96 protein-coding genes and 1 pseudogene (1 of these 97 running past the window's edge) are annotated in these 114,695 nt (G+C 72.1%); 62 read left to right on the forward strand and 35 right to left on the reverse strand.

Annotated features, from left to right (window positions below):
• The 3 genes from EDD93_RS25525 to EDD93_RS25535 all read right to left on the reverse strand — a co-directional run.
• Positions 1-959, reverse strand: the 5' portion of a protein-coding gene (locus EDD93_RS25525) for a 3-hydroxyacyl-CoA dehydrogenase (protein ID WP_123527367.1). The gene continues 613 nt to the left of window position 1, outside the view; only the first 959 of its 1,572 coding nucleotides appear in the window; it begins with the start codon at positions 957-959; its stop codon lies off the left edge, out of view.
• Positions 960-1,045: 86 nt separating this feature from the next.
• Positions 1,046-1,822, reverse strand: coding sequence for a CoA-transferase subunit beta (locus tag EDD93_RS25530; protein ID WP_123527986.1), 777 nt, complete (start codon positions 1,820-1,822; stop codon positions 1,046-1,048).
• A gap of 53 nt (positions 1,823-1,875) precedes the next feature.
• Complete coding sequence (locus EDD93_RS25535) at positions 1,876-2,793, reverse strand: CoA transferase subunit A (protein ID WP_123527987.1); 918 nt, start codon at positions 2,791-2,793, stop codon at positions 1,876-1,878.
• Positions 2,794-3,010: 217 nt separating this feature from the next.
• On the opposite strand from EDD93_RS25535, the gene EDD93_RS25540 reads away from it, so the two are divergent.
• From EDD93_RS25540 to EDD93_RS25555, 4 genes are all read left to right on the forward strand, one after another.
• On the forward strand, positions 3,011-3,907 hold the full coding sequence (locus tag EDD93_RS25540; RefSeq protein ID WP_123527368.1) for a LysR family transcriptional regulator: 897 nt from the start codon (positions 3,011-3,013) through the stop codon (positions 3,905-3,907).
• A 148-nt stretch (positions 3,908-4,055) separates the two neighbouring features.
• Entirely contained in the window at positions 4,056-5,282 is a 1,227-nt protein-coding gene (locus tag EDD93_RS25545; protein ID WP_123527369.1) for an acetyl-CoA C-acetyltransferase, read from the forward strand.
• Between the two features lie 387 nt (positions 5,283-5,669).
• Complete coding sequence (locus EDD93_RS25550; RefSeq protein WP_123527370.1) at positions 5,670-7,016, forward strand: MFS transporter; 1,347 nt, start codon at positions 5,670-5,672, stop codon at positions 7,014-7,016.
• Between the two features lie 38 nt (positions 7,017-7,054).
• Entirely contained in the window at positions 7,055-7,513 is a 459-nt protein-coding gene (locus EDD93_RS25555; RefSeq protein WP_123527371.1) for a MaoC family dehydratase, read from the forward strand.
• Here EDD93_RS25555 and EDD93_RS25560 read toward each other — a convergent pair.
• The 4 genes from EDD93_RS25560 to EDD93_RS25575 all read right to left on the reverse strand — a co-directional run bounded on the left by EDD93_RS25560 (position 7,504) and on the right by EDD93_RS25575 (position 11,629).
• Positions 7,504-8,967, reverse strand: coding sequence for a sialate:H+ symport family MFS transporter (locus tag EDD93_RS25560; protein WP_123527372.1), 1,464 nt, complete (start codon positions 8,965-8,967; stop codon positions 7,504-7,506). The two genes, EDD93_RS25555 and EDD93_RS25560, sit on opposite strands and share 10 nt — an antisense overlap.
• 63 nt (positions 8,968-9,030) lie before the next feature.
• Positions 9,031-9,711 carry an N-acetylmannosamine-6-phosphate 2-epimerase gene (locus tag EDD93_RS25565; RefSeq protein ID WP_123527373.1) on the reverse strand — a complete coding sequence of 227 codons (681 nt, stop codon included), beginning with the start codon at positions 9,709-9,711 and terminating at the stop codon, positions 9,031-9,033.
• On the reverse strand, positions 9,708-10,673 hold the full coding sequence (locus EDD93_RS25570) for an ROK family protein (RefSeq protein WP_123527374.1): 966 nt from the start codon (positions 10,671-10,673) through the stop codon (positions 9,708-9,710). Before EDD93_RS25570 ends, EDD93_RS25565 begins: the two co-directional genes overlap by 4 nt.
• Positions 10,670-11,629 carry a dihydrodipicolinate synthase family protein gene (locus EDD93_RS25575; protein WP_123527375.1) on the reverse strand — a complete coding sequence of 320 codons (960 nt, stop codon included), beginning with the start codon at positions 11,627-11,629 and terminating at the stop codon, positions 10,670-10,672. The genes EDD93_RS25570 and EDD93_RS25575 overlap by 4 nt, the downstream gene beginning before the upstream one ends.
• A gap of 152 nt (positions 11,630-11,781) precedes the next feature.
• On the opposite strand from EDD93_RS25575, the gene EDD93_RS25580 reads away from it, so the two are divergent.
• The 4 genes from EDD93_RS25580 (at position 11,782) to EDD93_RS25595 (ending at position 15,843) form a co-directional block, all read left to right on the forward strand.
• Positions 11,782-12,468, forward strand: coding sequence for a FadR/GntR family transcriptional regulator (locus tag EDD93_RS25580; RefSeq protein WP_123527376.1), 687 nt, complete (start codon positions 11,782-11,784; stop codon positions 12,466-12,468).
• Positions 12,469-12,675: 207 nt separating this feature from the next.
• Positions 12,676-13,437, forward strand: coding sequence for a hypothetical protein (locus tag EDD93_RS25585; RefSeq protein WP_123527377.1), 762 nt, complete (start codon positions 12,676-12,678; stop codon positions 13,435-13,437).
• 319 nt (positions 13,438-13,756) lie between these two features.
• Positions 13,757-14,428: a response regulator transcription factor gene (locus EDD93_RS25590; RefSeq protein WP_123527378.1), complete on the forward strand. Its 672-nt coding sequence runs from the start codon at positions 13,757-13,759 to the stop codon at positions 14,426-14,428.
• A 62-nt stretch (positions 14,429-14,490) separates the two neighbouring features.
• Positions 14,491-15,843, forward strand: coding sequence for an ATP-binding protein (locus EDD93_RS25595; RefSeq protein WP_260255863.1), 1,353 nt, complete (start codon positions 14,491-14,493; stop codon positions 15,841-15,843).
• On the opposite strand, the gene EDD93_RS25600 is transcribed toward EDD93_RS25595, so the two are convergent.
• A complete protein-coding gene (locus tag EDD93_RS25600) occupies positions 15,824-16,636 on the reverse strand; it encodes a hypothetical protein (protein WP_221217335.1) in 813 nt (270 codons plus the stop codon). The two genes, EDD93_RS25595 and EDD93_RS25600, sit on opposite strands and share 20 nt — an antisense overlap.
• 303 nt (positions 16,637-16,939) lie before the next feature.
• Between EDD93_RS25600 and EDD93_RS25605 the strand changes: the two genes are divergently transcribed.
• Complete coding sequence (locus EDD93_RS25605) at positions 16,940-18,403, forward strand: DUF6056 family protein (protein WP_148083905.1); 1,464 nt, start codon at positions 16,940-16,942, stop codon at positions 18,401-18,403.
• A gap of 222 nt (positions 18,404-18,625) precedes the next feature.
• Here EDD93_RS25605 and EDD93_RS25610 read toward each other — a convergent pair whose 3' ends face one another.
• The gene (locus EDD93_RS25610) at positions 18,626-19,357 is read right to left on the reverse strand and encodes a FadR/GntR family transcriptional regulator (protein ID WP_123527381.1); all 732 of its coding nucleotides are present in this window, start codon (positions 19,355-19,357) and stop codon (positions 18,626-18,628) included.
• Positions 19,358-19,540: 183 nt separating this feature from the next.
• On the opposite strand from EDD93_RS25610, the gene EDD93_RS25615 reads away from it, so the two are divergent.
• The 6 genes from EDD93_RS25615 to EDD93_RS25640 all read left to right on the forward strand — a co-directional run bounded on the left by EDD93_RS25615 (position 19,541) and on the right by EDD93_RS25640 (position 29,932).
• Positions 19,541-21,136: an ABC transporter substrate-binding protein gene (locus EDD93_RS25615; protein WP_123527382.1), complete on the forward strand. Its 1,596-nt coding sequence runs from the start codon at positions 19,541-19,543 to the stop codon at positions 21,134-21,136.
• A gap of 108 nt (positions 21,137-21,244) precedes the next feature.
• Positions 21,245-22,195: an ABC transporter permease gene (locus EDD93_RS25620; RefSeq protein ID WP_123527383.1), complete on the forward strand. Its 951-nt coding sequence runs from the start codon at positions 21,245-21,247 to the stop codon at positions 22,193-22,195.
• 1 nt (position 22,196) lies between these two features.
• A complete protein-coding gene (locus EDD93_RS25625) occupies positions 22,197-24,167 on the forward strand; it encodes a dipeptide/oligopeptide/nickel ABC transporter permease/ATP-binding protein (RefSeq protein ID WP_123527384.1) in 1,971 nt (656 codons plus the stop codon).
• Entirely contained in the window at positions 24,164-25,171 is a 1,008-nt protein-coding gene (locus EDD93_RS25630) for an ABC transporter ATP-binding protein (protein ID WP_123527385.1), read from the forward strand. Before EDD93_RS25625 ends, EDD93_RS25630 begins: the two co-directional genes overlap by 4 nt.
• The gene (locus EDD93_RS25635; RefSeq protein ID WP_123527386.1) at positions 25,168-26,103 is read left to right on the forward strand and encodes a dihydrodipicolinate synthase family protein; all 936 of its coding nucleotides are present in this window, start codon (positions 25,168-25,170) and stop codon (positions 26,101-26,103) included. Before EDD93_RS25630 ends, EDD93_RS25635 begins: the two co-directional genes overlap by 4 nt.
• 97 nt (positions 26,104-26,200) lie before the next feature.
• Positions 26,201-29,932, forward strand: coding sequence for a S8 family serine peptidase (locus EDD93_RS25640; protein ID WP_123527387.1), 3,732 nt, complete (start codon positions 26,201-26,203; stop codon positions 29,930-29,932).
• A gap of 80 nt (positions 29,933-30,012) precedes the next feature.
• On the opposite strand, the gene EDD93_RS25645 is transcribed toward EDD93_RS25640, so the two are convergent.
• Positions 30,013-31,011 (reverse strand): TrmB family transcriptional regulator, encoded by a 999-nt coding sequence (locus tag EDD93_RS25645; RefSeq protein ID WP_123527388.1) that lies wholly within the window; start codon positions 31,009-31,011, stop codon positions 30,013-30,015.
• Between the two features lie 203 nt (positions 31,012-31,214).
• Positions 31,215-32,063, reverse strand: a complete 849-nt coding sequence (locus tag EDD93_RS40710) for a chaplin (protein WP_311318327.1) — start codon at positions 32,061-32,063, stop codon at positions 31,215-31,217.
• A 436-nt stretch (positions 32,064-32,499) separates the two neighbouring features.
• Here EDD93_RS40710 and EDD93_RS25655 point away from each other — a divergent pair, with 436 nt between their 5' ends.
• The 6 genes from EDD93_RS25655 to EDD93_RS25680 all read left to right on the forward strand — a co-directional run bounded on the left by EDD93_RS25655 (position 32,500) and on the right by EDD93_RS25680 (position 35,642).
• Complete coding sequence (locus tag EDD93_RS25655; RefSeq protein WP_123527390.1) at positions 32,500-32,901, forward strand: rodlin; 402 nt, start codon at positions 32,500-32,502, stop codon at positions 32,899-32,901.
• Between the two features lie 291 nt (positions 32,902-33,192).
• A complete protein-coding gene (locus EDD93_RS25660; protein WP_123527391.1) occupies positions 33,193-33,426 on the forward strand; it encodes a chaplin in 234 nt (77 codons plus the stop codon).
• Positions 33,427-33,873: 447 nt separating this feature from the next.
• Complete coding sequence (locus tag EDD93_RS25665; RefSeq protein ID WP_123527392.1) at positions 33,874-34,164, forward strand: hypothetical protein; 291 nt, start codon at positions 33,874-33,876, stop codon at positions 34,162-34,164.
• Between the two features lie 181 nt (positions 34,165-34,345).
• Positions 34,346-34,756, forward strand: a complete 411-nt coding sequence (locus EDD93_RS25670; protein WP_123527393.1) for a rodlin — start codon at positions 34,346-34,348, stop codon at positions 34,754-34,756.
• 167 nt (positions 34,757-34,923) lie between these two features.
• The gene (locus EDD93_RS25675) at positions 34,924-35,115 is read left to right on the forward strand and encodes a hypothetical protein (RefSeq protein WP_123527394.1); all 192 of its coding nucleotides are present in this window, start codon (positions 34,924-34,926) and stop codon (positions 35,113-35,115) included.
• Positions 35,116-35,234: 119 nt separating this feature from the next.
• Entirely contained in the window at positions 35,235-35,642 is a 408-nt protein-coding gene (locus tag EDD93_RS25680) for a rodlin (RefSeq protein WP_123527395.1), read from the forward strand.
• A gap of 129 nt (positions 35,643-35,771) precedes the next feature.
• Here EDD93_RS25680 and EDD93_RS25685 read toward each other — a convergent pair whose 3' ends face one another.
• Entirely contained in the window at positions 35,772-36,272 is a 501-nt protein-coding gene (locus tag EDD93_RS25685; protein WP_123527396.1) for a DUF5949 family protein, read from the reverse strand.
• Between the two features lie 384 nt (positions 36,273-36,656).
• Between EDD93_RS25685 and rsgA the strand changes: the two genes are divergently transcribed.
• Together rsgA and EDD93_RS25695 are read left to right on the forward strand one after the other, a co-directional pair.
• Entirely contained in the window at positions 36,657-37,844 is a 1,188-nt protein-coding gene (gene rsgA / locus EDD93_RS25690) for a ribosome small subunit-dependent GTPase A (RefSeq protein WP_123527397.1), read from the forward strand.
• Positions 37,845-37,916: 72 nt separating this feature from the next.
• Positions 37,917-39,284, forward strand: coding sequence for a DNA-3-methyladenine glycosylase 2 family protein (locus EDD93_RS25695; RefSeq protein WP_123527398.1), 1,368 nt, complete (start codon positions 37,917-37,919; stop codon positions 39,282-39,284).
• 3 nt (positions 39,285-39,287) lie between these two features.
• On the opposite strand, the gene EDD93_RS25700 is transcribed toward EDD93_RS25695, so the two are convergent.
• The 3 genes from EDD93_RS25700 to EDD93_RS25710 all read right to left on the reverse strand — a co-directional run bounded on the left by EDD93_RS25700 (position 39,288) and on the right by EDD93_RS25710 (position 43,432).
• A complete protein-coding gene (locus EDD93_RS25700) occupies positions 39,288-41,669 on the reverse strand; it encodes a glycosyl hydrolase family 95 catalytic domain-containing protein (RefSeq protein WP_123527399.1) in 2,382 nt (793 codons plus the stop codon).
• Positions 41,670-41,848: 179 nt separating this feature from the next.
• Positions 41,849-42,331, reverse strand: a complete 483-nt coding sequence (locus EDD93_RS25705) for a DUF456 domain-containing protein (protein ID WP_185092439.1) — start codon at positions 42,329-42,331, stop codon at positions 41,849-41,851.
• Positions 42,332-42,442: 111 nt separating this feature from the next.
• A complete protein-coding gene (locus tag EDD93_RS25710) occupies positions 42,443-43,432 on the reverse strand; it encodes a LuxR family transcriptional regulator (RefSeq protein ID WP_123527400.1) in 990 nt (329 codons plus the stop codon).
• A 211-nt stretch (positions 43,433-43,643) separates the two neighbouring features.
• Between EDD93_RS25710 and EDD93_RS25715 the strand changes: the two genes are divergently transcribed.
• From EDD93_RS25715 to EDD93_RS25725, 3 genes are all read left to right on the forward strand, one after another.
• Positions 43,644-47,417 carry a S8 family serine peptidase gene (locus EDD93_RS25715; protein WP_123527401.1) on the forward strand — a complete coding sequence of 1,258 codons (3,774 nt, stop codon included), beginning with the start codon at positions 43,644-43,646 and terminating at the stop codon, positions 47,415-47,417.
• A gap of 141 nt (positions 47,418-47,558) precedes the next feature.
• Positions 47,559-49,295, forward strand: a complete 1,737-nt coding sequence (locus EDD93_RS25720; RefSeq protein WP_123527402.1) for a protein phosphatase 2C domain-containing protein — start codon at positions 47,559-47,561, stop codon at positions 49,293-49,295.
• 121 nt (positions 49,296-49,416) lie between these two features.
• Positions 49,417-51,159 (forward strand): pyruvate dehydrogenase, encoded by a 1,743-nt coding sequence (locus EDD93_RS25725; RefSeq protein WP_123527403.1) that lies wholly within the window; start codon positions 49,417-49,419, stop codon positions 51,157-51,159.
• Positions 51,160-51,232: 73 nt separating this feature from the next.
• Here the strand turns inward: EDD93_RS25725 and EDD93_RS25730 are convergent, their stop codons facing one another.
• Positions 51,233-51,988, reverse strand: a complete 756-nt coding sequence (locus EDD93_RS25730; protein WP_123527404.1) for an ALF repeat-containing protein — start codon at positions 51,986-51,988, stop codon at positions 51,233-51,235.
• Positions 51,989-52,306: 318 nt separating this feature from the next.
• Between EDD93_RS25730 and EDD93_RS25735 the strand changes: the two genes are divergently transcribed.
• The 5 genes from EDD93_RS25735 to EDD93_RS25755 all read left to right on the forward strand — a co-directional run bounded on the left by EDD93_RS25735 (position 52,307) and on the right by EDD93_RS25755 (position 57,515).
• Positions 52,307-53,506 carry an FAD-binding oxidoreductase gene (locus EDD93_RS25735; protein WP_123527405.1) on the forward strand — a complete coding sequence of 400 codons (1,200 nt, stop codon included), beginning with the start codon at positions 52,307-52,309 and terminating at the stop codon, positions 53,504-53,506.
• Complete coding sequence (locus EDD93_RS25740) at positions 53,503-53,841, forward strand: (2Fe-2S)-binding protein (protein WP_123527406.1); 339 nt, start codon at positions 53,503-53,505, stop codon at positions 53,839-53,841. The genes EDD93_RS25735 and EDD93_RS25740 overlap by 4 nt, the downstream gene beginning before the upstream one ends.
• A gap of 94 nt (positions 53,842-53,935) precedes the next feature.
• Positions 53,936-55,336 (forward strand): FAD-dependent oxidoreductase, encoded by a 1,401-nt coding sequence (locus EDD93_RS25745; RefSeq protein WP_311318328.1) that lies wholly within the window; start codon positions 53,936-53,938, stop codon positions 55,334-55,336.
• Positions 55,337-55,441: 105 nt separating this feature from the next.
• Positions 55,442-56,344, forward strand: a complete 903-nt coding sequence (locus tag EDD93_RS25750; RefSeq protein WP_123527990.1) for a dihydrodipicolinate synthase family protein — start codon at positions 55,442-55,444, stop codon at positions 56,342-56,344.
• 169 nt (positions 56,345-56,513) lie between these two features.
• Positions 56,514-57,515, forward strand: coding sequence for a proline racemase family protein (locus EDD93_RS25755; RefSeq protein WP_123527408.1), 1,002 nt, complete (start codon positions 56,514-56,516; stop codon positions 57,513-57,515).
• 134 nt (positions 57,516-57,649) lie between these two features.
• Here EDD93_RS25755 and EDD93_RS25760 read toward each other — a convergent pair whose 3' ends face one another.
• From EDD93_RS25760 to EDD93_RS25770, 3 genes are all read right to left on the reverse strand, one after another.
• On the reverse strand, positions 57,650-57,937 hold the full coding sequence (locus EDD93_RS25760; protein ID WP_123527409.1) for a hypothetical protein: 288 nt from the start codon (positions 57,935-57,937) through the stop codon (positions 57,650-57,652).
• Between the two features lie 102 nt (positions 57,938-58,039).
• Positions 58,040-59,209: an amidase domain-containing protein gene (locus EDD93_RS25765; RefSeq protein ID WP_185092440.1), complete on the reverse strand. Its 1,170-nt coding sequence runs from the start codon at positions 59,207-59,209 to the stop codon at positions 58,040-58,042.
• 118 nt (positions 59,210-59,327) lie between these two features.
• Entirely contained in the window at positions 59,328-60,320 is a 993-nt protein-coding gene (locus EDD93_RS25770) for a helix-turn-helix domain-containing protein (RefSeq protein ID WP_260255866.1), read from the reverse strand.
• Positions 60,321-60,597: 277 nt separating this feature from the next.
• Between EDD93_RS25770 and EDD93_RS25775 the strand changes: the two genes are divergently transcribed.
• Both EDD93_RS25775 and EDD93_RS25780 read left to right on the forward strand, forming a co-directional pair.
• Complete coding sequence (locus EDD93_RS25775) at positions 60,598-61,269, forward strand: GntR family transcriptional regulator (protein ID WP_123527412.1); 672 nt, start codon at positions 60,598-60,600, stop codon at positions 61,267-61,269.
• Between the two features lie 322 nt (positions 61,270-61,591).
• Positions 61,592-63,979 carry a M9 family metallopeptidase gene (locus EDD93_RS25780; protein ID WP_123527413.1) on the forward strand — a complete coding sequence of 796 codons (2,388 nt, stop codon included), beginning with the start codon at positions 61,592-61,594 and terminating at the stop codon, positions 63,977-63,979.
• A 45-nt stretch (positions 63,980-64,024) separates the two neighbouring features.
• Here the strand turns inward: EDD93_RS25780 and EDD93_RS25785 are convergent, their stop codons facing one another.
• Positions 64,025-64,414: a barstar family protein gene (locus tag EDD93_RS25785; RefSeq protein ID WP_123527414.1), complete on the reverse strand. Its 390-nt coding sequence runs from the start codon at positions 64,412-64,414 to the stop codon at positions 64,025-64,027.
• 80 nt (positions 64,415-64,494) lie between these two features.
• Positions 64,495-64,887, reverse strand: a complete 393-nt coding sequence (locus tag EDD93_RS25790; protein WP_123527415.1) for a ribonuclease domain-containing protein — start codon at positions 64,885-64,887, stop codon at positions 64,495-64,497.
• Positions 64,888-65,120: 233 nt separating this feature from the next.
• Between EDD93_RS25790 and EDD93_RS25795 the strand changes: the two genes are divergently transcribed.
• Positions 65,121-65,519 carry an ATP-binding protein gene (locus EDD93_RS25795; RefSeq protein WP_185092441.1) on the forward strand — a complete coding sequence of 133 codons (399 nt, stop codon included), beginning with the start codon at positions 65,121-65,123 and terminating at the stop codon, positions 65,517-65,519.
• A gap of 121 nt (positions 65,520-65,640) precedes the next feature.
• Here EDD93_RS25795 and EDD93_RS25800 read toward each other — a convergent pair whose 3' ends face one another.
• Positions 65,641-66,726 carry a DUF2637 domain-containing protein gene (locus tag EDD93_RS25800; RefSeq protein WP_123527416.1) on the reverse strand — a complete coding sequence of 362 codons (1,086 nt, stop codon included), beginning with the start codon at positions 66,724-66,726 and terminating at the stop codon, positions 65,641-65,643.
• A 191-nt stretch (positions 66,727-66,917) separates the two neighbouring features.
• Positions 66,918-67,778, reverse strand: coding sequence for a (2Fe-2S)-binding protein (locus EDD93_RS25805; protein WP_123527417.1), 861 nt, complete (start codon positions 67,776-67,778; stop codon positions 66,918-66,920).
• Between the two features lie 145 nt (positions 67,779-67,923).
• On the opposite strand from EDD93_RS25805, the gene EDD93_RS25810 reads away from it, so the two are divergent.
• Complete coding sequence (locus EDD93_RS25810; RefSeq protein ID WP_123527418.1) at positions 67,924-68,685, forward strand: GntR family transcriptional regulator; 762 nt, start codon at positions 67,924-67,926, stop codon at positions 68,683-68,685.
• Between the two features lie 35 nt (positions 68,686-68,720).
• On the opposite strand, the gene EDD93_RS25815 is transcribed toward EDD93_RS25810, so the two are convergent.
• Both EDD93_RS25815 and EDD93_RS25820 read right to left on the reverse strand, forming a co-directional pair.
• Entirely contained in the window at positions 68,721-69,506 is a 786-nt protein-coding gene (locus EDD93_RS25815) for a hypothetical protein (RefSeq protein WP_123527419.1), read from the reverse strand.
• A gap of 221 nt (positions 69,507-69,727) precedes the next feature.
• Positions 69,728-71,461 (reverse strand): PucR family transcriptional regulator ligand-binding domain-containing protein, encoded by a 1,734-nt coding sequence (locus tag EDD93_RS25820; RefSeq protein WP_123527420.1) that lies wholly within the window; start codon positions 71,459-71,461, stop codon positions 69,728-69,730.
• A gap of 256 nt (positions 71,462-71,717) precedes the next feature.
• Here EDD93_RS25820 and EDD93_RS25825 point away from each other — a divergent pair, with 256 nt between their 5' ends.
• From EDD93_RS25825 to EDD93_RS25880, 12 genes and pseudogenes are all read left to right on the forward strand, one after another.
• Positions 71,718-72,608, forward strand: coding sequence for a xanthine dehydrogenase family protein subunit M (locus tag EDD93_RS25825; protein WP_123527421.1), 891 nt, complete (start codon positions 71,718-71,720; stop codon positions 72,606-72,608).
• Between the two features lie 2 nt (positions 72,609-72,610).
• A complete protein-coding gene (locus tag EDD93_RS25830; RefSeq protein ID WP_123527422.1) occupies positions 72,611-73,204 on the forward strand; it encodes a (2Fe-2S)-binding protein in 594 nt (197 codons plus the stop codon).
• A 3-nt stretch (positions 73,205-73,207) separates the two neighbouring features.
• Entirely contained in the window at positions 73,208-75,592 is a 2,385-nt protein-coding gene (locus EDD93_RS25835; protein WP_123527423.1) for a xanthine dehydrogenase family protein molybdopterin-binding subunit, read from the forward strand.
• Between the two features lie 269 nt (positions 75,593-75,861).
• Positions 75,862-77,319, forward strand: coding sequence for an NCS2 family permease (locus EDD93_RS25840; RefSeq protein WP_123527424.1), 1,458 nt, complete (start codon positions 75,862-75,864; stop codon positions 77,317-77,319).
• A 35-nt stretch (positions 77,320-77,354) separates the two neighbouring features.
• Positions 77,355-78,506 carry an XdhC/CoxI family protein gene (locus tag EDD93_RS25845; RefSeq protein WP_123527425.1) on the forward strand — a complete coding sequence of 384 codons (1,152 nt, stop codon included), beginning with the start codon at positions 77,355-77,357 and terminating at the stop codon, positions 78,504-78,506.
• A gap of 107 nt (positions 78,507-78,613) precedes the next feature.
• On the forward strand, positions 78,614-82,366 hold the full coding sequence (locus EDD93_RS25850) for a S8 family serine peptidase (RefSeq protein ID WP_123527426.1): 3,753 nt from the start codon (positions 78,614-78,616) through the stop codon (positions 82,364-82,366).
• A 241-nt stretch (positions 82,367-82,607) separates the two neighbouring features.
• Positions 82,608-82,910, forward strand: a complete 303-nt coding sequence (locus EDD93_RS25855; RefSeq protein WP_123527427.1) for an urease subunit gamma — start codon at positions 82,608-82,610, stop codon at positions 82,908-82,910.
• Positions 82,907-83,245, forward strand: a complete 339-nt coding sequence (ureB, locus tag EDD93_RS25860; protein ID WP_123527428.1) for an urease subunit beta — start codon at positions 82,907-82,909, stop codon at positions 83,243-83,245. The genes EDD93_RS25855 and ureB overlap by 4 nt, the downstream gene beginning before the upstream one ends.
• Position 83,246: 1 nt before the next feature.
• Entirely contained in the window at positions 83,247-84,950 is a 1,704-nt protein-coding gene (locus EDD93_RS25865) for an urease subunit alpha (RefSeq protein WP_123527429.1), read from the forward strand.
• Entirely contained in the window at positions 84,950-85,615 is a 666-nt protein-coding gene (locus EDD93_RS25870) for an urease accessory protein UreF (protein ID WP_123527430.1), read from the forward strand. The genes EDD93_RS25865 and EDD93_RS25870 overlap by 1 nt, the downstream gene beginning before the upstream one ends.
• A gap of 49 nt (positions 85,616-85,664) precedes the next feature.
• Entirely contained in the window at positions 85,665-86,333 is a 669-nt protein-coding gene (ureG, locus tag EDD93_RS25875) for an urease accessory protein UreG (RefSeq protein WP_123527992.1), read from the forward strand.
• A gap of 8 nt (positions 86,334-86,341) precedes the next feature.
• Positions 86,342-87,046: pseudogene (locus EDD93_RS25880) on the forward strand (urease accessory protein UreD); the annotation flags it as partial.
• Between the two features lie 16 nt (positions 87,047-87,062).
• On the opposite strand, the gene EDD93_RS25885 reads toward EDD93_RS25880, so the two are convergent.
• Positions 87,063-88,295 carry an MFS transporter gene (locus tag EDD93_RS25885; RefSeq protein ID WP_260255867.1) on the reverse strand — a complete coding sequence of 411 codons (1,233 nt, stop codon included), beginning with the start codon at positions 88,293-88,295 and terminating at the stop codon, positions 87,063-87,065.
• Between the two features lie 134 nt (positions 88,296-88,429).
• Positions 88,430-89,506, reverse strand: a complete 1,077-nt coding sequence (locus tag EDD93_RS25890) for a hypothetical protein (RefSeq protein ID WP_123527433.1) — start codon at positions 89,504-89,506, stop codon at positions 88,430-88,432.
• Between the two features lie 198 nt (positions 89,507-89,704).
• On the opposite strand from EDD93_RS25890, the gene EDD93_RS25895 reads away from it, so the two are divergent.
• The gene (locus tag EDD93_RS25895; RefSeq protein WP_123527434.1) at positions 89,705-90,283 is read left to right on the forward strand and encodes a dihydrofolate reductase family protein; all 579 of its coding nucleotides are present in this window, start codon (positions 89,705-89,707) and stop codon (positions 90,281-90,283) included.
• Between the two features lie 160 nt (positions 90,284-90,443).
• Here the strand turns inward: EDD93_RS25895 and EDD93_RS25900 are convergent, their stop codons facing one another.
• Positions 90,444-91,997, reverse strand: a complete 1,554-nt coding sequence (locus EDD93_RS25900) for a peptidoglycan-binding protein (protein WP_123527435.1) — start codon at positions 91,995-91,997, stop codon at positions 90,444-90,446.
• 403 nt (positions 91,998-92,400) lie between these two features.
• Between EDD93_RS25900 and EDD93_RS25905 the strand changes: the two genes are divergently transcribed.
• From EDD93_RS25905 to EDD93_RS25915, 3 genes are all read left to right on the forward strand, one after another.
• Positions 92,401-92,634 (forward strand): acyl carrier protein, encoded by a 234-nt coding sequence (locus EDD93_RS25905; protein ID WP_123527436.1) that lies wholly within the window; start codon positions 92,401-92,403, stop codon positions 92,632-92,634.
• Entirely contained in the window at positions 92,631-93,878 is a 1,248-nt protein-coding gene (locus tag EDD93_RS25910) for a beta-ketoacyl synthase (protein WP_123527437.1), read from the forward strand. Before EDD93_RS25905 ends, EDD93_RS25910 begins: the two co-directional genes overlap by 4 nt.
• 219 nt (positions 93,879-94,097) lie before the next feature.
• A complete protein-coding gene (locus tag EDD93_RS25915; RefSeq protein ID WP_123527438.1) occupies positions 94,098-95,018 on the forward strand; it encodes an alpha/beta fold hydrolase in 921 nt (306 codons plus the stop codon).
• 35 nt (positions 95,019-95,053) lie between these two features.
• Here EDD93_RS25915 and EDD93_RS25920 read toward each other — a convergent pair whose 3' ends face one another.
• Complete coding sequence (locus EDD93_RS25920; protein ID WP_123527439.1) at positions 95,054-97,510, reverse strand: endonuclease/exonuclease/phosphatase family protein; 2,457 nt, start codon at positions 97,508-97,510, stop codon at positions 95,054-95,056.
• 560 nt (positions 97,511-98,070) lie between these two features.
• Here EDD93_RS25920 and EDD93_RS25925 point away from each other — a divergent pair.
• The 6 genes from EDD93_RS25925 to EDD93_RS25950 all read left to right on the forward strand — a co-directional run bounded on the left by EDD93_RS25925 (position 98,071) and on the right by EDD93_RS25950 (position 104,435).
• A complete protein-coding gene (locus tag EDD93_RS25925) occupies positions 98,071-99,348 on the forward strand; it encodes an ROK family protein (protein WP_123527440.1) in 1,278 nt (425 codons plus the stop codon).
• 380 nt (positions 99,349-99,728) lie between these two features.
• A complete protein-coding gene (locus EDD93_RS25930; protein ID WP_260255868.1) occupies positions 99,729-100,295 on the forward strand; it encodes a flavin reductase family protein in 567 nt (188 codons plus the stop codon).
• Between the two features lie 13 nt (positions 100,296-100,308).
• Positions 100,309-101,376 carry an ABC transporter substrate-binding protein gene (locus EDD93_RS25935; RefSeq protein WP_123527442.1) on the forward strand — a complete coding sequence of 356 codons (1,068 nt, stop codon included), beginning with the start codon at positions 100,309-100,311 and terminating at the stop codon, positions 101,374-101,376.
• Positions 101,373-102,281, forward strand: coding sequence for an ABC transporter permease (locus tag EDD93_RS25940; RefSeq protein ID WP_123527443.1), 909 nt, complete (start codon positions 101,373-101,375; stop codon positions 102,279-102,281). Before EDD93_RS25935 ends, EDD93_RS25940 begins: the two co-directional genes overlap by 4 nt.
• Complete coding sequence (locus tag EDD93_RS25945; protein ID WP_123527444.1) at positions 102,257-103,066, forward strand: ABC transporter ATP-binding protein; 810 nt, start codon at positions 102,257-102,259, stop codon at positions 103,064-103,066. Before EDD93_RS25940 ends, EDD93_RS25945 begins: the two co-directional genes overlap by 25 nt.
• Positions 103,050-104,435, forward strand: a complete 1,386-nt coding sequence (locus EDD93_RS25950) for an LLM class flavin-dependent oxidoreductase (protein ID WP_123527445.1) — start codon at positions 103,050-103,052, stop codon at positions 104,433-104,435. Before EDD93_RS25945 ends, EDD93_RS25950 begins: the two co-directional genes overlap by 17 nt.
• Positions 104,436-104,509: 74 nt before the next feature.
• Here the strand turns inward: EDD93_RS25950 and EDD93_RS25955 are convergent, their stop codons facing one another.
• The 3 genes from EDD93_RS25955 to EDD93_RS25965 all read right to left on the reverse strand — a co-directional run bounded on the left by EDD93_RS25955 (position 104,510) and on the right by EDD93_RS25965 (position 106,421).
• A complete protein-coding gene (locus EDD93_RS25955; protein ID WP_123527446.1) occupies positions 104,510-104,878 on the reverse strand; it encodes a nuclear transport factor 2 family protein in 369 nt (122 codons plus the stop codon).
• Between the two features lie 153 nt (positions 104,879-105,031).
• The gene (locus EDD93_RS25960; protein ID WP_123527447.1) at positions 105,032-105,874 is read right to left on the reverse strand and encodes an alpha/beta fold hydrolase; all 843 of its coding nucleotides are present in this window, start codon (positions 105,872-105,874) and stop codon (positions 105,032-105,034) included.
• 94 nt (positions 105,875-105,968) lie between these two features.
• Positions 105,969-106,421 carry a DUF5709 domain-containing protein gene (locus EDD93_RS25965; RefSeq protein WP_123527993.1) on the reverse strand — a complete coding sequence of 151 codons (453 nt, stop codon included), beginning with the start codon at positions 106,419-106,421 and terminating at the stop codon, positions 105,969-105,971.
• 272 nt (positions 106,422-106,693) lie between these two features.
• On the opposite strand from EDD93_RS25965, the gene EDD93_RS25970 reads away from it, so the two are divergent.
• Together EDD93_RS25970 and EDD93_RS25975 are read left to right on the forward strand one after the other, a co-directional pair.
• On the forward strand, positions 106,694-106,924 hold the full coding sequence (locus EDD93_RS25970; RefSeq protein WP_123527448.1) for a DUF6296 family protein: 231 nt from the start codon (positions 106,694-106,696) through the stop codon (positions 106,922-106,924).
• 221 nt (positions 106,925-107,145) lie between these two features.
• Complete coding sequence (locus EDD93_RS25975) at positions 107,146-107,730, forward strand: TerD family protein (protein ID WP_123527449.1); 585 nt, start codon at positions 107,146-107,148, stop codon at positions 107,728-107,730.
• 63 nt (positions 107,731-107,793) lie between these two features.
• On the opposite strand, the gene EDD93_RS25980 is transcribed toward EDD93_RS25975, so the two are convergent.
• Complete coding sequence (locus tag EDD93_RS25980) at positions 107,794-108,675, reverse strand: DMT family transporter (protein ID WP_123527994.1); 882 nt, start codon at positions 108,673-108,675, stop codon at positions 107,794-107,796.
• 145 nt (positions 108,676-108,820) lie between these two features.
• Here EDD93_RS25980 and EDD93_RS25985 point away from each other — a divergent pair, with 145 nt between their 5' ends.
• Positions 108,821-109,975: a winged helix DNA-binding domain-containing protein gene (locus EDD93_RS25985; RefSeq protein ID WP_123527995.1), complete on the forward strand. Its 1,155-nt coding sequence runs from the start codon at positions 108,821-108,823 to the stop codon at positions 109,973-109,975.
• 75 nt (positions 109,976-110,050) lie between these two features.
• On the opposite strand, the gene EDD93_RS25990 is transcribed toward EDD93_RS25985, so the two are convergent.
• Positions 110,051-110,893 (reverse strand): LuxR C-terminal-related transcriptional regulator, encoded by an 843-nt coding sequence (locus tag EDD93_RS25990; RefSeq protein ID WP_123527450.1) that lies wholly within the window; start codon positions 110,891-110,893, stop codon positions 110,051-110,053.
• A gap of 137 nt (positions 110,894-111,030) precedes the next feature.
• Here EDD93_RS25990 and EDD93_RS25995 point away from each other — a divergent pair, with 137 nt between their 5' ends.
• The gene (locus EDD93_RS25995; protein ID WP_123527451.1) at positions 111,031-112,707 is read left to right on the forward strand and encodes an AMP-binding protein; all 1,677 of its coding nucleotides are present in this window, start codon (positions 111,031-111,033) and stop codon (positions 112,705-112,707) included.
• Entirely contained in the window at positions 112,704-114,311 is a 1,608-nt protein-coding gene (locus EDD93_RS26000) for an AMP-binding protein (RefSeq protein WP_123527452.1), read from the forward strand. Before EDD93_RS25995 ends, EDD93_RS26000 begins: the two co-directional genes overlap by 4 nt.
• 30 nt (positions 114,312-114,341) lie before the next feature.
• Here EDD93_RS26000 and EDD93_RS26005 read toward each other — a convergent pair whose 3' ends face one another.
• On the reverse strand, positions 114,342-114,584 hold the full coding sequence (locus tag EDD93_RS26005; RefSeq protein WP_123527996.1) for a hypothetical protein: 243 nt from the start codon (positions 114,582-114,584) through the stop codon (positions 114,342-114,344).
• Positions 114,585-114,695: the final 111 nt, after the last annotated feature.

The raw sequence follows: 114,695 nt of genomic DNA on the forward strand, positions 1-114,695 counted from the left end.
GCCTCGCGCAGCGCGGCGGCGTCCCGGTCGCCGGGCGCGGCGGCGAAGACGTGCACCGGGCGGTCCGCGTCGCCGGTGACCGGCGCCTCCTCGGCGGGTGCGGGCGCCTCGGAGCCGTACGCGAACCAGCCGCGTCCGGTCTTGCGGCCGTGGAGTCCGGCCACCACCCGGTTCGGGGTCAGGTAGGAGGGGCGCAGCCGGTCCTCGTGGCGGAAGCCCTCCCAGATCGAGTCGATGACCGCGGCGGTCACATCGAGTCCGGTGAGGTCCATCAGCTCGAACGGGCCCATCCGCAGGCCGAGTACGTCCCGGGCGATCCGGTCGATGCCCGCTGGGTCGCTCACGTTCTCCTCCAGCAGCGCGAGCGCCTCCGTCGCGAGTCCGCGCCCGGCGTGGTTGACGAGGAAGCCGGGTGTGTCCGCGACGGTGACCGCGCGGTGGCCGCAGCTCTCCACCAGCCCGGTGAGCAGCGGCGGGATGTCCGGCCGGGTGGCCGCGCCGGGCACGACCTCGACGATCCGCATCAGCGGCACCGGGTTGAAGAAGTGCAGCCCGGCCAGGCGCGTCGGGTCATCCAGCGTGGCGGCGATCCGGGTCACGGACAGCGAGGAGGTGTTGGTCGCGAAGACGGCCGCCGCGGGCAGCGCCCGCTCCAGCCGGCCGAAGACCTCCGCCTTGGTGGCGAGGTCCTCCCGTACGGCCTCGATGACCAGCTCGACCTCCGGTCCCTCGGCCCACGGGTCCGCCAGCGGGACGAGGCGCTCCACGGCTGCCGCCGCGTCCCCGGCGGCCATCCGGCCCTTCTGTACGGCCCGTTCCAGCATGGCGCGCACGAAGCCGGCCGCCTCGGTCACCGCCTCCGGCCGTACGTCGCACAGCTCGACGGTGTGTCCGGCCACGGCCGCCCACTGGGCGATGCCTCGGCCCATGGCTCCGGCTCCGACGATCCTGATACGCATGGCAGTCACGGTCCTCTCGGGGTGGGGACAGACGGGTCGATCCGGTGGTTCCCGCGGTTCCTCGTGGGGCTCGCGGGCCGTGCGGGTCAGCGCAGGTACACGCGGTCCGGGTCGACATCCTCGCGCAGCAGCCGCAGTTCCTCCCGGGTGGGGGGCGGCACCTCCTCGACCGTGTCGGCGACCCGGAGGTCCCAGCCGGTGGCCGCCCGGACCCGGTCGACGCTGACGCCCGGGTGGACGGCGACGAGCCGCAGCTCCTCGCCCACCCCGGCGCGGGCCAGGATGCCCAGTTCGGTGATGACGCGGGTGACCCCGGCGCCGAGCGGCCGGATGCCCTCGGCCAGAGCGCGGTCGGGGCCGGGCGTGGTGCAGAAGTCCAGCTCAGCGGTGAAGGAGCGCGGGTTGTGGCGGCGCATCACCACGAAGACCTCGTGGGAGTTGGCCATCACCTCGACGCCGCCCCCGGAGCCCGGCAGCCGGACCGAGGGGCTCGCCCAGTCCCCGATCACCGAGGTGTTGAGGCTGCCCCAGCGGTCGATCTGCGCGGCGCCGAGGAAGCCGACGTCGATGTGGCCGCCCTGGAGGACACAGCCGAAGAGCATGGGCATCGGGATCACCGCCTCCGCCCCCGTGATCAGGACGGCGTCGGCGATGGTCTCCGGCAGCTGCGAGGGGTGGGCGCCGCAGACCCCCGACTCGTACACCACCTCGATGTCCGGGGCGACCGTCAGATGGGCCAGCTCGGTGGCGAGCGTCGGCAGCCCGATTCCGGCGAACACCGTTCGCCGCGCGGCCAGTTCGCGGGAGGCGACGACGGAGAGCAGCTCGGAGGAGGTGATGGTGCCCGGTGCGGTGGTGGTCATGAGCCGTTCCTTCTCGTGTCCCGTGTGCGGATCCGTGGCGAGCCGGGCGGTGCTCACAGCCGCCGCCCGTAGTTCACCGGCTCGCTGAGTGCCTCCCCGACCGCGAGGCCGGCCCAGAACTCCGCGCCGAGCTTCTCGACGTACTCCGCGTGGCCGGCCGTGCCGCGCACCCACTCGTCCAGCCAGTCCTGGAGCCGGCGCGGGTCCTTGCTGATGTGCGACCAGGCCCGGTAGAAGGCGTTGTCCCGGTCGTAGTACCCCTGCGCGAAGGACGGATGCGCGCCGCGCGGGCAGCAGACGACGGCGTCGACCGCGTGGGCGGGGACCAGGGTGCGGTTGGGGTCCGAGCGGATCACCGCCTCGTCGACGATCTCCTCCACGACGACGACCGCCTTCTCCGCCGCGTACACCGCCTCGGCCTGGATGCCGGTGAGTCCCCACATCTGGGTGTTGCCGCTGCGGTCGGCGCGCTGCGCGTGGATGATCGTCACGTCCGGGTTGACGGGCGGTACGACGTAGATCTGCTCGGGTTCGCCGTCCGGGCCCGGGTAGGGCGAGGTGACCTTGCGCAGCGCGCTGTTGACGGACGGCAGATCGCTGCCCCCGTAGGAGCGCAGCGGGTAGAACGGCAGCCGCTGGGAACCGGCGAGGTAGCGGCAGATCATCCCGTAGTGGCTGTACTCCTCGAAGGCGAGCGGTGCCGGGTCGGCGCTCTCGACGCGACGGCGGAGCTCACCGAGCGAACCGGCCGAGGAGTTGCCGACGAACGAGGAGACCAGCCGCGTCACGCACCCGGCCGCGAGCATCTGGTCCACCACGATGTCCGCGGTCATCCGGACGACGGTCAGGTCGCGGCGGCCCTGCCGGATGATCTCGTGACCGGCGGCGGTCGGGATGAGGTGGGTGAAGCCTTCGAGGCAGACGGTGTCACCGTCGTGGACGAAGGCGGCGATCGCCGACCTCATCGACATCGTCTTGTCCTTCCGGCCGGCCTGCCCGCCGTCTGTCCGGTCCGTCGTGGCCACGGTGCTCCTCCGGTGCGTGTGCGTCGCCGCGCGCCCTGCGGCGCGTGCGCGTGGACCCACCGTGTCAGCGGCCATTGATTGCTGTCCAATACCAAATTAAGGTCGGATCAAGACGGCTGATTAATCAATAGCCTGATCAATGACCCCGAGGCAGGGAATGGGTATGGAACTGCGTCATCTGTCCGCGTTTGTCGCCGTGGCCGAGGAGCTGCACTTCGGCCGGGCCGCCAAGCGGCTCCAGATGGCGCAGCCTCCGCTGAGCCAGCAGATCAGGCAGTTGGAGAAGGAGCTCGGCGTCCAGCTCTTCGAGCGCAACACCCGCTCGGTGCGGCTCACCAGCGCGGGGGAGTCGTTCCTCCAGCCGGTACGGACGGTCCTCGACGACCTCGACATCGCGGTTCGGGCCGCGAAGGCCGCAGGCCGGGGCGAGTACGGCCGGGTCAGCATCGGCTTCGCGGGCGCCTCCAGCCACGAGACGCTGCCCCAGCTGACCCGGGCGGTGCGCGCCGCCCACCCCGGCATCGAGCTGGTGATGACCGGCCAGACCTACGCCAACGTCGCGCTGGCGCGGGTCGCCGACGGTTCCCTGGACCTGGGGTTCGTCCGGCTGCCGGTGACCCAGCCGGGCGTGGCCCACCGGGTGATCGACGAGGAGGAGCTGGTCTGCGCGCTCCCCTCCGACCACCCGCTCGCCGCCCGGGACACCGTCTCCATCGACGTCCTGGCCGAGGAGCCGTTCGTCTCGTTCCCCGCCAACACCGGCTCCACCGTGCGCGACGCCATGGTCGGGGCCTGCGAGGCCGCCGGGTTCAACCCCCGGGTGGTGCAGGAGGCCCCCGACTCGTACACGATTCTGGCGCTGGTCGCCGCAGGCGTCGGGGTGACCCTCACCGTCACCTCCGTCCAGCACATCCAGCAGAACGGCCTCGTCTACCGCCCGCTCGCCGGGCCGCCCATCCGGCGCCAGGCGGCGCTCGCCTGGCGGGCCGACAACCCGTCCGCCGCCCTGCGCGCGGTACTCGCCGTAGCGGAGAGCGCCCTGCCCACGCCGTCCTCCTGAGCGCCGGCCCCTCCATTGAGACGCGCCGCGTCTCGAATCAGGGGGAACTGGATATTGGACCGGCTCAGTGCCCGGGTGCGAGGGTCACCCCACACCTCCGGCGACGTCCCGCCCGCCCCGTCCCCTCCTCCGCTCGAAAGGTCCCGCCGTGCCCGACCGAAACGATGTCGTGATCTGCGAACCGCTGCGAACCCCCATCGGCCGCTTCGGCGGGGCCCTCGCGGGCCAGGCGCCGGCCTCCCTCGCCGCGCTCGTCATCGCCGAGGTCGTCGCCCGCACCGGAGTCGACCCGGACCGGGTCGACGAGGTGATCCTCGGCAGCGCCTACCCGTCGGCCGACGCCCCCGCCATCGGCCGGGTCGCGGCACTCGACGCCGGGCTCCCGCAGTCCGTCACCGGTACGCAGATCGACCGCCGTTGCGGGTCCGGACTGCAGGCGGTCCTCGACGCGGCGATGCAGATCAGGGCCGGCTTCAGCGAGGTGGTGATCGCGGGCGGCGTCGACGTGATGAGCGCGGCCCCCTACTACACGCACGACGGCCGCTGGGGCATCAAGGGCCCCGGCCTCCAGCTGCACGACTCGCTCGCCCGGGGCCGGGTCACCGCGGGCGGCGTCAACCACCCGGTGCCCGGCGGCATGATCGAGACCGCCGAGAACCTGCGCCGTGAGTACGGCATCAGCCGCGCCGACCAGGACGCCCTGGCCCTGCGCTCGCAGCGTCGGGCGGGCCGGGCCGTCGCCGAGGGCCGGTACGAGGCGGAGACCGTCCCCGTGACCGTCACCACGCGCAAGGGCGACACGGTGGTCATCGCCGACGAGCATCCCCGCCCCGACACCACCGCCGAGCAACTCGCGGGGCTGCGCCCGGTCATGGGCAAGTCGGACCCGGCGGCCACGGTCACCGCGGGGAACGCCAGCGGCCAGAACGACGCGGCCGCCGCCTGCCTGGTGACCAGTGCCGCCACCGCGCAGCGGCTCGGCCTCACCCCGCTCGTCCGGCTGGTCTCCTTCGCCCGCGCCGGGGTGCCCGCCGCCACCATGGGCATCGGCCCCGTACCCGCCACCCGCACGGCGCTCGCCCGAGCCGGGCTCACCCTCGCCGATCTGGACCTGATCGAGCTCAATGAGGCCTTCGCCGCCCAGGTGCTGGCCTGCACCCGCGAACTCGGGCTCGGGGAGAAGGACCACGAGGAGCGGATCAACGTGAACGGCTCCGGCATCTCGCTCGGCCACCCGGTCGGCGCGACCGGCGCCCGCATCCTCGCCACGCTGACGCGAGAGCTGCACCGCCGCGGGGCCCGGTACGGCCTGGAGACCATGTGCATCGGCGGCGGACAGGGCCTGGCGGCGGTCTTCGAGCGCATCGCGGCCTGAGCGGCTGACGCGGCCCCGCCCCCGCCCCGGCCGCACCGACCGCCCCGACCGCCCCGGCCGCCCCGGCCGCACTCCTCCGTGGCGCAGCAGACCGGGTCTCCGGCCGCACCGCCGCGGAGGGGCGCTTCCGGCTGCCCGGCCACACATTGAGACGCTCCGCATCTCACTGCACCAGTAATTCGGTATTGGACCGTTCAAGGTCCCGGCTGGCACCGTAACGCCATCGGCCGTCCTTCCCCGCCGCCCGTCCCCCCTCAGCGGCGCGGCACGGGACGTCACAGCCGACGCCCCTTCCAGTACCCCCTGCGCAGTACCCCGTACCTCTGACCTCTGACCTCTGTCTCGTCCCCGCCATCCGCTTGATCAACGACGTTCACGGGAGCCACCATGAGTGCGTCCACCGCCACCGCACGAGAGCGCACCAGAGCCGCCAACCGGGCCGGGTTCGGGGCCTTCATCGGCTCGACCATCGAGTGGTTCGACTTCTACATCTACGGCACCGCGGCCGCGCTCGTCTTCGACAAGGTGTTCTTCCCGGAACTCGAAGGGCCCGTCGGCACCCTGGTGGCGTTCGCGACCTTCTGGGTCGGCTTCCTCGCCCGCCCCATCGGCGGCGTCGTGTTCGGGCACTACGGCGACCGCCTCGGCCGGAAGAAGACCCTGGTGATCACCCTGCTGATCATGGGCATCTCCACCACGGCGATCGGCCTGCTGCCGAGCTACGCCTCCATCGGGATCGCCGCGCCGATCCTGCTGGTCGCGATCCGCATGGTGCAGGGCATCGGCCTCGGCGGCGAGTGGGGCGGCTCCGTCCTCATCGCCTCCGAGCACGCCCCGAAGGGCAAGTCGGTGCTGTACGGGGCGTTCGCCCAGCAGGGCTCGCCCGTCGGCAACACCCTGTCCACGCTGAGCTTCCTCGCGATCAGCCAGTTGCCCGACGCCTCGTTCGTCTCCTGGGGCTGGCGGCTGCCGTTCCTCTTCTCGGCCGCGCTCGTCATCGTCGGCCTCGTCGTCCGGCTCAAGGTCGCCGAGTCCCCGGCGATGGCCGCCCTGATCAGCAAGAAGAAGGTCGTCAAGCTCCCGTTCACCGAGGTGCTGCGGACCCACCCGATGCTGATCGTTCTCGGAATCGGCGCCTGCACCATCGGCCTCTCGGCCACGTACTTCAAGTCGACGTTCGCCCTCTCCTGGGCCACGTCCTCGCTGGGCTTCGACCGCAGCTCGTTCCTGACGATCATCCTCGTCGCCAACATCACCCAGATCGTCGTGCAGCCCTTCGGCGCACTCATCGCCACCCGGATGAGGAGCTGGTCCCGTGCGGTGACCGTGATGCTGCTGCCGGAACTGGTCCTGATGCCGATGATGTTCCTGCTGATCCGCACCGGGAACTACGGCCTGGCGATGATCGGCGTCGCCGTCGCGACCATCCCGCACTGCCTCTACTACGCGGCCCTCGCCGGCATGCTCGCCAGCCGCTTCCCGGCGCATCTGCGCTACACCGGAATCTCGCTGTGCTACCAGCTCTGCGGCACGCTCCTGGGCGGTACGACCCCGATCATCGGCCAGTTCCTGCTGAACCGGACCGGCTCGATCGCCGCCGTCATCGCCTACGCCATCTTCCAGGTGGTGCTGACCCTGGGCTGCATGCTGCTCCTGCTCCGGCGCCCCAACCACGACGAGCAGTCCGCCGAACCGGTCACCGCCCCGCGCACCGCCACGCCCGCCACCGCCTGACCCCCGACCCGCGTACGACGAGAGAGAGGCCGGCCCCCGTGGCGCTGACCGCGAACGGCATCCCGGAGATCCTCGCCCTGAGCGGGCGCGACCTGGGGCACTCCGCCTGGAAGGAGGTCACCCAGGAACTCATCGACGCGTACGCGTCCGTCTCCGGCGACCACCAGTGGATCCACACCGACACCGAGCGCGCGGCGGCCGGTCCGTACGGCCGCACCATCGCGCACGGGTACATGGTGCTGAGCTGGGGCATCCCGATGTTCGGTGAACTGCTCCGGGTCCGGGGCGTGGGCCGCGCCCTCAACTACGGCGTCGACCGGGTCCGCTACCCGGCCCCGGTCCCGGTCGGCAGCCGGGTCCGCCTGCACGCCTCGGTCACCGGGGTGAGCGAGGTCGCGAACGGCGGGGTGCGGATGTCCCGGGCCTTCACCTTCGAGCTGGAAGGGTCCGCGAAACCCGCCTGCGTGGCCGAGTCGCTGACCCACTTCTACCCCTGAACCGGCGCCCGTGCCGGATCCGCCCGCGCCGTCCCCGCCGCCAGGTGGTCCGGCGCCGAGTCCGGGTCCGTCAGGCGGTTCAGCCGGGCCGGCACGTCGAAGCCGACCAGCAGCACCACGATCACCGTGCCCGCGAACGTCAGCACCGCCAGTGCCCGGCCCAGGTCCATACCGGAGGCGAGGTGCGCGCCCAGGACCGGGGCGACCGCGCCGCCGAGGGCGCCCACGTTGTAGGTGAAGCCGAGTGCGGCGCCCCGGCTCGCCGTCGGGAAATGGCCGCCGATGTAGCGCGGCAGCAGTCCGGAGATGCCGAAGCTCGTGGCCTGGAGGAGGAAGAGCAGCATGCCGAGCAGCAGCAGGTTGTTCTGCACGGCGAACACCGGGTAGACGAAGGCGAGCGAGGCCAGCAGGGTCAGCGCGTACGCCTTCTTCGTGCCGATCCGGTCGCCCAGGAAGCCCGCCGCCCAGCAGCCGGCCATGGTGCCGAAGCCCGCGAAGTACAGGACGTCGGTGACCTGGTCCGTGGTGTAGCCCAGCTCCGTCTTCAGGTAGGTCGGCAGCAGGGCCTGGATCGGCCAGGAGTACAGGAACGCGAAGAACAGCGTGACGATCATCGACAGATACAGCACCCAGCTCCGCTTCCCGCCCAGCTGCACGGCGAACGCGGCGAGCGAGAGGCCGGCGATCACCGAGAGCACCGGCACCATCGAGGCGCCGCCGGGCGTGAAGACCAGGAACAGCGAGGCCGTGGCGATGACGACCAGCACCGTGTTGACGGTGGCCCGTGCGCGGGTGGCGAACAGCGGCGCGAACGGATGGGGCCTGGCGCCCTTCTCCGCCACGGACTCCGTCCACTCCTCGGCCTCCGGCAGCGAGCGCCGCATCCACAGCGCGATGGCGATCGGGACGAGGCCCAGGTAGAACATCCAGCGCCAGCCGAGCGAGGGGACCACCCAGTTGTAGACCTGGGCGGCGAGCACCGAGCCGACCGAGAAGCCGGAGATCAGGAAGCCGCTGGCCCGGCTGCGCATTCCGGCGGGCCAGCTCTCCATGACGTACGTGGAGCTGGCGCTGTACTCACCGGCCATGCCCATGCCGATGGCCAGCCGGGCGGCGAACAGGCTGTGGTAGTTCCAGGCGAACCCGCAGGCGAACGTTCCCACCGAGTACAGCAGGATGCTCAGCACCATGGAGAGCTTGCGTCCGTACCGGTCACCGATGGCGCCGAGGACCGCCCCGCCCAGCCAGCGGGTGATGAACGCGCCGGAGATCAGGCTGGCCGCCTGCACCGTGCTCAGGCCGAACTCGTCGCTGATCTCCGTCAGGACGAGGGTGATCAGCACGAAGTCGAAGCCGTCGAGCACGTAGCCGATCCAGGCGGCGAAGAAGGACTTCCACTGGGTGCGGCTGACCTGGCGGTACCAGGGGAGCGCGGGGGGTGATGTGGTCTGCACGGTGACTCCAGGGTGCGGGACGGCGCTCGCCCTCGAACAGCCGCCCCGCGTGGTGGGGGAGGGTCAGGGCCGGGCGATGGCTGCGACGAAGCGGGCGGTCAGGGCCGTGGGGGCGGTGATGGCGGTGCCGACGACGACGCTGTGCGCGCCGCGCCGCAGCGCCTCGGCCGCGTCCTCGGGGGTGTTGATACGGCCCTCGGCGACGACCGGGACGTCGATCGCGGCGGACAGCGCGGCGACCAGCCCGAGATCGGGGCCGTTCTGCTTCGGGGTGCCGGGCACGTAGCCGGAGAGGGTCGTGGAGACGAAGTCGGCGCCCTGCGCGGCCGCCGTGACGCCCTCCTCGAACGTGGAGACGTCGGCCATGACCAGCGCGCCGGCCGCGTGGACCGCCTCGACGAGGTCCGCGAACGCCGAGCCGTCCGGGCGCGGCCGGCCGGTGGCGTCGGCGGCGACCACGGCCGCACCGGCCTCGGCCACCGCCAGGGCGTGCCGGACGGTCGGCGTGATGTAGACGCCGGTGTCGCCGTCCTTCCACAGGCCGATGACCGGCAGGCCGACGGACGCCACGATCGCGGCGACGACCGCGGGCTCGTTGGCCCGGATCGCGCAGCCGCCGCCGGCGGCCGCCGACCGCGCGAGGCGCACCAGTGTCGCGGTCTCCCGCATCGGGTCGCCGGGCGGGGCCTGGCAGGACACGATCAGCTTGCCCTCGAGCGCGGCGGCGAGTTCCTGAGCAGTCATCGGTGGGCTCCGGGGTGGTGGAGGGGAAGGGTGGTGGTCAGGGCGGCGGCCCCGAGCACGGCTGCGTCGTGGCCGAGGAGCGGCGTGCGGGGTACGAGCCCGCGCAGCGGTGCCATCAGCTCGGCGGCGAACGCGGTGCGCAGGGCGCTCTCGTACAGGGCGCCGATCTGCGGGACGCCGCCGCCGACGACGACCCGGTCGGGGCCGAGGGCGTTGGCGAGTCCGCCGAGCACATGGCCCGCGGCGGCCGCGCCGGTGGTGATGGCGGACACCGCGTCGGTGTCGCCCCGCGCGGCGCGCACGGCGACCGTCTCCAGCCGGTCCACCGGGGCGCCGGTCAGCCGCTCGTAATGGGCGGCGATACCGGGGCCGGAGGCGATGACCTCCAGGTGGCCGGTGGCGCCGCAGGTGCAGGGCAGCCCGGCCGCCTCCGGGCTGGGCAGATGGCCGAGGTGCCCGGCGATGCCGGACGCGCCGTGCAGCATCCGCCCGTCGACGGCGATCGCACCGCCGACCCCGGTGCCGATGGCGGCGAAGAGCAGCGAGCCGTGTTCCCGGCCGGCCGCGCGCAGCTCGGCGAGTTCCGGGCCGGCCGTGGCGCGTACGTCGTTGTCGCAGGCCACCGGGTATCCGGTGCGGTCGGCGAGGCCGGTGCCCAGGGCGGTGCCGGCCCAGCCGAGGATGGAGTCGGTGGCGCTGGTGACCATGCCGGTGCGGGGATCGATCACCCCGGCCGCCGCGATGCCGAGCACCGCGGCGGCCCTGGCGGGATCGACCTCGGCCGCGGCGGCGGCGAGCGCGTCGAGCACCGCCGCCGCACCGGCACGGGCCGGGGTGGGGCGGCTGTGCCGGGCCAGGACCGTGCCGTCGGCGCCGAGGAGCGCGGCCGCGATCTTCGTACCGCCGAGGTCGAGGCCCACGACCGGCCGCCCGGCCGGTGGCGTCCGGGCTTTCGTGGTCATCGGACCGGCGGCAGACCGGCGGCGCGCAGCAGTCCGGAGACCAGCGCGACGGACTCGGCGGACAGCTGGATCTGCGGGAACGCGGTGTCGCCGCAGTCGATGACGCCCAGCAGCCGGAGCGCCGACTTGAACGAGCCGAGCGCCGATGAGCTGCGGCCCATGTCCGTCTCGGGGCCGGCGTCGACCATGGCGAACAGCTCGACGAGCCGTTCCTGCTCCTCGGCGGCCAGCGTCCAGTTCCCGGCCCGCGCGGCCTCGTAGAGCCGTACGTAGCCGGCCGGGTCCACGTTGCCGATCCCGGGGACGACGCCGTCGGCGCCGGCCAGCAGGGCCGCGTCCACGGTCAGTTCGGAGCCGGTGAGGACGCTGAACCCGGGTACCGGACCGTGCGCGCGGCCCTCGCGGCCGCCGAGCCCGACGATGAGCCGGCGCAGCCCGCCCTCGTCGCCGCTGCTGTCCTTGAGCCCGGCCAGGGTGCCGTCCTCGGCGAGTTCGCGGACCAGCGCCGCGGACAGTTTGCTGTGCACGGCGACCGGGATGTCGTACGCGAACAGCGGCAGGTCCACCTCGGCGCGCAGCCGGCGGAAGTGCCCGGCGATCTCCTTGCCGTGGGTGCGGGTGTAGAACGGCGCGGTCGCGACCAGGGCGTCGGCGCCAAGGCGCGCGGCGGACCTGGCGTGCTCGGTGACCCGGGCCGTGGTGGTGTCGATGACCCCGGCCAGCACCGGGACCCGGCCGTCTGTCGCGTTGACCACGGTTTCCAGGACCGAGGCGCGCTGGCCGTCGGTGAGGTAGGCGACCTCGCTGGTGGACCCGAGGGCGAAGAGCCCGTGCACGCCCCCGCCGATGAGGTGCTCGACGAGCCGGGCGAGGGAGTTGGTGTCGACCTCCCCGCGGGCGTCGAGCGGGGTGCAGACCGGCGGAACTACGCCGTGCAGCGGTGCGGTCAGAGACATGGTGGGGGCTCCAGCTGATCGGGATACCGACCCGGGGCCCGTCGGGGCTGCTCGGATCGAGACGTGAGACGTAAGATGTCCTATGTCCGGCTCAACCTTAAACAGATGCTCCTGCGACCGGTCAAGGGGCAACGGCACCTCGGGAGGACGTTGTGGCGCGGCCCACCATGGCTCAGGACATCGAGCGAAGGATCAAGGAACTGATCCTGGAACGCCGGCTCGCGCCGGGCGACGCGCTGCCCACCGAGACCGAGCTGATGGACCTCTTCGGTGCCGGGCGGGTGTCGGTGCGCGAGGCGCTCAAGTCGCTCCAGGCGGTCAACGTCGTCGAGATCCGGCGCGGGTTCGGCACCTTCGTCGGCTCGCTCTCGCTGGCACCGTTCGCGGAGGGGCTCGCCTTCCGGGCCGCCGTCCGCCACGGGCAGGGCGAGCCCGGTCTCGCCGAGCTGATGAAGGTGCGCGAGGCTCTGGAGACCGGACTGGTGGGCGCCGTCGCGGCCGGGGTCCCGGGCGAGGACCTCGACGTGCTGCGCGCACTGGTGACGAAGATGGAGGAGGAGGCGGGCGCCGGCCGGGTCGCCCGCGCCACCGACCGGGCCTTCCACCTCGCGCTCTACGCCTCGCTCGACAACCACCTGCTCAGTGAGGTGCTCGACGCCTTCTGGGCGGCGATGGACCGGGTCCGCGAGGACCTCGACGACGGCCACCAGGACGCGTGGGTCACCTGCGCCCAGCACCACGAGATCGTCGAGGCGGTGGCGGCCGCCGACGGACTGCGCGCGGTCAGGGCGATGCGCACCCACTTCGACGGCATCCGCACCCGGCTCATGCCCGGCTGAGGACCGGACGGCGCGCAGGAGTCCAAGGGCCGGGACCCACAAGTCCATAGAGACCTGGCCCCGGCGGGTGCACCCTCGGCGCGGGACCCCGGATGGTTCCGGCCGGTCACGACGGCTCGTCCGGCGTGACAGCACCCGGCGCGGCCGGGGCAGGCCCCGTTGCACAGGGGCTCTGGCCTCGCGCCGCGCGTACCGGAGAGGGAACACATGTCATTCATCAGCGCGTTACGCCGCATCGCCGTCCCCGTGGCGGCAGCCGGCCTGCTCGTGGCGATGCCCCAGACGGCGGTCGCCTCGGTCGGGGGCGGCAACGTCTCGGTCGGATGGTCGATCGGTGGCACGCCGTCCGCAGGCCTGACCGACATCACCTTCCCCATCACGGTCAACTCCGCCACCGCGCACCTGGCCGGGATCTACTTCGCCCAGCAGTACAGCTTCGCCGACGCCATGGGGTACACCGGCCTCCAGCCGCGCCCGGACAGCGGCGGGCACGAGCGGCTGTCGGCCCGCTTCTCCACCTTCACCGCGGGCGCCACCACCGACGACCCGCTCTGCCACGACGGAGCCGACGGCGGCGCGGGCGTCACCTGCGCCGTGGACTTCGACGCCGTGTACGGCCACCGCTACGACATCCTGGTCGAGCGCACGGGCACCAACACCTGGTCCGGAACGGCCACCGACACGCAGACGGGCGCCGCCACCCACCTCGGCACCTACACGCTGCCGGCGGGGAGCGGGAACCTCCAGGGCTCGCAGGGCGGCTTCGTCGAGTACTACGCCGGCATCCCCAGCTGCGCCGAAATGCCCAGGGCGGACGCCGTGTTCGGCGGCCCGACCAGCACCGACGCCGGAGGCCTGAGCGGTACGTCCACGGCCAACTACGAGTACAGCGACTGCGTCGGCGAGTCCGGCTACGCCGCCGAGCCGGCCGGGGCGGGCACCCACATCACCCGGGGCTTCGTCTCCTGAGCGTGACCGCCCGCACGGGCGGGTCCGTCCGCCGCCCCGCGACGGACGGACCCGCCCGGCCTTGGTCACGGGGCGGCCGTCACCGCCCCGCCGCCCGGGGCCGCCCCGGTCGGCGCCGGTGCCCCCAGGCGCGTACGTCGACGTCGGCGTGCTCGTCGCTCCCGCCCCACTCGCACCGTCGAGGAACCCGATGTGCCGGCGGCCGGGCAGAACCATCCGGTCGCGAGCCCACTTCCTTCACCTGAACACAACCTGAACACCGGGGCCGGCCGTCCGGCCCCCACCGGGGCCCACGGGCGAACCGGACCATACTGGGCTGATGACCGCTGCCCGCATTCTCGTCGTCGAGGACGACCACGGACTACGCGATGTCCTGGCCCGGGGGCTGCGCGACGAGAACTTCGACGTCGTGACCGCCACCGACGGCGCCTCGGCGCTCAGGACCGCCGACGAATCGGTCCACGCGGTCGTGCTCGACATCGGCCTGCCGGACTCCGACGGGCGTGACGTGTGCCAGGCGATGCGCGGGGCGGGCATCGCCGTGCCCGTGATCTTCCTGACCGCGCACGGAAACCTCACCGACCGGCTCTCGGGTTTCGCCGCCGGTGGCGACGACTACCTCGTCAAGCCGTTCCACCTGAGCGAGCTGGCCGCACGCGTACGCGCGGTGCTCCATCGCGCCGGCCACACCCAGGCACTCAGCGACACCACCGGTACGGTACGGCTCGACCCGGTGCGCCATGAATTCACCGTGCGGGAGCGGCCCGTGGCACTCACACCCACCGAGTTCCGGCTCCTGGCACGTCTCCTGGCAGAGCCCGGGAAGGTGGTACCGCGCCGCACCCTCGTACGCACCGCCTGGTCCGAGGGCGCCCAGGTCAGCGACAACACCCTGGACCAGTATCTGGCCCGGCTGCGGCGCAAACTGCGCGAGGCCGACAGCCCCAGCACCATCAGCACGGCCCGTGGCGTCGGCTACCGCTTCGGATGAGGGCCGCACGCACGCACCTGCCGCTCCGCGGTCCCCGCACGCTGCGGGGACGCCTCGCGCTGATGGCTCTCGCCACCAGCGCGCTGTGGATTGGGGTCCTGACCACCGTGTTCAATCTGGCCCTGGACCAGCGGCTGCACGCTCAGGCGGACGACGTCCTGCGCACCCGGGCCCAGGCCGTGGCGGCCACGGTGGACGTACGCTCCGACGGCACGTTCGCCGTTCGTGAGCCCACCGAGGACGGGGCCCTGGACGCCGGGGTCTGGATCTTCCGGGGCGACACGGTGATCGAGGAGCCCCCGGGCTCACCGGCGGCCCTCGACACCCGGGCACAACACCTGGCGGGCCGCGGCGAGGCGTTCGCCGACGCCCAGGGCCCCGGTCCCTGGCGGCTGTACGCCTTCCCCCTCCACGTCCCCGCTTCCCAGGGCCGCACCGCCGCGCAGGCCGGCACCGTGGTGAGCGCGCTGAGCCTCGATCCGTACCGCAACACCGCCGAGAGCGCTCTGGTCGGGTCCATCGCCCTGGCCGCACTCCTGCTGGCGACGTTCTACCTGCTGACGCGTCTCGCGGTGCGGCGGGCGCTGCGGCCCGTCGCCGCGATGAGCGACCAGGCGACGCGGTGGAGCGCCGCGGGCGCACCGGAGCGCTTCGGCCGGGAGGGCCGCCCCACCGAACTCGCCGCGTTCGCCACCAGCCTCGACGCGCTCCTCGACCGGCTGGCCGCGGTGCTGCGCCACGAGCAGCAGCAGGCCGCCGAACTCTCCCACGAACTGCGCACTCCGCTGTCCAGGATCACCGCGGAGACGGACTGGCTCAGGGCCCGGCCGCGCAGCGAACAGGAAGCGGCGGGCTCGCTGGAGGCCATCGCCGGGGCCGCTACGAGGATGCGGCAGATCTGCGACTCCCTGCTCTCCGAAGTCAGGACCCGCAACGCGCAGACCCCCGGCCGCTGCGGCTTCCCGGAGATCGGCCATCACCTCGCCCGGCTCCACGCCGCCCACGGCCCCGCGACGGCCCCCGAGGTGACGGTCGTGACAGACGAGGACGACTCCCGCGCCGGCGGCACGCCCTCGCAGATCGGCCTCGGCGTCTCGCAAGAGGTCGCCGAGCGGATCCTGCTTCCGCTGCTGGACAACGCCCGCCGCTACGCCGCCCGGTCGATCACCATCAGCTGCGCCGCTCGCGAAGGGGCGGTCACGGTGTACGTCGCCGATGACGGCCCGGGGGTGCCCGCGGCGTTCGCCGCCGCGCTCTTCGAACCGGGCCGCCGCGCCGACCCCGGGGACGGACACGACGGCGCGGGCCTGGGACTGGCCCTGGCCCGTCGCCTCGCCCGCGCCGCCGGCGGCGACATCGCCCTCGACCCCGAGGCGCCCGGCGCGCGCTTCGAGGTCACCCTTCCCGCGGGCTGACGGAGGCCTCCGTCGTCGCGTCACGCCGGGTACGGGTGAGGAAGACGACCAGACCGAGGATGACGGCGAGGAACAGCGCGCTGGTCCCGACCGTGCCCAGTCCCAGACCGCCGTCCGCCACCGGTTGCGACAGATAGTCGCCCAGCGAGGCACCGAGCGGCCTGGTCAGGACGTAGGCGATCCAGAACGACCACACCGCGTCGAAGTCCAGCGTCCGGTGCGCGACGGCCACCGCGGCGATCAGCGCCGCGAACACCAGGGCGGACAGCCGGTAGCCGAGGTTCAGCTTCTCCGCCGTCAGGTCCCCGGCCGCCGTGCCGAGCGCGAACGTGAACAGGATCGCCAGCCAGTAGAAGGCCTCGCGGCGCGTGCTGCGGATCGAGTGGACCGACAGGGTCCGCTCACTCGCGTACCAGACGACGAACGTGCCGGCGAGGGCGACGCCGAAGACCGCTGTGGTGGTCTCCAGCGGAACGGCGAGGTTGTCCGTCAGATTGTCGCTGATCAGCGTGCCGACCACACTGATCAGGACCACGGACAGCCAGTACAGGCCCGGGACGTAGGCCCGCGCCCTGAACTGGAAGACCAGGGTCACCACCAGCAGGGCCCCCATCAGGTACGAGGTGTTGGTCAGCCCCATGCCCAGGTTGTCGTTGAGCAGATCCGCCGCGGTCTCCCCGACGGTGGTGCACAGCACTTTGATCACCCAGAAGTAGACCGTCACTTCCGGAACCTTGTTGAGCATCCGCCGCTGTCCGGCGCGCGTGCCCGGCGCATTCATGTCGGTTGTCATGGAACGGCACGCTGTCAGCCGCCGCCTGAACATTTCCTGACCACGTCGCCGGTCCGCGGGCAGGGGACCGTGTGCCTGGTGGACCGGGACGCGGGCCGCACCCGGAGAACGCATCGCAATGGACCGTTCGTGTTGCTCCGGAACTGAATGCGCGTGTGCGGAGCCATGGCCGCCGAAAGGCCGCGGGACTGCGGATATGAAGGGGAACTGAGCAGCGATCAGGATGCTGTGGATCGATTCCCTGATGGTCCGTGACAGATCCGGATCGTCGGCGGCCGACAGAGGATCGAGGACGGGTTCCGCGTGGGAGCAGGAGAGGCGCCGGGGTACGCGAGAGCCCCCGAGGCCCGGGGGCCGCGTGCCGTGCCTTGGGCGTACGTCCTCTCGCTGTTCCCGCTGGGGCTCCTCGTGACGGCCGCGTACTTCGCCCGCTGGGTGCGTCCGAGCGGTGACGAGTGGTGCTTCCTGCCGGTCATCCGCGATCACGGACTCTCCGGGATGGTCGGGAAGTTCTACTTCGACAACAACGGCCGGGTCGTGAACGGCGTGCTGGTCTGGCTCTACGGAAGGTCCGGTGTGCCGGGGCAGCAGTGGTTCGCCCCGGTCAGTGCCGTACTCGTGCTGGGAATCCTGTGGGCCGTGACCGCGCTTGCCTTGCGCAGGGCGGCACTGACGGTGCCGCGCGGGGTCGCGCTGTGTGTGGCGTCCATGGTGACGGTGGTCTTCCTTCTGGGTTCCCCCAACACGTACAAGACGTTCTTCTGGCCCGCCGCATCCGTCTCGCACACGCTCGCACCGGTCCTCGCCTGCGCGGCGGTGATCCCCTTCCTCCTCGCGGGCTCGCGCCGGGGCAGGGGCATCGCGCTCGGCATCGCCGTGGTCATCGGCCTCTGCATCGGGACACTGTCGGAGCAGACCACCATCGTCGTGCTGGTGGTGCTGATCGCCGCGTCGGCACTGAGTTTCCGGACCGCGGACCGGCGGCGACGCCGACGGCTGCGGGCCTGGTTCGCCGTGGGCATCGCCTCGACTGCGGCCGGGGCGCTGATCCTGGTGACGTCCCCGGGATCGCGGCGCCGCAGGGGCGGGGTCGGCGCGCAGAAGGACACCGCGCTGATCGCTCCGGACTCGCTGGCCGGTGCCGCGCGAGGCTTCGGCCACATCATGATCGACACGTTCTCCTCCTGGCAGTACCTGGGGGCGATCGCGGCCGGTGTCCTGCTCGGCCTGGTGATGAGGAGCCCCGGCGGCACCCGGCCGGATGCGCCCCGCCGGCCGGTCCTGCTGGTGTGCGCCGGAGCGGTCACGTTCCTGGTCGCCGGCTACCTCTCGACGCTCCTCGCCTATCCCGTCTTCCACTCCGGAGTGGTGGAGTCCACCCGGCTCTGGAACGACTTCCTCTTCCTGTACGTCGCCCTGCTCACCGGTCTTGGCATGCTGCTGGGGCAGTCGCTCCAAGGGGTCCGGCCGCACCGCGGCGCCCTGCGATGGACCGCGGCGGTGGCATGCGCCGCCGTGTGCGTCGGGCTCGCTCCCTCGCTCGTCGACCTCGGCGGCCGGATGCGGGTGCGGGCGCACGCGTGGGAGCGTCAGGACGTCCGGCTGCGCGCCCGGGTGGCGCAGGGGGCACGGGTACTGCCCTACGCGCCCACGCCCATCGCCAAGATGACGGAGCCGTTCGGCAACGGGAAGCGGAGCTGGGCGACGGGGTGCGTGGCCCGCTACTACCACCTGACGCGTGTGGACTACACCCCGAAGGTGCCCTGACCGACGACCGACGACCGAAGGCCGAAGACCGAGACCGAGGACCCGAGGACCGGAGCCGGATGGCTCCACCTCACTCGCATCAGCGAAACACGGTCCTGCCGACGGCTGGAGAAGCACGGGCAGGACCGAATCGCGGCTCCGCCCACGGCAACGGACCGGCCGGCGTCCTCCGGCAGGAACCGCGGCGGGAGACCATGCCGAAGCGGCCATCCCGCGGGGCGGTCAGCCCTTGACGCCGTCGCGGGCCCGCGCCTCGGAGATCCGGCGCCTGACCGGGGCGTAGTGCTCGCCGAGCGCCTGCATGAAGCCTGCGGTGTCCTTGGCCCGCGCGGCGTCCACGATGTTCTGGTGGGCCGCGACCGTCGCCGTCTCGTCGGCGTGCGTGAATCCGTCGAGATGCGGTGCGACGATCGTGTACACGTCCCAGAAGGCCATCGAGAGCTGGCCGATCAGCTCGTTGCCCAGCGGGGCGACGAGCAGTGCGTGGAACGCCCGGTCCGCGTCCACGAAACCGTGCCCCTCCTGCGCCCCGGTCTCGCGCATGGTGGTCACCAGGCCCTCCAGCGCGTCGAGTTGCTCCGGAGTGAGCAGTGTGACGATCCGGTCGGCCATCCCGCGCTCGAAGAGCTCGCGCACGTCGACCAGGTCGGCCATCACCTGGAAGTCGTCGTCGGGCGAGAGCAGTCCGCGGAAGGTGAGGCTCTCCACCAGCGCCGACAGGCTCAGTCTGCCGACGTACGTGCCGTGCCCGTGGCGGACCTCGACGATGTCCAGCGCGTTCAGGATCTTGACGGCCTCGCGGACGCTGGAGCGGCTGGCGCCGAGCGCCTCGCACAGGGCGGGCTCGGTGGGCAGCGGGTCCCCGGGGCGGAGCCGTTCCTCGAGGATGTACCGCTTGATGCCGTCGACGACTTCCTGCCGGAGCAGCTGCCGGCCGGGCCTCGTTCCGGACATATGTGAACTCCCCACCTCTTGACCCCTCTCGATTGTCAAGCTACGTTCCCACGCTATCAAGGCATCAGACATCTGACGTCTGATGCTTCGGGATTCACGGAGGCCGTGAACCACCGGTCCACCACCGGTGAACCGCCCTTCCCACACCCCCGACGCCCCCACCTCAAAGTCCCTGGAGGACCCGTGCCCGAGCTGAGATCAGCCGGTGTCGAGCGCCGCACCTTCCTGCGTTACACCAGTGCCGTCGGTGCCGCGGCCGCCATCACGGCGAGTCTCGCCGCCTGTGGCGGACCGTCCTCGACCGCCGACGGATCGACCGGCAAGGGCAGCGGCAGCGATCTCATCGAGGCCGGCTTGTCCTACCCCCTGTCGACCGGCTTCGACCCGATGATCACCTCGGGCGCGACCCCGTACGCCGCCAACATGCACATCTTCGAGGGCCTGGTCGACCTCGACCCGACCACGCTCGTGGCACGCCCCGCGCTCGCCACCGGGATGCCGGAGAAGATCAACGCCACCACCTACCGGGCGACGCTGCGCAAGGGGGCGACCTTCCACGACGGATCGCCCGTCACCGCGCAGGACGTGGTGTTCAGTTTCGAGCGCATCCTGGACCCGGAGAACGCCTCGCTGATGGCGCAGTTCGTGCCCTTCATCGACACGGTCAGGGCCGTCGGCGCCGACACGGTCGAGTTCAGGCTCAAGTACCCCTTCGCGCTCTTCCCGTCCCGCATAGCCGTGGCCCGGATCGTCCCGAAGAAGATCGTGGCACCCGACCCCAAGGCCTTCGATGCCAAGCCGGTCGGCTCGGGGCCGTACAGGTTCGTCTCGGCCACCCGCGAGGACAAGATCGTCTTCGAGGCGTACGACAAGTACAACGGCGCCCACCCCGCCAAGGCCAAGAAGATGATCTGGCGCCTGATGTCCGACCAGTCGGCCCGCGTCAGCGCCATGGAGTCGGGCCGCGTCCAGGCGATCGAGGACGTCCCGTACATCGACGTCAAGCGGCTCTCGGGCACCGCGAAGACCGAGTCCGTCCAGTCCTTCGGACTGCTCTTCCTGATGTTCAACACCGCCGACAAGCGGTTCGCGGACAAGCGGGTGCGCCAGGCGCTGCACTACGCCCTGGACACCGAGAAGATCATCTCCACCGCGATGGTCGGCAACGCCGCCGCGGCGACCGGCTACGTGCCCGCGACCCACCCCGACTACCACAAGGCCGCCACCGTCTACACCCACGACGTCGCCAGGGCCAAGCACCTGCTCGCGCAGGCGGGCGCGGAGAACCTGTCCTTCACCGTCCTGACCACCGACACCGGCTGGGTCAAGGACATCGCCCCGCTGCTGAAGGAGAGCTGGGAGCAGGCGGGCGTCGAGGTCACCCTCAGCATCGCCCAGTCCCCGGCCCAGTACGCCAAGGTCGACAAGGGCGAATTCGACGTCCTCGTCGCCCCCGGCGACCCGTCGGTCTTCGGCAACGACGCCGACCTGCTCCTGCGCTGGTTCTACTACGGCTTCTGGCCCGAGAGCCGCTACGGCTGGGGCGGGTCCGCCGCGTACAAGAAGGTCAGGCAGACCCTCGACAAGGCCGCACAGGCCGGCGACGACACGAAGCGCAAGGAGCTGTGGGGCCAGGTCACCGACCTGGTCGCGGACGAGGCGGCGCTCTACCCGATCCTGCACCGCAAGCTCCCCACCGCCTGGACCGAGAAGGCACTGCCCGGCTTCAGGCCGCTGCCCACCACGGGCCTGTCCTTCCTGGACGTCAGCCGCGCCTGACCGGCCCCACGCCCCGGCCGGCGCCGCTCGACGGTGCCGGCCGCCCGGTCCGGGACGACAGGACCCCGCTGTCCCGGACCGGCCCGCCCAACCGCAAGGAACCCGACGATGGTTGCTTTTCTCCGGCTCGCGCTGCGCCGCGTCGCGATGATGCCGGTGATGATCCTCGGCATCGCGCTGCTCGTCTTCGTGGTGCTGCAGTTCTCGCCGGCCGACCCGGCCTTCAACGCGCTCGGGGAGAGCGCAACCCCCGAAGCCCGTGCGGCCTTCGCGGACGCCAACGGCCTGAACGACCCGCTGCCCGTCCGCTACTTCCACTTCCTCGGCCAACTGCTCCACTTCGACCTCGGCACGACCGTTCCGCCGAGCGGGCCCGTCGTCGACCGGATCACCGCCGCCTTCCCGCTCACCCTCCAGCTGACGGTCCTCGGCCTGATCCTCGCGATCGTCCTCGCGGTCGTCTCCGGCGTCGTCGGCGCGATGTACCGCGACCGCTGGCCCGACCAGCTGTTCCGGGTGCTCTCCATGGCCGGGGTCGCCATCCCGTCCTTCTGGCTCGGCGTCCTGCTCATCCAGCAGTTCGCGCTGAACACCCGGATCTTCCCGACCGGCGGCTACACCAACCCGGCCGACTCCTTCGGCGGCTGGCTGCGGACCATGGCCCTGCCCGCACTCTCGCTCGCCGTGCCCGTCGCGGCGTCCCTCGCCCGTCTCGTCCGCACCTCGATGGTCGCCGAGCTCGACCGCGACTACGTCCGCACCGCACGCGGCAACGGACTTCCGGTGTTCCTGGTGATCCGCTCGGTGCTGCGCAACGCGCTCGTCACCCCGCTCACCGTGCTCGGCGTCAAGGTCGGCTACCTGCTCAGCGGCGCCGTCGTCATCGAAGCGATCTTCGACCTGCCCGGCATGGGCAAGCTCATCCTCGAAGGTGTCACCGGCGGCGATGTCGCCCTGGTCCAGGGCACCGTACTGACCATCGCCATCGCGTTCCTGGTGGTCAACGTCATCGTCGACCTGCTCTATCTGCTGGTCAACCCGCGCATCAGGACGGTGTGACATGTTCACCACGGGCCGGCCGGCCAATAGGCTCTCCCGACCGGGCATCGCGTTCCGCGCCCTCCCGGTCACCTCCCGCATCGCGCTCTGCGTGCTGCTCCTCGTCATCCTCGGCGCGGTCTTCGCCCCGCTCCTCACCCAGGACCCGCTCACCACCGGCACCCCGGTCCAGGCCCCTGGCGGCGACCACTGGTTCGGCACCGACCGGGCCGGCCGCGACGTCTTCGCCCGGGTCGTGCACGGCTCGCGTTACTCGCTGGTCATCGGCCTCGGCTCGACCGCCCTGGCCCTGATCGCCGGCGCCCTGCTCGGCGCACTCGCCGCCACCTCGCGCAAGCTCGGCGACGAGTCGGTGATGCGCACCCTCGACGTGGTGATGTCGTTCCCGCCGATCGCCCTGGCCGCCGTACTCGTCGCCGTCTTCGGCACTAGCGTCCCGGTCATCATCTTCACCATCGCCTTCGTCTACACCCCGTCGCTGGCCCGGGTGGTCCGCGCCAACGTCCTCTCCCAGTACGGCGAGGACTACGTCGCGGCCGAGAAGGTCATCGGCGCCCGGCGCGGCTACATCGTGCTGCGGCACGTCGCCGTCAACTGCATGGCCCCGGTCATGGTCTTCGCCACCGTGATGGTCGCGGAGGCGATCATCTTCGAGGCGAGCCTCTCCTTCATCGGCGCCGGTGTGCAGGACCCCGACCCCAGCTGGGGCAGCGTGCTGGCCTACGGCCGGCAGATCCTCCTCGCGGGCGGCTGGTGGGCCACGTTCTTCCCGGGCCTCGCCCTGCTGGTCACCGTGCTCGCGCTGAACATCCTCTCCGAGGGCCTCACCGACGCCTCGGCGGCCCCGAAGAAGCCCCGGGCCGGCGCGGAACCCTCCCACACCGCCACGGCACCGGACCCGGTGGAGGCCCGCTCCACCGTGGACATCGACGCCGCCCTGGCCAAGCTCGCGCAGCGCGTCCACGCGGCCGGCCCGGCCGTCACCCCGGTACCGGAGGACGCCGCCGAACTCCTGGTCGTACGGGACCTCGCCATCCGCTTCCCCGACCGGTACGGCACCGTCCCGGTCGTCGACTCCCTCGACCTCACCGTCCACGAGGGCGAAACCCTCGGCCTGGTCGGCGAGTCGGGCTGCGGGAAGTCCGTCACCAGCCTCGCCGTCATGGGCCTCCTCGCCCGCAACGCCGAGGTCAGCGGCGAGATCCGCTACCGGGGCCGGGACCTGCTGAAGCTCCCGCCGAAGGAACGCCGCGCCCTGATGGGCCCCGAGATCGCGATGGTCTACCAGGACGCCCTCTCCTCCCTCAACCCGTCCGTGCTCGTCGGCACCCAGCTCAGGCAGCTCACCTCGCGCGGCGGTACGAAGACTCCGGCCGAACTCCTGGAACTGGTCGGGCTCGCACCCGAACGCACCCTGCGCAGCTACCCGCACGAGCTCTCCGGCGGCCAGCGCCAGCGCGTCCTGATCGCCATGGCTCTGTCCCGCAGCCCCCGCCTGCTCATCGCGGACGAACCGACCACCGCCCTGGACGTCACCGTCCAGGCCCAGGTCGTCGAGCTCCTGGTCCGGCTGCGCGACGAACTCGGCTTCGCCATGGTGCTCGTCAGCCACGACCTCGCGCTCGTCGGTGACCTGTCGCACCGCGTCGCCGTGATGTACGCGGGCCGGCTGGCCGAGATCGGTGCCACCCGGTCCGTACTCACCGCCCCCACCCACCACTACAGCCGCGGCCTGCTCGGCTCGGTCGTCTCGCTGGAGGCGGGCGCCGAACGGCTCCACCAGATCCGCGGCGTCGTCCCCGCGCCCCAGGGCTTCGGCCGGGGATGCCGGTTCGCCTCCCGCTGCGGCGCCGCCACCGAACTGTGCCGCACCACCACCCCCGCGCTCACCGCACGCGACGGCGCGCACGACCACGGCTTCGCCTGCCACCACCCGGCGAGGGCCGCGCAACTGGAAGGGAGCGCCCTGTGATCAGGCTCGACGGCGTCCACGTACGCCACAAGGCACGCAGCGGAGGCGTGTTCCGCCGCGACGCCGTGCACGCCCTCACCGACGCGAGCCTGGAGGTGAAGCGCGGCGAGATCGTCGGCCTGGTCGGTGAGTCCGGCTGCGGCAAGTCGACGATGGCCCGGGTGCTGACGGGTCTGCAGAAGCCCACCGATGGCACGGTCACCTTCCACGGCAAGGACCTGTGGGAGATGACCGGGACCGAACGGCGCGAGGACTTCGGCTCCGCCGTCGGCGTCGTCTTCCAGGACCCCTCGACCGCCCTCAACCCCCGGCTCACGGTCGAACAGATCCTGCGCGACCCGCTCGACGTGCACCGCCGCGGCACCCGCGAGCAGCGCCGGGCCCGGGTGGCGGAACTCCTCGTCCTGGTCGGCCTCCCCGGCCACACCCTGGCAGCCATGCCCGGACAGCTCTCCGGCGGCCAGCGCCAGCGCGTCGCCATCGCCCGCGCCCTGGCGCTCGAACCCGAACTGATCGTCGCGGACGAACCCACCTCCGCGCTCGACGTCTCGGTCCGCGCCCAGGTCCTCAACCTCCTGGTGGACCTGCGCGAACGGCTCGGCCTCGGCATGGTGTTCATCTCGCACGACATCCAGACCGTGCGGTACCTGGCCGACCGCATCGCCGTCCTCTACCTCGGCCGCATCGTCGAGGAGGGGCGCGCGGCCGACGTCGCGGGCGCCCCCTCGCACCCGTACACCGAGGCACTGCTCTCCGCGACCCCCAGCCTGCTGGAGACCACCGAGCGCATCGTGCTCACCGGCCCGGTCCCCTCCGCCACCAACCCGCCGGCCGGCTGCCCGTTCCGCACCCGCTGCTGGAAGGCCGACGACGAGTGCGCCACGGTCTTCCCGGTCCGCACCGACGGCCCGGACGGACACCGCTGGCACTGCGTCCACCCCCAGACCTCCGCGTCCCCCTCCACAGACCCGGCCCCCGTACCGTCCGCAAGGAGCACCGCATGACCGCCCGAACCCCCCGCTACTCCGGAGTGATCCCGCCCGTCGTCACCCCGCTCACCGCGGACGGCGAGCTCGACCGCCCCTCCCTGGAGCGGGTCGTGGGGCATCTCGTCGAAGGCGGTGTCAGCGGGCTGTTCGCCCTCGGCAGCTCCGGCGAGACCGCCTATCTGACGCCCGGACAGCAGGACCAGGTCATCGAGGTCGTCACGGCGGCCGCCGCGGGCCGGGTGCCGGTCCTCGTCGGAGCGATCGAGACCACCACCAACCGGGCCATCGAGCGCGCCAACCGCGCCGCCGAACTCGGGGCGGACGCCGTCGTCGTCACCGCGCCCTTCTACACCCGCACCCACGACGCCGAGATCGACCGCCACTTCAGGCAGGTCGCGGCCGCGGTCGACCTGCCGCTCCTCGCCTACGACGTGCCGGTCTGCGTGCACAGCAAACTCGACCCGGAACTGCTGCTGCCGCTGGCGGCCGAAAGAGTTCTGGCCGGGGTCAAGGACTCCAGCGGCGACGACGGCTCGTTCCGCCGCCTGGCCATCGGCGCCCGGGACCTGCCCGGGTTCTCCGTCCTCACCGGCCACGAGCTGGTCGTCGACGCGATGATGCTCGGCGGCGCCGACGGCTCGGTGCCCGGCCTCGGCAACGTCGACCCGCACGGCTACGTACGCCTGCACGAAGCCGCCGTTCGCGGCGACTGGGCGACGGCGACCGCCGAACAGGACCGGCTGGCCGGGCTGTTCGACATCGTCCGCGCCGCCCGCCCGGGAACCGCCTCCGCCACCGCCGCCGGACTCGGCGCGTTCAAGACCGCGCTCATGCTGCGCGGGATCATCGCCACCAACGTGATGAGCCCGCCGATGCGCCCGCTGGACGCGGAGGAGACGGCGACGGTCGCCCGGTACCTGGAGCGTGCGGGGCTCTCCACCGTCTGAGGGCGGTGCCGGGCCCGGCTGGCGGCGAGTGGCCAGGCGGCTAGCCGCCACGGTGTACGGGACATCGACACGCGGTGAAGGACAGAGGATGCACCGCATGACCTCATCACCGCTGATCCCAGGCCCGGAAGGGCCCGCACGCGGGTGGCGCCGTCCGCTGGCGGCGATCACCTGCGCGGCCGCCGTGGCGGGCGGACTGCTCATACCCCTGCAGTCCGCCGCCGCCCGGCCGGCCGGACCCGTACCGTCCGCCACCGCTGACCGGGCCCGCACGAGCGACGTCACACTCCTCACCGGTGATGTCGTCCACTACACCGACGGGCCCGGCACCAACGACACCATCACCGTCGACCGGGCCGAGGGCGCCACGGGAGCCCTCCAGATCCAGCAGTTCGGCGACGACTACTACGCCGTGCCCGACGAGGCCGCGCCCCTGATCACGACGGGCGCGCTGGACCGGCGCCTGTTCGACGTGACCGCGCTGATCCGCATGGGGTACGACGACGCGCACACGGACGGCCTCCCGGTGATCGCCACCTACGGCGCGGGGACCCGCTCGGCACCGGCCGCGCCCCCCGGCAGCTCCCTCACGCACCGGCTGGACAGCATCCACGGCGCAGCCCTGACCGTGCGCGAATCCGGGCGCAGGGCCTTCTGGAACACCGTGGCGGGGCCGTCGGGCAAGGCCCGTACGCTCAGCGCCGGAGTGGGCAGGCTGTGGCTCGACGGCCAGGTCAAAGCCTCCCTCAAGGACTCGGTGCCGCAGATCAACGCCCCTGAGGCGTGGGCCGAGGGCTACGACGGCAAGGGCGTCAAGGTCGCCGTCCTCGACACCGGCATCGACCCCACGCACCCGGACGTCAAGGACCGGATCGCCGGCTCGAAGAGCTTCGTGCCCGGTGAGGCCGTGCTCGACGAACACGGCCACGGCACGCACGTCGCCTCCACCGTCGCGGGAAGCGGCGCCGCCTCGGACGGCGCGTACAAGGGAGTCGCGCCCGCGGCCGACCTGCTCATCGGCAAGGTGCTGGCCAACAACGGCACGGGCCAGGACTCCGCCATCATCGAAGCGATGGAGTGGGCCAGGGACCAGGGCGCCGCGGTCGTCTCCATGAGCCTGGGCGGGTCGGACCCCGACGACGGCAGCAACCCGATGTCGCTCGCGGTGGACGCGCTGTCGGCCGACGGCGGGCCGCTCTACGTGATCGCCGCGGGCAACACCTACGACCCGGGGTCCATCTCCAGCCCCGGCTCCGCAGAGAAGGCGCTGACCGTCGCAGCGGTCGACAAGTCCGACGCACGGGCCGACTTCTCCAGCCAGGGCCCGCTGACGCGCACCTACGGCCTCAAGCCGGACATCTCCGCGCCCGGCGTCGACATCACGGCAGCCGCCTCACAGGCGGTCCCCGGCACCACCGGCATGTACCGCACCATGTCCGGCACCTCGATGGCCACCCCGCACGTCGCGGGCGCCGCCGCGATCCTCAAGCAGCGCCACCCGGACTGGACCGGACAGCAGCTCAAGGACGCGCTGATGAGCTCGTCCAGGGAACTGCACGACTACACGCCGCACGAGATGGGCACGGGCCGGGTGGACGTCGCCGCCGCCGTCGACACGACCGTCACCGCCACGGGTTCGGTCCCCGCCGCCACGTACGACTGGCCGCACAGCGCCGGTGACCCGGTCGCCGAGCGCACCATCACCTACCGCAACGACGGCAAGGCGGCGGTCACCCTCGACCTGGCCCCCGACACCTCGGACGCCGCGTACACGCTCTCCACCCGCACGCTCACCGTCCCGGCGGGCGGCACCGCACAGGCCGTCCTCTCCCTCGACCCGTCCGAGGCCGAGGCGGGCACCGAGTTCTCCGGCCAGGTGATCGCCACGGACCACGCCACCGCAACGGCCGTCGCCCACACCGGCTTCGCCCTCACCAAGGAGCGCGAGCTCTACGACCTCACCCTCGACCTGCGCGGCCAGGACGGGAAGCCCGTGACCGGCAACGTCCTCGTGGCGCCGCTCGGCTCCCATTCGCCCGACACGTACACGGTGACCGGCAGCCGGACCCTGCGCCTCCCGCCGGGCAACTACGTCATCTGGTCGCTGCTCGACATCCCCGGTGACCGGTCCGACGCCAAGGCCTGGGCCTACCTCATCGACCCGGAGACCAGGCTGAACGCCGACACCACGGTGCGGCTGGACGCCTCGAAGGCCCGCAAGGTGAGCGTCAGGACGCCGAAGGCCGCCGAACTGCGGGAGATGCGGTTCGAGATGGCACGTACCACCGCCGGCGGCGAGGTCATGCGCGACGCCATCACGATGCCCATCGCCACGGACCAGCTGTGGGTGAGCCCCACCAGCAAGGTGACCGAGGGCGGCGTCGAGATCTCCACCCGCTGGAACCTCCAGGAGCCCCGCTTCACCTACCGGGCCGGAAGCGGCTCATCACCCGCACTGCCCCAGGCCGGCAGCGCGGCGCCCACCGGCACGCTCGACCTGCACACGGCATACGCCCACACCGGCACCGCCGCCGACTACGCGAAGCTGAACGCCGCCGGCAGGACCGTCATCGTGGACCGCAGCGACGCGGTGCCCCCGGCGGACCGGCTCGCCAACGCGCTTGCCGCCGGCGCCAAGGCGCTCGTCGTCATCAACGACGGCACCGGCAGGCTCTACGAACGGTACGCGTCGAACGGCGTCACCGGCATCCCCGTCGTCTCGGTACAGCGTGACCAGGGGCCCGAACTGCTCGCCGCCGACCGCCGGGGCAAGAAGCTCCACATGGACACCCGGGCCGCGCCTCGCTACCTGTACGACCTGGTCTCCCGGCACGCAGGTACGGTCCCGGACCGCTCCCTGGCCTACGAGCCCGACCCGCGCCGCGATCTGGCCGAGCTCCGCAACCGCTTCCACTCGGACCGCGCGACCTCCGGCTACGGGTACCGCTTCGACATCCCCGCCTACGGTGCGGGCGTCGGCTTCGACATCGAGGAGACCTACCCGCTGGTCCGCACCGAATGGGTGGACCAGTTGGATGGGGGCGCGACCTGGTACGAGAGCCACACGATGAGCGATGCCCGCGGACTCCAGGTACTCAGCAGCGGCCGGCTCGACTACCTCGGCGGCAAGCACTACACCACCGACTGGTTCGCACCGGTGCAGCGGCCCGCCGTCGGTTCCTCCTACGCCGGCCCCACCCGCGACACGAACAACAACCTGACACTCCCCGTCACGCCGTACGCCGACGCCGGTGCCGTCGACCGCTCCGGAGTCATGGAGAGCGGTGACACCACCAAGTCCGCGCTCTACCGGGGCGACACCCTGGTCGCCCAGTCCGCGAGCCGGGTGGTGCGGGCCAGCCGCCTTCCCGCCGAGGCACTGCCGTACCGGCTCGTGATGGACTCCGCGCGCAGCGCGGCCGACTGGCACACCTCGGTGCGCAGCCACTCCGAGTGGGGCTTCACCTCCGGAGCGGTCACCGGCGACAACAGGGAGGACGTGAAGCTGCTCCAGCCCTATTACGGCGTCGGGACGGACCTCGCCGGAAACGCCAGGGGCGGGCACCGCGTCACCCTCACCCTGTCCGCAGCCACCCAGGAGTGGCTGGCCACCAGGACGTACGCCGACTCGGCGACGCTCTCGGTGTCCTACGACGACGGCGCCACCTGGCAGCCGACCACGCTCCGGCGAACGGAGCGCGGCACCTGGTCGACGCGGCTGAAGCTCCCGAAGAAGCCGGGCGGAGCGGTTTCCCTCAAGGCCACGGCCAAGGGCTCCGGCGGGCTCACCGTCGAGCAGGAGGTGATCCGGGCCTTCGGTATCGGCTGATCCGGATCCGTCGGCGGCCTGTGGACCACCCAACCGGGACGGTCCACAGGCCGCTTCGGCGCGCACCCCGCTTCATCGCCTCAGCGGCGCACCCAGCCCCGCTCGAAGGCGTGCCAGCCGAGCTGCATCCGCGTCGTCACCTCGGAGACCTCCATCAGCCGCTGCACCCGCCGCTGCACGGTGCGCAGTCCCAGGCCGAGCCGGACCGCCACCGCCCGGTCGGTCAGGCCGGTGAGCATCAGGGACAGCAGCAGCAGGTCCGTCTCGTCGGGGTCCTCGGTCTGCGGTTCGGCCTCCACCGTGCCGGAGGCCGAGAGCAGCAGCGGGCGGGCGGTGTCCCAGACCGAGGCGAAGAGCGAGAGAAGCGCCTCGACCATGCCCGGGGCGCGCACCACCACGGCAGCGGGCTCCGATCCGGCGGTCTCCACGTCCTTGCCCAGCAACGGCATCAGGGCCACCGAGCGGTCCGCCACCACCAGCTTGCACGGAAGCCGCTCGACGACGCGCACCAGTTGGGTGCGCCCCAGCGCGGCGGACAGCTCCGCGGTCGTCGACGGCCTTTCGAGCGCCGCCTGTTCCAGTACCACCTGGTAGCGGACGCCGCGCACGGTGGCGTGCTCCTCCGCCTGGTGCTCGTCCTCACGCACGACGCTCGGCTCGGCGGTGACCAGGGTATGGAGCTCACGCTGGGCCCCGTACTGCATCTGTTCGAACCGGTGCCGGATCGCCTCGCCGCCCGTCACCACCTCCAGCAGATCCGCCCGTCCCTGCCCCGCCGCGCCTCGGCGGTACTCCTCGGTGAGGGCGGCCACCGCAGCCTCCGCCTGCTCCAGTGCGTGGCGTCCCGCGGTGAGCGCGGGTCCGAAGGCCAGAGTGGGGGGAGTCACCGCGTAGCCGCCGTCCGCCCCGGTGCCCCGGGAGATCATCCCGCGGTTCTCCAGGGCGTCCAGCAGCTGCGCCGTCTCCCGCCGACCGAGGCCGAGTTGGCGGGCCACCTCAGGACCGGTCGTGCTGCCCAGGCGCACGAGAGCGCGGTACACGCGCTCCTCCTCCTGCGGCAGACCGATCGAATGAAGCATGGCCCCTCCCTCTCTCCCTCTCCCCGCGGATCGCTTCGGTCCGGCGAGCCAGTGTGCCGCAGAACCGATTCCGCATTACGAGCGGGCCCGTCCGCCAGGGGGTGTGGTTCCCGTGCCGGCGGCACGCGTCGGAGGCCCGGCCGGACAGCGTGTGCTGTCCGACCGGGCCTCCAGAGGCTGTCGTTACCGCTGAGGGGGCCGGCTCAGCCCTGCGACTTGCGGCTGCGGCGCATCAGCAGGCCGCCACCGAGGACCATCGCGGCGCTGGCGCCACCGGCGATGCCCAGGTTGCTGTTCGCACCGGTGTGCGCCATCTGCGGCGGCTTGTGGTGGTGCGTCGGCTTGTGGGGGTGCCAGGCGTGCGTCGGCGGGTTGTGCGTGGGCGGGTTGTGGGTCGGGGGGTTGTGGTGCGGGGGGTTGTGCGTGGGCGGGTTGTGGTGCGGGGGGTTGTGGTGCGGCGGGTTGTGCGTCGGCGGGTTGTGGTGGTGGCCGGGAGGGCAGTCGCCGTTGTGGTGGTGGTGATGGCCCGTCGTCGGGGGCTTCGGCGGCTGGTGGTGGGTCGGGGGCTTGTGGTGCGTCGGCGGCTTGTGGTGGGTCGGGGGCTTCGGGGTCTCGTGGCCGCCCTCCCCGTTCTCGCACTCGTTGCCGAACGCCGGGTTCAGCAGGCCGACCACGTCGACCGTGTTGCCGCAGGCGTTGACCGGGACGTCGACCGGGGCCTGGATCAGGTTGCCCGACAGCACGCCGGGGGAGTTGGCCGCGACGCCCTCGGCGCTCGCGCCCTGAGCGTCGTCGCCGCCCGATTCCCCGTCGCTGTTCTCGCACTCGTTGCCGAACGCCGGGTTCAGCAGGCCGATCACGTTGACCGTGTTGCCGCAGACGTTCACGGGAACGTGGACCGGCACCTGCACGGCGTTGCCCGAACCGACCCCGGGGGAACCGACGGCGGCTCCGTCCGCCGAGGCGTCCGCGAAGGCGTAGCCGCCGGAGGCGGTCAGGATGCCTGACGCCGCCGCCATGACGAGCACGCTTTTACTCAAGGCTTTTCGCATTGGTTGCCCTTCCTTAGGACATTTCGCGCGGGCGCACTGCCCGCGGTTCTTTCATCAGCCGGCGCAGCAACCGTCGGGCATGCCAGTACTGCTGGGTGAGCGTCCCGTCGGGCGGGCTTGACTCCACCCATAACGACGCGCACGTGTCAGGGAAACGTGAAATCGGTGAAAATCATGTGACCACCCGAACGGGCTACGTGTGAGTGTTCGTTTCCCGCACCCTCTCATTGAGGTGTGTCCGACGTCAGGAAGTCGAAATACGGTTGAGCCTTGAATCAAGAGGCGTGCGCACCGAATGCGTTGTGGATTTTCCGGCCTCTTTCGTACGGGTGTCCGTCCGTTCCCGGCATTCGGGTGAATGGACATAACCAAACGTCCGGAAGCGAGTTGGTCAGTGCGCTCCGGTACGGGGTATCCAGTACGAGAAGGGTTCATCGTGATCAAGAAGGTCCTGGCTACGGGTGCCGTTGCCGCCTCCATCCTCGGTCTCGGCGCCACGCAGGCGATGGCCATCGGCGACGACGGTGGCACCACGTCGGTCAACGGCAACGGCGCCTCGCAGTCGTTCGGCAACGCCGAGACCCACGGCGACGGCAGCCCCCAGTTCGGCCTGGTCCAGGGCTCGCTGAACAAGCCCTGCGTCGGCCTGCCGCTCAAGGCCAACGTCGGTTCGCTGGTCGGCCTGGTCCCGATCGCGGTCCAGGACGTCAACGTCCTGTCGTCGCCGCAGAACCAGCAGTGCACCGAGAACTCCACCCAGGCCAAGGGTGACGAGGCGCTGTCGCACATCCTGGACGGCATCCCGGTCCTCTCCGGCAACGGTGCCGGCAACAGCTGATCCGGCTGAGCACAGGCCCGGGTCGCCGGCTTTCCTCCTCCGGGCGACCCGGGCCTGCTGCTGCCCTCCAGGGGCTCGTCCGTGCGCGGCCCGCCGGCCGTGACGGTGACGTCGCGTGATCGGAAGCTGCGTCATTCGGGCGGACTTTGAGGAATCTGCGCCTCGAAGAGTTTCGCTTACCGTCTTAAATCGTTACGAATTACAGCGGCGGAGTTACGAGTGATCACAACCCGCGCTCGTGCGGCACGAAATTCGTCGCCGCTCCGGACTCCGTCGAAGAAAGGGTTGAAAGTGAAGTACACCAAGATTGCCGCCGTTGCCGCCGGAACCCTCATGGCGATCGGTGCGGCCACCCCGGCCTTCGCCGACTCGGGCGCCGAGGGTGCGGCCGTGGGCTCCCCGGGCGTTCTGTCGGGCAACCTCGTCCAGGTCCCGGTCCACGTGCCGGTCAACCTGTGCGGCAACTCCGTGAACGTCATCGGCCTGCTGAACCCGGCCTTCGGCAACACCTGCGTCAACGCCTGATCGCTGTACCGCACAGCCGGTCCCGGTACCGGTCTGCCCCGGATCGCATCTCCTGCGATCCGGGGCTTCCTCTTTCCTGCGTTCTCCGTCCCGGGAGTTCGCGGCCCTGCCCGGACGCGGTGAAAAGGCCTGAGCCGTTTCCACCGGCCCGGGGCGCGGTGCGCCGGCGGCTGGGGGCATACATCCGGGCGGGCGCGCGGGACGAAGTACCGACAGTGCACCACCGATTCGTGTCCGTTGTCCCGCGGTCACACCCGAATCAGTGATTAGTCATGCAATCGATCGAGTGGTCCGGCGGGCCGTCCCGAGAAAATCCGAAAGCTCCAGTTGCCCGGCCGCAATCGGGTCGTTAGCCATGAGGAAAGCGGCAGAAGTCACAGCTAAAGAGGGCTGGTGCGGCGCGGGGACGCGACCGAAAAAGCTGCCGCTGCAGAAGGGAACCTGAAAGTGAAGTACGCGAAGACCGCCGCGTTCGTTGCCGGCTCCGTGGTCGCTCTCGGAACGGCTGCTCCCGCCTTCGCCGTTACCACCGCGACGGCTCCGAACTTCAGCCTCGACGGCGGGATCAACCAGGTGGTCGCCGCGGCTCCGCAGGCCGTCGAGCCGATCGTCGACACCGTTGACGGTGCCACCAGCACGCTGCAGAAGGACGGCACCGTGACCAAGGTCGCCGGCCAGGCCACCGGTGCGGCCAAGGGCGCCGCCCCGCTCGTGGGCGGGCTCCCGCTCGGCGGCTGACCCGTCCCGGGGCGGCGGTTGCCGACCCGAAGCGTTCCACGCGCTCCGGTGCGGCGCCTCCCGTGAACGGACGGAGGGCGTAAGCACCGTTCGAGTGAAGTGCCACAACCATTCCCGCTGCCGCGAGTTGATCAAAGCGCTCAGGTCAGCGGGCAACAGAAGAACCCAGAAGGGCTAGTCAATGATCAAGAAGATTATGGCCTCGGCGGCCGTCGCCGCCTCCATCGTCGGCGTCTCCGCCGCGGTGGCCCCCTCGGCCATGGCGATCGGCAACGACCAGGGCACCACCTCGGTCAACGGCAACGGTGCCATGCAGTCGTACGGCAACTCCGCCACCCACGGCGACTGGAGCCCGCAGTTCGCGCTCATCCAGGGCTCGCTCAACAAGCCCTGCATCGCGCTGCCCGCCAAGGTCAACGCCGGTTCGCTGCTCGGCGTCGTGCCGATCTCGGTCCAGGACCTCAACGTCCTGTCGTCGCCGCAGAACCAGCAGTGCACCGAGAACTCCACCCAGGCCAAGGGTGACGAGGCGCTGTCGCACATCCTGGACGACATCCCGATCCTGTCCGGCAACGGTGCCGCCAACGACTAGTCCCAACCCGTCGTACCCATGGGGCCGACCCGTCCGCCCGGACGCGTCGGCCCCATGTCGTTTCCCCGGGGGCGCGGCCCCTGCGGCTGCGCCGAAGGGGCGGGCCCACTGGGCCGGTTGCCGTAGTGGCACCGGGCGCTTTCCCTCGTACCGGGTATGGCCACCTCATGGACCAGTTCGACAGCAGGAGCCCCCAGGACCGCCGCCGCCCCGCGGAAGGCGTCACACCGATCTACGACCGCCTCCTCGCCGAATGGCAGGCGACCCGGGGCGATCCGGAGCCCGTGGAGCCCGATCCGCCCCGTACCGCAGGCCTGGTGCCCGCGGCGCGAACCTCGGGCGAGGCCTTCCCGGGTTGACGAGAAGGTGTCGAACTTACGCGGGATCGAACCCATTTGAGTGGTATTGCGCAACTGTCTGGGCTGTACGCGGTTGATCAGTACGTCCCAGAACGGGGCGTTCCGAAAGGTGAAGTGTGATGAAGAAGATGATGGCCGGCGCGGCCGTAGCCGTGTCCATGGTCGGCCTGTCCGCCGCGATGGCACCTGCGGCCATGGCGATCGGTAACGACCAGGGCACGACGTCGGTCAACGGCAACGGTGCCCAGTCCTCCTACGGCAACAGCGTGACCCGGGGCGACGGCAGCCCGCAGGCCCAGCTCATCCAGGGCACCCTGAACGACCTCTGCCTCGGCGTGCCGGTCAAGGCCAACGTCGGTTCGCTGATCGGCCTCGTCCCGATCGCCGTCCAGGACGTCCAGGTCCTGTCCAACCCGCAGAACCAGCAGTGCGCCGACAACTCCGTCCAGGCCAAGGGCGACGAGCCCCTGTCGCACCTGGTGGACGACATCCCGGTCCTCTCCGGGAACGGTGTCGCCAACAACTGACGCCGGACACACGTGCCGCGGGCGGTCCGGGAAGTCCCGGGCCGCCCGTCGCGCGTCGGCGGGGCACCTGAGTACGCACGATGCCCACCGCCCCACGGGGGCGGTGGGCATCGTGCGTGGCCGGGGCGGTCAGCCCAGGCTGCGTACCGGCAGCACACAGTGGGCGGACGTCACGATGACCTCGGGGTCACCGGCGAAGGCCCGCAGCGAGTCCTCCGTCACCAGGTTGCCCGGCGCCCCCTGCGGCCACGGGCGGGTGGCGAACATCGCGTGCACCTCGCCCTGTTCACGCGCTGCGGCGAGCCACTCGGGCCGGGCCGGGTACTGGGCGGTGAAGTGGGGCAGCGTCAGGACGGCCTGACCCGCCTGGATGAGGAGCTTCACCGGGAGCCCGGGAGTCTCGTCGGCGCGCACGGGGCCGCCGCTGACCGGGAGGCCGCTGCGCTCCAGGGCGATGTGCATGGCGCTCTCGCCTGCGGCCGGGCCGTCCGATCCGTCGCCGAGGGAGTACACGAGCAGGAAGGCGACCTCCCGTCCGTTGTGGGGGTGTTCGCCGCTCCAGCCGATCAGGGTGAGGGTGCCCAACTGGGCCTGGGTGAAGGTGCCGGTTGCTGTCTGGGGGGAGGTCATGTCCGGCACCCTAACCGGCTGTGACCGGTCGATCCTCACGCGTATCACCCGATCGAGGGATAGTTGCCGGTATCCGTACCCCGTACCCCGGACCCGCGGTCTGCGGAGCGTCCGGCGCCGGGTGCCGGGACGACGCGCCGTGTTAAATCGGTTGACGCCACCCGCCCGCTCCGGGCTATCGTTTGCGGTGTTGGGACGGCGGGCGAGACCGCTGGTCCAGGACCGTGCGTGAACCAGGAGGTGAGGACATTGATGACTGTCATTGCGGTGGGCACTGCCCACGAGACGAAGTCCATCTGTCCCACCCCCGTGGCCGCCGGCTGACCTTCCTCCACTTCTGCGCCGCCGTGCGCAGTGCCGGGGCCACCCTGTGAAGGGTCTCCCTTGTCTCTCCCGTCTTCATCCTCTTTCCCCTCCCTTTCGCTCTCCGCTCCGCAGGATTCCTCGCCGTCGCACCCGCTGGCCGCGTACGGCTGGGACGACGACTGGGCGGCCGAGTTCGCCCCGTACGCCGAACAGGGGCTGCTGCCCGGCCGCGTGGTGCGGGTGGACCGGGGCCAGTGCGACATCGTCACCACCCTCGGCACCGTCCGCGCCGACACCGCGTTCGTCGTGCCCCGGGACCCGATGCGGATCGTCTGCACGGGCGACTGGGCCGCCGTCGACCCCGAGGGCGACCCGCAGTTCGTCCGTACGCTGCTGCCGCGGCGCACGGCGTTCGTCCGCTCCACCTCGTCCAAGCGCTCCGAGGGCCAGGTACTCGCCACCAACGTCGACCACATCGCCATCTGCGTCTCACTGGCGGTGGAACTCGACCTCGGCCGGGTCGAACGGTTCCTCGCCCTCGCCCTGTCCAGCGGTGGCGGTGACGCCCTGCTGCGTGACGGGACATCGGCCGGCGACGGGACAGCCGAGACGGTCGTCGTCCTGACCAAGGCCGATCTGGTCCCGGACGCCGCCACGCTGTCCTACTTCGTCCAGGACGTCGAGCGGCTCGCGCCGGGGGTTCAGGTGCTGCCCGTCAGCTCCGCCACCGGCGAGGGCATCGACGTGTTCGCCGCGATCGTCGCGGGTGGTACGAGTGTGCTGCTCGGGGCCTCCGGCGCCGGCAAGTCCACCCTCGCCAACACCCTGCTCGGGTACGACGAGATGGCGGTGCAGGCCACCCGTGACATGGACGGCAAGGGCCGGCACACCACCACGACCCGCAACCTCCTGGTGCTGCCCTCCGGCGGTGTGCTGATCGACACCCCGGGACTGCGCGGAGTCGGTCTGTGGGACGCGGAGACGGGCGTCGGCCAGGTCTTCTCCGAGATCGAGGAGCTGGCCCGGCAGTGCCGGTTCCAGGACTGCTCCCACGAGGCCGAACCGGGCTGCGCGGTACGGGCGGCGCTGGCGGACGGGTCGCTGCCCGAGCGGCGCATGGACAGCTACCGCAAGCTGCTGCGCGAGAACCAGCGCATCGTCGCCAAGACCGATGCCAGGGTCCGCTCCGAGATCCGGCGCGACTGGAAGCGCAAGGGCGCCGAGGGCCGGGCCGCCATGGACGCCAAGCGCGGCCGGATCCGGTAGCCGGGACACGCCTGGTCGACGTCCGAAAACCGCGAGTGCGGTGGTGCGCGGTGCCGCACACTGGACGGTGTGATGGACGAAGAGACCAGGTACGAGGCGGTGAGCAGCCGCGACGCGCGTTTCGACGGGGAGTTCTTCTTCGCCGTCGAGACGACCGGCATCTACTGCCGGCCGAGCTGCCCCGCCGTCACCCCCAAGCGGAAGAACGTCCGCTTCTACCCGACCGCGGCCGCCGCGCAGGGCAACGGCTTCCGGGCGTGCAGGCGCTGCCGCCCGGACGCCGTTCCCGGCTCCGCGGACTGGAACGTGCGGGCCGATGTGGTCGGCCGTGCCATGCGGATGATCGGCGACGGTGTGGTGGACCGGGAGGGCGTCCCCGGGCTCGCCGGCCGCCTCGGCTACAGCTCGCGGCAGGTGCAGCGGCAGCTCAACGCGGAGCTGGGCGCCGGTCCCGTTGCACTGGCGCGCGCCCAGCGCGCGCACACGGCCCGGGTGCTGCTGCAGACCACGTCCCTGCCCGTCACCGAGATTGTCTTCGCGGCCGGTTTCGCGAGCGTCCGCCAATTCAATGACACGATCCGGCAGATCTACGCCCGCACCCCGAGTGAACTGCGTGCCGAGGCGGGCACCGGGCTGGGCGCGGCGGTCAAGGAGGCGCGCACCACCGGAATCCCGCTCCGGCTCGCGCACCGGGGGCCGTACGCCGCCCGCGAGGTCTTCGACCAGCTCGCCGCCGAGACGGTCGACCGGATCGAGGAGGTCAGCGGCGGGCCCGGCGGCCGCACCTACCGCCGCACCCTGCGCCTCCCGTACGGCACCGGCATCGCCGCCGTGGACGAGCGGTCCGCCGGGAGCTGGCTGGAGGCCCGGATCCACCTCACCGACCTGCGCGACCTGACCACGGCGGTGCAGCGGCTGCGCAGGCTCTTCGACCTGGACGCCGATCCGTACGCGGTCGACGAGCTGCTCGCCACCGATCCGCTGCTCGCCCCGCACGTCGCCGCCCGTCCCGGGCTGCGCTCGCCGGGCGCCGCGGATCCCGAGGAGTTCGCCGTGCGGGCCCTGGCCGGTCCGTCGGCCGCGGGGGAGCTGGTCGAGACGTACGGGAAGCGGCTGGACGTGCCCTGCGGCGGGCTCACCCATGTGTTCCCCGAACCGGGCGCGCTGGCCGCCACGGCGCCCGACGAGCGGGTGCGCGCGCTGGCGGCGGCGCTCGACGACGGTGGCGTACGGCTCGACGCGGGCGCCGACCGGGACGAGGCGGAACAGGCGCTGCTGCGGCTGCCCGGCATCGAACCGGCGACGGCGGCCCTGATCCGGATGCGCGCGCTGGGCGACCCGGACGTCGACCCGTACGGGACACCCGGTGCCGACCGCTGGCGGCCGTGGCGCTCATACGGCGTACGCCACGCGCGGTCTGCGGCCCGGGTGCCCCGCTGAGGCTCAGGCCGGCAGGCCCCAGCTGGGTGCGGGTTCGTTCGCGGCGACCGGGCGGACGGTCAGGTCCGGGCGGTCGCCCGCCGCGGTGATCAGCGCCGATTCGCCCTTGCGGAGCGGGATGCGGACCGATCCGCCGGGCAGCTGCTCGTGGCCGAGGCGGCGCCCGCGTCCGTCGCGGACCTCGACCGGGCCCTCGATGCCGTGCCGCACCACGCAGGGCGCGCCCGCCTCGCTGGTGAGGCGCACCCAGCGGGTGCGGCCATTCTCCCGTACCGCGCTGAGCAGGAAGGCGCCCTGCGTGCGGAAGTCGTGCACGGTCAGCTCCTGCCAGGCCGCGGGCAGGGCGGGGAAGACCCTGATGGTGTCGCCCCAGGACTGGCAGACCATGTCGTGCAGCGACTGGGCGGCCGACAGCGGGGTCTCGATGACCGGGCCGGACTCCTTGTACATGGTGTTGGCCTGGATGAAGCGGCTCATCAGCTGGCCCAGGTACTTCAGCGCGTCCTCGCCCTTGCCGAGCAGCGCCGACATGGAGGCCGCTCCGGTGAAGGTGTAGCCCTGCAGTGCGCCCTCGAAGCCGACCCAGTGTGCGAGCGACTTCTCGATCAGGGCGCGCTCGGCGTCGGTGGAGCCGTTGATCTCGTACAGCGGGTAGACCGCGAGCATGTGCGAGTAGTGCCGGTGGGACATGGCGAACGGCACCCCGGCGCCGATCATGAAGCCGTTCTCGTCCACCGGGTACGGGGTGAGCCTGGCCAGGACCTCTTCCCAGCGGGCGGTCAGCGGGTCGCGGACGCCCAGTTCCCGGGCCGAGTCGAGCAGGGTGCGGCAGCCCCAGCGCAGCAGCATCAGGTCGTAGTTGCAGTCGGGGGCGTTGACGCCGTACTCGGGGGAGAAGGTGGCCGGCAGGTGCAGCTTGCCGTCCGCGCCCGGGGCGAGGAAGTGCAGGTAGTAGTTGACCGCCTTGCGCAGCAGCGGGAACAGGGTGTCCCGCAGGACCGACCGGTCCATGGTGTGCCGGTAGGAGAGCCAGACGTTGTGCAGGGCCCAGGTCAGGTTGCCGACCTCGGGGGTGGGCGGGTCCTGGCCGGGGATGCCGACCCCGTATCCGCCGTCGGCCACGGCCGCGCCGTTGACCAGCTGCGGGTCGGTGGTGCGGGGGATGCCCGCCGAGTCCGCCCGGTAGGGGGTGGCGACCTCGCGGGAGAGCTGGTCGCGGAACTCGCTCAGGGCCCGGGTGACGGCGTCGAGCTCCAGGTGGTTGGAGCCGTGGATCAGCCAGTACTCCAGCTGGACGTTGAGGTTCCACCAGGTGTTGGGCCAGGGCGTGGGTTCCAGCCAGGGGCCCGAGGTGGCCATCACGGGGGCGTCCTTGCGGGCGGCCGAGGCCGCTTTGTAGAGCTGGATCCAGTAGAACCGCTGGAGCCGGGCGTCGGGCAGCGACAGGAAGCTCTTGCGGTAGTAGCGGTCCCACCAGAGCCGGTGCGGGGCGGCCAGCAGGGTGTACGGGAGGGCCGAGGCGAGGGTGACGGTGCGCAGCGCGCGGTCGCGAGCGGTGTTCTTCGGGTGGGAGTGCGCGACGGTCGCGTACAGGGTGCGGGCCGTGCCCCGGGACCGCTCGCACCAGGCGGTGACGTGCTGCCCGCCGCCCAGCAGCGACTGGACGGCCGCCGAGGTGGCGCCGTGCTCCTCGACGACGGCCGGGGGGTTGCCCGTGTAGCCGTCGGGCAGCGGCTTGAACGCGGCCCGGGGGCTGATCGCCTCGGCCGGGTGGAAGACCCAGCGGAAGTCCTTCTCGCCCGCGCTCGGGGTCACCTCGACGGCCAGGACGTCACCGGTGGACTGGACGAAGGCGCGGAGCGCGAGGGTGCCCGCCGAGGTGGTGACGGTGCCCTGGAGTTCGGCCGTGCGCAGCCGCATCCGCCAGTCGACGCCCGTGATGGTGCCGGCCGGTTCCAGGGTGAAGTGGCCGATCGGGAGCCGGGCGAGGCCGAACAGCGAGCCGTACTCGGGGCGGTGGTCCTGGACCTCGGAGTGCTGGACGTTGAACCGGATCGCCGCGGTCTCGGCGCCGGGCTCCGCGTAGATGCCGGAGCCGAGTCGTCCGTTGCCCAGGTAGGGGCCCTCGTACCAGGTCTTCGGCAGCTTCTGCCAGTGCAGATCGGCGTCGTCCAGGACGGTGTTCCAGCTGTCGGCGGGGGAGTGCACCGCGACCGGGGCGGCGCCTTGCGCGGCAGGGGTGGCGGCCTGGGCGGGAACGGCCGCGCCGCCCACCACGAGGGCGCCGCCGAGCGCGGTCCCGGTGGCGAGAACGGTTCTGCGGGAGGGCGCGGGCGACGGGGAATCGGTTCGGCGGGATGCGGCGGGGTCCGGTGCTGTGGGCAAGGAATCTCCTGGCGACTCGTACGCAGGCGGGCGCGACAATTCATCCGAGCTATGTCTTCACGGAAGGTAGACTTGAGCTATCGGAGCGTCAATAGGGTGCGAGAGATCCGATGTGTTTCTATCCATGTGACTGGGCACCGAATACGTGATGCCGAAGACGTCACGCCGACCGGGCCACGTCAGTGCAGGAGCAGGACGCCGAGCCACGCCCCGGTCACCAGCAGGCAGGCGAACAGCTCGACCAGCACGGAGTAGCCGGTGGCCCGCATCACCGAGCGGACCGAGGCCCAGCCCGCCCCCCGGCTGCCCAGCCGCAGCCGCTCGGCCCCGAAGATCACGCCCACGTACCCGAGGACCGCGCCCACCACCGGCACGACGAAGAAGCCGGCGATCGCACCGATCCCGCCCAGCAGCAGCGTCCTGCGCGGCGCACCCGACTCACGCGGGCGGCGGGGTGGCAGGAGCGGCTTCAGCGCCTGGTTGAGCAGCAGGAGCGCCGTGGCGCCGATCAGTACGCCCCAGGCCGCCGGGGTGTTGTCCGCCAGCGCCCACCACAGCACGGCGGCCCAGACGATCGCCTGGCCGGGCACACCGGGCAGCAGCACGCCGATCAGGCCGAGCAGGATGACCAGGCCGACGGCGACGAGCTGCCACACACTCATCTGACCAGCCTGCCGGAGTCCGGCCGCTCCCGCCCGTCGTCGGCCCCGGAGCGGGTCCCGTCGGTGCAGCTCAGCGGGCGTACCGCCCGGCTCGCGGGGGCGGCGCGGTCGTCAGGCGCGCGGTTCCCGGGAGACCCAGCCCCGCTCGTAGGCGTGCCAGCCCAGCTGCAGCCGGGTCGACACCCCGGTCAGCTCCATCAGCCCCTTCACCCGGCGCTGCACGGTCCGCAGCCCCAGATCCAGCTGTTTCGCGACACTGGCGTCGGTCAGCCCGGCCAGCAGCAGCGACAGGACCTCCAGATCCGTCGGATCGGGCCCGGTCGTGTCCTCCCGCACCAGACCGCCCTCACCGAGCCGCAGTGGCATCGCCTCGCGCCACACCGCCTCGAACAGCCCCATCAGCGACTCCAGCAGCCCGGAGGCGTGCACGACCAGGGCCGCGGGCTCCGCGCCGCGACCGGTCAGCGGCACCATCGCCAGACCGCCGTCGGCGACCACCAGCTTGGTCGGCACCCGGTCCACCACCCGGCACTGCTCGTCCCGGCTCAGCGCCGCCGACAGCTCCAGGATGCCCGACGGCAGCGCCAGCACCTCGCGCTCGACCACCACCCGGAACGTCACGCCCCGGGTGGCGGCCTGTTCCTCGGACTCGTTGTCGAGACCGCTGACCGCGATCGGCTTCCCGGTCACCAGGGCGCACACCTCGCTCGTCGCACCCAGCTGGAGCTGGTGGAACCGGTGCGCCACCGCGCTCGCACCGGTGACCACCTCCACCAGGTCGTGGACGGCGGGTTCGGCGGCGTCCGTCCGGTACTCCTCGGCCAGCAGCACCGCCGCCAGCTCCGCCTGCTCCAGCTCATGGCGCTGCTGCGTCAGCAGCGCACCCAGCGCGACCCCCGGCGGCGCCGCCACCCAGCGCCCCGTACGGGCCGACGACTGGGCGGCCAGACCGTGCTGCTCCAGCCGGCGCAGCGCCCGTTCGGTCTCCGGCTCCGGGAGGGCCAGCCGGTGCGCGAGATCAGGCACCTCCGCGGCCCCCAGTGCCACGAGCGCCCGGTAGGCCGACTCCTGTATCTCGTCGAGCCCTATGGCTCCCAGCATCCCCGGACCCCTCCCCGGACGCAGTAATTCCGTGTCATGGCGTGTTACGCGGCCGACCGGCCGTGGCGGATAACGGCCACGGCGTAAACCCGCCTCGGCACATCATCGCCGTACCGCCCGTCCCTCTGCCAATGTGGCGCCACCGCAGCACCAACAACCTCCGGAACATGTTGCTTTGTGCTGCCTGCTCCGGATTGACCTGGGGAGAGCGATGCGTCCGATATCGCGTACGGCACTGGGAGCGGCCACCGCCGCCGTCCTGGCCGTCACGGTGATCGCGCCGTCCGTGGCAGCGCCACACGACGGCACGGCCACGAAGAGACCGCTGACCGGCAGCGCGGCGGCGGCCGCCGCCGGGGGAGGCGAGCCGGTCACCGTCACCCTGGTCACCGGCGACAAGGTGCTGGTGAGCAAGGACAGTTCGGGGAACGCCACGGCCACCGCCCTGGCCCGTGAGGACGGCACCCTGCCCCTCGTACAGACCCGGCGCTCCGGCAAGGACCTCTACGTCTACCCGGACACCGCCGCCAAGGCGCTCGCCGCCGGCACGGTGGACGAGGAGCTCTTCAACGTCACCGGACTGATCAGGCAGGGCTACGACGACGCGCACGCGGACTCCGTCCCGCTCATCGCCACCTACGGCAAGGACACCGCCCGCAGCGCGCCCGCCACTCCGCGCGGCGCGAAGCGCGGCATCGCCCTCCCGGTCATCGACGGGGTGGCGCTCAAGGCGGACAAGACGAAGGCGGCCGGGTTCTGGGCCGACGTCAACGGCCCCCGCGCCCGCTCCGCCACCGGGCTGAAGAAGCTCTGGCTGGACCGCAAGGCGGAGGCCAGCCTGGACCGTTCCACCAAGCAGATCCGCGCCGACCTCGCCTGGGCCGCCGGCTACGACGGCAAGGGCACCAAGGTCGCCGTCCTGGACACCGGCGCCGACGCCGGACACCCGGACCTCAAGGGCCGGATCACCGAGTCGAAGAACTTCACCGACTCCGACACCACCGACGACCGCCAGGGCCACGGCACCCACACGCTCTCCACGGTGGGCGGCACCGGCGCGGCCAGCGGCGGGAAGAAGAAGGGCGTCGCCCCCGGCGCCGACCTGCTCGTCGGCAAGGTGCTCAACGACAGCGGCTCCGGCGACTCCTCCTGGATCATCGCGGGCATGCAGTGGGCCGTCGACCAGAAGGCCGACGTCGTCTCCATGAGCCTGGGCAGCCCCACCCCGACCGACTGCACCGACCCGATGAGCATGGCGGCCGAGGAGTTCGGCAAGAGCGAGGGCACCCTGTTCGTCGTCGCGGCGGGCAACTCGGGACCGACGCTCAACACGGTCTCCTCACCCGGCTGCGCGCCCAGCGTGCTGACCGTCGGCGCCGTCGACCGGGACGACTCCACGGCCCCGTTCTCCAGCCGGGGACCGGCGATCGTCTCGCACACCCTCAAGCCCGAGATCACCGCCCCCGGCGTCGACATCTCCGCCGCCGCGGCGGGCGGCCGGGGCATCTACGCCTACCGGTCGATGTCCGGCACCTCGATGGCCACCCCGCATGTCGCCGGTGCCGCCGCCATCGTCGGACAACGCCACCCCGACTGGACCGCACAGCAGGTCAAGGCGGCACTCGTGTCGTCCGCGAACAGTGACATCCCCGGCGACGTACGCGAGACCGGCGGCGGCCGGCTCGACGTCAAGGCGGCCATCGACACCACCGTGACCGGCGCCCCCGCCGTCCAGGGCGGCACCTTCAACTGGCCGCAGGACAAGAGTGACCGCACCACCGTGCAGATCCCGTACACCAACACCGGCACCCGGCCGGTGAAGCTGTCGCTCGAAGTGCGGGGCGTCACCGGCAACGACGGCTCCGCCGTTCGCTCCGCCGTCGCCGCACTCGGCGCGAAGAGCGTCACGGTGCCCGCCGGCGGGACCGTCCGGGTCCCGCTGAAGCTCGACCCCGCCGCGCGCCTCCAGGACAGCCAGTACGGCGATGTCACCGGCCGCGTCCTGGCCACCGCCCCCGGCGGCGTGAAGGTCTCCACCCCGTTCTCGCTGTACGTCGGCGCCGAGACCGTCACCCTGCGCGTCAAGCTCATCGACCGCACCGGCCAACCCGCCGCCGGCTCCTCCTCGCTCGACCTCATCGGCACCGACGACGCCAGCGGTGAGCGCCGCTTCAACGACGGCTCGGCCGACCAGGTGTACCGGGTGCGCCCCGGCTCCTACTTCGTCTCCAGCTTCATCACCTCGCCCAACCCGAAGGACGCCACGGGGCAGTTGGTGGGATCGGTCGGCTATCTCGCCCGCCCCGAGCTGAAGGTCACCAAGGACACCACCCTGGTGCTCGACGCCCGCAAGGCGCACCGGCTCCGGATCAGGACCGAGGACCGGACGAGCGAGACCCGCTCCACGACCCTCGCCTTCGGCCGCACCTGGGACGGCACCTGGCTGCACTCGGGCTCGCTGACCGGCACCGGCATCATCGAGGACTACCTCGTCGACATCCAGGGCCGGGCCCACGACGGCGACTTCGAGTTCGACAGCTTCTGGCGGGCCTACGCCCCGCAGGTCAGGAAGCTCTCGGTCGTCGGCGGCGCGGAGCTGCACCCCCGCAGCGCCGGCGCCGGCTCCACCGGTCTCGACGGCACCGGACAGGCCGCGCTCACCGACGCGGGCACCGGCACCCCCGAGGAGCTTGCGGCCGCCGGGGTCAAGGGCCGGATCGCCCTGGTCGAGGTCCCCGACGGCTCCCCGTCCGTGTACAGCCTGGCCCGGGACGCCAAGGCGGCCGGAGCCACCGCGGTCATCGCGCACCGCCCCTCGGCCGGCCCCTGGCAGCCCTCGTTCGGCTACGGGTCCGGTCCCGTCCCGGTCCTCGGCGTCGAGGCGTCCGAGGCCGCCGCGCTGACCGCCGCCCTGGCGGACGGCCCGGTGACGCTGCGCTGGCAGGCCACCGCCAACAGCCCGTTCGTCTACAACCTCGGTTTCCCCGAGACCGGTCCGGTCACCTCGGACCGCACCTACACCGTCCGCGACCGCAAGCTGGCCCGGTCCACCTCCACCTATGAGTCGATGGGCGTGGCGGCGGACTACGTCGACACCCTCGCCGTCTCCCGCCCCTACGGTGCCTCGTTCACCACCGGCGGGTTCGACACGGTCGCCGTCCCCGGCACCCGCACCGAGTACTACTCCGCCGACGGCATGACCTGGCAGCGCTACCTCTCCTCCAGCTTCCCCTGGGGCGAGACCATGACCGATACGGCACGGAGCTACCGGGCCGGCTCGGAGCGCGCTGAGCACTGGTACGGAGGACTGCTCGTCCCGGTCGCCCCGCGCGACGCGGCCGGCGAACCGCAACTGGCCGGTGAGCGCCAGGACAACCTGATCGGTGTCGCCCCCGCGTTCGTCGGGGACAGTGAACACACCGGAATCCAGGGCTCGTTCGGTGACCTCGGCAATATGCGGCTCACCAGCGGCGGCGAGGAGATCGGCAGCAGCCCCAACCCGTTCGGCGTCTTCACGGTCCCGGCGCAGGACGCGCCGTACGAACTCTCCATGAGCACCACGAAGATCGGCAGCCCGGCGGCGGTCTGGAAGCGCTCCACCTTCACCGAGACCACCTGGAAGTTCCGTTCGCACCGGGACGCGAGCGTCTACTCCCAGGGAATTCCGCTGCTCTTCCCGGGCTACGATCTGCCCTCGGACGGCATGAAGACCCTTGCGGCGAAGGACGGTCAGAAGATCGGCCTGAGCGTCACGGGCCACGCCGGCTACACGCCCGGCAAGCTGACAGCCGCCAAGGTCTCGTACTCGTACGACGGCGGCGAGACCTGGACCGGGGCCACCACCGCCCAGCGGGGCGGACGTTGGACCGCGACCGTGAACCACGCGGACGCGGCCGGCAAGCCGGTCACGCTGCGGACCGAACTGACGGACGCCAAGGGCAACTCCGTCGTGCAGACCGTGACCGACGCCTACGCCGTGCGCTGACGCCGGATCACCCGACCGGTCCGCCGGGCGTCCTACCCGTGGGGGGTGGGGACGCCCGGCGGACCCTTTTTGCCGGGAGGCCCCGGGGACATTTTCGGGATGACCCGTTTTGCCGGGCCTCCCGCGGTGGACAATATGGGCATGAGTCAGCAGGGGGAGAGGCCCGCCGCCCAAGAGGACGACTGGTGGCGCAGGCTGTACGACGAATCCGCCCCGGACGCCGGGGCGAGCCAGGCGGCCGACAGTCTCGACGACCGCTTCGACTCGGCGTCGGACGCGGTGGGGGCCGACGGTCCCGACGACCGCTTCGACTCGGCGTCCGGCGCTGTGGGGGCCGATGCGACGAGGGGCGTTGACGCCCTCGATGACCGGGAGGTGTACGGGGTTGCGGCCGCCGTGCCCGAGCCGCGTGTCGCACCGCCGGAGCCGGGCCCGGTGGCGCAGGCCGCGCCCGTTCCACCGCCTCCGCCTACGCTCCCGCCCCTGCCTCCGCCTCCGCCTCCGGAGGAGCCCCCGCGTGCTCCGTGGGAGCCGCCTTCCGGCACCTCCGGGCCCCGCACCTTCGCGACGCCGGTTCCGGAGCCGGAGCCCGTACCGGAACCGGAACCCGTACCGGAGCCGGAGCCCGTACCGGAACCGGAACCGGTTCCCGCACCCCCGCCGCCCGCCGCCGATCCCCGGGTCGCCCGGGGCCCGCTGCCCGGCCAGGACGGCCAGGACGGCCAGGACGTTGAGGATGCCCAGGCGCCGCCCGCCGCCGGTGCGATGCCGCCGCTGCCCAGGCGCCCGGCCGCCCGGCGGAACGAGGACGAGCCGCCGGCCTCGGACGCGCAGGGCCCGGCGCCTGCCGCCGCCCCCGCCACCGGGGCGCAGGCGCACGAGGAGCCGGAAGCGCCCCGGCCCGTCTCGTACGTGGGGGCCAGGCCGCCCACGTACGAAGCGGAACCCACCGCGCTGCCCGCCACCGACCCGCGCGAGATCCACGCGCTCGTCGCCGACACCGTGCTCGACGGCGCCAGCTACGGGACGTACACCCTGCGGGCCGCCTCCGTGCGCGGGGACTCCGCGCGGTTCCGCGGCGAGCCCCGGCGCGACGCGCTGGTCACGGCGCGCTTCGGCGCCGCCGAGAGCGCCCTCGTCCTGGTCGCCGTCGCGGGCGGCGCCCGCACCGCCGAGGGCGCGCATCCGGCCGCCGCCGATGCCTGCCGCTGGATCGGGGAAGCCGTCGGACGCAGCCACGCCCGGCTCTCCGAGGACATAAGGGCGGGCCGCCGCGGCGAACTGAAGTCCGGCCTGCACCGGCTGGCCGACCGCACCTACGGCAGGCTGCGCGCCCGCGCCGCCGAACTCGGCCTGGAACCGCACGAGTACACGGCGGGCCTGCGCTGCCTGCTGCTGTCCGCCGACCCCGGCTGCCGTACCCGGGTCTTCTTCGGCGTCGGCGGCGGCGGGCTCTTCCGGCTGCGCGACGGGGACTGGCAGGACCTCGAACCGGTGGTCCCGCACTCCGGCGAACTCACCGGCGAGGGGGTGGTCGGCTTCGGCTCGGCGTCCCCCGAGAGCGGGCCCGACGGCGAGCGGCTCACCATGGACCTGGGGATCGCCACCGGGCCGTCCCCGTACATCGAGAGCCCGGTCCCGCCGCCCGCCGAGCCGTTCCGGTTCCGGGCCTCGGTCGCCCGGCCGGGCGACACCCTGCTGCTGTGCAGCAACGGTCTGGCGGATCCGCTGCGCGACGAGCCGGCGCTCGCCGACGCGCTGGCCCAGCGCTGGGCACCCGGCCCCGCGCCCGGTCTCGCGGCCTTCCTCGCGGACACCCAGCTCAGGGTCAAGGGGTACGCCGACGACCGCACGGCCGTCGGCGTCTGGGAGGCGTAACCGCGCGGGCCATGGGTTGATGGACTCCGGAGAACCCGTCCGGCCGGGGTTTCGCGCCCCGGGCCGTCGGATCGCCGTCACCCGAACGTGCACGGAGCACAGGCAGAGGGAGCACGCACCCATGGCCAAGCAGAACGTGGCGGAGCAGTTCGTCGATGTCCTCGCCCGCGCGGGAGTCAAGCGCCTGTACGGGGTCGTCGGCGACAGCCTCAACCCGGTCGTCGACGCCATCCGCCGGCACTCGGACATGGACTGGATCCAGGTCAGACACGAGGAGACGGCCGCGTTCGCCGCCGGTGCGGAGGCGCAGATCACCGGCACTCTGGCGGCCTGCGCCGGCTCGTGCGGACCGGGAAACCTGCACCTCATCAACGGTCTCTACGACGCACACCGCTCCATGGCGCCGGTGCTCGCGCTCGCCTCGCACATCCCGTCGAGCGAGATCGGCCTCGGCTACTTCCAGGAGACGCATCCGGAGCTGCTCTTCCAGGAGTGCAGCCACTACAACGAGATGATCTCCAACCCCCGGCAGATGCCCCGGCTGCTCCAGACGGCCATCCAGCACGCCATCGGCCGGGGAGGCGTCAGCGTCGTCTCCATGCCCGGCGACATCGCCTCGCAGACCGCCCCGGAGAAGACGATCGAACACGCGCTGGTGACCTCGCGGCCCAGCGTGCGGCCCGGCGACGCGGAGATCGAGAAGCTCTGCCGGATGGTCGACGAGGCCAAACGGGTGACGCTGTTCTGCGGCAGCGGCACGGCGGGCGCGCACGCCGAGGTGATGGAGTTCGCCGAACGGGTGAAGGCCCCCGTCGGGCACGCGCTGCGCGGCAAGGAGTGGATCCAGTACGACAACCCGTACGACGTCGGCATGAGCGGCCTGCTCGGCTACGGCGCCGCCTACGAGGCCACCAACGAGTGCGATCTGCTGATCCTGCTCGGCACGGACTTCCCGTACAACGCCTTCCTGCCCACCGATGTGAAGATCGTCCAGGTCGATGTGCGCCCCGAGCACCTGGGCCGCCGATCGAAGCTCGACCTGGCGGTCTGGGGCGACGTTCGCGAGACGCTGCGCTGTCTGACGCCCCGGGTGAAGGCGAAGTCCGACCGCAAGTTCCTCGACCGGATGCTGAAGAAGCACGCCGACGCGCTGGAGGGTGTGGTCAGCGCCTACACCCGCAAGGTCGAGAAGCACGTTCCGATCCATCCCGAGTACGTGGCCTCGGTCCTGGACGACATCGCGGACGACGATGCGGTGTTCACCGTCGACACCGGCATGTGCAACGTCTGGGCGGCCCGATATCTGACGCCGAACGGCAAGCGCCGGGTGATCGGTTCGTTCAGCCACGGTTCGATGGCCAACGCGCTGCCGCAGGCCATCGGGGCGCAGTTCACGGACCGGAACCGGCAGGTCGTCTCGATGTCCGGGGACGGCGGATTCACCATGCTGATGGGGGACTTCCTGACGCTGGTCCAGTACGACCTGCCGGTGAAGGTCGTACTGTTCAACAACTCCGCCCTGGGCATGGTCGAACTGGAGATGCTGGTGGCGGGGCTGCCGTCGTTCGGCACGACCAACAAGAACCCGGACTTCGCGGCCATCGCGCGGGCCTCGGGGGCGTACGGCGTACGCGTCGAGAAGCCCAAGCAGCTGGAAGGCGCCCTCAAGGACGCGTTCAAGCACAAGGGCCCGGCGCTCGTCGACATCGTCACCGACCCCAACGCGCTCTCCATCCCGCCGAAGATCAGCGCGGACATGGTGACCGGGTTCGCGCTCTCCGCGAGCAAGATCGTGCTGGACGGCGGGGTGGGCCGGATGCTCCAGATGGCCCGCTCCAACCTGCGCAACGTGCCCCGCCCCTGAAGCCGCCGGACCGGCTGCCGCCGCCGGACCGGAGCGGCCGGGCCCCGTGAGGCGCCGGCCGCTCCGGCGCGCCCTACGCGTCCACCTCGTACTGCCCGTGCTCCAGGAAGTACCGCAGCTCCTCCGGCGTACCGTCGATGGCGTCCTCGGCCGCGGCCCGGAGCGCGCTGCTGATGTCCGGGTCGGCGAGGATGCGGGCGACGGCGACGCGGTCGTCCTCTGCCTGGGCGAGGCGGTAGCCGGTTTCGAGCCAGGTGCGGAGCTGTTCCGGGGTGGGGTTGCTGTCGAGGAGTTCGTTGACTTCCCTGATGACGCGCTTTCCGCTGTCTGGGTTGGCGAGGAGGCTGACGACGGTGACTGTGTCGTCCTCCGCCTGGGCGAGGCGGTAGCCGGTTTCGAGCCAGGTGCGGAGCTGTTCCGGGGTGGGGTTGCTGTCGAGGAGTTCGTTGACTTCCCTGATGACGCGCTTTCCGCTGTCTGGGTTGGCGAGGAGGCTGACGACGGTGACTGTGTCGTCCTCCGCCTGGGCCAGGCGGTAACCGGTCTTCAGGAAGGTGCGCATGTCCTCCACCGTGCCGTCGAGGGCCTTGTTCGCCTCCCGGGCGACCCCCTTTCCGCTGTCCTCGTCCGCCAGGATGCGGAAGATCGCGATACGGAGTTCTTCCTCGGACATGTCGTCCACGGGCGTGCCGGGGTCGTCCGTGGCTGCCGACGCCGTCACGGTGGCGGGCGCTGAAGCGGCGCCGGCGGCGAAGGCCGGAGCGGCCAGCAGGAGGGCCGGTGTCAGGGCGCCTGCTGCGACGGCCAGGGCGGCACGGGTGAGTCTCATACGGGTGGGCCTCTTTCTCGGAACACAGGAACACGGGAACACAGTGATGATCAGGCACCGGTGAACGCGGTTGCGTTCGTCGGTGACGTGATTGTGGCCCGCGACGCCGCCCGGGATCACTGCCGTATCCCGGCAGTTGTCGCACCCCCCACGCTTCCATTGGCATGCCTCGCGCCACCCCGCCCTCGACCTGCGCAGCAGCGCCCGCGCGCAGCCTCCGCCGCTGCTCACCGGATGCCGCTGCGGCGTGCTGAGGTGTCATGTCCGTTCTGGTGCAGGGCTCTTGGCACCCCTAGAGCAATGTGACATATTACTGACGTGTTCACGAGACAGCCTTTGGATGCCGTCGTTGTCGGGGCCGGAGTGGTCGGCGCCGCCTGCGCGTACTACGCCGCCCGGTCCGGACTCGCGGTCGCGGTGGTGGACAGCGGGCCGGTCGCCGGCGGCACCACCGGGGCGGGGGAGGGGAATCTCCTGGTCTCCGACAAGCCGCCCGGCCCCGAGCTGGCCCTCGCGCTGCACTCCGCCTCCCTCTGGCGCGAGCTCGCGCAAGTCCTGCCCTCAGCAATCGAGTTCGAGCAGAAGGGGGGGCTGGTGGTCGCGGCGGACGAGACGTCGCTGGCCGGTCTGACAGCGACAGCGGCCGGACAGGCCGAGGCGGGGGTGCAGGCCCGCGCCGTCGCTCCGGACGAGCTGCCCGGACTGGAACCGCATCTCGCGCCCGGCCTCGCGGGCGGCGTCCTCTACGCGCAGGACGCCCAGGTCCAGCCCGCACTCGCGGCAGCCCACCTGCTGCGCGCGGCCCGCCGCGCCGGGGCCGGTGTCCACCTCGGCGAGACGGTCACCGCGGTGCTGACCGGGCCGGCGGGGGCGGTGCGCGGGGTACGGACCGGGCGGGGCGATCTGCTGGCGCCGGCGGTGGTCAACGCCACCGGCGTCCGGGGCGGTGAACTCGCGGCACTGGCGGGGGTGGAACTGCCCGTACTGCCCAGACGCGGCTTCGTCCTGGTCACCGAGCCGCTGCCCCGGCTGATCAGGCACAAGGTGTACGCGGCGGAGTACGTGGCCGACGTGTCCAGCGCGTCGGCCGCGCTGCAGACCTCACCGGTCGTCGAAGGGACCCCGTCGGGGCCGGTGCTGATCGGCGCCAGCCGTGAACGGGTCGGCTTCGACCGTACGTTGTCCGTGCCGGTGATCAGCCGGCTGGCGGCTGCGGCCGCCGCGCTCTTCCCCGTACTCGGACAGGCCCGTGTGCTGCGCGCCTACCACGGCTTCCGCCCCTATCTGCCGGACCACCTGCCGGCGATCGGGCCCGACCGCCGGGTGCCGGGCCTCTTCCACGCCTGCGGTCACGAGGGTGCGGGGATCGGGCTGGCTCCGGCGACGGCCGCGCTGATCGTCGCGGCGATCCGCGAGGAGGAGCCCGCCATCGACCCCGAACCGTTCCGGCCCGACCGGTTCGACACCGCCCCCGACGGCGGCCAGACAGCCCGGTCACCGAGACAGGAGCCCTGGTGATACGTATCCGCAAGCGCACCGCCGCCCGCACCCCCGCCGCCCTGGCCGGTGCCGAACCGGGGCCGGAGTTCGAGATCACCTTCGACGGCCGCCCCCTTCGCGCACTGCCGGGCCAGAGCGTCGCCGCGGTCCTCTGGGCGGCCTCCGTCCTCACCTGGCGCACCACCAGGGTGAACGGACGCCCGCGCGGGGCCTTCTGCGGAATCGGCTCCTGCTTCGACTGCCTGGTCACCGTGAACGGGCTCCCCGGCCGACGGGCCTGTCAACTGCCCGCCCGCCCCGGCGACGTGGTCACGACCCAGGAGGGGGACGGCCATGCCGGACTCCGCCGCTGAAAACGCTGAACACGCTGAACACGCTGAACACGCTGAACACGCTGAACCCGCTGAACGCCCCGCGCCCGAAAGCCGCTTCACCGAACTCGCGGTGGTGGGCGCCGGGCCTGCCGGGCTTGCGGCCGCGGTCACCGCCGCAGACGGCGGGCTCGACGTGGTCCTGCTCGACGCGGCGGACGCACCGGGCGGCCAGTACTACCGCTCCCCGGCCCCCGGCCTCGGCGCCACCCGGCCCGAGGCGCTGCACCACGGCTGGGCGCGTTTCGCGGAGCTCACGGACCGGCTCGGCCGGCACCGGGACGCGGGACGGATCCGCCACCTCGCCGGGCATCAGGTCTGGACCGCCGAGCGCACCGGGGCGGACTGGACCCTGCACGCGGTCACCGGCCCCGACGGCGAGGGCTCGGCCACACTCCGGGCCCGCCGTCTGCTCATCGCGACCGGCTCCTTCGAGCGGCAACTCCCCTTCCCCGGCTGGACACTGCCCGGAGTGGTCGGCGCGGCCGGGGCGCAGGCCATGCTGAAGTCAGGGCTGGTGCTGCCCGGACGGCGCGTCGTCGTCGCGGGCAGCGGACCCCTGCTCCAGGCGGTCGCCGTCTCCCTGGCGCGGGCCGGCGTCCGGGTGCCCGCACTGGTGGAGGCCGCCGGGTACGGGGCGTACGCACGCGCTCCCCGCGTACTGGCCGCCGACCCCGGCCGGCTCCGGGAGGGGATCAGGTACTCGGCGGCGCTGGCCGGTCACCGGGTGCGGTTGCTGACCCACCGCGCGGTCACCGCCGTGCACGGGACCGACCGGGTGGAGGGCGTCACCGTCAGCCGGCTGGACCGCGACTGGCGCCCGCTGCCCGGGACCGGCCGCCGGATCGACTGCGACGCCCTGGCCGTGGGCCACGGTCTGGTTCCCCAGCTCGACCTGGCCGTCGGCCTGGGCTGCGCGACCCGTTGCGGCGCGGACGGATCGGCCGCCCTGGTGCTCGACGAGGACCTGCGCACCACTGTGCCCGGCGTCTGGGCGGCGGGCGAGACGGGCGGCATCGGCGGCGTTCATCTCGCGCTGGCCGAGGGGGAGTTGGCCGCCCTCGCGGTGACCGGCGATGCCCGGAACGGGACGCGGGCCCGGGACGCGCACCGGATGGCGGCGCTGCGCCGGGGCGGGCGGCGGATGCGCGCGTTCGCCGAGCTGATGGGCGCCGTGCACCGGCCCGGCCCGGGGTGGACCGGGTGGCTCGCCGCCGACACGGAGGTCTGCCGCTGCGAGGAGGTCTCGGCCGGGGCGATCCGCGAGGCGGTCGACGACCTCGGCGCGGGGGACAGCCGTACGGTCAAGCTCCTCACCCGGGCCGGGATGGGCTGGTGCCAGGGCCGGACGTGCGGATTCCCGGTCCGGGAACTGGCGGGCTGCCCGGCGGAGGCCGGAGCCCCGGACCGCCGTCCGCTCGCCTGCCCGGTCCCCCTCGCCACGCTCGCCCGCGCCGCCCGCCCCGAGGACGTGTGAGCCCCCGGGGCACGGGGGTCCCCAGAGCACCGCCGTGAGCGCGGCCCTCTCCTTCCCCTTCGCCGGTCCACGTCATGCCACACCTCTGAGGGAGCCCCGATGTCGATGAACCCCACTGCCCGGAACAGTCCTTGGCGAGGCGTCATGGTCGCCACTCCGCTCACCCTGCGCGAAGACCGGTCCATCGACTTCGACGCGTACGCGGCCCACGTCCGCGACCTCGTGGACGCCGGCTGCGACGGGGTGGTGCCGAACGGCTCGCTGGGGGAGTACCAGACCCTCACCGATCAGGAGCGCGACCAGGTGGTGCGGGTCGCGGTCGAGGCGGCCGGGGACGGGGCCAGGGTCATGCCCGGTGTCTCCGCCTACGACAGCGCCCAGTCGCGCCGCCTGGCCGACCGGGCGGCGGCGGCGGGCGCCGCGTCCGTCCTGCTGCTCCCGCCCAACGGCTACCCCTGCGAGGACGCCGCCGTGCGCGCGCACTACGCCGAGGTCGCCGGGGCGGGCCTGCCGGTCGTCGCGTACAACAACCCGTACGACACCAAGGTCGACCTGACCCCGGGGCTCCTCGCGCAACTCCACGCGGACGGGTCCATCGTGGCCGTCAAGGAGTTCAGCGGGGACGTCCGCAGGGCCTACGAGATCGCCGAGGAGGCACCCGGGCTCGACCTGCTGGTGGGGGCCGACGACGTACTGCTGGAACTCGCCCTGGCCGGTGCGGTCGGCTGGATCGCGGGCTGTCCCAACATGCTGCCCGCCGGCTGTGTCGCGCTGTACCGCGCCGCGGTCTCGGGCGACCTGGAGGCGGCCCTGCCGCTCTACCGGCGGCTCCATCCGCTGCTGCGGTGGGACTCCAAGCCGGAGTTCGTCCAGGCGATCAAGGCATCGATGGACATCGTCGGTCGGCACGGCGGTCCCACCCGGCCGCCCCGGCTGCCCCTGGAGGCGGCGGCGGCCGCCGCCGTGCGCGCCGCCACGGAGAAGGCGCTGGCCGAAGGGCTGGACTGACGCCGGGCCCGCTAGGTCCGGACCCGCCGGGCCGGCCCCGGTAGCAGGCACGGCGGAACGTACGACACACCCCACGAGGACCGGCGCATACCGCACGACATACCGCACGACACACCGCGCGGCGCACGCACGTGCCGCGGCGGACCGGCAGGACGACCGAGGGGGAGACTTGCGCACGCGTCACGTATTCCACGCCGTCGACTCGCACACCGAGGGCATGCCCACCCGCGTCATCACCGGCGGGATCGGCACCGTCCCCGGCGCCACCATGGCCGAGCGGCGCGACCACTTCATGGCGCACCGCGACGCGGTACGCACCCTGCTGATGTACGAGCCGCGCGGCCACGCCGCCATGAGCGGGGCCGTCCTCCAGCCGCCGACCCGCCCCGACGCCGATTTCGGCGTGCTGTTCATGGAGGTCTCGGGCTGCCTGCCGATGTGCGGACACGGCACGATCGGAGTGGCCACCGTACTGGTGGAGACCGGCATGGTGGAGGTCATCGAACCGGTCACCACCGTACGGCTCGACACCCCGGCCGGACTGGTCTCGGTCGACGTCCACGTCCAGGACGGCGCCGCGGCCTCCGTCACCCTGACCAACGTCCCCGCGTTCTCCGCAGGGCTGGGACTCACGGCGAAGGTGCCCGGCCTCGGCACCGTCACCTACGACCTCGCCTACGGCGGAAACTTCTACGCGATGGTGCAACTGGCCGATCTGGGGATCCCGTTCGACCGGTCCCGCAAGGACGAGATGCTGGCGGCGGGGCTCGCCCTGATGGACGCGGTCAACGAGACGGACCGCCCGGTCCACCCCCTCGACCCCGGGATCGGCGGGCTCAAGCACGTCCAGTTGATCGCGCCCGGCTCCGACGCGGTGCGCTCCCGGCACGCCATGGCCATCCACCCCGGCTGGTTCGACCGGTCGCCGTGCGGTACCGGGACCTCGGCGCGGATGGCCCAGCTCCACGCGCGGGGCGAACTCCCGCTGGACACGGACTTCGTGAACGAGTCCTTCATCGGCACCACGTTCACCGGCCGGCTGGTCGCGGAGACCACCGTCGGCACGCTGCCCGCGGTCGTCCCGACCGTCACGGGCCGAGCCTGGATCACCGGGACCGCGCAGTACTTCCTCGATCCGGCCGACCCGTTCCCCGAGGGGTTCCTGCTGTGAGCGTCTGAACGGCGCCCGACCCGCTCCGCCGGCCGGTCAGGAGGCGATCGGCTGGGGGGAGGGGCGCTGCCAGGACCCGGTCCCGGCAGCGCCCCTCCCCCCGTTCCTCGCCCCCGTGCCGGCCGGCCCGGCGCTCAGTACTCGCGTACCCAGAGCTGCCAGCCGCCGAGAACCTGGGGACACATGTAGGACGCGTAGGGGCCGCGGTTCACCAGGTTGTGGCCCACCTGCGAGCACTCCATCTGTGTGTAGTAGGTGCCCCACAGGAAGAAGGGCATGTCGGCGGCGACCTGCACCGTCCCGGCGTCCGGTGAGGCGGTGGCGGTGGCCGCGCTCGCGGTGGCCGCGCCTGTTGTCGCCGCCAGCACCAGCGCCGCTCCGACTCCTGCCACCAGCGTCATGGCACGGTTCATCCTGTTCATGGTTCTCCTCCTGGGTGTTACGGACGGAACCGTTGCGGCCGGTCCGTGGAAGTGGTGGAGCGAAGGGGACGTGCCGACGGCTCCGGAGAGCGGCCGGGGTGATCAGGTGCGGTGCAGCCACCACCAGGCGTTGGGATTGGCGACCAGCAGACTCTGGAGCGACCGGTTGATCGTGTCGTTGCTGTGGTAGCTCAAGGCAGGGCCGATGCCGTCGTAGTACCAGGTCATCATCATGGTGTGGTCGATCTCCTGGCCGTTCGCCTGCCAGTCGGCCTGAAGGACATCCCCGTCGCCCATGTACCAGACGTTGTCGAGCAGGGTCGTGCGCCCGCTCCAGTAGGAGGCGTAGAAGTAGAACCAGTGCGCGTTGATCCAGGTGAGCGTCTGGTTGTGGACGTCCCAGGGGTTGTACCACCAGCTGTTCTGGTCGTTCGACGGATAGGGGCCGTTCGCCTCGTCCGCCCAGCCGCCGGCCCTGAGGGCCTGGCTGATGAAGTTGGTGCAGTCGTTCGACCCGAAGTCCTGGTACCAGGTGTTGCGGCCGATGGCGTACCACTGGGCGTAGTTGGTCATCGCCGCGTAGTCGTAGCCGCCGCTCAGCTTGGCCGGTTTCCGCTGATGGGTGAGGGCGGCCGGCCGGGCCGTCGCTGCCCGCGATCCTGCGGGTACCGGGCCGAGGGCGCCGACCTCGTCGGCCTTCGCCGGGTCGGTCTTCGCCTGTCCGGCCGGATCGCCCACATCGTTGATCGGGGCGGGTCCGCCCTCCTCGACGCGGTGCTGCCTCGTCATCTGCCACTGGCCGTGCGCGGTTCGCGAGAAGTCCACCTCGTGGTGCGAGGTGAACTTGGTCTGCGGGTCCTTCGCGTTCACGTGCGCGTAGTCGAGCGCGGTGAGTTCGGTGACGTAGAGCCGCACCGTGCCGGGGCGCCGGACGACCTTGTCGACCGAGATCCTGACGTCGGCGGCGGAGTAGCTCTCGCCCAGCGACTTCAGTTTCTCCTTGCGCGCGGTGATCGCGGCCAGGGCGACGTCATGGGTGTGCTGGAGGCTGCTGACAGCGGTGATGCCGTGGGTGTCCTGGCGGGCGGGAGCGGGGGTGTCGAGCAGGGCGTAGGTGCGCTCGGCGAGGAACGCCCTGGTCGTCTCGGTCATGGCCCGGATGTCCGGGGCCTGCGGGGCCTCGGCGAGCGCCGGCACGGCGGGGACGCCGAGGCTCAGCACCGCGAGGCCGAGAACGACCGTCCGTCGTATGGAACGTCTTCTTCTGTGCACGCGGCCCCCGTGGTCTCGTGGATGCGATGGGTGTGACGATGCGGGCGCTGTCCCGATCCCCACCAGTCTGTACATCCGCGATCAGGGCGGTCATTGATCCTGCGCGCACGCATTCTTGTCATCGCGCGCGGGGCAGGGGGCCACGCGAGGGGGCGTCGCGGAGCATCCGCCGGTACTCGGCCGGAGACAGGCCGTACGCGCGGCGGAAGCTACGGCTGAACCCGGCAGGATCGACCAGCCCGTTGCGGGCGGCGATCGCGTGCACCGGCAGATGGCTCAGCCGGGTGTCGGCCAGGTCGGACCGGCACCGCTCCAGCCGTCTGCGGCGGATGACCGCCGAGACCGTCTCCTCCCGCTGCCGGAAGACCTGGTGCACCGTCCGGACGGAAACGTGGTGACGGGAGGCGATGGCGTGCGGCGACAACTGCGGGTCCGCGAGGTTCTCCTCGATGAACGCCTCGATGCACGCCAGGAGCACCGCACCGCGAGCCTCGGGCTCCAGGTACGCCCGCGCGTCGATCTGTCGCGCCAGCAGGGCGTACGCCAGATGCAGCGTCGCGGCCCCGATCCGGGCGCCCTCCGGCTCCCCCAGCCGCGGGCCTTCCCGGAACAGGGCGTGCAGGTGGTGGGCGAGGATCGCACCGATACCGTCGGAGCCGGGCATCCGGGTCGCCAGCACCCCGTCGACCCGGGCTTCCGGGAAAGGCAGGTCCTTCCTCGGCAGGTGCAGCACGATGCCCTGTGAGAGCCCGTGGTCCGGCGCGCTCCGCCCCCGGCCCGTATAGGGGCGCGAGGAGCTCCACATGACGAAGTCACCTGCGGACAGGGTGGCCTCACGGCGGGCCTGCGCGACACTCATGGCCCCGCCTGCGATCAGCGTCAGCTCGTAGGTCTCCGGATCGGACCGCTTGATGAGGTCCGGCGTGCGCTCCGACTCCAGGGCGGGAAACGACATCGAGGTCGCCTGAAGGGGCCCCGCCGACAGCATTTCGACTCTGCCGACGAAGTCGGCGGCATGGTCACTGCTGATCCGGGTCGGCGCTGCTCCGCGGCCGACGGTCTCGCACCACCAGTCGAACCGGTGCGCCGCCGGCAGCGACAGTGTGTCCACGACGCCGAACACTCCTGGTTCCCCCGCTCCCTTGTCACCCGTGCCGGGACCGCGACGGGCCCGGCACCGAACCGGAACCGGTCGAAGCACGTCCGGGACGCACGCCGCTTCGGCCCACGGTGAGACTGTGCAGAACCACCGCAGGTATGCCGCGTCCGTGGGCCGTTGGCCGAATTCCGTGTGCGGGCGCGGAGACGATCCGGGGTGATCGCCGCAGGCAGCGGTATGGCAACGTCACATTGTATTCTGGCTCTCCGCACGGTGCTGGAGGACAGACATGGCCCGCCTCACGTCGCTCAACGCGATCTCGGCGCAGGAGCATCTGCGCGACCAGGTGGCGCACGCGCTGCGGGCGGCGCTGATCGCCGGTGAGCTGCGGCCGGGGACGATCTACTCGGCGCCCGCGCTCGCCGCCGAGTTCGGCGTCTCGGCGACACCCGTGCGGGAGGCCATGCTCGATCTGGCCCGGGAGGGACTGGTCGAGGCCGTCCGCAACAAGGGCTTCCGGATCACCGAACTGACCGACCAGGACCTCGACGACTTCACCGAACTCCGCGCCATGATCGAGGTCCCCACCGTCGGCCGGATCGCGCGGATGGGTCTGACGCTGGAGCTGGAGGCACTGCGTCCCGTAGCGAAGGAGATCGTCGAGGCCGCGCGCCGGGACGACATCCTTGGCTATCTGGAGGCCGACCGGCGTTTCCATCTCGCCCTTCTCGGGCTGGCCGGGAACCGCCGGCTGGTCGAGGAGGTCGGTGAACTGCGCAAGCGCTCGCGCCTGTACGGCCTGAACAGGCTTGCCGAATCAGGTCAGTTGACGACCTCGGCCGAGGAGCACGTACAGCTCCTCGATCTGGTCGTCGCCGGGGACGCCCCGGGGGCCGAGGCCTGCATGCTCGCCCATATGTCCCATGTCCGGTCCCTGTGGGCCGACGGCACGAAGGCCTGACACCCCCCGAACGGCGACCGCTCCCTGACGAGCCCCCGCCCCGGATGACGCGCGCCGTCCGGGTGCTTCGCCATGTCCGGACCGGGGTGCGGTAGCGCGTAGCAAGTCGCCTGCTGGGAGAGGAAGTTGGCGCCCACGCCAATTCGCGCCCAACTGCTTCCTAAGGACATGTGACATGTGCCATTGTACAGGCGGTCGCGATTGAAGTCGTGTTCATGCCAGGCGGTTACCCCTGCCCGGCCTGCCGGCCCGGCCCCGGTCGCGCACCATCCCCCACGGCCGCGCACAGTCGCGCGGCCACCACTCCGCTGGGAGGCGGCACGTGAAGAACCGAACGGTTCGTCAGAGATTCACCGGCCTGTCCACCGTTGCCCTGGCAGCCTGCCTGGGCGTCGGCATGCTCGCGGCACCGAGCCGGGCCGCCGAGGTCCGTCCCTCCACCTCGGCGGCCACGAGCGCGAACGCCGCCGCACACCGGGCCGCAGACCCGGCCGCACCGGAGCCGGGAGGCCCCGCCGCACAGGCCCTGACCGCGCCCGCCCAGGACGCCGGACACATAGCCGACCAGGCACTGAAGCCCGCCGACCGGCCGCCCACGACCGCTTCCACCGACGCGCTCCGCCGCGACTACGACGACCAGGGCGCCTCCGCGCCGAGCCACCCCGCCCCCTCGATGAAGGCGAAGGCCCGCGCCGCAGCCCGGTCGGCCGGAACCGGCGCTGCCGCCGCCTGCTCCGTCGCGGACTTCACCAGCCGCACCGGCAGCGCCCTCGTCCAGCAGGTCAAGTCCTCCACCACCGACTGCGTCAACACCCTGTTCGGCGTCAAGGGCAACGACGGCTACCTCGCCTTCCGCGAGGCCCAGATGGTCAGCGTCGCCAACGCCCTGCGCGACGGATCGGCCGCCTATCCGGGCGACAGCAGCACGGGCATGCCGCAACTGGTGCTCTTCCTGCGGGCCGGCTACTACGTGCAGTACTACGACCCCGGCACGGTCGGCAGCTACGGCGCCCCGCTGCGCACCGCCATCCAGGGCGCCCTGGACGCCTTCTTCGCCTCCGCGCACTCCCGCGACGTCACCGACGCCAACGGCGAGACCCTGGCCGAGGCCGTCACGCTCATCGACAGCGCGGAGCAGAACGCCCGCTACCTGTACGTCGTCAAGCGGCTGCTGGCCGGCTACAACTCCTCGTACGACAGCTCCTGGTACATGCTCAACGCGGTCAACAACGTCTACACCGTGACCTTCCGGGGTCATCAGGTGCCCGAGTTCGTCAGCGCCGTCGAGGCCGACCCGAGCCTGCTCGACTCCCTCGCCGGCTTCGCCCGCGACCACCTGGGCCTGCTGGGCACCGACCGGTCCTACCTGACCTCCAACGCCGGCCGCGAGCTGGCGCGCTTCCTCCAGGAGGCGTCGCTGCGGCCCAAGGCCCGCCCCCTCGTCACCGACCTGCTCGGCCGCAGCTCCATGACGGGTGCCACCGCGCCGCTGTGGGTCGGACTGGCGGAGATGACCGACTACTACGACGCGGCCAACTGCTCCGCCTACGGCACCTGCGACCTGTCGGCCCGGCTCAGGAGCGCCGTGCTCCCGGTCGACTACACCTGCAGCGACAGCATCCGCATCCTGGCCCAGCAGATGTCCTCGGCCGACCTGGGAGCCGCCTGCACCAGTCTGCGCGACCAGGACGCCTACTTCCACGGCGTGGTGCGCGACAACGGACCCGTCGCCGACGACCACAACAGCACCATCGAGGTGGTCGTCTTCGATTCGAGCACCGACTACCAGACCTACGCCGGGGCCATCTACGGCATCGACACCAACAACGGCGGCATGTACCTCGAAGGGGACCCGGCCGCAGCCGGCAACCAGCCGAGGTTCATCGCCTACGAGGCGGAGTGGGTCCGGCCCGACTTCCAGATCTGGAACCTCAACCACGAGTACACGCACTACCTCGACGGCCGGTTCGACATGGCCGGCGACTTCGAAGCCGGCATCACGACACCGACCATCTGGTGGGTGGAGGGCTTCGCGGAGTACGTCTCCTACAGCTACCGCGACGTCACCTACGACGACGCCCTCACCCAGGCCGCCGCGCACACCTACACCCTGCGCACCCTGTTCGACACGACGTACGAGAACGCCGACCAGACCCGCGTCTACAACTGGGGCTACCTGGCCGTCCGTTACATGCTCCAGTCGCACCGCGCCGACGTGGACAAGCTGCTGGGCCTCTACCGCGCCGGCGACTGGAACGGCGCCCGCACTCTCCTCACCTCCACCATCGGCAGCCGCTACGACGCCGACTGGAACAGCTGGCTGACGTCCTGCGCGGCCGGCAGCTGCGGCACCACCACCAACCCGCCCACCGATCCGGTCACCGAGTGCACCTCGGCCGACAGCCGTGAACTCGGCGAGAACTGCGCCCGCAGCGGACAGCGTGCCACCAAGGGCGACTACTCCTACCTCTACGTCTACGTGCCCGCCGGCACCGACCGGCTGAAGATCACCACGAGCGGCGGAACGGGCGACGCCGACCTCTACTACAACGCCGGTGGCTGGGCCACCACGGGCGCCTACACCTCCCGGGCGACCGGCAGCGGAAACGCCCACACCCTGACCGTCGACCACCCGGCGGCAGGCGCGCACTACATCAGCCTGTACGCCGTGGCGGACTTCGGCGGCGTGAAGGTCTCCGCACAGTACTGAGGCCCCGGAGGGTCACGGGTGCGGCCGGTCCGGCGCCCGTGGCCCTCAGCGCAGCAGCAGGGTGCCCGGCGCCGTCTCGGCCCGGATGATCTCCACGAGCCGGTCGAAGAGGGTCGGCCCCAGCCCTGCGTCCGCCCGGGTCAGCTCCTGGCGCAGCCCCGGCAGGTTGCCCGGATCGGCGCGGGCCTGCAGACCGCGCAGGTACCGTGCCGTCTCCTGGTGCCCCAGGGCGGCTGCGGAGCGGGTGTGGTCGCGCCACTCGATGACGAAGTCGTCGTCGTCCGGCGTGCCCATCCCGCCGCGCAGGCAGTCGGCGAAGGAGTCCGGATTGCGGCCGAAGTACCCGCCGGGCCCGTTCACCGCCTCGCCGATCACCTGCCAGAAGCGCTCCAGGCCGGTGACCTCGGAGCCGTTGATCACATAGGTCACGGTCATGCGGTGAGCGTACAAGTCCCTCCCGCCGGTGATCCGCGCCGCAGGTGGGGGACTGCGGCGCGGATCCGGCCGGGGGCGGTTCAGCAGGTGAAGTCGACGAGGTCGAACGTCTCGTAGTGGTCGGAGGTGTAGTAGTCCTCCTGGGTCTCCTCGCCGGTGACGATCCGGCGTGCGCCGCGGGTGGGAGCGCCAGGGGTGATCACGGTGTACTCGTGGTAGTAGCCGGTGCTCTGGCCGGGCAGGACGCCTTCGCGGTTCTCGAAGACGACTCCGTCCTGGTCGTACGGGAAGGGGCCGCCCGCGTCGATGAGGTCGAGGGTGTCGTGCGCCTGGGAGGGGAGGGCGTCGTAGCAGATGCTGCCGACCGAGGCGGGGGCCGCTGTCGCGGTTGCCGCGACGGGGCCGCCGACGAAGAGGACGGACAGGAGGGCGGCGACGCCGCCGAGCGTGGTGATCCGTGGGGGGATTCGCATACCCACCATGATGACGCGCGTAGACGCCGTCCCGTCAACGCCAACTCATGTGAATTTTTCGGAAGTTAACCTGAACGGCGGAAGATCCACGTCGAGACGCCGGGGCCGCCCGGACTCCGTGGTTCCGCACTCATTGACGCCCGGGAAAGCGTGACGGCCCGTGAGCGGGGCATGCATTGCGTGAAGCACATCCGAGGAGGAGGGGGCGATTCACTGTGCGGGCGGGGGAGACGATGGAGCGTCAGGAGCAGGGCCGGCTGCATCGCAGACTGGGCAGCGCCGATCTGGCAGCGGTGTCCGAAGTGCGAGGCGCGGTAAGGGAATTGCTGAGGTACCGCTGGAAGGAGGAGCCCGCGCAGGTGGCCGAGCTGCTGCTCAGCGAGCTGGTGACCAACGCCCTGGTCCACACGGACGAGGGCGCTGTCGTCGCCGTCAGCGTGGCGCCCCGGAAACTGCGGGTGGAGGTAAGGGACTTCGTCCCCGGGATGCCCGTGTCGCACGCACCGAACGCCGACGACGGTACGCACGGCAGAGGGCTGATCCTGGTGGAGAGCCTCGCGGACGCCTGGGGGATCAGCCCCAAGGCGCTGGGCAAGGTGGTGTGGTTCGAGCTCGAAGGCGAACGGCCCTGACGATCCGCTGGATCGTCAGGGCCGTTCATCGCCGGCCTTGCCGGCCGGTCGCCCGGAGCCGGGCCGGCCTTGTCGGCCTGCCGGCCGAAACCGTTCCGATCTGTCGGCCGGCCCGTGCGGGTCAGCCGAACTGCTGCTCCAGGGCCTTCAGTTTCTGCTCCAGCGAATCGAGCCGGGGCAGGGCCTGGGTGTCGTCCTCGGGAGGGAGGTCGACCGCTCTCGGATCAGTCGTGCTCAGGTCCGGGGCGTTCTTGGAGCTGGAGCCGGTTACGGCTTGCAGGGATGGCCGGGGTCGCAGTGGCAGCTGACCCGGCTCGGATATGGCGGGCTCCGCGACGGACTGCGCGGAGCCCGTCGAGGCGGTGATGGCCTGGACGTCCGCCTGGGCGCCGCCCCGGCCCACCCGGCCCCAGGCCCGGTTCTGCCGGTTCAGGGCCTTGATCTGGGCCCGGTCCAGCTTCTCCTGGTCCTTCCTGCGGAGACGGTTCTGCTCCTTCTCCCTGCGGTCCTCGCGTACCTCGTCGACCGCCTCGTCCAGCGTGCGTACGCCTTCGAGGAGCATCAGCGACCAGGCGCCGAAGGTCTCCCGGGGAGCGCGCAGCCACCGGACGATCCGGATCTGCGGCAGCGGGCGGGGCACCAGGCCCTGCTCGCGCAGCGCGGCGACACGGGTCTGCTTCAGCGCCCGGTCGAAGAGGACGGCCGCCGAGAGCGACATCCCCGCGAAGAAGTGCGGGGCGCCCGCGTGGCTCAGGCCGCGCGGTGCGTGCACCCAGTTGAACCAGGCGGCAGCGCCGGCGAAGGTCCACACCAGCAGCCGGGAGCCGAGCGCCGCGTCTCCGTGGCTGGCCTCCCGCACGGCGAGCACGGAGCAGAACATGGCGGCCCCGTCGAGCCCGAAGGGCACCAGGTACTCCCAGCCCCCGGAGAGGCCGAGGTTCTGCCGGCCGAAGCCGACGAGCCCGTGGAAGGAGAGCGCGGCGGCGACCGCCGCGCAGCAGAACAGCAGAACGTACGAAGCGGTGGCGTAGAGCGCTTCCTTGCGCCTGCGGCGGTCCTCGCTGCGTTCCCAGGTGTCGTCGGCCGCGGACGTGTCGGCGGCGCGCTTGCCGCGTGCGACCAGCGCCACCGCCACCGCCGCCATGACTCCCGCGAGCAGCACGGCGCCCGGAAGCAGCCAGTCGAGCGATATGTCGGTCAGTCTCATGCGCGGTCCCTTGCGTCGCGTAGGGCGTTTCGGGCGCCATCGTGGCGGAGATTCCCTCAAGTCCTGGCGGTTTCGGGGCAAGTGAACGCCAATGGGGTGGCTGAGCCGGTGGATTTCCGCGATCTGGTCGAACGCCCCTCAGCGGCAGGGCGGTTGTGTTCGATTCACGTCACCCCTGCGGGCGGTGTGGATCAGGGAGCGGGCGTCAGCTTCCGGACCCGGTCGGCGTCACAGGTGCGCGGGCAGGTGACGCAGGTGTCCTCGGGCCGCAGTGTGTAGAAGAGGCAGCAGCTCGCCCGGTCCCGGGTGGGCAGTGACTCGCCCGCCGGTCCGGTCAGTTCACGGAAGCCCGCGGTGCCGACGTACGGCTTGGTGGTGCCCGGCAGGAGGGCCTCCAGCTCGGCCATCGCCCGCCGCTCCTCGCCCAGCAGATGGGCGATGTACCAGAGGCCCTCGACGATCTCGTCGGTCGCCATGCCCCACAGGGCCCGCTTCCCGCGCCGCATCCTCGGTCCGAAGCCGTCGAGCACCGGTCCGAGGTGCTCGGCCACGGAGGCGAGGACCTCGGCGCGCAGCGCGGCCTCGTCCGCCACCACCCGGGCGCCCGGCAGCGCCGCCGCCGGGTCGTCGGGCAGGCAGGCGAACTCCCTTACCCGCAAGGTCAGATGGCCCAGCGCGCGCTGGAAGGAGACGTCCTCGACCGGAATCCGGGGCACCCGCCGGTGCAGGAACCACGGCACTGTCACCAGCAGACAGGCCGGCCAGGCGTAGCGGTGCAGTCCGAAGCTGGCGACCACGTCGGGCCTGGCCTGCTGTCCGTAGTCCCGCAGCACCTGCGCGTTGTCCCAGGCGAGGAAGGTGTCCAGGGCGCTGCCGCCGGCCGCCAGCTCGTGCGCGCCGACCCAGCCGACGCCGCCCGGGGCGGACTCGCCGTCCGTGAGTACCTCGGCGCGCAGCCCCGGGAAGACCTCGGCCAGACGCGCGTACGCCTCGGTCACGGCCGAGGGCGCCGCTGCGGGAAGCGGGGCGGGGAGCAGGGCGGGGAGGGGCATGCGCGGACCACCGTATCGCGATCGTTTAGAGGTAAGCCTTACCTTACCCGACCTGATCGATGTTTGAACTGCGGCCTCCTCCGCCTATCGTGCACACGGGGCACGGCACACGCGAGCCGTGCCCGGTACGTCCGAGGAGGCAGCCGTGGAGCAGGGCAGAGCGTGTGAGGAGGTGCGGCCGCCGTACGCGTCCGTCGCCTCCGTGACCGCCCACTCGCCCGTCCGGGTGCCCGAACAGGCCCGCGGCGAGCACACCCACGGCGAGCAGCCCCCGCCCCGGCACGCGGTGCGGCGGCACTCCGTGCGCGGCCAGATCCTGGAAGCCCTGCGCGCCGCCCTCGTCGACGGCGAGCTGATCCCCGGGCAGGTCTACTCCGCCCCGGCCCTCGGCGCCCGCTTCGGGGTCTCCGCCACCCCCGTGCGCGAGGCGATGCAGCAGCTGGCCGTCGAAGGAGCCGTCGAGGTCGTGCCGAACCGGGGCTTCCGGGTCGCGGAGCGCGGCCCGCGCGAGCTGGCCGAGCTGGCGGAGGTGCGGGCGCTGATCGAGGTGCCCGTCATGCTGCGGCTCGCCCGGACCGTGGCCCCGGCCGGCTGGTGCGCCCTGCGCCCGCTGGCCGACGCCACCGTCGCGGCGGCGGCCGTCGGTGACCGGGCCAGTTACGCCGAGGCGGACCGGGCCTTCCACGGAGCGGTGCTCGCCCTGTCCGGCAACACCCAGCTCGTCGCGGTGGCCGACGAACTGCACCGCCGCTCCCAGTGGCCCCTGGAGACCAACCCGGTCACCCGCCGCGCCGACCTCCTGGCGGACGCGTCCGAGCACACCGCGCTCCTGGACGCGCTGATCGCCCAGGACGTGGTGGTCGTGCAGTCACTGGTACGGGAGCACTTCGCCGGTTCCGGGGGCTGAATCCGGCAGCCGGGACCGGGCCCCCGGGCGCGGCCTCAGTTCGCCTCGGCGGTTCCCGGACCCGGCGGGCCGATGTGCGGGGCCAGCCAGGTCGGGACGCCGCCGAGCAGCCGGAAGAGCCTGCCCGCCTCGGCGCGCAGCCGGGTCGCCACCTCGGGTTCCGGCTCGGCGTCCGCCATGGCGATGAGCGCCGGGGCGGTACCGACGAGGTAGCCCAGCTCCTCCCTTATGCGCAAGGACTCGGCGAAGCCGTGCCGGGCCTCCGCCAGTTCTCCCTCGCGCAGCGCGATCAGCGCGAGATGGCGCCAGGTCGAGGAGAGCAGCAGCTCGTCGCCCTGCGCGGTGGCGCCGGCATGGGCCCTGCGGTAGGCGGCGCGTGCGGCCTGCGGCGAATCCGCGATGTTCTGCGCGATCAGGCCCCGCCGGAAGTCCAGCAGCGGGCGGCCCGCGGCGGCCGGGGACAGCAGTGCCGCGGCCCGGCTCAGCGCGACCCGGGCCTCGTCGGCCCGGTCCCGCACACCGAGCAGCGTCGAGGCGTACGCGAGGTGTCCGCGCTCGCAGGCGGCGGCCCCGCGCTCGGCGTCGTCGTGGGCCAGGGCCTCGGCGGTGCGCAGCGCGTCCTCGGCCTCGGTCCAGCCCTGCCCCGTGTACAGGCAGCGCTCGGTCAGCAGGGCCGTCCGCTGGAGCGCCGCGGCCGGGTCGGTGGCGGCGTCGTGTTCGAGCAGTGCCGCGGCGTCCGTCCAGCAGGCGCGGGACCGCAACCGCCATACGGCTGTCTGGAGCGGCGGATCGTCATCTGCTGTCGTTCCGGAACCAGACATGGCGGTATACGCCACATTGCCCTCCCCGAGCGCACCATTGAGCTGTGGAGAGTGTCCGTCCACCGGGCGGTGCACCCGCAATGGCCGGACGCTCTGAGTCTGGCCGCATCACAGCACGGAAAGGCACGCCGGGCCAAGAGGTCGAGGCAATGTCAGGTGAAACTTTTCACAATCGACGGAAGACGCCGGAAGCCGCCCGGGACGGCGGGAGCCCCCGGGAATCAGCTCATACGCAGGGCGAGGAAGAAGTCGAGCTTGTCCTCCAGGCGCGCGAGATCACGCCCCGTCAACTGCTCGATTCGCCCGATCCGGTAGCGCAGCGTGTTGACGTGCAGATGCAGCCGGGCCGCGCAGCGGGTCCACGATCCGTCGCAGTCCAGGAACGACTCCAGGGTCGGGATCAGCTCCGCGCGGTGGCGCCGGTCGTAGTCCCGGAGCGGGTCGAGCAGCCGTGCGGTGAACGCGCGGCGCACGTCGTCCGGGACGAACGGCAGCAGCAGCACGTGCGAGGCCAGCTCGTGGTGGCCGGCCGCGCAGACCCGCCCGGGACGGGCCGCCGCCACGCGGCGGGCGTGCCGGGCCTCCTCCAGCGCGCCGCGCAGCCCCTCGGGCGAGTGCACCGACGCGCTGACACCCAGTGTCAGCCGCCCGTCGTCGGCGAGCCCCGCGGACAGCGGTGCGCGCACCGCTGCGAGCAGGACGTCGGCGTGCAGCACGGGATCCTCCCCGGCGGGCTCCGGGCCCTCCGGGTCCCCGGCACCGTCCGGGTCCCCGTCCGGCAGGGCGACGGCGGGCAGCGGTACCAGCGCGACGGCCTCGTCGCCGGCGTGCGCGACGGCGATCCGGTCCGCGGAGTCGGGGCCCGTCACGGCCGGGTCGACGAGGATCTCCTCCAGCAGCGCCTGGGCGACCGGGCCGCCCGCGACACCGGACCCGGACGAGCCGGGCGCGCCCTGCTCGTCCCAGTCGACCCGGGCCACCACCACCTGCCAGTGCGGCGCGGTGCCGAGGCCGGGCAGCAGGACCGGGGCGGCCACCCGCAGCCTGGCCGCGATCTCGGCGGGCGGGGCGCCGGCCTGGACCAGTTCGAGGACCTCCTGGGCGAGCCTGCGGCGCACGGTGCGGGCTGCGTCCCGCCGGTCCCGCTCGACCGCGATCAGCTGGGTGACGCCCTGGAGCAGGTCGAGCCGGGCGGCCGGCCAGTCGCTCGCGTCGGCCTCGACGGCGAGCAGCCAGTCGGAGAGCACCGACTCGCGCACATCGCGCGAGGCCGGCGCGGCGCCCCGGCTGTTGTTCCGGATCGGGAAGAGCGAATACGCCACCCCGCCGATCGCCGCCCGGTAGGGGGCGCGGCGGCCGGTGCGGACCGCGGCCAGGTGCAGGCCGGCCAGCTCCGCGGCGGCCGGGCCGGGCAGCGGCGCACCGGCCCCCGCGATCTGCCGGCCGGTGGGCGAGAGCACCCAGGCCTGGAGGTCCAGGTCGGAGCCGAGCAGGTCGAGGACCACTTCCGGTCCGCCGCCCGCCGGGCCCGAGGTCATCAGCCGGCGGTGCCGGTCGACGACCGCCGCCAGGTCCCCGGCGCGCTCGCCGGACACCTGACGGACCACGTACTCGGTGATCGTTGCGAACGCGACGATCTCGTTGACGGCGAAGAGGGGCAGCCGGTGCCGCCGGCACGCCTCGACCAGGTCGTCCGGGATGTCGCCGAACTCCGCCTCGCCCGCCGCGAGCCCGGCGACGCCGGCGCCCGCCAGGATCCGTACGAAGGGTTCGGAGTCCGCCGCGTCCCGGTGCCAGGCCAGGCCCGTCAGCACCAGCTCGCCGCCGGTCAGGTAGCGGCTGGGGTCCCGCAGGTCGGTGGTCATCACGCCGCGGACCGAGCGGTCCAGCTCGTCGTCGCCGCCGAGCAGCCGCAGGCCCAGCGCGTCGGTCTCCAGCAGTGCGCGCAGCCGCATCTCGTCGCCGCCGATCTCATTCGTTGGTGCGGGTGAAAACTGGGTGTTGCGGTGAGGTCACAGAGACCCGTCATTCGTTCGAATCTACAAGACGAGGACGAAGACCAGCCAACTCCTTCATGGTTTCGGTGACTGCACCAGGTGGAGCAGGGCTTGTGTACTGGGCCACACACCGCGTTAACAAGACATGAACAAGTCGAGGGCCGGCCGTCCCCAGCCCCCAGCGCACGACCGATTGAGAAGAAGAGAGCCACTCATGGACTTCCTTCGCCCCGCCAGCTGGGAGGAGGCGCTCGCCGCCAAGGCCGAGCACCCCACGGCTGTGCCCATCGCGGGCGGCACCGATGTGATGGTCGAGATCAATTTCGACCACCGGCGGCCCGAGTACCTCCTGGACCTGAACCGCATCGGTGAGCTGTCCGAGTGGGACGTGGGCCAGGAGAGCGTACGGCTCGGTGCCTCGGTCCCGTACAGCGCCATCATGGAACACCTGCGGACCGAGCTGCCGGGACTGGCGCTCGCCTCGCACACCGTCGCCTCGCCGCAGATCCGCAACCGGGGCGGCGTCGGCGGCAACCTGGGCACCGCCTCGCCCGCCGGGGACGCCCACCCGGCGCTGCTCGCTGCGGGCGCCGAGGTGGAGGCCGAGTCCGTCCGGGGCACCCGGCTGATCCCCATCGACGCCTTCTACACCGGCGTCAAGCGCAACGCACTGGAACCGGACGAGCTGATCCGGGCCGTGCACATCAAGAAGGCCGACGGGCCCCAGCAGTACTCCAAGGTCGGCACCCGCAACGCGATGGTCATCGCCGTCTGCGCCTTCGGTCTGGCCCTGCACCCCGAGACCCGCACGGTCCGCACCGGTATCGGCTCCGCCGCCCCGACGCCCGTACGGGCCAAGGAGGCCGAGGAGTTCCTGAACGCCGCCCTCGAGGAGGGCGGGTTCTGGGAGAGCCGCACGATCATCACGCCGTCCGTCGCCAAGCAGTTCGCCACGCTCGCCGCGGCCGCCTGCAACCCGATCGACGACGTGCGCGGCACCGCGAGCTATCGCAGGCACGCGGTCGGGATCATGGCCCGCCGGACCCTCGGCTGGACCTGGGAGTCGTACCGCGGCAACGGCCGCAGCACCGAAGGAGCTGCCTGATCATGCGCGTCAATTTCAAGGTCAACGGGCGCAGGCACGAGGCCGACGACGTCTGGGAGGGCGAGTCCCTCCTGTACGTGCTGCGTGAGCGGATGGGCCTGCCCGGCTCCAAGAACGCCTGCGAGCAGGGCGAGTGCGGTTCCTGCACCGTCCGCCTCGACGGCGTCCCGGTCTGCTCCTGTCTGGTCGCCGCCGGCCAGGTCGAGGGCCGCGAGGTCGTCACCGTGGAAGGCCTCGCCGACTTCGCCGCCCACCGCTCCGAGGCCCACCCCGGCACCGGCTGCGCCTCGGGCGCCTGCGGCACCACCGTCGACAAGGCACAGCGCTGGAAGGCCAAGCCGTCCGCCGACGAGACCCGCGACACCGGCGAGCTCTCCCCGATCCAGCAGGCGTTCATCGACGCCGGAGCCGTCCAGTGCGGCTTCTGCACCCCCGGTCTGCTGATCGCCGCCGACGAGCTCCTGGAGCGCACCCCGGAGCCCTCCGACGCGGACATCCGCGAGGCGCTCTCCGGCAACCTCTGCCGCTGCACCGGCTACGAGAAGATCCTCGACGCGGTCCGCCTGGCGGCCGCCCGAGCGGAAGAGACGGTCTAGACGATGGGCGTTACCGGTTCCCCCACCAACATCAACCAGGGCACCCGCACCAAGGGCGGCATCGGCGAGTCCACGCTGCGCCCCGACGGGATCCTGAAGGTCACCGGCGAGTTCGCGTACTCCTCGGACATGTGGCACGAGGACATGCTCTGGGGCCACACCCTGCGCTCCACCGTCGCGCACGCCGAGATCGTCTCGATCGACATCTCCGAGGCGCTCGCCACCTCCGGCGTCTACTCCGTGCTCACCTACGACGACCTGCCGACCGAGATGAAGAACTACGGTCTGGAGTTCAAGGACACCCCCGTCCTCGCCCACGGCAAGGTCCGCCACCACGGTGAACCGGTGGCGCTCGTCGCCGCCGACCACCCGGAGACGGCCCGCCGCGCCGCCGCCAAGATCAGGATCGACTACCGCGAGCTGCCCCTCATCACCGACGAGGCCTCCGCGACCGCCCCCGACGCGATCCTCGTCCACGAGGGCCGCGACGACCACCACATCGGCCACGTACCGCACCCCAACATCGTCCACCGCCAGCCCATCATCCGCGGCGACGCGGAGGCGGCGAAGGCGCGCGCCGATGTGATCGTCAGCGGTGAGTACGTCTTCGGCATGCAGGACCAGGCCTTCCTCGGCCCGGAGTCCGGGCTGGCCGTGCCCTCCGAGGACGGCGGCGTCGACCTGTACGTCGCCACCCAGTGGCTGCACTCCGACCTGGAGCAGATCGCCCCCGTCCTCGGCCTGCCCAAGGACAAGGTCCGCATGACGCTCTCCGGCGTCGGCGGTGCCTTCGGCGGCCGCGAGGACCTGTCGATGCAGATCCACGCCTGCCTGCTGGCGCTGCGCACCGGCAAGCCGGTGAAGATCGTCTACAACCGCTTCGAGTCCTTCTTCGGGCACGTCCACCGCCACCCCGCCAAGCTCTGGTACGAGCACGGCGCGACCCGTGACGGCAAGCTCACCCACATGAAGTGCCGCATCGTGCTGGACGGCGGCGCCTACGCCTCCGCCTCCCCGGCCGTCGTCGGCAACGCCTCCTCGCTCGCCGTCGGCCCGTACGTCATCGAGGACGTCGACATCGAGGCGCTGGCCCTCTACACCAACAACCCGCCGTGCGGCGCGATGCGCGGCTTCGGCGCGGTCCAGGCCTGCTTCGCCTACGAGGCGCAGATGGACAAGGTCGCCGCCGAACTCGGCATGGACCCCGTCGAGTTCAGGCAGCTCAACGCCATGGAGCAGGGCACCCTGCTGCCGACCGGCCAGGTCGTCGACTCGCCCGCCCCGGTCGCCGAGCTGCTGCGCCGGGTCAAGGCCAGGCCGCTGCCGCCGGAGCGCCAGTGGGAGAGCGCCGGCGAGCAGGCCGACGTCCGGGCGCTGCCCGGCGGGCTCTCCAACACCACGCACGGCGAGGGTGTCGTACGCGGTGTCGGCTACGCGGTCGGCCTGAAGAACGTCGGCTTCTCCGAGGGCTTCGACGACTACTCCACCGCCCGGGTGCGCATGGAGGTCGTCGGCGGCGAACCCGTCGCGACCGTGCACACGGCCATGGCGGAGGTCGGCCAGGGCGGCGTCACCGTGCACGCCCAGATCGCCCGTACCGAACTCGGTGTCGCCCAGGTCACCATCCACCCGGCCGACACCCGCGTCGGCTCCGCAGGCTCGACCTCCGCCTCCCGGCAGACCTACGTCACCGGCGGCGCAGTGAAGAACTCCTGCGAGGCCGTCCGCGAGCAGGTCCTGGAGATCGGCCGCCGCAAGTTCGGTACGTACCACCCCGCCTGGGCCACCGCCGAACTCCTCCTGGAGGGCGGCAAGGTCGTCACCGACGGCGGCGAGGTGCTGGCCGATCTGGCCGACGTGCTGGAGGACGAGGCGGTCGACATCGAGCTGGAGTGGCGCCACCGGCCCACCGTGGCCTTCGACCTGCGCACCGGACAGGGCAACGGCCACGTCCAGTACTCCTTCGCCGCCCACCGCGCGGTCGTCGAGGTCGACACCGAACTCGGACTGGTCAAGGTCATCGAACTGGCCTGCGCCCAGGACGTCGGCAAGGCGCTCAACCCGCTCTCCGTCGTCGGCCAGATCCAGGGCGGCACCCTCCAGGGCATGGGCATCGCCGTCATGGAGGAGATCATCGTCGACCCGAAGACCGCGAAGGTGCGCAACCCGTCCTTCACGGACTACCTGCTCCCCACCATCCTCGACACGCCGACCATCCCGGTCGACGTGCTCGAACTCGCCGACGACCACGCCCCGTACGGGCTCCGCGGCATCGGCGAGGCCCCCACCCTCTCGTCCACCCCGGCCGTCCTCGCGGCGATCCGGAACGCGACGGGACTGGAGCTCAACCGGACGCCGGTACGACCCGAGCACCTCACCGGCAGCTGATCCGGAGCTCCACCACGAACTCTCCGGGCGGTGTGCGCCTCCAGGGAACGTCACACTTCCTCCGCCCGCACCGCCCGGAGAACCCAAGCTCCGCACCGCTCGCGGCTCTTGACCGGAACCACCGAAGACAGCAGTACCCGTACATCCACTCTGCATGAACAGTTCGCCTCGGGCCGTCCCCCGGGTCGTGCCGCCCGCGCAGTCATCCCAAATCCCGCATCTTGAATCTCCATCGCGGGTGCCCCTGTGAACCTTGGGAGTCAGGCATCATGACCCAGCAGTCAGTGGAGCCCACGACCACCGCGGAGGAAGCGGGCCCCGGCTCGCGCGTCCCCGCCGGCAGATCATGGCTCGACCGGTACTTCCACATATCCGAGCGCGGATCGACCGTCGCACGCGAAGTGCGCGGCGGTGTCACGACCTTCATGGCCATGGCATACATCCTGCTGCTCAACCCGCTGATCCTCGGCGGCAAGGACGTCGACGGCAACATCCTCAGCCAGCCGGGACTGATCACCGCCACCGCACTCGCGGCCGCGGCGACCACCCTGCTGATGGGGTTCGTCGGCAAGGTCCCCCTCGCGCTCGCCGCGGGGCTCAGCGTCTCCGGCGTCCTGTCCTCACAGGTCGCCCCCGAAATGTCCTGGCCGCAGGCCATGGGCATGTGCGTGATGTACGGCCTGGTGATCTGCCTCCTGGTGGTCACCGGCCTGCGTGAGCTGATCATGAACGCGATCCCGCTCGCGCTGAAGCACGGCATCACCATGGGAATCGGTCTGTTCATCGCGCTCATCGGCCTCTACAAGGCCGGATTCGTGGGCAAGGGCACCGCCACCCCGGTGTCCCTCGGCCCGACCGGTGAACTCGCCGGCTGGCCCGTCCTCATCTTCGCGGTGACCCTGCTGCTCATCTTCATGCTCCAGGCCCGCAACATCCCCGGCGCGATCCTCATCGGCATCGTCGTCGGCACCGTGGTCGCCATCGTGATCAACAAGCTCGCCGACGTCGACCCGAAGATCTGGAGCAGCGGCCCGCCCGAGCTGAAGGGCTCCGCGGTCTCCAATCCGGACTTCTCGCTCTTCGGGGACGTCCAGTTCGGCGGCTGGGGCGACGTCGGCGCGATGACCGTCGGCTTCATCGTCTTCACCCTCGTGCTGGCGGGCTTCTTCGACGCGATGGCCACCATCATCGGTGTCGGTACGGAGGCCAAGCTGGCCGACGACAAGGGGCGGATGCCCGGACTGTCCAAGGCGCTGTTCATCGACGGCGCGGGCGGTGCGATCGGCGGCGTCGCCGGTGGCTCCGGGCAGACGGTCTTCGTGGAGTCCGCGACCGGGGTCGGGGAAGGTGCCCGTACCGGGCTCGCCTCCGTCGTCACCGGCCTGTTCTTCGCGGCCTGTCTCTTCTTCACCCCGCTCACGGCGATCGTGCCGGCCGAGGTGGCCTCCGCCGCCCTGGTCGTCATCGGCGCCATGATGATGCAGAACGCCCGCCACGTGGACTGGAGCGACCGCGCCGTCGCCATCCCGGTCTTCCTGACCGTGGTCCTGATGCCGTTCACCTACACCATCACCACCGGCGTGGCGGCAGGTGTCATCTCCTGGGTCGCGATCAAGGTCGCCCAGGGCCGGGCCCGCGAGGTCGGGGCCTTCATGTGGGGACTGACGGTGATCTTCGTCATCTACTTCGCGCTCCATCCGCTCGAAAGCTGGCTGGGCGTCAGCTGACGCACTGCCTTCACACATCCGTCAAGGAGACCGAGATGCTGGACATCGCCGAGGAGCTCGACCGATGGGTCGGGCAGGGACGCGAATTCGCGGTGGCCACCGTGGTGGCCGTCGGGGGCAGCGCGCCGAGGCAGCCGGGCGCCGCACTGGCCGTCGACCGCGACGGCACGGTGATCGGATCGGTCTCCGGCGGATGTGTGGAGGGCGCGGTGTACGAACTGTGCCAACAGGCCCTCGATGACGGCATCACCGTCCGCGAGCGGTTCGGCTACAGCGACGAGGACGCCTTCGCGGTCGGCCTGACCTGCGGCGGCATCATCGACATCCTGGTGACACCGGTCCGGGCGGACGACCCCGCCCGCCCGGTGTACGCCGCAGCGCTCGCCACCGCCGCCCGGGGCGAGGCGGCCGCGGTGGCCAGGGTCACCGACGGGCCCGCCGAACTCCTGGGCCGGCCCCTGCTGGTCAGGCCGCAGGGCGCTCACGAGGGCGGCCTCGGGGGACACCCCGAGCTCGACCGCACCGTCGCGGCGGAGGCCCGCGCGATGCTGGACGGCGGCCGCACCGGCTCCGTCACCCTCGGCGCCGACGGCTCGCTCTGCGGACAGCCCCTCACGCTGCTCGTCGAGTCCAGCGTGCCGCCGCCCCGGATGATCGTGTTCGGGGCCATCGACTTCGCCGCCGCGCTGGTACGGGCCGGGAAGTTCCTCGGCTACCACGTCACGGTGTGCGACGCCCGCCCCGTCTTCGCGACGAAGGCCCGGTTCCCCGAAGCGGACGAGCTGGTCATCGAATGGCCGCACCGCTACCTGGCCAGGACCGCCGTCGACGCCCGTACCGCCCTGTGCGTGCTCACCCACGACGCCAAGTTCGATATCCCGCTGCTCCAGGCCGCGTTGAGGATGCCCGCCGCCTATGTCGGCGCGATGGGCTCGCGCCGCACCCATCTGGAGCGCAACGACCGGCTGCGCGAGGCCGGGGTCACCGAACTCGAACTGGCCCGGCTGCGCTCGCCGATCGGCCTCGACCTGGGAGCCCGGACGCCCGAGGAGACCGCCCTGTCGATCGCCGCCGAGATCGTCGCCGACCGCCGCGGCGGCAGCGGCGTCCCGCTGACCGGCGCCCATACCCCGATCCACCACAGCTCAACCGCGCCGCCCGCCGGGCGGATGGCCTCCGTGGCCTGAAACAGCCCACCGCGACCATGTGCGCAGACCGGCGGGTTGCCGCCACGGCACATTCACGCCAGGGGTGAACCGCACCGCAACCGCTGATTTACCGGTAGATCAGCTGCATGACATTCACCCCCTCCGTTGCCGCCCGCCGGGCGAGACCCGCTCGTGCGGGGCGCAGAGCCCTCCTCATAGCGACCTCCGTCGCCCTGGTGAGCGGCGCACTGCTCCCCGCCACGGGCGCCGCCGCTGCCACCGGCCCGCTCCCGTCCACCGGCCACCCGGCCGCCCCGGTCAAGAGCTACGACATCACCCTGCTCACCGGTGACGTCGTGCACTACTCCGACGGGGCCGGACAGCAGGACACCGTCACCGTGGACCGCCCCGACGGCGCGACGGGCGGTGTCCACGTCCAGCAGGCGGGCGACGACATCTACGTCCTGCCCGACGAGGCGACGGCACTGATCGCGGCCGGCAAGCTGGACCGCCGGCTCTTCGACGTCACCGCGCTCGCGAAGATGGGGTACGACGACGAGAGTTCCGGCTCCATCCCGCTGATCGCCACCTACCCGGCGAGCAAGGCCCGTTCGCTGCCCGCCGCCCCCCGCGGCGCCAGGACGGCCCGCCACCTGGAGAGCATCCACGGCGCGGCGCTGCAGGCGGCCAAGACCACCACCCGCGCCTTCTGGGACGACATCGCCGCCACGCCCGAGGCCCGTTCGCTGGACAACGGCATCGCGAAGCTCTGGCTCGACGGCCGGGTCGAGGCCGCGCTGAAGGACTCCGTCCCGCAGGTCAACGCCCCGCAGGCGTGGGCCGCCGGCTACGACGGCAAGGGCTCCAAGGTCGCCGTCCTGGACACCGGCATCGACGCCGACCACCCGGACGTCAAGGACCGCGTGCTGGAGTCCAGGAGCTTCGTGCCCGGCGAGGAGGTCGACGACAAGAACGGCCACGGCACGCACGTCGCCTCCACCATCGCGGGCTCCGGCGCCGCGTCCGACGGCCTCAACAAGGGCGTCGCGCCCGGCGCCGGCCTGATCGTCGGCAAGGTGCTGAGCAACGAGGGCTCCGGCGCGGACTCCGGCATCATCGAGGCGATGGAGTGGGCGAAGGCCGAGGGCGCCGACGTCGTCTCCATGAGCCTGGGTTCCAGCATCCCGGACGACGGCTCGGACCCGATGTCGCAGGCCGTCGACTCCCTCTCGGCCGACGGCGGCCCGCTCTTCGTGATCGCGGCCGGCAACGCCTACGGGGCCGGCACCATCGGCTCGCCCGGATCGGCGGACAAGGCGCTGACCATCGCCGCCGTCGACAAGCAGGACAACCGCGCGGAATTCTCCTCCATGGGCCCGCTGACCCGCAGCTACGGCCTGAAGCCCGACCTCTCCGCGCCGGGCGTCGACATCAACGCCGCCGCCTCGCAGTCGGTCCCCGGCATGGAGGGCATGTACCAGAGCATGTCCGGCACGTCGATGGCGACGCCGCACGTCGCGGGTGCGGCGGCCATCGTGAAGCAGCGCCACCCCGACTGGTCCGGTCAGCGCATCAAGGACGCGCTGATGACCTCGTCGAAGGAGCTGGCGGACTACACCCCGTACGAGCAGGGCAGCGGCCGGCTCGACGTGAAGGCGGCGATCGACACCACGATCGAGGCGACCGGCTCCGTCGCCGTCGCGTCCTACGACTGGCCGCACTCCGCCTCCGACCCGGTCGCCGAGCGGACCATCACCTACCGCAACACCGGCAAGACGGACGTCACGCTGGACCTGGCGACCGACACGGACGCCGACGCCTACACGCTCTCGGCGAAGCGGCTGACCGTTCCGGCCGGTTCCACCGCCGAGGCCGTCCTCTCGCTCGACCCGGCGAAGGTCGCGAGCGACACCACCTTCTCCGGGCAGGTGATCGCCAAGGACGCCTCGGGCGCCACCGTCGCGCACACCGGCTTCGCGCTCAACAAGGAGCAGGAGCTCTACGACCTGAAGATCGAGCTGCGCGACCGCGCGGGCAAGCCGATGGACGGGCAGGTCGTCTTCGCCGCACTCGGTGACCAGAACCTGGGCGTCGTCCCGGTGTCGGGCGACACCACCCTGCGGCTGCCGCCGGGCGACTACACCGCCTGGACCGCCGCCGACATCAAGGGCGACACCGCCGACTCGAAGGCCCTGGCCTTCCTGGCGGCCCCCGAGATCGTCCTCGACAAGGCGACCACCGTCTCCCTCGACGCGTCCAAGGCCCGCAAGGTCAGCGTGCGGACGCCGAAGGAGACCGAGAACCGCCAGCTGCGCTACGACATGGCCCGCACCGCCCCGGACGGCACCCTCCAGCGCGACGCGTACCAGATCCCGCTGACGTACGACCAGCTGTGGGCGAGCCCCACCAAGAAGGTCAGCAAGGGCAGTTTCTCCTTCCTGACCCGCTGGCGGCAGGGCGAGAAGCTGGTCGACCTGACGGCCGGCGGCCATGACGTGCCGGTCGCCGTGCAGGGCGGATCGGCCGTGGCCGACGACAGCCGCAAGAAGCTCACCGCCGTCTTCGCGGGCGACGGCGCGGCCGCCGACTACCGGGGCATCGACGCCAAGGGCAAGGCCGTCGTGATCCGCAGCAGCACCGGGGTGCCCCCGGCCGACCGGCTCGCGGCAGCGGTCGCGGCGGGCGCGGGCGCGCTGTTCGTCGTCAACCGGGGCGACGGTGTGCTGATGGAGTCCTACACCGAGTACGGCACCACGGCGGGCATCCCGGTCGCCTCCGTGCGGCGCCTGGCCGGCGAGGAGCTGATCGCCGCCGCCCGGCACGGCAAGAAGGTGACCGTCGAACAGCGCAGGTACGCGCGGTACGTGTACGACCTGGTCGACCGGCACGACGGCACGATCCCGGACCGTTCGCTGGCCTTCACCCCGGCCGTCCGGCAGCTGGCGAAGGTGGAGAACACCTTCTACGGCAACCGCGACGTCGTCGGCGGCGGCTACCGCTACGACATCCCGGACTACGGCCCCGGCATCGGCTTCGAGGAGTACGAGAAGTACCCGGGCACCCGCACGGAGTGGGTCAACCCGCTGCCCGGTGCCTCGTTCTGGTACGAGAACCACTCGGTCCTCGGCGACGAGGGCTCCGGCGCCGCGCTGGAGGAGCGCAGCGGCAGCATGGACTACCGGGCGGGCGGCAGCTACCGGGACTCCTGGTTCGCACCGGTCAGCCGCCCGAGGCTGGGCACCGGCTACTGGGGGCCGTTCCGCTCCTCGTACAACGACATCCAGTTCAACATCACGCCGTGGACGGACTCCGGAGCCGGCCACTCCGGCTCCATGCCCGACAAGGAGTACGACAGCGGCACCTACGCCTTCTTCCAGGGCGACACACTGATCAAGAAGGCGGCGGGCCGGGCCGGTTACGCCTGGGACCTGTCGCCTGAGAAGCTGCCCTACCGGCTGGTGCTCGACGCCGCGCGCGACGAGAAGCTCTGGAAGACCTCGGTGCGCACGCACACCGAGTGGAACTTCGTCTCGGGTGCGATCGACCCGTCCGGACCGGGCCAGGCCGACATCCCGCTCCTTCAGCTCGACTACGGCGTCCAGACCGACCTGGCCGGTGACGTGAAGGCCGGGAAGACGACCGAGATCGGTCTCTCGTCCACCACGCAGGAGTGGCTGGACGGCGCCGTGAAGGCGACGAAGGCCTCGCTGTCGGTCAGCTACGACGACGGCGGGAGCTGGAGCGCGGTGCAGCTGAAGAAGGACTCGGCCGGTTCCTGGACCGCCCGGTTCAAGACCCCGAAGAAGGGCGCCACCGCGGTTTCGCTCAAGGCGCACGCCGAGGCCGGCAGCGGTTTCTCCGTGGACCAGGAGATCATCCGGGCCTTCGGACTGAAGTGACCCGCTGAGGTCTGCTCTTGAGGCGGCCGCGCACCCCGGACCGGGGTGCGCGGCCGCCTTCTTTACTATCCCTTGATGACTAAAATTTGTCTGCTTTGCCCGTATATAGTGGGTCATGATGCAAGAAAGGGACTTTTTGCGGTGCGGTGCGAGTTGCCAGGGCGCCACCCGGAGGCTTATAAGAGGGACGTGGCCAAGGCGATTCCGGGAATTCCGGGGACTGCCGCCATGGAGGTTTCCCATGTTTCTCACTCCGTCCGACACGGAGAAATTGCTGCTGAGTGTTGCCGGAATGGTCGCCCGTGACCGGTGCGAGCGCGGCGTACGTCTGAACTACCCCGAGGCCGTCGCCCTGCTCGCCTGCTGGGCGATGGAACGGGCCCGCGAAGGGGCCCGGGTGGTCGACCTCATGACCCTGGGACGCTCCGTACTCACCCGCGCTGACGTGCTCGAAGGTGTTCCGGAGATGCTGCACGACGTCCAGGTCGAAGCGACCTTCCCCGACGGGCGCAAGCTCGTCACGATCACCTCGCCGATCCCATGATCCCCGGCGAGATCCGCACCGGATCCGGTGTACTCCACCTGAATTCCAGCCGTCGGAAAATTCAGCTCACCGTGGTGAACGACGGGGACCGGCCCATTCAGATCGGATCGCATTTCCATTTCTGCGACGTGAATCCCGCACTTTCCTTCGACCGGCCGCAGACCGAGGGATTCCGCCTCGATATTCCGTCCGGCACCTCGCTGCGCTTCGAACCCGGCGTCGGGGCGGAGATCACCCTCGTCGAACTCGGCGGACGCGCGAGGGTGCCCGGCATCGTCGCCCGCACCGCGCCCTGGTCCAGGGACGCGGCAGACACCGCAACGGAAGGCGTGTGACATGGCACAACTGACCCGCGCCGCCTACGCGGCGTTCTACGGACCCACCACCGGCGACCGCATCCGGCTCGCCGACACGGACCTCTGGATCGAGGTCGAGGAGGACCGCTGCTTCGGCGGCGACGAAGCGGTCTTCGGCGGCGGCAAGTCCATCCGCGAATCGATGGGCCAGGCCACCACCCCGCGCGCCGACGGCGCCCTGGACCTCGTCATCACCAACGTCGTGGTCCTGGACCACTGGGGCATCGTCAAGACCGACATCGGCATCCGCGCCGGCCGCATCGTCGCCCTCGGCCGCTCCGGCAACCCCGACACCGGCGACGGCGTCCACCCCGAGCTGGTGATCGGACCCGGCACCGACGTCGTGTCCGGCGAGGGCCGCATCCTGACCGCGGGGGCCGTCGACACCCACGTCCACTTCCTGATGCCCGAGACCCTCCACGAGGCCCTGGCCACCGGCACCACCACCGTCATCGGGGGCGGCACCGGAGCCACCGAGGGCTCCAAGGCCACCACCGTCACCCCCGGCGCCTGGAACCTCGCCATGATGCACCGGTCCCTGGACCGCGTACCGCTCAACATCATGCTGTTCGGGAAGGGCTCGACCGTCGGCGCCGAGGCCCTGCGCGAGGCCGCGCTCGGCGGCGCGGGCGGCTACAAGGTCCACGAGGACTGGGGCGCCACCCCCGCCGCCATCGACGCCGCGCTGAAGGCCGCCGACGCCTACGGCCTCCAGGTCGCCCTGCACGGCGACAGCCTCAACGAGGCCGGCTTCGTCGAGGGGACACTCGACGCCATCGCCGGACGCGGCATCCACGTCTTCCACGCCGAGGGCGCCGGCGGCGGCCACGCACCCGACATCATCAAGGTCGCCTCGCACCCCAACATCCTTCCGGCGTCCACCAATCCGACGCTCCCGCACACCGTCAACACCGTCGACGAACACCTCGACATGCTGATGGTCTGCCACCACCTCAACCCGCGCGTGCCCGAGGACCTCGCCTTCGCGGAGTCCCGCATCCGCGCCGGCACCATCGCGGCCGAGGACATCCTGCACGACATAGGTGCCCTCTCCATCACCTCCTCCGACGCCCAGGCCATGGGCCGCATCGGCGAGGTCATCTGCCGCACCTGGCAGGTCGCCCACGTGATGAAGCAGCGCTTCGGCGACCGGGGCAGCGAACTGCCCGCCGACAACGAACGGGCCCGCCGCTACGTCGCCAAGTACACGATCTGCCCCGCCGTCGCCCACGGCATCGACCACGTCATCGGCTCCGTCGAACCCGGCAAGCTCGCCGACCTGGTGCTCTGGGACCCCGCGTTCTTCGGCATCCGCCCCGCCGCCGTGCTCAAGGGCGGCATGGTCGTGTACGCACCCCTGGGCGACGCCAACGCCGCGATCCCCACCACCCAGCCCGTCCTGCTGCGCCCCACCGCCGCCGCCGGGGCCGCCCCGCACCTCTCGGTCAGCTTCGTCGCCCCGGCCGCCCTGGCGGACGGCCTCGCCGAACGGCTCGGGCTCGAACGCGAACTGGTCGCCGTACGCCCCACCCGCCACCTCACCAAGGCGGACCTGCCCAACAACACCGCGCTCCCGGACATCCAGGTGGACCCGGAGACCTTCGCCATTCACATCGACGGCGAACCCGTCGAGCCCGCACCCGCCACCGAACTGCCGCTGGCCCAGCGGTACTCCATGTTCTGATGGGCGCACTGGCACCCCTGCTGCTGGGCGACGGACGGCTCCCGGTCGGCGCGTACACCTACAGCGCCGGCCTCGAACCGGCCGTCGTCGCGGGTCTCACCCGCGACAGTGTCCCCGCACTGCTGCGGGCCCGGCTGCACACCACCGCCCGCACCGAGGCGGCCGCGGCCCTCCTCGCCCTGCGGGCCGCACTGCGCGACCCGGTCGACTACGCGCCCGTGCAACAGGCCCTCGCCGCACGGACCCCGGCCGCCCCCCAGCGCGAGACCTCGGTGACGCTGGGCCGGGGCGTGCACCGGCTGGCCCGGCGCCTCGCCCCGGACCACCCGGCGGTCACCGCCCTGGGAGCCATGCGCCCCCGCCCCATGCGGCCGGTCGCGCTCGGCGCCCTCGGAGCCGTACTGAACGTCTCCGAGGAGGAGCTGGCGCACGTCGTCGTCTACGACGAGCTGCAGACCGTCGCCTCCGCCGCGCTGAAGCTCCTGCCCGGCGACCCGCTCGACTCGGTCGCCTGGGTCCTCGCCGCCGAACCCGAAGCGGCATCGGCGGTGGCCGCGGCCCTCGCCGTCCGGACCCCGGACGAGCTGCCCGCCCGTACCGCCGCGCTCACCGAACAGTGGGCGCTCGAACACGCACGACGCGAACGGAGACTGTTCCTTGCCTGAGAACGACACCACCCCCGAGCAGCAGCCCAACCCGCATTTCCACGAACCGCTGAACCAGCCCAGGGCCCTGCGCCTGGGAGTCGCGGGACCGGTCGGCACCGGAAAGAGCTCGATCCTGGCCACCCTGTGCCGGGAGCTCGCCGGCGAACTCTCCATGGCCGTGGTCACCAACGACATCTACACCGACGAGGACGCCCGCTTCCTGCGCTCGGCGGGCGTGCTGCCCACCGAACGCATCCGCGCGGTCGAGACCGGCGCCTGCCCGCACACCGCGATCCGCGACGACGTCAGCGCCAACCTCGACGCCGTCGAGGACCTGGAGGAGGCGTACGGCCCGCTGGACCTGGTGCTCATCGAGAGCGGCGGCGACAACCTCACCGCCACCTTCAGCCCGGCCCTGGCCGACGCCCAGCTGTTCTGCATCGACGTGGCGGGCGGCGGCGACGTCGCGCGCAAGGGCGGCCCCGGCATCACCGGCGCCGACCTCCTGATCGTCAACAAGACCGACCTGGCCACCTACGTGGAGGTCGACGTGCCCGCCATGGTCGCCGACGCCGAGGAGGCCCGCGGCGGACTGCCCGTCCTCGCCCTGTCGAAGAAGGACCCGGACTCCGTCGCCGAACTCGCCGACTGGGTAAGGTCCCTGCTGGTACGTCACCGCTCCGGCACCCACATCCCCACCGACCCCGGCCCGATGGCGCCGCACAGCCACTCGTGAGCGACGCGACGGTCGTCGCCGTCGAGCGCGACGGCCGGGACCGCCACCTCGCCCGCGAACTGCGGGGCGGCGACTTCCTCGCCCCCCGCCCGCTGCTGCCGTGCCCCGGCCGGATCCGGATCGCCCTGGTCGGCATCCGGGCCGGACTGCTCGCCGGCGACGAGCTGACCCTGAGCATCTCGGTCGGCCCGGGGGCGCACCTGGAACTGGTCGAGCCGGCCGGGCTCGTCGCCTACGACCACCGGGGCGGCTCGGCCCGCTGGCGGGCCCGCGTCGATATCGCGGAGGGCGGCGAACTCACCTGGCACGGGCTGCCGTTCGTGGTCTCCAGTGGGGCGGACGTCGAACGCGTCATGGACGCCCGGCTGGCCGCCGGGGCCCGGATGCTGTGGCGCGACACCCTGGTCCTCGGCCGCTCGGGGGAGCGCGGCGGGCGGATCCGGGCCATCACCCGGGTGACGTACGAGGACCGGGAGCTGCTGGTCGAGGACCTCGACCTCACCGACCCCGACGTGCGCGAGCTGCCCGGACTCCTGGGCCCGAACCGCGTCATCGGCTCCGTCGCCGCACTCGGCGCGACCCCGCCCGGACCGCCGCACCCCTACCGGATGGACCTGGCCGGGCCTGGGGCACAGGTGCGGCTGCTGGACACGGTGGCGCCGGCCGTCGAGGCCGAGCTGAGCGCGGTCTGGGAGTCCTGGCTCACCCCCTGACGGCCGGCGAAAGGGATCAGGCCCCGCCGGCCCGGCCCCGCCGGCGCACCGACGCCGCCGCGCACAGCAGCGCGGGCGCCGCCGACAGGGCGAAGCACAGCGCGAGGGGCAGCCGGCCGACGAGCAGCCCGACCGCCGCGGTGCCGCCCGAAGCCCCGGCGTTGAAAGCGGTGTTGACCCAGGCACCCGCCTGTGTGCGCCGGGCGGGGTCCACCGACTCGTCCGCGATCAGGTAGGCGGTCGTGAGGGCCGGGGCGACGAACAGCCCGGCGACCGCGACCGCCGCCACCAGCGCGTACAGACCGGGCGCGAGTCCGGCGACCGTCAGAGCCGCGCCCATTCCCGCGGCCGCTGCCACCAGCCGCGTCCGGTTCGCCGACTTCCACCGGAGCGCCCCGTACGCCAGACCGCCGGCCGCGCTCCCGGCCGACAGGGCGGCCAGCACCCAGGATACCGACGCCGCCCGGCCGAGCTCCTCCGTGAACGCCACCACCAGCAGGTCGAGCGCCCCGAGGCAGAGCCCCACCGCGGCGGTCACCAGCACGGCGTGACGCAGCGCCGGGACGGCGTGCGGCCGCAGCCGGGAGGCGGCGGCCGCATCGGCCGGTGCCGGTCCGGGGCCCGCGTGCGCGGGCGGCACCGCAGGCGACGACACCAGCGCCGCCGCGCCCACGAACACCAGCACCGCACCGGCCAGCACACCGGCCGCCGGCCGGCCGGCGCGCACGATCAGGCCGACCAGCAACGGGCCGGTGACGTAGAGCAGTTCCTCGGCGACCCCGTCCAGGCTGTAGGCGCGCCGCAACAGCTCACGGTCGGGGACCAGCGCGCTCCACAGACTGCGCATCACCGGACCCAGCGGCGGCGTGCAGACACCGGCAGCCACGGCGAGCGCCCCCAGGGCGAGGGGCGGGACGCCCGGCCGCCAGGTGGCGAGGGCGAGTGCGCAGAGCACCGCCGCGTAGAGCCCGGCCATCGGCGGCAGGGCCCGGCGCGGCCCGTACCGGTCGATCAGCGCGGCACGGGCGGGGGAGAGGAACACGCTTGCGGCCCCGAACAGGGCCATGGCGCCGCCGGCCACCGCATACGAACCGGTGGCGTCCTTGATGGCCAGCAGCAGGGCGAGCGGGACGATCCCGTAGGAGAGCCGCCCGAGCAGCGCGGCACCGAAGGTGCGCGCGGCGTGGGGGGTGCGCAGGACAGCGGCGTACGAGGGCGCGCCCGTGGGCGCGGAAGGAGAGGTGAGCACGATGACATTCCTCGTGAGGGCAGCGCCGGGACACGGCGGTGCGGGCATGCGGGGACACCGGAGTGCCGCACCCGGTCGACGGGTGCGGTCAGTGCGGGGTCCTACGCACGAGGAGGCATCATGCGGGCAAATTATCAGACCGGGAGGTGCTCGGGTGGTGGATTTCCGGAGTCCCCGGTGATGTCCGGACCGGCCGCCATCACGTCCTCGGCGGCCGCCCACAGCCGGGGCAGGAACCGGATGACCTCGGCACGGCGGGCCAGGATGTCCGCGGTGCCGGTGATCCCGGTGAGAGCGGCGACGGCCGCCTCGAACGCCGGCAGCCGCGCGGCGTGCAGCGCGGGGGCGTCCACGGCCAGCACCGTGTGGCAGCGGGCGAAGGTGGCGACGATCCAGAAGACCGCCTCGCGGTGGTCGCCCCGGTCCAGGAGTTCCAGGCTGCCGCCGACGGCGACGGGGCGCGCCTGTGCGGTGAGGTCACTGCTGAAGAAGAACGGCGTGCGCGCGACGGGGACCGTGGCGTCGAACGTCTCCGCCAGCTCGGCCAGATGGTGCCGTACCCGGTGCTCCGGGACGTCCGCGCAGCCGAGCAGCCCCAGCAGCTCCGGATAGAGCTCCGCCTTCCCGTACTCGGTCAGCACGTCGCGCACGGCCGGGTAGCGCAGCCGGACGGTGGGGTTGCGCAGGGCGGCGACCAGCAGGACGTGCGTGGTGACCCCGGTGGGGAACATCCAGGCCGGCACCTGCTCGTGGAAGGGCGCGGAGGCGTCGAACGCAGCGAGGCGGCTCTCGACCCGGTGCCGGGCGTCCAGACACCGGCGGCGTACCCAGCTCCGCCCGGCGAAGCGGGGCGCGACCTGCGCGTGCAGGGCGCGCAGCACGCCGGTGGGATCGTCGATGACCGTGTCGGTGCGGAAGCCGCCCGCCAGGTGGTAGGACGAGAGCACCTCCGCCGGGTCGCGGAGTTCGGCCAGCGGTACGTAGCTGATCTCCAGCAGGACGCCCTCGCAGCGGAGTTTGCCGGGCTTGGCGGGCGGTTCGTCCTGGGCCGTGACGACCATGACGTCGATGTCGGACGAGGGTGCCAGCTCGGCGTCGTCCGGCCGGCCCACGGTCGACCCGCTGAAGTACGCGCCCCGGTAGCCGGCGGCGGGGCGGGCGTGTGCGGCCACCCAGCGGACCGCGGCGGCGCGTGCCGTTCCGACTCTCACCACAGGACTCCTCGGGACGGGCGGCGGCAGTGGCCGGGCGGACCGCGGCTCCGGTGGTCCGCCCCTTCCCCCCAGATCTACGCGGTGCGTGCGCGGCCGGTCAAGCGGTCGCCGTCTCCTCCCGTCCCCGTGGACCGCTGCCGGGTAATGTCGGATTCGTTCCGCCGACCCGTCCCTGATTCCCCGGTGAGGTTCGCGATGCGCAAGGTCATCTACTTCATGTCGATGTCCCTGGACGGCTATATCGAGGGACCGGACGGGGACATCGGCTGGCACCAGGTCGACGACGAGCTGCACCGCGCCTTCAACGAGAGGCTCGCCGCGATGGGCGGCTTCCTGCACGGCCGGGTCGTTCACGAGCTGATGGCCGACTTCTGGCCCACCGCCGACCAGGACCCGGCGAACGCCGGGACGATGGCCGAGTTCGCCGTCATCTGGCGGGACATGCCGAAGTACGTCTACTCCCGGACCCTCCAGCGGGCGGACTGGAACACCACCGTCTTCCACGACGTCGTCCCGGAGGAGGTCATGGCGCTGAAGGAGCAGCCAGGCGGCGACCTCGCGCTCGGCGGCGCCGGGCTGGCGGCGTCCTTCGCGGCGCTCGGCCTGATCGACGAGTACTGGGTCTACGTCCACCCGGTCCTCATCGGCCGGGGCAGGCCGATGTTCCCGCTGACGGACACCAGGACCCCGCTGCGGCTCGCGGGCACCGGGGCGTTCGGCAACGGAGTGGTGGAACTGCGCTACGAGCGGGCGGAGAAGCCCTCGGCGCGCTGACCGTCGGCCGGGTACGGCCGTGGCCCGTACGAGGACACGGTCCGGCGGGCGGGGCCGGCGCATCGCCCCCGCCGCAAGGTCATCGCCAGAAGGCCTTCGCCCGGCGGCTCCTGACGTGCCGTCCGCCGGGGGCGGCGCCGGGCGCCACCCCCGGGGGCCGTCAGCGGCCCGCCTGCAGCGCCGCCCAGGTGTCGGGGCCCACCACACCGTCCGCCGTCAGGCCCCGGCTCGTCTGGTACCCGCGCACCGCCGTCGTCGTCGCGGGCCCGAAGCTCCCGTCGATGCCGACGGCCGAGCCGAGCGTCGCGGTCAGCGCGCGCTGGAGGCGCTTCACGGCGTCGCCCGACGCGCCCTCCTGGAGCGTGGCCGCCGGGCCGGCCGAGAGCAGCGCGGTCCAGGTCCTGGCTCCCACGACACCGTCCGGGTCCAGCCCGTGTGCCGCCTGGTAGGCGGACACCGCGCCCTCGGTGGCCGGGCCGAAGCTGCCGTCGGCCGCGCCCGCCGCCTGGCCCTGCTCGTTCAGCAGCTGCTGGACCGCCTTGACCTGGGCGCCGGTCGAGCCGCTCCGCTGGACGGCGTACGAGGCGAAGCTCAGCCCGTCGGGCGTCGTGCCGCCCCCGGCGCTCCCGCCCACCAGCTGCATGTAGCGCGTCCAGTCCCAGTTCGGGCCGGGGTCGGTGTGGTCGTTGCCCGGCGCCTCGCTGTGGCCGATGATGTGCGCCCGGTCCTTCGGGATCTTGTACCGGTCGCACAGGTAGGCGGTCAGGGCCGCCGACGAGCGGTACATCGGGTCGGTGAACCAGGACGGGTCGTCGACGAACCCCTCGTGCTCGATGCCCAGCGCCGAGGAGTTGGCGCTGCGCGCGTGGTACGCGGTGTCGCTGTCGCGGACCATCTGGGTGATCTGGCCGTCGGACGAGCGCACCACGTAGTGCGAGCTCACCTCGGCCGTCGGGTTCTGGAACCAGCTGATCGAGCCCGCGTAGGAGCCCTGCGTGACGTGGATGATCACCTTGTCGATCGCCGCCGAGCGGCCCGTGGCGAAGTTGTTCGGGTCGGCCGGGACCCACAGCGCGGCCGGGTAGTCGGCGCTGCGGGTGACCGGCTCCGTGGCGGCGAGCGAGCCCTTGTGCGGGGTGACCGGCCGGCCGGTCACCGAGACCCGCTCGCCGTCCGGGGTCACGGCGTCGAGCCCGTCCGCCAGGAAGGTGTAGACCGTGTCGGCGTAGAGGGCGGCGGCCGGGCCCGAGGTGCCGCTGTACCGGGCGACGGCCGGGTACCAGGCGTCGACGTCCGCCCGGTCCCGGGCGTCCAGGCCCAGCTTGTCCGCGTAACCGCGCAGCACCGCGGCGCCGCCCAGGATGTTGGACCCGGTATCGGCGCGGAGGTCGGCCGGGCGCTCGCCGGTGAGGGCGGCGGCCCGCTCCAGGCTCCGGTTCGCCGGGTTGCTGACGAGGTGCATCACGCCGTAGCCGTTCGCCTGGCTGGGGAGTCCGGCGTGGCTGTCGAGCCGGGTCTCGCCGTATCCGACGGCGGCGAGCAGATCGCGCGGTACGCCGAACCGGCTCGCCGCCCGCTCGAAGGCCCGGTTCATCGGGTGGCCGGGGTCCGCCGCGGCGAGGGCCGGGGTGCCGGTGACGGTCAGGACGGTGGCGGTGAGGGCCGCCAGCACGGATGCGCGGGCCTTGGTGTGGGCTGCCGGGCGGCTGGGCATACCTGCTCCTGCTCTGTGGGGGAGAAGAACGGCCCCCGGGCCCGGGTGGGGTGGGCAGGGGGCCGCGAAGCCCGCTCAGGCTATCCATCTGTCCAGGGCATGACAATCAACCTGCCGTGTGTCGAACTCACTTTCACTCCAATGGAGTTGACGTGCGAATGCGGCCGCCCTCGTCCGGAGCCCGAGGGTGCCCGGACCCGTTCCGCCCCGGCGATCCGGCGCGGGGTGTGAACCAGGGGATTCGCACACCTGCCCAGCCCGCCCACCGCACGGGGGAACGCGGACCGGAGCCGCCTCCCACAGGGCGTATAAAGGGTCCCTCCGGACCGGCCGGCGTCCCCCGACGGCAGTGTGACCTCTCACGCGGCAAGGCGTCACCGCGTACGACAGCGGAGGAGTGCCCATGAGCACGGCAGACGAGATCAGCACCTTGCTGGTGACGAAATTCGGAACCGATCCCGTGGCGATCCGCCCCGAAGTGTCGCTCCGTCAGCTCAGGCTGGATTCCCTGGCCCTGGAGGAACTGCGGCTCCTCATCGAGGACCGGATGGGCGTCGACCTGGACGATGTCCAGCTCACCTCGCGCGACACCGTCGGCCAGTTGGTCGACGCCGTGCGCGCCAAGGCCGCCGCATGACCGGCCGGTACCGCCCCGAGCCGTTCGCCGCCGCCGTCACCGGGATCGGCCTCGTCACCGCGGCCGGCACGGGCACCGAAGCCACCTGGCACGGGGTGTCCGACGCGGCCACCGCGCCCTCGGTCCCGCACCGGACCGAACTCGAAGGCCTGCCCTGCGACTTCATGTACACCATCACGGACCTCGACACGAAGGCGGTCCTCGGGGTGGCGGCCCACCGCCTCATGGACCGCTTCTCGCAGCTCGCCGTCATCGCCGCCCGCGAGGCCGTCGCGGACGCCGGACTCGACCCCTCGGTCTGGGACAGCTCCCGCGTCGCCGTCGTCATCGGCTCCGCCCACGGCGGACTGCCCTTCTACGACCAGCAGCACACCGCGCTCACCGAGCGCGGCGCCCGCCGGGTCTCACCCAAACTCGCCCCGCTCACCGTCGTCAACGGCGCCGCCAGCAGCGTCGCGACCGACCTCGGCGCACACGGACCCAGCCAGGCCGTCTCCACCGCCTGCTCGTCCGGCACCGTCGCCATCGGCACCGCACACCAGATGCTGCGCACCGGGGCCTGCGACATCGTCGTCGCGGGCGGCGCCGAATCGGTCTGCTCCCGGCTGCTGATCGCCAGCGCCTGCCAGCTGAAGGCCGTCTCCACCCGCCGGGACGACCCCGAGTCCGCCTGCCGCCCCTTCGACACCCACCGCGACGGCTTCGTCGTCGGCGAGGGCGCCGGACTCCTCGTACTGGAACGCCCCGAACACGCCCGCGCCCGCGGCGCCACCGTCCGCGCGCACATCGCCGGATACGGCGCGTCCAGCGACGCGTACTCCGCCGTCGCACCCGACCCGGACGGCCTCGGCATCGAACGGGCCCTGCGCGCCGCCCTCGCGGACGCCGGAATCGGCGCGGCGGACATCGGGCACGTCAACGCCCACGGCACCTCCACCGTGGCGAACGACCTCATCGAGACGGTGATGCTGCGCCGGGTGCTCGGCACGCACCCCCTCGTCACGTCCACGAAGGCGATGACCGGACACACCCTCGGCGCCGCGGGCGGCATCGAGACCGCGCTGACCGTGCTCGCCCTCCAGCACCAACTGGTGCCGCCCACCGTCAACCTGGACGCCCCCGACCCGGAGATCCCGCTCGAAGTCGTGAGCAAGGAGGCCCGGCCCGGAGCGTTCGACGCGGCCGTCAAGACCTCGCTCGGCTTCGGCGGCCACAACGCCGCACTCGTCCTCACCAGGGCCTGACCGTGCGGCCCCGCAGAGGCTGCCGGGTGACCGCCGACCGTGCGGGCACGCCCCGGCACGCACACTTCCGGCGTTGTCGTCGGTCACCAACTCCCCCATAGCTGAAAACATGGGGGACCCCTTTCGCGTTGACTCCCTCCTCCGCCCTGGAATCGCACGCACCGGACCGCGTCCGCTTTCCGCCCGGAGGTCACCCGACAGCCTCCAAGGATGGCCAGCATGCCCGACGAGATCATCCGGAACCTGTCGGTGCACGGGCTGCGCTACAGCTACCGGATCCTCCCGCAGCCCTCGCCCCGCACCGATCCGGTCATCGTCCTGGGCGGCGCGCTCCAGGGGATGTACGGCTGGCCGCAGATGGACGAGCACCTGGGGCCCCGGGCCCACGTGGTCACCGCCGACCTGCCCGGCATGGGCGGCGCCGACCCGCTGCCGCCCGGCACCGGCGACGACATCCTGTACGCGGCCGTCACCGGGATCATCAACGACCTGGGCGTACCCCGGGTCAACCTCTTCGGCTTCTCCTACGGCACGTCGATCGCGTTCGGCTGCGCCCGGCGCAACCCCGGCCGCATCGCCCGGCTGGTGCTCGGCGGCGTACCGGCCCACATCAGCGACGCCCAACGCACCCAGTGGGGCCGGGCGGTCGACCGGCTGGGAGCCGGTGACATGGAGGGACTCGCCACCCTGACCGCCGAGGCCCTGATGTGTCTGGACCCGGACCGCAACGTGCACCGCAGGGAACTCGCCCGGCGCTACGTCCGGCGCTCCTTCCTGCACGCGCTCACCCACTCCCCGCACGCCGCCCAGTCGCTGCGCCGGGCCCTGGGCCACCGGCCGGACTTCTCCGGCGGGCTGAGCGGCGTACCCGCACTCGTCTTCGCGGGCGAGCACGACACGGTGACCTCGCCCGAACGGCAGCGGGCCTTCGCCGCGACGATCGACGGCAGCCGCTTCCTGACCATCGGGGACTCCGACCACTGGGTCGTGCTGGAGCGCCCCGACGACGTGGCGGACCTGGCCGCCCGCTTCTTCAGCGACCTCCCCCTGGAGCCGGCGCCCGCGCTGTGGCCGCTGGCCGCGCTGCCGCGTCCGCGTGCCCGCACGGCGGGGGCGGCCCTGCCGAGGGCGGGCGGCTGAGAGTCCGGTGACCCCGGCCGCCCGCCCGCGCGGGATCAGCGGTGGCCGTGATGTCCGTGGTCACCGTGGCCGTCGTGGCTTCCGTGGCCGGAAGCGCCGGCCCGCACCCGCACGATCTGCGGGTCGTGGTCGCTCGCCTGGTCGGCGAACTCCGCGTTGATGTGCACCACGTCGTAGTCGAAGCGCCGGATGCCGGGGCTCGTCAGGATGTGGTCCAGCGTCTGCGAGTTGCCCTCGTACACATAGCTGTACCGCTCGTTCTCCGGCAGCGTGTTGATGAGGGGCTTGAGCGCCTTCCCGGCGGTGAGCGCGGACATCGTCGGTGAGAACGCGAAGTCGTTCAGGTCGCCGAGGGCGATCACCCGGGCCGATTTGTCGGCCGCCAGCAGGGACTTGACGAAGGTGTTGACCTCCGCCGCCTGCTTGACCCGCTTCGTCTCCGAGCTGCGCACGGGCGGCTGGTAGCGGCCGTGCAGCGGCTGGTCACCGCCCTTGGAGGTGAAGTGGTTGCCGATGACGAACACCGGCTCGCCGCGGAAGCGGAACTCGCCGACCAGCGGCTTGCGGCTGTCCGCCCAGGACTCGTCGAGCGGGCTGATCCGGGCGGGCGAGGCCGACAGGGTGACGCCGTGCCTGGTCTTCACGGCCTGCACCGCGGTGGTCGCGTCGCCGCCCGCGCGGTCCACGAAGGAGACCCGGGCAGGGTTGAAGAGGAACACGTTACGGATGTTGCCGCCGGGCTCGCCGCCGTCCTTGCCGTCCTGCGGAGCGACGTAGCGCCAGGAGTAGCGCGGTCCGCCCGCCGCGACGATCGCGTCGGTGAACCGCTTCAGGGTCGCCTCGGAGCCGACCGTGCCGTCGTTGACCGCACCGTTGTCGTCCTGGATCTCCTCGAGCGAGACGATGTCCGGGGAGGCCAGGCTGACCGCGACGCCCTTGGCGAGGGTGTCGAACTTGCCCTGCTCGTCGCGCGCGTCGAGGTTCTCCACGTTGTAGGTGGAGACGGCGAGTTCGTCGCGCTTCTGCTTCCTGGTGACCTCGCGCTTCAGGTGCCGGTCGGTGAGCGTGCCGAGCCGGGTGGCCTGGAGGCTGTAGCCGCCGAAGGAGTCGTAGTCCAGCACGCCGTCGGTGGTGCCGGACAGCACGTCGCCCACGTTCGCCACCGGTACGGGCCGGGTGGCGTCGAGGGACATCACCTTGATCCGGCCGGTGTTCTGGTCCTGGTAGGAGGAGTACAGGGTGCCGCCGCGCCGGGTCGGGTTCTGCTTGGGCTCGACGGTCACCCAGACCTCGCCGTACGAGCTGGTGGCGCCGGTGACCCGGGTGTCGGCCGTCTCGACCCGGGTGCCTTCGAGGGACTCGTACAGGTCGAGCGCGTACTTCGCCGGTTCGAGGGGCAGCGCGTCGATCGAACCGCCGTCCGCCGAGGGGGCATAACCGCCGGGTACTGCCTTCGCGTTGAGCGCCACCGGCGCGGGCAGCGCGTTGCCGGAGGACAGGACGGTGGTCCTGGGGGCGGTGATCTCGGTGACGGACTGGGTGGTGGCCGAGGGGTAGTACTCGTCCACCGTGCCGCTGACCAGGACCGAGTCGCCCACCGAGACGGCCGGGGCGGCGGAGCCGGTGTAGACGAGGACGCCCTCGGAGGTGCGGGGGTCCGCGTCCGGCGAGGGGTCCTGGATCCAGAAGCCGCGCGAACCCGTGGTGCGCAGCGCCGTGACGATGCCGGGGACCCCGGTCACCGCCTTGCCGTCCAGCGGGGAGACCCGGGTGCTGCCCTGGATGTCGTGCACGCGCACGGTGCCGGGCTCGGTGGGGTTGCCCGGGTCGCCGGGGTCCTCGCCGCCGCCGGAGGTCTCACCGGCGGCGTTCACCGGGGTGGGTGCGCCGGCGGAGAGGTCGGCGGCGTTGTCGTCGGTGTCCGCGAGGGAGGCCGCGCGCGCCACGGATGCAGTGGCGGAGGCGCCGGTCGCCGGTCCGCCGCCCTCCCGGACGACCGCGGAGCCGTAGCCCACCAGGTCCACGACCCGGGTATCCGATGCGCAGTCGGCCGCGGTCTTGCAGGTCAGCGCCGTGGTGCCGGAGACCAGCGCGACCGTGCCGCTCGCGGCGGACATGGCGACCGTGCCGGTGGCGTCGGGGGCGGGCAGGGCGACCGTGCCGCCCGTGCCCGCGGCCTGGCCCACCAGATAGCGGCCGCCGGGCGCCACGGCACCGGTGAGCGGGGACACCTGCCACTGCGAGCCGGCGGACGGCGCCCCGGGCAGGTACTGGACGCTGAACCCGGACAGGTCGTACGCGGCGGAGCCGGCGTTGGCCAGCTCGACGAAGTCGCGGGTGAGCGTCGCACCGGAGTTCCCGCCGCCGCCGTACACCTCGGAGATCACGGCGGACGAGGACGGGGCCGCGAAGGCGGCGGGCAGCGCGGTGGCCGAGAGGGTCACGGCGACCGCGCCGGCCAGCAGGACGGAACGTGGTCTGGATATGCGCACGGAAACTGCCCCTCAGAGTGTGATGAGGGAGCACAAGCTATGCGCGTAGAACCGGCGATGACAAGGCATCAGAGGTTAATTCCAGAAATCGGTCAGCCATCCGGCCCACACCGGCCGCCGGCCGGGCTCCCGGCCCGCCGCGCCACCGGTCCGGCCGCCACTGTTCACGCCCCCGCCGGGCGCCCGTCACACCGCCGCAACGCGGGAGCAACACCCGGCAGGGGAACGGGTGTCCAGGATGCGGCAATGGTTTGACCGGGTTGCGCCGGTCCGGTTACGTTGCGCGGCATGCAGCGATCCGCACACCTGACGACGCGAGGTCATATCGACCTGAAGCGTGTGTGCTCCGCCGTGTGTCATCGGGTCTGAGAGCGTCACGCCCGCGCGACCCGGCCGCGAGGGGGCTGTCCAGCCGTCCCCTTGCCCGGCCCCGGATCCCGCAGGGTGTCTCTCCACCGCAGAGCAGTGCCGCCCGGCCCCGGGCCGGCGGCGGACTGCCCGAGCTCCGTACCGGAGCACGCACCGCGTCACCCGCTGCCATCGAGGACCTGGAAGACACTGTGAAGAGTCTGTCCGCACCCGGCCGTCGCCCCAGTCCGCCGCGCCGCTCCGACATACCCGCCGCACCGCCCGTCCGCCGGCTCGCGGGCACCGGCCCGGTGTTCGGCGCGATCCTCGACCACGGACCGGTGGCCCGTTCCACCGTCGCCCGGCTCACCGGCCTCTCGCCCGCCTCGGTCACCGGCCACGTCACCTCACTGCTGGCCCGCGGACTGGTCCGGGAGAGCGCGGAGACCGCCGGACCCCGAGGGCTCGGCCGGCCGCACATCCCCGTCGAGATCGACACCGGCCGCTACCTGGTGGCCGGGGCGCACATCGCCGTCGCCCACTCGACCGTGTCGCTGATGGACCTGCGCGGCCGGATCGTGGCCGAGGACCGCCGGGCCCACCGCACCACGGACCCGCACCGGATGTTCGCCGAACTCGCGGCCAGGCTGCCCCGGCTGACGGCCGCGCACGCGGACGGACGCACGGTGCTCGCCCTGGGCCTCGCCACCGGGCACCGGGTCGACCCCGTCGCCGGGGTGATCGTGGACCACCCGCACCTCGGCTGGCGCGATGTCCCGGCCCGCGACGTCCTCACCGCCGCGACCGGGCTCCCGGTCCACGTGGACAGCCACTCCCGCGCACTGGCCCGCGCCGAGCAGCTGTTCGGCCAGGAGTCGACCCGTACCAGTACGGTCCTGCTCTTCGTCGGCGCGGTCGTGGACGCCGCCTTCGCCACCGAGGGTGCCATGCACCGGGGCCCGCGCTCGGGGGCGGGCAGCGTGGCGCATCTGCCGCTCGGCACCGAGGGGGCGGACGGTGACGTGGAGGGGGAGCGGGGCGGTGCCGGCGGCTGTTCCTGCGGGCGGGCCGGCTGCCTCCAGTCGGAGGTGTCGGAGCGCGCCATGGTGCGGCGCGCGGCCGCTCAGGGGCTGGCCGTCGACTCGTTCCCGGAACTGCTGGACCGGGCGCTGAGCGGTGATCCGAGGGCGGTGGCCCTGTTCCGCCGGCGGGCGCGGCTGGTGGGGAGGGCCGCGGCGCTGCTGCTCGACATGTTCGACCCCGAGGTGCTCGTCGTCGTCGAGCCGGGGGCGGGCCGGATGCCGGAGTGTCTGGCCGAGCTGCGGGCCGAGGTGGCGAAGCGCTCGTGGGTCTGCGAGGACCCGGAGCGCACGGTGGTGCCGACCAGCTTCACCGGCACCGTCCTGGCCACGGCCGGCGGCGCGGTGGCGCTCGGCGCGCTGTACGCGGATCCGCTCGGCCCCTGGCCCGCGCTGCCCGCCGTCTCCTGAGGCCGCCGATTCCGGCGGGCCCTTCCGGATCCGACTTAATTCAGGCAGTTGCATTGTTGACCGGGTACGAATGCGGACGGGATGATGGATTCATGACCAGCAGGCAGCGGAATTCACGGAACGCGTCCTCGGTGACGCGCGTCTTCCGTCTGTCCTCGACGGCGTTCGCCGCCGTCCGGCTCCTTTGTCGCCGCCCCTGTCCGGGCCTCCGGTAGACCTGCCGCGTTCGTCGCGACTTCTCCGTTTCGTTTTCCCCGCCGGCCCCCGTCCGGCATTTCCGTCATGGTCGCGGCGCCCCGCCGCGCATTCCATGCATGCGCGTACTCGCCATTCCCGCGACCTTTCTCGCCCCTTTCCGACCAGTCACCCCGGGAGAGACGTTGACCGTCACCGTGTCCTCATTCACCGCACCGATCGCATCGGACGCTGCGGCCGGATCGCCCGCGCCCGGCATCGACCCGGGCCGCTTCAGGCAGGCGTTCCGCCGCTATCCCGCCGGAGTCGTCGTCGTCACCGCCGACGCGGGCCGGGGCCCCATAGGTTTCACCGCGACCTCGCTCAGCTCGCTCTCGCTGGACCCGCCGCTGGTGTCGTTCGGGATCGGCACCACCACCTCGTCCTGGCCGCACATCGAACGGGCCCGCACGGCCGTCGTGAACTTCCTCGGCGCCGAACAGCGCGCACTGGCCACCACCTTCGCCACCAGCGGCATCGACCGCTTCGCCGCCCCCACCCGCTGGCGGCGGCTGCCGGAGGGGGAGCCGGTGCTCGACGGGGTGGCCGGGTGGCTGCGGCTGGAGATCGAACAGCTCGTCCCGGCCGGTGACCACCGCGTCGTCATCGCCCGGGTGGTGGACGCCCGGCTCCACGAGGGACACAGCCCGCTCCTCTTCCACGACGGCGGCTACCGCACCCTCCGGGCGCCCGCGCCCCCCACCGGCCACTGACCAGGGACTCGCCATGCCGTTCAACGACACACACCGGACCGTCGGCCGCAGATCATTTCTCGCACTCACCGGTGCGACGGCCATCGGCGCGCTCGCCGCCTGCTCGCCACAGGCCGAAACGGTGGCGAGCGCCGAACCCACCGGAAAGCTTCCCTCGGGAGCGCCACCGGCCGGCACGAAACTCTCCATAGCCGTGCGCACCACCCAACTCCAGCTGGGGGCGGCCGGGCTGGAGAAGGAGCTGCCGTTCACCGTTTCCGACTGGCCCAATCTGAACGCGGGCCCCGATATCATCCAGGGATTCCGCGCCCATTCCATCGATCTCGCGGTCAATGCCGGAATTCCGCCGATCCAGGCCCAGGCCATCGGCGTCGGCGCGAAGATCGTCGCGGTGCAGGTGCGCAACAGCCCCAGCTACGTCTTCGCGACCGCGCCCGGATCGGACATCAGGAGCGTGACCGATTTCCGCGGCCGGAAGATCGGCTTCTCGCAGGGCCAGGCCCAGGGCGTCGTCGTACTGCGCGCGCTGAAGCGGGCCGGCCTCGCCAACAAGGACGTCGAACTGGTCGCCCTGCCCAGCACCCAGTTCCTCACCGCCCTGCAGTCCGGGCAGGTCGACGTGGCACCACTGGGCGAGCCGACCCTCACCAAGTACCTGAGCCAGTACGGCAAGGACGGCGCGCGCGGGATCAGGACCGACGTCGTGGACCTGCTCACGGTCCTCTGGGCGCCCGACGAGGTGCTGAACGACCGGGCCAAGGCCGCCGCCGTCCGGTCCTTCGTCCCGCTGTGGGCCCGCGGAGTGGCCTGGGCCTGGGAGAACAGCGACACCTGGATCGACACCTACTACGTCAAGGACCAGGGCGTCTCCCGGGCGGACGGCAAGCGCATCGTCGCCTCCCTGCGGCAACCGCGGTTCCCGGTGAGCTGGGACAAGGCCATCGCGTGGGAACAGGAGACCGCCGACCTGATGGCCGAGGGCGGGTTCGTGCCGAAGCAGGACGTCGCCGGGCTGTTCGACCGCCGCTTCGAGGGGCTGGCGGCCGAGGCCGTACCGGCCCGCTACCGGGAGACGTCATGACCGGACTGCTCACGAACGCCCGCACCGCGGCCCCGGTGAAGCCGGCCGTCGCGCCCGGGAAGGCGGCGAAGCGGCCGGAGCCGGGCACGGACGCGACGGCTCCCCGCCCCGCCACGCCCCGGACCACCCGCAGACGGCTGGGTCCCGGCCGGGCCGTGCCCTTCGGCCGACTGATCGGGCCGGTCCTGGTCATCGCGCTGTGGTGGTCCGCCTCCGCCGTCGGCTACCTCGACCCCCGGATCCTGTCCGGGCCCGGCACGGTGCTCTCCACCGCGTCGGCCCTCGTCGCCGACGGCCGGCTCCAGGACAACGTCCTCATCTCACTGCAACGCGCCGGCCTCGGACTGCTCTTCGGGGTGGCGGCGGGGGTCGTGCTCGCCGTCGCGGCCGGGCTGAGCCGCACCGGCGAGTACCTGCTGGACGGCCCGCTGCAGATCAAGCGCGCCATCCCGTCCCTCGCCATGCTCCCGCTGCTGATCCTCTGGCTCGGCATCGGTGAACAGATGAAGGTCACGGTGATCGCACTCGGCGTCGCGGTGAGCATGTACATCAACACCTACGCCTCGCTGACCGGCATCGACAGCAGGTACGTCGAGCTGGCCGAGGGACTCGACCTGAGCCGGCCGCAGTTCGTCCGCAAGGTCGTCGTACCCGGCTCACTGCCCGGTTTCTTCGTCGGGCTGCGCCTCGGCGTGACCGCGTCCTGGCTGGGGCTGATCGTCGTCGAGCAGATCAACGCCACCAGCGGCATCGGCTACATGATGTTCCAGGCCCAGCAGTACGCGCAGTCCGACGTGATCATCGTGGGCCTGGTGGCCTACGGGGTCTTCGGCTTCGCGTCGGACGCGGCGGTACGCGCCGTCGAGAGGAGGGTCCTGTCATGGCGACGCACTCTGGCGGGCTGACCCGCACCCGTGCCGCCGCCGGTGGGGCCGTGGACGTCCCCGCGATACGCACCCGGCGCCTGGTCCGCAGGTTCGGTGACCGGGACGTCCTCAAGGAGCTCGATCTCACCGTCGCCCCGGGGGAGTTCACCGCACTGCTCGGACGCAGCGGCTCGGGCAAGTCCACCCTGCTGCGGGCCGTCGCCCGGCTCGACCACACCGTCGAGGGCTCGGGCGAACTCACCGTCCCCGACCGGGTCTCGCTCTCCTTCCAGGACTCCCGGCTGCTGCCCTGGCTGCGGGTCATCGACAACGTCGTCCTCGGGCTGCGCGGCCCGGGGGCCCGGGAACGCGGCCTCACCGCACTGGCCGAGGTCGGTCTGGAGGGGCGCGGCCGGTCCTGGCCGCACGAGCTGTCCGGCGGCGAGCAGCAGCGTGCCGCACTGGCCCGCGCCCTGGTCCGAGAGCCCGAACTCCTCCTCGCGGACGAGCCGTTCGGCGCCCTGGACGCCCTGACCCGGATCAGGATGCACGACCTGCTGCGCGAGCTCTACGAGCGCCACCGCCCCGCGGTGCTGCTGGTCACCCATGACGTCGACGAGGCCGTCGAGCTGGCCGACCGGGTGCTCGTCCTGGAGGACGGCCGGATCTCCGTCGACCTCACCGTCGACCTGCCCACCCCGCGGTCCCGGCGCGACCCCCGGTTCCAGGAGTACCGCGACACCCTGCTCACCGCGCTCGGCGTAGCCCAGCCCCAGCCCCAGGCCCGTACCGAACCGAAGGAACCCCATGGCCCGCACGCCTGACCGCAAGCAGCTGCACCTCAACGCCTTCCTCATGTCCACCGGCCACCACGAGGCGTCCTGGCGGCTCCCCGGGAGTCCGGCCGAGGCCGACTCGGACATCGAGCACTACAAGAACCTGGCCCGGATCGCGGAGCGCGGCAGACTGGACTCGCTGTTCCTCGCCGACAGTCCGGTCCTGATGGGCGACCCCGGACGGCGCCCGTCCGCCAAGCTGGAGCCCACCGTCCTGCTGACCGCGCTCGCCGGCGCCACCAGCCGCATCGGGCTCATCGCCACCGCGTCGACCAGCTACAACGAGCCGTACAACCTGGCCCGCCGGTTCGCCTCGCTGGACCATGTCTCGGGCGGCCGGGCCGGCTGGAACATCGTCACGACCGCGGGCGCCGACGCGGCCCGCAACTTCGGCCTCGACGACACCCCCCTGCACCACGACCGCTACCGCCGCGCCGGTGAGTTCGTCGAGGTGTCCACCAAGCTCTGGGACAGCTGGGCCGACGACGCGGTGATTGCCGACAAGGAGCGCGGCGTGCACGCGCTGGCGGAACGGGTGCGGAAGATCGGGCACAGCGGCGAGTTCTTCCGGGTCGACGGCCCGCTGAACGTCCAACGCCCGCCGCAGGGATATCCGTTGCTCGTCCAGGCGGGCTCCAGTGAGGACGGCAAGGACTTCGCCGCCCGGTACGCGGAGGCGGTGTTCACCGCTCAGCAGACCCTGGAGGAGGGCATCGCGTTCTACAAGGACGTGAAGCAGCGGGCCGAGGCCATCGGCCGCAACCCGGACGGCATCAAGATCCTCCCCGGCATCGTGCCCGTCATCGGTGACACCGAGGCCGAGGCGCTGGCGCTGGACTCCGAGCTGGAGAACCTCATCGTCCCGGAGTACGCCAAACGGCAGCTGGCCCAGCGCCTCGGGATCGTGGCCGACGAGCTGGACCTGGACGCGGAGCTGCCGGAGGACATTCCCACCGAGGACGAGATCGAGGGCGCCAAGAGCCGCTACACGCTCGTCGTGGAGCTCGCCAGGCGCGAGCGCCTGACCGTACGTCAGCTCATCGGCCGGCTCGGCGGCGGACGCGGCCACCGCACCTTCGCCGGCACGGCCGAGCAGGTCGCGGACACCATCGAGCACTGGTACGACAGCGGGGCCGCCGACGGCTTCAACATCATGCCCGCCGTCCTCCCCTCCGGCCTGGAGGTGTTCGTCGACCGGGTGGTGCCGATCCTCCAGGAGCGGGGACTGTTCCGTACCGAGTACACCGCGAGTACCCTGCGCGGGCACTACGGGCTGCCCCGGCCCGCCAACCGGCTGTTCGAGACCGTCGACAGCGCCGAGGGCCACTTCGGCATCGCGCTGGCGCAGGCCGGGTGACGGCCTGTCCGGACCGGAGCGGCCGCGACGGCCGAAGCGCCGGCGCCGGCCGTCCGCGCGCCGCGTACCGGGTGTCAGACGGCCGGCACCCGGTCCAGGAATCCGGCCACCGCGCTGATCCGCCCGTCGTCCGCGAGGATCACCACGTCCGAGCCGGCGACCGGCGCCGACCCGTCCGCCGCGGCGACCAGTTCCCAGCTGAAGCGGGCGAGGCAATGGTGGCCGTCCACGGTCCCGGTCAGCCGGAAGGCGAAGCCGGGGAACTGCCGCTGGGCGCCGCTGACCGCGGCCGCGAGACCCTCGTGCCCTTGCACGGAGGCCAGCGGGTCGGTGTAGGTGGCGTCCTCGGTGAACGCCGCGGCGACGGCCTTCGCCAGGTCCTGGGGGGTGGCGGCGTTCCAGGCGGCGAAGTAGCGCTCGACGGCGTCGTCGTAGGAGGTCATCGTGGGTCCTCTCGTGGGCCCCGGCGGGTGGGCCGGGTGCGTTGTGCTGGTGAGGAACACGATGTCCGACAGCGTGGAACGGGTCGATTACCTCCGGGGTAAGCGCGGTCCGGTAGCTCCGGGGCAGGCACGGCCGCGCGGACCGGACCGCGCTCAGCGCCGGTGTTCGTCCAGGAAGCCCATCAGCGCGGTGTTGAGCTCCTCGGCGTGGGTCCAGCCGATGTTGTGCGGGCCGCCGGCGATCTCCACGAGACGGCTGTCACCGATGAGGTCCGGCAGCCGCCGCCCGGTCGAGTCGATGGGCAGGATGCGGTCCTCGTCGCCCTGCACGACCAGCGTCGGCACGTCGTTCTTCGGCAGGTCGTCACGGAAGTCCGTCAGCCAGGTCGGGACGCACGCAAGGGTGGCGTGGGCCGAGGCGTCCGCCGCGACGTTCCACTGCATCCGCAGGGCCTGTTCGCTGATCCGGGTGCCGGCGAGCTTGTCGGTGTTGTTGAACGCATCAAGGAAAGCGGTCAGATAGGCGGGCCGGTCGGCGACGATCGCGCTCATGATTCCGTCGAAGACGCTCCGCTCGACGCCGGCGGGGTTGTCGTCCGCCAGCAGCAGGTAGGGCGGTACGGGGGCCACCAGGACGGCCAGGCCGACCCGGCGCGAGCCGTGGTTGCCGAGGTAGCGGGTGACCTCACCGGTGCCCATGGAGAACCCGGCCAGAACCGCGTCCTGGAGGTCGAGCCTCTCCATCACGGTGTTCAGGTCAGCGGCGAACGTGTCGTAGTCGTACCCGGTGACGGGCCTGCTCGACCGGCCGAAACCGCGCCGGTCGTAGGTGATGACCCGGTACCCGGCGCCGAGCAGCACCGGGAGCTGTTTCTCCCAGGACGCGCCGCTCAGCGGGAACCCGTGGATCAGTACGACGGGCCTGCCCTCGCCGTGGTCCTCGTAGTACAGCTCGATGCCGGCGGAGTTCTCCTGGCCGACGGTGATGTACGGCATGCTGGCTCTCCCTCGGTACGTGGGTACGTGGGTACGTGGGTACGTCGTACGTGGGTGTCGTGGCCCGGCTGCGGGCGGCGCTGCGTGCCCGCGCCTACATCCGGCCGTCCGGGACGACGTGCATGGCGGCCTCCTCGGCGGACGCCGCCGCGCCGTCGATCCCGACGTCCTCGCCCGCCGTGGTGTCCGGGTCGTCGCGGTCCAGCTCCCTGGTGAGGCGCCCGGCACGGGCGTCCCCGACCTCGTCGTCCCAGGGCTCGCCGTCCCCGCCCGGCACGTCGCCCACGCCGTCACCCGGCCCGTCGGCGACCTCGGGCAGCTCCCGGGCGAGCCTGCCCTCCAGGCCCTCGCCGCTGTGCTGCTCGGACGCGGTGGTGCCCCGGTCCTCCACGGCCCACGGCCGCTCCGGCGGGGAGTACCCCTCGTCGAGCACGTCGGTGAGGTCGCGGTCGTCCAGGGTGTCTTCCACATCGAGCTGTTCGGCGGGGTCGGAGGCCTCCGGCTGCTGGGGCTGGTAGACCTCGTCGCCCCGGTCGGCATCCTTCATGATGAGTCCCTTCCCGATGTCGGGGATCCCGGTCATGCCCACCGTACGACGCGGGAGAAGGGGGCACAGCAGCCCATGAGCCTTCGAACTTCCCGTACCCCTTCAGGATAGGGGGCCAGGCCCCGGGCCCGCAGCCCTGCGGCCGCGGGCGGGCGGCCGGGGCACGAGTGAGGGACGATGGAAAGTGTGGGCCGCAGTGCCCCGCAGGGCGGGAACGGCACCGAAAGCCGAGTGGAGAGGCCGTCCGCAGACGCAGCCACGGAGAGGCCGTCATGGATTACCCGGAGAGCTACCAACTGGTGTTTCAGTCGTCCGCTGTGGAGGACGACGCCGTGATCGTCCGGCGGACCGCGCAGGCCGGGGCCGGCGGATACCCGGTCTACGAGGACGAGACCGGGATCGTCCGGGCGGAGATCAGCGAGCGCGGCGAGGTGCGCATGCTCGCCAGTGGCGGGCACCAGGTGCTCGGCACGCCGCTGGTGGTGCCCGAACCGGCCGGATGAGACGAGGCCGGCGACGCCGGCCCGCCCTCCGCGAAGGCCGGAAAACGAACAGACTTCGCGGACCCCTATCACGTGCTCATGTCCGGTGACATCCTGCCGACGCAGGACAATTCGTCGCGAGGCGTCAAACACTTGGTCGAAATTTTGCCCCTGGTGGGATGCGCGGAGGAGACACCAGGCACACTCGACCTGTAGGAATCTCGCCACGAAGAGGATCACGCATGATCACGTTGAAGAAGGAAGACGGCCCGGCGGATCTGGACGGGGTGACCCATCTGTCCATCGGGGTGTCCTGGGATCCCACTGTCGGCAGCAGTGGCGGGCTGATGGGCAAGCTCCGTCAGAAGAAGGGCACCGACCTCGACCTCATCGCCATCGCGATGCAGGGCGCGGAGCCGGTGCGGCTGGCCGGTCTGGACTCCCTGGACCCGCTGGGCAACGGTTCTCTGGCGCACAGCGGCGACAACCAGACGGGGAAGGGCGACGGCGACGACGAGACCGTGACCGTCGACTTCGCCCGGGTGCCGTCGAACATCACGGCCATCGTCTTCATCGCCGCGGCGTACAAGAAGCACAGCTCCTTCCAGAGCGCGCGCAACATCAGCTTCAAGGTGTACGACGCGACGGGCGGCACCACCCAGCAGGTGGCCGACATCTGGCCGAGCCTGCTCAGCAACGACAACGGCTGCGCCGTGGCCAAGGCGTTCCGGGTCGGCGGGAGCTGGAAGCTCGAGGTGATCAACGAGACCGGGAAGATCAAGCAGGGCGACGAGCAGGCCCTGATGCGCTTCGCCGTCAGCAAGTAACCGGCGGACAGCCGGGGCGTGTTCCTGGAACCCGGCTTCCCCGTCCCGCACGCGCGGTGGTGTTCAGTCCACCCGGCGCCCGCGGGACGGGGGCGCCGCGTTTCCGGCGGCCAGTGGTGACCGGGCCAGTTCGACGCAGCCCGCGGTGATCAGGCCCAGGGCCAGCAGTTCGGGAAGCAGCCACCAGCCGGTGCGCAGTTGCTCGCCGAACAGGGTCACCCCGTACAGGACGCTGATCAGGGCGTCGCCCAGCGTCAGGCACGGCTGGACCGCGACCAGCGTGCCCGCCTGGAGCGCGTTCTGGAGGAGGAACAGCGCGCCGACGCCCGCTGCGGCCGTCGCGTAGAGCTGCCAGGACTCGAAGAGCACCACCACCCCGTCGCCGTCACTGAGCCGCGCCATGGCGTCCTTCATGAGGGCGGCGGTGAGCGCGTACCCGCAGGCGGCGGCCAGACCGAGCAGCGCGGCCCGCGAGTTGCCCCGGGTGGCCCGCGCCCCGGCGATCAGCGCCGCCTCGAAGAGACCGGTGAGCACCAGCGCCGGAACCCACGCCGCCCCGTGCACCGTCTCGCTCCCGCCGCCCGGAGCGGCCGACGCCATACCGAGCGCCAGACCGGCCGTCACGGCTGCCGCCCCGAGCCAGACGGGCCGGGGCACCCGCACCCGCATGACGAATCCGGCCAGGAGCAGGGTCGCCGGCAGCTCGATCACGAAGATCGGCTGGACCACCGCGATCGGCCCGGTGGCCAGTGCGACTGCCTGACAGACGGCCGCGACGATCACCAGCGCGATGCCCGCCAGCCACACCTTCTGGCGCAGCAGATGACCGATCAGCGACATCCGCATCGCCTCCCGGTCCGGGACGTCGAGGGCTGCGCGGCGCTGGAGGACGGAGGCGGACCCGTTGCTGAGCGCGGTCAGGACGGCGAAGAGGACACTGATCACCGGTCCATGATGCGGGCGGACGGCGCCGGCAGCCGGGTCCCGCGCCCGGCGGGTGGGCGGACGCGGGAAACGCCGGACGGGGTGCCGCGCGAAGAACCGCGCCATCAGGACGGAATCCGTCCTGATGGCCGCGTACCGTGCCGCCATGGCCGAGAAGAAGAAGACCTCCTCCCCGGCGCCCGCGGTGCTCTCGCCGCGGGCACTGGGGCGCGCGACGCTGGAACGCCAACTGCTGCTCCGCCGGGCCTCGATGCCGGCCGCCGAAGCGATCCGGCACCTCGTCGGCCTCCAGGCGCAGAACACCAGGCCGCCCTACTTCCAGCTGCTCGCCCGGCTGGAGGGCTTCGAGCCGGGCGAACTCGCCGCGCTGATGGAGTCGCGCGAGGCCGTCCGCATCGTCACCCTGCGCTCCACCATCCACACCCACACCGCCGACGACGCCCTCACCCTGCGCCCCCTCGTCCAGGAGGCCCGCGACCGGGAGCTGCGCACGTTCCGGAAGGGGCTCGTGGGCGTGGACCTGGACCGGCTCCGCGACATCAGCCGGGAGTACGTCCAGGAGGCGCCCCGCACCCCGAAGGAGATCCGCGAGAGGCTGCTCACCGAGTGGCCCGACGCCGATCCGCAGGCCCTGAGCACGGCGGCCCGCTGCGTGCTGCCCCTGGTCCAGGTGACCCCGCGCGGGGTGTGGGGCAGGAGCGGCCGGGTGGCGCTGACCACCGTCGAGCACTGGCTCGACAGACCATCCGACCCGGTGCCCGCGCCCGACGCCACCGTGCTGCGCTACCTCGGCGCCTTCGGCCCCGCGTCCGTGCGGGACATGCAGGCATGGGCCGGACTGACCCGGCTGGGGGAGGTGTTCGACCGGCTCCGGCCGCGACTGGTCACCTTCCGGGACGAGAACGGCGTCGAGCTGTTCGACCTGCCCGACGCCCCGCGCCCCGCCGAGGACACCCCCGCCCCGCCCCGCTTCCTGCCCGAGTTCGACAACGTACTGCTGAGCCACGCGGACCGTACCCGGGTCATCCCGCCCCGGTTCAAGGGGCGCAACGGGGTGGGGAACCAGAACTACGGGAGCGTGCTGTTCGACGGCTTCCTCGCCGCCCTGTGGCGGCTGGACGCCGGCCGGGGCGGCGCACCGGCGACCGTCACCGTGCAGGAGCTGCGCCCGCTGGGAGCGGCCGGGCAGGGCGCCGTCACGGCGGAGGCCGTCGCGCTGCTCTCCGTGATGACGGCGGCGGCCGGCGACGGCAGCGGACACGACGTCAGGTTCGCCCCGTTCATCGACTTCGGTGAGTGAGCGGATGAGCGGGCGCGTACCGGGGCAGGCGTGCACGCGTCACGAGCGGGCCGGGACCGGCGGGGCCGCGTCGCGTTACGGCAGCAGCCCCGCCCGCCGGGCGGCGACGACCGCCTCCAACCGGGTGTGCGCGCCGAGCTTGCGCATCGCGGAGCGCAGATAGCCCTTCACCGTCTCCGGGCGCAGCCCGAGCCGGCCCGCCGCCACCGCGTTCGTCGCGCCCGCCGCGACGCAGGCCAGGACATCGACCTCACGGGGAGCCAGCTGCACCTCCCCGGACCTCCGCACCCGCGCACCGGCCGCCGAGGCGAGCCGCCCGCACACCGCGAGCAGCTCGTCGCGCAGCGCCGGGTCGAGGACCTTCGGCACCAGGGCGCGCAGTTCCCGGTGCGCCGACCTGACGTCCTCCCAGGCCTCCGGCGCGGCCCGCGGGTCGGTCACCTCCTCGCGGGTCACGGCGAGCAGCTGCTGCACCTCGTCCCGGACGGCCAGCGCCTGCTCCACGTCGCGGGCTGCGGCCACCGCCGCGTCGAACGTGCGGTCCCCGAGCGTGAGGGGCTCGCGCAGCGCTCCGTACAGCACCCCGCGCACCTTGCGGCGTACGACGACGGGTACCGCGACGACCGAGCGGAGCCCCTCCGCCGCCACGGCCACGTCGTACTCGTGGCTGATGTGGCGCGAGGAGTGGTAATCGGTCACCGCGCACGGCCGGGACAGCGCGATCGCCTTGCCGCCCAGACCGCTGCCGGCCGAGATCACCAGCCCGCGCAGCGCCGCGGTGTGCGCCCCGTTCAGCTCGGCGATCCTGGCATGTCGGGTGTCGGAGAGCAGCCCGCCGAATGCCACGGGCAGCCCGCTCGTCCGGCGCAGCCGCAGCAGCGCGGCCTGCATCTCCACCGCATCGACGGATTCCGGCACGATGACGCCTCTCTGCCCGGTCCCAGGGGTTCACTGGCTCCGGAGCACCCCCGTTCGGGGGTGGTGAGACCCGGGTCACTGTTTACATCATGTCAGGATCCCGGAGAGACGGGTCCGGTCCGCAACGAGGAGGGCACATGCCGGCAACCAGTGCGACGGAGACGTTCCGGGCCGCCCGGGACTTCCTGCTGAAGCACCGCGAGGACTACCGAGCCGCCTACGAGGGCTTCCGCTGGCCCCGCAGCGACCACTTCAACTGGGCCCTGGACTGGTTCGACGTCATCGCCCGGGACAACGACCGCACCGCCCTGCACATCGTGGAGGAGGACGGCGGGCGCACCGAGATGTCCTTCGCCAGGATGTCCGCCCGCTCCAACCGGGCCGCGAACTGGCTGCGCGCCCAGGGCGTCCGGGAGGGCGACCGCATCCTCGTCATGCTCGGCAACCAGGTGGAGCTGTGGGAGACCGCGCTCGCCGCGATGAAGCTGCGCGCCGTCGTCATCCCCGCGACCCCGCTGCTGGGCCCGGCCGACCTGCGCGACCGGGTCGAGCGCGGCCGGGTGCGCCACGTGCTGGTCCGGGACGCGGACACCGCCAAGTTCGACGAGGTGCCCGGCCGCTACACCCGGATCGTCGTCGGCGCGGAGACCGAGGGCTGGCTCTCCTACACCGGGGCCGACGAAGCGCCGGACACCTTCACGGCGGACCGGGAGACCGACGCCGACGAACCGCTGATGCTCTACTTCACCTCGGGCACCACCGCCAGCCCCAAGCTGGTCGAGCACACCCATGTGTCGTACCCCGTGGGCCACTTGTCGACGATGTACTGGATCGGTCTCAAGCCCGGCGACGTCCACCTCAATATCTCCTCGCCCGGCTGGGCCAAGCACGCCTGGTCCAATCTCTTCGCCCCGTGGACCGCCGAGGCGACCGTCTTCATCTTCAACTACACGCGCTTCGACGCCGCCCGGCTGATGGCCGAGATGGACCGCTCGCGCATCACCAGCTTCTGCGCGCCGCCCACCGTCTGGCGGATGCTCATCCAGGCCGACCTGACCCAGCTGAAGACCCCGCCGCGCGAGGTCGTCGCGGCCGGCGAACCGCTCAACCCGGAGGTCATCGAGTCGGTCCGGCGCGCGTGGGGCGTCACCATCCGCGACGGGTTCGGTCAGACGGAGACGGCCGTCCAGGTCGCCAACACCCCCGGCCAGACCCTGAAGGCCGGCTCGATGGGGCGCCCGAGCCCCGGCTTCGAGGTGGTGCTCCTGGACCCGGTCAGCGGGGAGCCCGGCGCCGTCGAGGGCGAGATCTCCCTCGACCTGTCGGCCCACCCGGTCGGCCTGATGACCGGCTACCACGGCGACCCCGACCGCACCGCCGAGGCCATGGCGGGCGGCTACTACCGCACGGGGGACATCGGCTCGCGCGACGAGGACGGCTACATCACCTACGTCGGCCGCGCGGACGACGTCTTCAAGGCCTCCGACTACAAGATCTCGCCGTTCGAGCTGGAGAGCGCCCTGCTGGAGCACGAGGCCGTCGCCGAGGCCGCCGTCGTACCGGCCCCCGACCCGGTCCGGCTCGCCGTGCCGAAGGCGTACGTCGTGCTCGCCGAGGGCTGGGAGCCCGGACCCGACACGGCCAAGGTGCTCTTCGCTCACTCCCGCGCGGTCCTCGCCCCGTACAAGCGGGTCCGCCGGCTGGAGTTCGCCGAGCTGCCCAAGACCGTCTCGGGCAAGATCCGCCGGATCGAGCTGCGCGAGGCCACGGCCCGGGGCACCGGCACCGAGTACGCCGAGGAGGACCTGACATGACCGAGCTCTCCTACGCCCACGGCACCGGCTCCACCCCGCTGCTGGGCGACACCATCGGGCGCAGCCTCGACCGGGCGATCGAGGCGTACGGCGAGCGCGAGGCGCTGGTCGACGTGGTCTCCGGGCGGCGCTGGACGTACACGGAGTTCGGCTCGGCCGTCGGGGAGCTGGCCCGTGCGCTGATGGCGTCCGGGGTGGCCAAGGGCGACCGGGTCGGCATCTGGGCGCTCAACTGCCCCGAGTGGGTGCTCGTCCAGTACGCCACCGCCCGCATCGGCGCCGTCATGGTCAACATCAACCCCGCGTACCGGGCGCACGAGCTGGAGTACGTACTGAAGCAGGCCGGGATCTCGCTCCTGGCCGCCACCCTCTCGCACCGCACCAGCGACTACCGGGCGCTGGTGGACGAGGTTCGCGCGAACTGCCCCGCGCTGCGCGCCGTGCACTACATCGGCGACCCCAGCTGGGACGAGCTGACGGCGGCCGCCGGATCGGTGACGGAGGATCAACTCCACGCGCGCGAGGCCGGGCTGTCCTGCGACGACCCGATCAACATCCAGTACACCTCCGGCACCACGGGCTTCCCCAAGGGGGCGACCCTCTCCCATCACAACATCCTCAACAACGGCTATTTCGTGGGGGAGCTGGTCGCCTACACGGAACAGGACCGGGTCTGTCTGCCGGTGCCCTTCTACCACTGCTTCGGCATGGTCATGGGCAACCTCGGCGCCACCTCGCACGGCGCCTGCATCGTGATCCCGGCCCCCGCCTTCGACCCTGTAGCCGTGCTCGCCGCCGTCGAGCAGGAGCGCTGCACCTCGCTGTACGGGGTCCCCACCATGTTCATCGCGGAGCTCAACCTCCCCGGCTTCGCCTCGTACGACCTCTCGTCCCTGCGCACCGGCATCATGGCCGGATCACCCTGCCCGGTCGAGGTGATGAAGCGGGTCGTGGCGGAGATGCACATGGACGAGGTGTCCATCTGTTACGGGATGACGGAGACCTCACCGGTCTCCACGCAGACCCGCCGCGACGACGACCTGGAACGCCGCACCGGCACCGTCGGCCGAGTGATGCCGCACATCGAGGTCAAGGTCATCGACCCGGCGACGGGCGTGACGCTGGAGCGCGGCGCCTCGGGCGAACTCTGCACCCGCGGCTACAGCGTGATGCTCGGCTACTGGGAGCAGCCCGACCGGACCGCAGAGGTGATCGACGCCGGGCGCTGGATGCACACCGGCGACCTCGCGGTGATGCGCGAGGACGGCTACGTACAGATCGTCGGCCGGATCAAGGACATGATCATCCGGGGTGGTGAGAACGTCTATCCGCGTGAGATCGAGGAGTTCCTCTACAGCCACCCCAAGATCGCGGACGTGCAGGTCGTGGGGGTGCCGGACGAGCGGTACGGCGAGGAGATCCTGGCCTGCGTCATCCCCGTGGACCCGGCGGACCCGCCGGTCCTGGAGGAGGTGGCGGCGTTCTGCCGCGGACAGCTGGCGCACTACAAGGTGCCGCGCCTGCTGGAGATCCTCGAAGCCTTCCCGATGACGGTCAGCGGGAAGGTCCGCAAGATCGAACTGCGGGAGAGCTACGGCCGGTAGAGCCTACGGCCGGCCGGACCCGGGGTGCCGTCAGGCGGCTTCGATGATGTCGCCCGTCGCGGTGTCCCGGGTGGCGGCCGCCCATTCGATGAGGAGTACCTCGTACGCGGCGGACTCCACGGAGGACCAGTCCTGCCCGGCGCGCGCGTCCACGAGGGCGCGGATCGCCTCGTTCGCCTCGACGGCGGCGGGATGGGCCGGCTGGGCGACGCGGGCGGGCTGCGGGGCGTGCGCCGGCGCATTGGGTGGAGAATGCCGTGGAGTTAAGGCCATGCGCCCCACTGTAAGGCCCGCCACCGACAACCGACCGAACATCTGTGGCCCCTGGCCCGAACGTGACCGATAGCACTCGCTGTGGCCGGTTGGTTTCTGTGAGGTGCGGCA

Source organism: Streptomyces sp. 840.1 (assembly GCF_003751445.1).
Classification (GTDB): Bacteria; Actinomycetota; Actinomycetes; order Streptomycetales; family Streptomycetaceae; genus Streptomyces.

Excerpts from the sequence above, each read along its gene's own strand:
- EDD93_RS25530 (WP_123527986.1), bottom strand. The coding sequence starts at position 1,822 with ATGACCACCACCGCACCGGGCACCATCACCTCCTCCGAGCTGCTCTCC.
- EDD93_RS25535 (WP_123527987.1), bottom strand. The coding sequence starts at position 2,793 with ATGTCGATGAGGTCGGCGATCGCCGCCTTCGTCCACGACGGTGACACC.
- EDD93_RS25540 (WP_123527368.1), top strand. The coding sequence starts at position 3,011 with ATGGAACTGCGTCATCTGTCCGCGTTTGTCGCCGTGGCCGAGGAGCTG.
- EDD93_RS25550 (WP_123527370.1), top strand. The coding sequence starts at position 5,670 with ATGAGTGCGTCCACCGCCACCGCACGAGAGCGCACCAGAGCCGCCAAC.
- EDD93_RS25565 (WP_123527373.1), bottom strand. The coding sequence starts at position 9,711 with ATGACTGCTCAGGAACTCGCCGCCGCGCTCGAGGGCAAGCTGATCGTG.
- EDD93_RS25570 (WP_123527374.1), bottom strand. The coding sequence starts at position 10,673 with ATGACCACGAAAGCCCGGACGCCACCGGCCGGGCGGCCGGTCGTGGGC.
- EDD93_RS25575 (WP_123527375.1), bottom strand. The coding sequence starts at position 11,629 with ATGTCTCTGACCGCACCGCTGCACGGCGTAGTTCCGCCGGTCTGCACC.
- EDD93_RS25585 (WP_123527377.1), top strand. The coding sequence starts at position 12,676 with ATGTCATTCATCAGCGCGTTACGCCGCATCGCCGTCCCCGTGGCGGCA.
- EDD93_RS25590 (WP_123527378.1), top strand. The coding sequence starts at position 13,757 with ATGACCGCTGCCCGCATTCTCGTCGTCGAGGACGACCACGGACTACGC.
- EDD93_RS25595 (WP_260255863.1), top strand. The coding sequence starts at position 14,491 with ATGGCTCTCGCCACCAGCGCGCTGTGGATTGGGGTCCTGACCACCGTG.
- EDD93_RS25600 (WP_221217335.1), bottom strand. The coding sequence starts at position 16,636 with ATGACAACCGACATGAATGCGCCGGGCACGCGCGCCGGACAGCGGCGG.
- EDD93_RS25610 (WP_123527381.1), bottom strand. The coding sequence starts at position 19,357 with ATGTCCGGAACGAGGCCCGGCCGGCAGCTGCTCCGGCAGGAAGTCGTC.
- EDD93_RS25620 (WP_123527383.1), top strand. The coding sequence starts at position 21,245 with ATGGTTGCTTTTCTCCGGCTCGCGCTGCGCCGCGTCGCGATGATGCCG.
- EDD93_RS25625 (WP_123527384.1), top strand. The coding sequence starts at position 22,197 with ATGTTCACCACGGGCCGGCCGGCCAATAGGCTCTCCCGACCGGGCATC.
- EDD93_RS25635 (WP_123527386.1), top strand. The coding sequence starts at position 25,168 with ATGACCGCCCGAACCCCCCGCTACTCCGGAGTGATCCCGCCCGTCGTC.
- EDD93_RS25640 (WP_123527387.1), top strand. The coding sequence starts at position 26,201 with ATGACCTCATCACCGCTGATCCCAGGCCCGGAAGGGCCCGCACGCGGG.
- EDD93_RS25645 (WP_123527388.1), bottom strand. The coding sequence starts at position 31,011 with ATGCTTCATTCGATCGGTCTGCCGCAGGAGGAGGAGCGCGTGTACCGC.
- EDD93_RS40710 (WP_311318327.1), bottom strand. The coding sequence starts at position 32,063 with ATGCGAAAAGCCTTGAGTAAAAGCGTGCTCGTCATGGCGGCGGCGTCA.
- EDD93_RS25670 (WP_123527393.1), top strand. The coding sequence starts at position 34,346 with ATGATCAAGAAGATTATGGCCTCGGCGGCCGTCGCCGCCTCCATCGTC.
- EDD93_RS25675 (WP_123527394.1), top strand. The coding sequence starts at position 34,924 with ATGGACCAGTTCGACAGCAGGAGCCCCCAGGACCGCCGCCGCCCCGCG.
- EDD93_RS25680 (WP_123527395.1), top strand. The coding sequence starts at position 35,235 with ATGAAGAAGATGATGGCCGGCGCGGCCGTAGCCGTGTCCATGGTCGGC.
- EDD93_RS25685 (WP_123527396.1), bottom strand. The coding sequence starts at position 36,272 with ATGACCTCCCCCCAGACAGCAACCGGCACCTTCACCCAGGCCCAGTTG.
- EDD93_RS25695 (WP_123527398.1), top strand. The coding sequence starts at position 37,917 with ATGGACGAAGAGACCAGGTACGAGGCGGTGAGCAGCCGCGACGCGCGT.
- EDD93_RS25705 (WP_185092439.1), bottom strand. The coding sequence starts at position 42,331 with ATGAGTGTGTGGCAGCTCGTCGCCGTCGGCCTGGTCATCCTGCTCGGC.
- EDD93_RS25710 (WP_123527400.1), bottom strand. The coding sequence starts at position 43,432 with ATGCTGGGAGCCATAGGGCTCGACGAGATACAGGAGTCGGCCTACCGG.
- EDD93_RS25715 (WP_123527401.1), top strand. The coding sequence starts at position 43,644 with ATGCGTCCGATATCGCGTACGGCACTGGGAGCGGCCACCGCCGCCGTC.
- EDD93_RS25720 (WP_123527402.1), top strand. The coding sequence starts at position 47,559 with ATGAGTCAGCAGGGGGAGAGGCCCGCCGCCCAAGAGGACGACTGGTGG.
- EDD93_RS25725 (WP_123527403.1), top strand. The coding sequence starts at position 49,417 with ATGGCCAAGCAGAACGTGGCGGAGCAGTTCGTCGATGTCCTCGCCCGC.
- EDD93_RS25730 (WP_123527404.1), bottom strand. The coding sequence starts at position 51,988 with ATGAGACTCACCCGTGCCGCCCTGGCCGTCGCAGCAGGCGCCCTGACA.
- EDD93_RS25750 (WP_123527990.1), top strand. The coding sequence starts at position 55,442 with ATGAACCCCACTGCCCGGAACAGTCCTTGGCGAGGCGTCATGGTCGCC.
- EDD93_RS25760 (WP_123527409.1), bottom strand. The coding sequence starts at position 57,937 with ATGAACAGGATGAACCGTGCCATGACGCTGGTGGCAGGAGTCGGAGCG.
- EDD93_RS25775 (WP_123527412.1), top strand. The coding sequence starts at position 60,598 with ATGGCCCGCCTCACGTCGCTCAACGCGATCTCGGCGCAGGAGCATCTG.
- EDD93_RS25785 (WP_123527414.1), bottom strand. The coding sequence starts at position 64,414 with ATGACCGTGACCTATGTGATCAACGGCTCCGAGGTCACCGGCCTGGAG.
- EDD93_RS25790 (WP_123527415.1), bottom strand. The coding sequence starts at position 64,887 with ATGCGAATCCCCCCACGGATCACCACGCTCGGCGGCGTCGCCGCCCTC.
- EDD93_RS25795 (WP_185092441.1), top strand. The coding sequence starts at position 65,121 with ATGGAGCGTCAGGAGCAGGGCCGGCTGCATCGCAGACTGGGCAGCGCC.
- EDD93_RS25800 (WP_123527416.1), bottom strand. The coding sequence starts at position 66,726 with ATGAGACTGACCGACATATCGCTCGACTGGCTGCTTCCGGGCGCCGTG.
- EDD93_RS25805 (WP_123527417.1), bottom strand. The coding sequence starts at position 67,778 with ATGCCCCTCCCCGCCCTGCTCCCCGCCCCGCTTCCCGCAGCGGCGCCC.
- EDD93_RS25815 (WP_123527419.1), bottom strand. The coding sequence starts at position 69,506 with ATGTCTGGTTCCGGAACGACAGCAGATGACGATCCGCCGCTCCAGACA.
- EDD93_RS25820 (WP_123527420.1), bottom strand. The coding sequence starts at position 71,461 with ATGCGGCTGCGCGCACTGCTGGAGACCGACGCGCTGGGCCTGCGGCTG.
- EDD93_RS25825 (WP_123527421.1), top strand. The coding sequence starts at position 71,718 with ATGGACTTCCTTCGCCCCGCCAGCTGGGAGGAGGCGCTCGCCGCCAAG.
- EDD93_RS25830 (WP_123527422.1), top strand. The coding sequence starts at position 72,611 with ATGCGCGTCAATTTCAAGGTCAACGGGCGCAGGCACGAGGCCGACGAC.
- EDD93_RS25835 (WP_123527423.1), top strand. The coding sequence starts at position 73,208 with ATGGGCGTTACCGGTTCCCCCACCAACATCAACCAGGGCACCCGCACC.
- EDD93_RS25840 (WP_123527424.1), top strand. The coding sequence starts at position 75,862 with ATGACCCAGCAGTCAGTGGAGCCCACGACCACCGCGGAGGAAGCGGGC.
- EDD93_RS25845 (WP_123527425.1), top strand. The coding sequence starts at position 77,355 with ATGCTGGACATCGCCGAGGAGCTCGACCGATGGGTCGGGCAGGGACGC.
- EDD93_RS25850 (WP_123527426.1), top strand. The coding sequence starts at position 78,614 with ATGACATTCACCCCCTCCGTTGCCGCCCGCCGGGCGAGACCCGCTCGT.
- EDD93_RS25855 (WP_123527427.1), top strand. The coding sequence starts at position 82,608 with ATGTTTCTCACTCCGTCCGACACGGAGAAATTGCTGCTGAGTGTTGCC.
- ureB (WP_123527428.1), top strand. The coding sequence starts at position 82,907 with ATGATCCCCGGCGAGATCCGCACCGGATCCGGTGTACTCCACCTGAAT.
- EDD93_RS25865 (WP_123527429.1), top strand. The coding sequence starts at position 83,247 with ATGGCACAACTGACCCGCGCCGCCTACGCGGCGTTCTACGGACCCACC.
- EDD93_RS25870 (WP_123527430.1), top strand. The coding sequence starts at position 84,950 with ATGGGCGCACTGGCACCCCTGCTGCTGGGCGACGGACGGCTCCCGGTC.
- EDD93_RS25895 (WP_123527434.1), top strand. The coding sequence starts at position 89,705 with ATGCGCAAGGTCATCTACTTCATGTCGATGTCCCTGGACGGCTATATC.
- EDD93_RS25900 (WP_123527435.1), bottom strand. The coding sequence starts at position 91,997 with ATGCCCAGCCGCCCGGCAGCCCACACCAAGGCCCGCGCATCCGTGCTG.
- EDD93_RS25905 (WP_123527436.1), top strand. The coding sequence starts at position 92,401 with ATGAGCACGGCAGACGAGATCAGCACCTTGCTGGTGACGAAATTCGGA.
- EDD93_RS25910 (WP_123527437.1), top strand. The coding sequence starts at position 92,631 with ATGACCGGCCGGTACCGCCCCGAGCCGTTCGCCGCCGCCGTCACCGGG.
- EDD93_RS25915 (WP_123527438.1), top strand. The coding sequence starts at position 94,098 with ATGCCCGACGAGATCATCCGGAACCTGTCGGTGCACGGGCTGCGCTAC.
- EDD93_RS25935 (WP_123527442.1), top strand. The coding sequence starts at position 100,309 with ATGCCGTTCAACGACACACACCGGACCGTCGGCCGCAGATCATTTCTC.
- EDD93_RS25940 (WP_123527443.1), top strand. The coding sequence starts at position 101,373 with ATGACCGGACTGCTCACGAACGCCCGCACCGCGGCCCCGGTGAAGCCG.
- EDD93_RS25945 (WP_123527444.1), top strand. The coding sequence starts at position 102,257 with ATGGCGACGCACTCTGGCGGGCTGACCCGCACCCGTGCCGCCGCCGGT.
- EDD93_RS25950 (WP_123527445.1), top strand. The coding sequence starts at position 103,050 with ATGGCCCGCACGCCTGACCGCAAGCAGCTGCACCTCAACGCCTTCCTC.
- EDD93_RS25955 (WP_123527446.1), bottom strand. The coding sequence starts at position 104,878 with ATGACCTCCTACGACGACGCCGTCGAGCGCTACTTCGCCGCCTGGAAC.
- EDD93_RS25960 (WP_123527447.1), bottom strand. The coding sequence starts at position 105,874 with ATGCCGTACATCACCGTCGGCCAGGAGAACTCCGCCGGCATCGAGCTG.
- EDD93_RS25965 (WP_123527993.1), bottom strand. The coding sequence starts at position 106,421 with ATGAAGGATGCCGACCGGGGCGACGAGGTCTACCAGCCCCAGCAGCCG.
- EDD93_RS25970 (WP_123527448.1), top strand. The coding sequence starts at position 106,694 with ATGGATTACCCGGAGAGCTACCAACTGGTGTTTCAGTCGTCCGCTGTG.
- EDD93_RS25975 (WP_123527449.1), top strand. The coding sequence starts at position 107,146 with ATGATCACGTTGAAGAAGGAAGACGGCCCGGCGGATCTGGACGGGGTG.
- EDD93_RS25985 (WP_123527995.1), top strand. The coding sequence starts at position 108,821 with ATGGCCGAGAAGAAGAAGACCTCCTCCCCGGCGCCCGCGGTGCTCTCG.
- EDD93_RS25995 (WP_123527451.1), top strand. The coding sequence starts at position 111,031 with ATGCCGGCAACCAGTGCGACGGAGACGTTCCGGGCCGCCCGGGACTTC.
- EDD93_RS26000 (WP_123527452.1), top strand. The coding sequence starts at position 112,704 with ATGACCGAGCTCTCCTACGCCCACGGCACCGGCTCCACCCCGCTGCTG.
- EDD93_RS26005 (WP_123527996.1), bottom strand. The coding sequence starts at position 114,584 with ATGGCCTTAACTCCACGGCATTCTCCACCCAATGCGCCGGCGCACGCC.